The sequence below is a fragment of the Enterobacter cloacae complex sp. 2021EL-01169 genome, from assembly GCF_020733125.1.
Lineage (GTDB): Bacteria > Pseudomonadota > Gammaproteobacteria > Enterobacterales > Enterobacteriaceae > Enterobacter > Enterobacter roggenkampii.
The window spans coordinates 516,886-632,228 of record NZ_JAJFTC010000001.1 but is presented as its reverse complement, the minus strand read 5'-3'; the positions used below and the strand labels follow the sequence as shown (position 1 = coordinate 632,228).

The 115,343-nt window shown below is 51.4% G+C and carries 111 protein-coding genes, 4 tRNA genes, 2 pseudogenes and 1 other annotated feature (2 of these 118 only partly in view); of the genes and pseudogenes, 56 read left to right on the top strand and 61 right to left on the bottom strand.

Going from position 1 to position 115,343, the window contains the following annotated elements; translation table 11 throughout:
- The 3 genes from LLF79_RS02895 to LLF79_RS02885 all read right to left on the bottom strand — a co-directional run.
- Positions 1-99 carry the 5' portion of a LysR family transcriptional regulator gene (locus LLF79_RS02895; RefSeq protein ID WP_023293860.1) on the bottom strand. It extends 801 nt beyond the left edge of the window, so the window shows 99 of its 900 coding nt (coding positions 1-99); the start codon lies at positions 97-99; its stop codon lies off the left edge, out of view.
- Between the two features lie 94 nt (positions 100-193).
- A complete protein-coding gene (locus LLF79_RS02890) occupies positions 194-1,723 on the bottom strand; it encodes a cryptochrome/photolyase family protein (RefSeq protein ID WP_227879076.1) in 1,530 nt (509 codons plus the stop codon).
- Positions 1,720-1,866, bottom strand: coding sequence for a DUF2256 domain-containing protein (locus tag LLF79_RS02885; protein WP_071530926.1), 147 nt, complete (start codon positions 1,864-1,866; stop codon positions 1,720-1,722). The genes LLF79_RS02890 and LLF79_RS02885 overlap by 4 nt, the downstream gene beginning before the upstream one ends.
- A gap of 216 nt (positions 1,867-2,082) precedes the next feature.
- Here LLF79_RS02885 and mtfA point away from each other — a divergent pair, with 216 nt between their 5' ends.
- On the top strand, positions 2,083-2,880 hold the full coding sequence (gene mtfA / locus LLF79_RS02880; protein ID WP_008499488.1) for a DgsA anti-repressor MtfA: 798 nt from the start codon (positions 2,083-2,085) through the stop codon (positions 2,878-2,880).
- On the opposite strand, the gene LLF79_RS02875 is transcribed toward mtfA, so the two are convergent.
- Positions 2,877-4,088 carry an MFS transporter gene (locus LLF79_RS02875; RefSeq protein ID WP_181367982.1) on the bottom strand — a complete coding sequence of 404 codons (1,212 nt, stop codon included), beginning with the start codon at positions 4,086-4,088 and terminating at the stop codon, positions 2,877-2,879. The genes mtfA and LLF79_RS02875 overlap by 4 nt on opposite strands.
- Before the next feature lie 138 nt (positions 4,089-4,226).
- Here LLF79_RS02875 and LLF79_RS02870 point away from each other — a divergent pair, with 138 nt between their 5' ends.
- The 6 genes from LLF79_RS02870 (at position 4,227) to LLF79_RS02845 (ending at position 12,433) form a co-directional block, all read left to right on the top strand.
- The gene (locus tag LLF79_RS02870; RefSeq protein WP_227879075.1) at positions 4,227-5,969 is read left to right on the top strand and encodes an IucA/IucC family siderophore biosynthesis protein; all 1,743 of its coding nucleotides are present in this window, start codon (positions 4,227-4,229) and stop codon (positions 5,967-5,969) included.
- The gene (locus LLF79_RS02865; protein WP_227879074.1) at positions 5,969-6,916 is read left to right on the top strand and encodes a GNAT family N-acetyltransferase; all 948 of its coding nucleotides are present in this window, start codon (positions 5,969-5,971) and stop codon (positions 6,914-6,916) included. Before LLF79_RS02870 ends, LLF79_RS02865 begins: the two co-directional genes overlap by 1 nt.
- Positions 6,913-8,655 (top strand): aerobactin synthase IucC, encoded by a 1,743-nt coding sequence (iucC, locus tag LLF79_RS02860; protein ID WP_309240672.1) that lies wholly within the window; start codon positions 6,913-6,915, stop codon positions 8,653-8,655. Before LLF79_RS02865 ends, iucC begins: the two co-directional genes overlap by 4 nt.
- Complete coding sequence (locus LLF79_RS02855; RefSeq protein WP_181367985.1) at positions 8,652-9,977, top strand: lysine N(6)-hydroxylase/L-ornithine N(5)-oxygenase family protein; 1,326 nt, start codon at positions 8,652-8,654, stop codon at positions 9,975-9,977. The genes iucC and LLF79_RS02855 overlap by 4 nt, the downstream gene beginning before the upstream one ends.
- A 26-nt stretch (positions 9,978-10,003) precedes the next feature.
- Entirely contained in the window at positions 10,004-12,193 is a 2,190-nt protein-coding gene (locus tag LLF79_RS02850) for a TonB-dependent siderophore receptor (protein WP_227879073.1), read from the top strand.
- A 164-nt stretch (positions 12,194-12,357) separates the two neighbouring features.
- Positions 12,358-12,433 (top strand) — tRNA-Asn (locus LLF79_RS02845).
- 107 nt (positions 12,434-12,540) lie between these two features.
- On the opposite strand, the gene LLF79_RS02840 is transcribed toward LLF79_RS02845, so the two are convergent.
- Positions 12,541-12,942 (bottom strand): RidA family protein, encoded by a 402-nt coding sequence (locus LLF79_RS02840; protein WP_023344471.1) that lies wholly within the window; start codon positions 12,940-12,942, stop codon positions 12,541-12,543.
- 141 nt (positions 12,943-13,083) lie between these two features.
- On the opposite strand from LLF79_RS02840, the gene LLF79_RS02835 reads away from it, so the two are divergent.
- Positions 13,084-14,022: a LysR family transcriptional regulator gene (locus LLF79_RS02835; RefSeq protein WP_045418722.1), complete on the top strand. Its 939-nt coding sequence runs from the start codon at positions 13,084-13,086 to the stop codon at positions 14,020-14,022.
- Between the two features lie 8 nt (positions 14,023-14,030).
- Here the strand turns inward: LLF79_RS02835 and gcvA are convergent, their stop codons facing one another.
- Positions 14,031-14,942, bottom strand: coding sequence for a transcriptional regulator GcvA (gene gcvA, locus LLF79_RS02830; protein ID WP_058653992.1), 912 nt, complete (start codon positions 14,940-14,942; stop codon positions 14,031-14,033).
- Between the two features lie 170 nt (positions 14,943-15,112).
- On the opposite strand from gcvA, the gene LLF79_RS02825 reads away from it, so the two are divergent.
- Entirely contained in the window at positions 15,113-15,721 is a 609-nt protein-coding gene (locus LLF79_RS02825; protein ID WP_047746489.1) for a glutathione S-transferase family protein, read from the top strand.
- 43 nt (positions 15,722-15,764) lie between these two features.
- On the opposite strand, the gene cbl is transcribed toward LLF79_RS02825, so the two are convergent.
- Together cbl and nac are read right to left on the bottom strand one after the other, a co-directional pair.
- A complete protein-coding gene (cbl, locus tag LLF79_RS02820) occupies positions 15,765-16,715 on the bottom strand; it encodes an HTH-type transcriptional regulator Cbl (protein ID WP_008499476.1) in 951 nt (316 codons plus the stop codon).
- A 96-nt stretch (positions 16,716-16,811) separates the two neighbouring features.
- Positions 16,812-17,729 carry a nitrogen assimilation transcriptional regulator NAC gene (gene nac / locus LLF79_RS02815; RefSeq protein WP_008499475.1) on the bottom strand — a complete coding sequence of 306 codons (918 nt, stop codon included), beginning with the start codon at positions 17,727-17,729 and terminating at the stop codon, positions 16,812-16,814.
- Positions 17,730-18,049: 320 nt separating this feature from the next.
- On the opposite strand from nac, the gene LLF79_RS02810 reads away from it, so the two are divergent.
- Positions 18,050-18,125: transfer RNA gene (locus tag LLF79_RS02810), tRNA-Asn, on the top strand.
- A gap of 145 nt (positions 18,126-18,270) precedes the next feature.
- Here LLF79_RS02810 and ldtA read toward each other — a convergent pair.
- A complete protein-coding gene (gene ldtA, locus LLF79_RS02805; RefSeq protein ID WP_039266695.1) occupies positions 18,271-19,170 on the bottom strand; it encodes a L,D-transpeptidase in 900 nt (299 codons plus the stop codon).
- Positions 19,171-19,361: 191 nt separating this feature from the next.
- Here ldtA and shiA point away from each other — a divergent pair, with 191 nt between their 5' ends.
- The 3 genes from shiA (at position 19,362) to LLF79_RS02790 (ending at position 23,994) form a co-directional block, all read left to right on the top strand.
- A complete protein-coding gene (gene shiA, locus LLF79_RS02800; protein WP_045336424.1) occupies positions 19,362-20,675 on the top strand; it encodes a shikimate transporter in 1,314 nt (437 codons plus the stop codon).
- A 73-nt stretch (positions 20,676-20,748) separates the two neighbouring features.
- Positions 20,749-22,203: an AMP nucleosidase gene (locus LLF79_RS02795; protein ID WP_023617725.1), complete on the top strand. Its 1,455-nt coding sequence runs from the start codon at positions 20,749-20,751 to the stop codon at positions 22,201-22,203.
- An 18-nt stretch (positions 22,204-22,221) separates the two neighbouring features.
- Positions 22,222-23,994 carry an aminopeptidase P family protein gene (locus tag LLF79_RS02790; protein WP_227879072.1) on the top strand — a complete coding sequence of 591 codons (1,773 nt, stop codon included), beginning with the start codon at positions 22,222-22,224 and terminating at the stop codon, positions 23,992-23,994.
- 145 nt (positions 23,995-24,139) lie between these two features.
- Here the strand turns inward: LLF79_RS02790 and LLF79_RS02785 are convergent.
- A tRNA-Asn gene (locus LLF79_RS02785) sits at positions 24,140-24,215 on the bottom strand.
- A 103-nt stretch (positions 24,216-24,318) separates the two neighbouring features.
- On the bottom strand, positions 24,319-25,773 hold the full coding sequence (emmdR, locus tag LLF79_RS02780) for a multidrug efflux MATE transporter EmmdR (RefSeq protein ID WP_021241423.1): 1,455 nt from the start codon (positions 25,771-25,773) through the stop codon (positions 24,319-24,321).
- A gap of 162 nt (positions 25,774-25,935) precedes the next feature.
- Here emmdR and LLF79_RS02770 point away from each other — a divergent pair.
- The 3 genes and pseudogenes from LLF79_RS02770 to LLF79_RS27020 all read left to right on the top strand — a co-directional run bounded on the left by LLF79_RS02770 (position 25,936) and on the right by LLF79_RS27020 (position 27,948).
- A tRNA-Asn gene (locus LLF79_RS02770) sits at positions 25,936-26,011 on the top strand.
- A 161-nt stretch (positions 26,012-26,172) separates the two neighbouring features.
- Entirely contained in the window at positions 26,173-27,420 is a 1,248-nt protein-coding gene (locus LLF79_RS02765; protein WP_043875045.1) for an integrase arm-type DNA-binding domain-containing protein, read from the top strand.
- A gap of 106 nt (positions 27,421-27,526) precedes the next feature.
- Positions 27,527-27,948: pseudogene (locus LLF79_RS27020) on the top strand (MBL fold metallo-hydrolase).
- Between the two features lie 457 nt (positions 27,949-28,405).
- Here the strand turns inward: LLF79_RS27020 and LLF79_RS02755 are convergent.
- Positions 28,406-28,783: a helix-turn-helix domain-containing protein gene (locus tag LLF79_RS02755; protein WP_305054995.1), complete on the bottom strand. Its 378-nt coding sequence runs from the start codon at positions 28,781-28,783 to the stop codon at positions 28,406-28,408.
- Positions 28,784-28,873: 90 nt separating this feature from the next.
- Between LLF79_RS02755 and LLF79_RS02750 the strand changes: the two genes are divergently transcribed.
- From LLF79_RS02750 to virB10, 19 genes are all read left to right on the top strand, one after another.
- Complete coding sequence (locus LLF79_RS02750) at positions 28,874-29,281, top strand: DoxX family protein (RefSeq protein ID WP_043875043.1); 408 nt, start codon at positions 28,874-28,876, stop codon at positions 29,279-29,281.
- Positions 29,282-29,297: 16 nt separating this feature from the next.
- Positions 29,298-30,041: an SDR family NAD(P)-dependent oxidoreductase gene (locus tag LLF79_RS02745; protein ID WP_043875042.1), complete on the top strand. Its 744-nt coding sequence runs from the start codon at positions 29,298-29,300 to the stop codon at positions 30,039-30,041.
- A gap of 70 nt (positions 30,042-30,111) precedes the next feature.
- Positions 30,112-30,453 (top strand): VOC family protein, encoded by a 342-nt coding sequence (locus tag LLF79_RS02740; protein ID WP_043875041.1) that lies wholly within the window; start codon positions 30,112-30,114, stop codon positions 30,451-30,453.
- Positions 30,454-30,664: 211 nt separating this feature from the next.
- Complete coding sequence (locus tag LLF79_RS02735; RefSeq protein ID WP_043875040.1) at positions 30,665-30,865, top strand: hypothetical protein; 201 nt, start codon at positions 30,665-30,667, stop codon at positions 30,863-30,865.
- Between the two features lie 163 nt (positions 30,866-31,028).
- A complete protein-coding gene (locus LLF79_RS02730; RefSeq protein WP_227626781.1) occupies positions 31,029-31,586 on the top strand; it encodes a hypothetical protein in 558 nt (185 codons plus the stop codon).
- Positions 31,587-31,724: 138 nt separating this feature from the next.
- A complete protein-coding gene (locus LLF79_RS02725) occupies positions 31,725-31,919 on the top strand; it encodes an AlpA family transcriptional regulator (RefSeq protein WP_043875039.1) in 195 nt (64 codons plus the stop codon).
- 16 nt (positions 31,920-31,935) lie between these two features.
- Positions 31,936-32,523: a DUF2857 domain-containing protein gene (locus LLF79_RS02720; RefSeq protein ID WP_227879070.1), complete on the top strand. Its 588-nt coding sequence runs from the start codon at positions 31,936-31,938 to the stop codon at positions 32,521-32,523.
- The gene (locus tag LLF79_RS02715; RefSeq protein WP_043875037.1) at positions 32,513-32,722 is read left to right on the top strand and encodes a TraR/DksA family transcriptional regulator; all 210 of its coding nucleotides are present in this window, start codon (positions 32,513-32,515) and stop codon (positions 32,720-32,722) included. The genes LLF79_RS02720 and LLF79_RS02715 overlap by 11 nt, the downstream gene beginning before the upstream one ends.
- Positions 32,723-33,113: 391 nt before the next feature.
- Positions 33,114-33,347, top strand: coding sequence for a hypothetical protein (locus LLF79_RS02710; protein ID WP_043875036.1), 234 nt, complete (start codon positions 33,114-33,116; stop codon positions 33,345-33,347).
- A 77-nt stretch (positions 33,348-33,424) separates the two neighbouring features.
- On the top strand, positions 33,425-34,120 hold the full coding sequence (locus tag LLF79_RS02705) for a lytic transglycosylase domain-containing protein (protein WP_227879264.1): 696 nt from the start codon (positions 33,425-33,427) through the stop codon (positions 34,118-34,120).
- Between the two features lie 9 nt (positions 34,121-34,129).
- Positions 34,130-34,423 (top strand): TrbC/VirB2 family protein, encoded by a 294-nt coding sequence (locus LLF79_RS02700; protein ID WP_043875034.1) that lies wholly within the window; start codon positions 34,130-34,132, stop codon positions 34,421-34,423.
- A 10-nt stretch (positions 34,424-34,433) separates the two neighbouring features.
- Positions 34,434-37,178, top strand: coding sequence for a VirB3 family type IV secretion system protein (locus tag LLF79_RS02695; protein WP_043875033.1), 2,745 nt, complete (start codon positions 34,434-34,436; stop codon positions 37,176-37,178).
- Between the two features lie 20 nt (positions 37,179-37,198).
- On the top strand, positions 37,199-37,903 hold the full coding sequence (locus LLF79_RS02690) for a type IV secretion system protein (protein ID WP_043875032.1): 705 nt from the start codon (positions 37,199-37,201) through the stop codon (positions 37,901-37,903).
- Positions 37,904-37,914: 11 nt separating this feature from the next.
- Positions 37,915-38,139: an EexN family lipoprotein gene (locus tag LLF79_RS02685; RefSeq protein WP_043875031.1), complete on the top strand. Its 225-nt coding sequence runs from the start codon at positions 37,915-37,917 to the stop codon at positions 38,137-38,139.
- Between the two features lie 10 nt (positions 38,140-38,149).
- The gene (locus tag LLF79_RS02680) at positions 38,150-39,214 is read left to right on the top strand and encodes a type IV secretion system protein (RefSeq protein ID WP_043875030.1); all 1,065 of its coding nucleotides are present in this window, start codon (positions 38,150-38,152) and stop codon (positions 39,212-39,214) included.
- Between the two features lie 83 nt (positions 39,215-39,297).
- Complete coding sequence (locus LLF79_RS02675) at positions 39,298-39,435, top strand: lipoprotein (RefSeq protein WP_040000618.1); 138 nt, start codon at positions 39,298-39,300, stop codon at positions 39,433-39,435.
- Positions 39,428-40,111 (top strand): virB8 family protein, encoded by a 684-nt coding sequence (locus tag LLF79_RS02670; protein ID WP_043875029.1) that lies wholly within the window; start codon positions 39,428-39,430, stop codon positions 40,109-40,111. The genes LLF79_RS02675 and LLF79_RS02670 overlap by 8 nt, the downstream gene beginning before the upstream one ends.
- The gene (virB9, locus tag LLF79_RS02665; protein WP_043875028.1) at positions 40,111-41,022 is read left to right on the top strand and encodes a P-type conjugative transfer protein VirB9; all 912 of its coding nucleotides are present in this window, start codon (positions 40,111-40,113) and stop codon (positions 41,020-41,022) included. Before LLF79_RS02670 ends, virB9 begins: the two co-directional genes overlap by 1 nt.
- Positions 41,023-41,034: 12 nt before the next feature.
- Positions 41,035-42,276 (top strand): VirB10/TraB/TrbI family type IV secretion system protein, encoded by a 1,242-nt coding sequence (gene virB10, locus LLF79_RS02660; protein WP_043875027.1) that lies wholly within the window; start codon positions 41,035-41,037, stop codon positions 42,274-42,276.
- 309 nt (positions 42,277-42,585) lie between these two features.
- Here the strand turns inward: virB10 and LLF79_RS02655 are convergent, their stop codons facing one another.
- Positions 42,586-43,593, bottom strand: a complete 1,008-nt coding sequence (locus LLF79_RS02655) for a hypothetical protein (RefSeq protein WP_043875026.1) — start codon at positions 43,591-43,593, stop codon at positions 42,586-42,588.
- 37 nt (positions 43,594-43,630) lie between these two features.
- Here LLF79_RS02655 and virB11 point away from each other — a divergent pair, with 37 nt between their 5' ends.
- The 6 genes from virB11 (at position 43,631) to mobC (ending at position 49,074) form a co-directional block, all read left to right on the top strand.
- Entirely contained in the window at positions 43,631-44,650 is a 1,020-nt protein-coding gene (gene virB11, locus LLF79_RS02650) for a P-type DNA transfer ATPase VirB11 (RefSeq protein ID WP_227879069.1), read from the top strand.
- Positions 44,647-45,045 (top strand): cag pathogenicity island Cag12 family protein, encoded by a 399-nt coding sequence (locus LLF79_RS02645; protein WP_072041787.1) that lies wholly within the window; start codon positions 44,647-44,649, stop codon positions 45,043-45,045. The genes virB11 and LLF79_RS02645 overlap by 4 nt, the downstream gene beginning before the upstream one ends.
- A gap of 47 nt (positions 45,046-45,092) precedes the next feature.
- Positions 45,093-45,395 (top strand): TrbM/KikA/MpfK family conjugal transfer protein, encoded by a 303-nt coding sequence (locus tag LLF79_RS02640; RefSeq protein WP_163461422.1) that lies wholly within the window; start codon positions 45,093-45,095, stop codon positions 45,393-45,395.
- Between the two features lie 48 nt (positions 45,396-45,443).
- Positions 45,444-45,749 carry a hypothetical protein gene (locus tag LLF79_RS02635; protein WP_043875023.1) on the top strand — a complete coding sequence of 102 codons (306 nt, stop codon included), beginning with the start codon at positions 45,444-45,446 and terminating at the stop codon, positions 45,747-45,749.
- A gap of 709 nt (positions 45,750-46,458) precedes the next feature.
- On the top strand, positions 46,459-48,318 hold the full coding sequence (locus tag LLF79_RS02630) for a type IV secretory system conjugative DNA transfer family protein (RefSeq protein WP_224259459.1): 1,860 nt from the start codon (positions 46,459-46,461) through the stop codon (positions 48,316-48,318).
- A gap of 9 nt (positions 48,319-48,327) precedes the next feature.
- Complete coding sequence (gene mobC / locus LLF79_RS02625) at positions 48,328-49,074, top strand: MobC family replication-relaxation protein (protein ID WP_224259458.1); 747 nt, start codon at positions 48,328-48,330, stop codon at positions 49,072-49,074.
- Positions 49,075-49,267: 193 nt separating this feature from the next.
- Here mobC and LLF79_RS02620 read toward each other — a convergent pair whose 3' ends face one another.
- Positions 49,268-50,215, bottom strand: a complete 948-nt coding sequence (locus tag LLF79_RS02620; protein WP_227879068.1) for an ArdC family protein — start codon at positions 50,213-50,215, stop codon at positions 49,268-49,270.
- A 337-nt stretch (positions 50,216-50,552) separates the two neighbouring features.
- On the opposite strand from LLF79_RS02620, the gene kwaA reads away from it, so the two are divergent.
- Positions 50,553-51,143: an anti-phage protein KwaA gene (gene kwaA, locus LLF79_RS02615; protein ID WP_142430820.1), complete on the top strand. Its 591-nt coding sequence runs from the start codon at positions 50,553-50,555 to the stop codon at positions 51,141-51,143.
- Positions 51,140-52,099 carry an anti-phage protein KwaB gene (gene kwaB / locus LLF79_RS02610; protein WP_142430819.1) on the top strand — a complete coding sequence of 320 codons (960 nt, stop codon included), beginning with the start codon at positions 51,140-51,142 and terminating at the stop codon, positions 52,097-52,099. Before kwaA ends, kwaB begins: the two co-directional genes overlap by 4 nt.
- Positions 52,100-52,442: 343 nt before the next feature.
- Here the strand turns inward: kwaB and LLF79_RS02605 are convergent, their stop codons facing one another.
- The 5 genes from LLF79_RS02605 to LLF79_RS02585 form a co-directional block, all read right to left on the bottom strand.
- Positions 52,443-54,092, bottom strand: a complete 1,650-nt coding sequence (locus LLF79_RS02605) for a DNA-processing protein DprA (protein ID WP_227879067.1) — start codon at positions 54,090-54,092, stop codon at positions 52,443-52,445.
- Positions 54,089-55,330, bottom strand: coding sequence for an HAD-IA family hydrolase (locus tag LLF79_RS02600; RefSeq protein WP_227879066.1), 1,242 nt, complete (start codon positions 55,328-55,330; stop codon positions 54,089-54,091). The genes LLF79_RS02605 and LLF79_RS02600 overlap by 4 nt, the downstream gene beginning before the upstream one ends.
- A gap of 145 nt (positions 55,331-55,475) precedes the next feature.
- Positions 55,476-57,461: a DUF3732 domain-containing protein gene (locus LLF79_RS02595; protein ID WP_227879065.1), complete on the bottom strand. Its 1,986-nt coding sequence runs from the start codon at positions 57,459-57,461 to the stop codon at positions 55,476-55,478.
- On the bottom strand, positions 57,461-57,955 hold the full coding sequence (locus LLF79_RS02590) for a three component ABC system middle component (protein ID WP_000881071.1): 495 nt from the start codon (positions 57,953-57,955) through the stop codon (positions 57,461-57,463). Before LLF79_RS02590 ends, LLF79_RS02595 begins: the two co-directional genes overlap by 1 nt.
- Positions 57,956-57,958: 3 nt before the next feature.
- The gene (locus tag LLF79_RS02585; protein ID WP_227879064.1) at positions 57,959-59,068 is read right to left on the bottom strand and encodes an ABC-three component system protein; all 1,110 of its coding nucleotides are present in this window, start codon (positions 59,066-59,068) and stop codon (positions 57,959-57,961) included.
- A gap of 388 nt (positions 59,069-59,456) precedes the next feature.
- On the opposite strand from LLF79_RS02585, the gene LLF79_RS02580 reads away from it, so the two are divergent.
- Positions 59,457-59,792, top strand: a complete 336-nt coding sequence (locus LLF79_RS02580; protein WP_008499468.1) for a gamma-glutamylcyclotransferase family protein — start codon at positions 59,457-59,459, stop codon at positions 59,790-59,792.
- 47 nt (positions 59,793-59,839) lie between these two features.
- Here LLF79_RS02580 and LLF79_RS02575 read toward each other — a convergent pair whose 3' ends face one another.
- The 4 genes from LLF79_RS02575 to dacD all read right to left on the bottom strand — a co-directional run bounded on the left by LLF79_RS02575 (position 59,840) and on the right by dacD (position 63,244).
- A complete protein-coding gene (locus LLF79_RS02575) occupies positions 59,840-60,175 on the bottom strand; it encodes a DUF496 family protein (RefSeq protein ID WP_008499467.1) in 336 nt (111 codons plus the stop codon).
- Positions 60,176-60,333: 158 nt separating this feature from the next.
- Complete coding sequence (locus LLF79_RS02570; protein WP_008499466.1) at positions 60,334-61,392, bottom strand: FUSC family protein; 1,059 nt, start codon at positions 61,390-61,392, stop codon at positions 60,334-60,336.
- A gap of 92 nt (positions 61,393-61,484) precedes the next feature.
- Complete coding sequence (gene sbmC / locus LLF79_RS02565) at positions 61,485-61,958, bottom strand: DNA gyrase inhibitor SbmC (RefSeq protein WP_008499465.1); 474 nt, start codon at positions 61,956-61,958, stop codon at positions 61,485-61,487.
- Positions 61,959-62,077: 119 nt separating this feature from the next.
- On the bottom strand, positions 62,078-63,244 hold the full coding sequence (gene dacD, locus LLF79_RS02560) for a serine-type D-Ala-D-Ala carboxypeptidase DacD (protein WP_008499464.1): 1,167 nt from the start codon (positions 63,242-63,244) through the stop codon (positions 62,078-62,080).
- Positions 63,245-63,442: 198 nt separating this feature from the next.
- Here dacD and sbcB point away from each other — a divergent pair, with 198 nt between their 5' ends.
- Positions 63,443-64,879, top strand: a complete 1,437-nt coding sequence (gene sbcB / locus LLF79_RS02555; protein WP_369750702.1) for an exodeoxyribonuclease I — start codon at positions 63,443-63,445, stop codon at positions 64,877-64,879.
- Between the two features lie 122 nt (positions 64,880-65,001).
- On the opposite strand, the gene plaP is transcribed toward sbcB, so the two are convergent.
- The 4 genes from plaP to LLF79_RS02535 form a co-directional block, all read right to left on the bottom strand.
- The gene (gene plaP / locus LLF79_RS02550; RefSeq protein WP_008499462.1) at positions 65,002-66,360 is read right to left on the bottom strand and encodes a putrescine/proton symporter PlaP; all 1,359 of its coding nucleotides are present in this window, start codon (positions 66,358-66,360) and stop codon (positions 65,002-65,004) included.
- Complete coding sequence (gene yoeI / locus LLF79_RS02545; protein WP_099458931.1) at positions 66,350-66,412, bottom strand: membrane protein YoeI; 63 nt, start codon at positions 66,410-66,412, stop codon at positions 66,350-66,352. The genes plaP and yoeI overlap by 11 nt, the downstream gene beginning before the upstream one ends.
- Positions 66,413-66,631: 219 nt before the next feature.
- Positions 66,632-67,561, bottom strand: coding sequence for a LysR substrate-binding domain-containing protein (locus LLF79_RS02540; RefSeq protein ID WP_227879063.1), 930 nt, complete (start codon positions 67,559-67,561; stop codon positions 66,632-66,634).
- A gap of 41 nt (positions 67,562-67,602) precedes the next feature.
- Positions 67,603-68,427 carry an SDR family oxidoreductase gene (locus LLF79_RS02535; RefSeq protein ID WP_069598518.1) on the bottom strand — a complete coding sequence of 275 codons (825 nt, stop codon included), beginning with the start codon at positions 68,425-68,427 and terminating at the stop codon, positions 67,603-67,605.
- Positions 68,428-68,602: 175 nt separating this feature from the next.
- Between LLF79_RS02535 and hisL the strand changes: the two genes are divergently transcribed.
- From hisL to hisIE, 9 genes are all read left to right on the top strand, one after another.
- Entirely contained in the window at positions 68,603-68,653 is a 51-nt protein-coding gene (hisL, locus tag LLF79_RS02530; protein WP_001364200.1) for a his operon leader peptide, read from the top strand.
- Positions 68,629-68,752: a sequence feature (His leader region), on the top strand. It overlaps the preceding gene by 25 nt.
- Positions 68,753-68,797: 45 nt before the next feature.
- Positions 68,798-69,697, top strand: a complete 900-nt coding sequence (gene hisG / locus LLF79_RS02525; protein ID WP_000886595.1) for an ATP phosphoribosyltransferase — start codon at positions 68,798-68,800, stop codon at positions 69,695-69,697.
- Positions 69,698-69,702: 5 nt separating this feature from the next.
- Entirely contained in the window at positions 69,703-71,007 is a 1,305-nt protein-coding gene (hisD, locus tag LLF79_RS02520) for a histidinol dehydrogenase (protein ID WP_023294782.1), read from the top strand.
- Entirely contained in the window at positions 71,004-72,065 is a 1,062-nt protein-coding gene (gene hisC / locus LLF79_RS02515; protein ID WP_227879062.1) for a histidinol-phosphate transaminase, read from the top strand. Before hisD ends, hisC begins: the two co-directional genes overlap by 4 nt.
- Positions 72,062-73,129 carry a bifunctional histidinol-phosphatase/imidazoleglycerol-phosphate dehydratase HisB gene (gene hisB / locus LLF79_RS02510; RefSeq protein ID WP_023344483.1) on the top strand — a complete coding sequence of 356 codons (1,068 nt, stop codon included), beginning with the start codon at positions 72,062-72,064 and terminating at the stop codon, positions 73,127-73,129. Before hisC ends, hisB begins: the two co-directional genes overlap by 4 nt.
- Complete coding sequence (gene hisH / locus LLF79_RS02505; protein ID WP_046092497.1) at positions 73,129-73,719, top strand: imidazole glycerol phosphate synthase subunit HisH; 591 nt, start codon at positions 73,129-73,131, stop codon at positions 73,717-73,719. Before hisB ends, hisH begins: the two co-directional genes overlap by 1 nt.
- Positions 73,719-74,456, top strand: a complete 738-nt coding sequence (gene hisA / locus LLF79_RS02500) for a 1-(5-phosphoribosyl)-5-[(5-phosphoribosylamino)methylideneamino]imidazole-4-carboxamide isomerase (RefSeq protein ID WP_046092496.1) — start codon at positions 73,719-73,721, stop codon at positions 74,454-74,456. Before hisH ends, hisA begins: the two co-directional genes overlap by 1 nt.
- Positions 74,438-75,214 (top strand): imidazole glycerol phosphate synthase subunit HisF, encoded by a 777-nt coding sequence (gene hisF / locus LLF79_RS02495; protein ID WP_021241435.1) that lies wholly within the window; start codon positions 74,438-74,440, stop codon positions 75,212-75,214. Before hisA ends, hisF begins: the two co-directional genes overlap by 19 nt.
- On the top strand, positions 75,208-75,819 hold the full coding sequence (hisIE, locus tag LLF79_RS02490; RefSeq protein ID WP_023325611.1) for a bifunctional phosphoribosyl-AMP cyclohydrolase/phosphoribosyl-ATP diphosphatase HisIE: 612 nt from the start codon (positions 75,208-75,210) through the stop codon (positions 75,817-75,819). The genes hisF and hisIE overlap by 7 nt, the downstream gene beginning before the upstream one ends.
- 40 nt (positions 75,820-75,859) lie before the next feature.
- Here the strand turns inward: hisIE and wzzB are convergent.
- Positions 75,860-76,840, bottom strand: a pseudogene (wzzB, locus tag LLF79_RS02485) (LPS O-antigen chain length determinant protein WzzB).
- Positions 76,841-77,031: 191 nt separating this feature from the next.
- Here wzzB and LLF79_RS02480 point away from each other — a divergent pair.
- A complete protein-coding gene (locus LLF79_RS02480; protein ID WP_046092494.1) occupies positions 77,032-78,036 on the top strand; it encodes an NAD-dependent epimerase in 1,005 nt (334 codons plus the stop codon).
- Between the two features lie 47 nt (positions 78,037-78,083).
- Here the strand turns inward: LLF79_RS02480 and ugd are convergent, their stop codons facing one another.
- A complete protein-coding gene (ugd, locus tag LLF79_RS02475) occupies positions 78,084-79,250 on the bottom strand; it encodes a UDP-glucose 6-dehydrogenase (RefSeq protein ID WP_046092493.1) in 1,167 nt (388 codons plus the stop codon).
- 423 nt (positions 79,251-79,673) lie between these two features.
- On the opposite strand from ugd, the gene LLF79_RS02470 reads away from it, so the two are divergent.
- Entirely contained in the window at positions 79,674-80,138 is a 465-nt protein-coding gene (locus LLF79_RS02470) for an acyltransferase (RefSeq protein ID WP_072052148.1), read from the top strand.
- Positions 80,139-80,483: 345 nt separating this feature from the next.
- On the opposite strand, the gene gndA is transcribed toward LLF79_RS02470, so the two are convergent.
- The 32 genes from gndA to wzc all read right to left on the bottom strand — a co-directional run.
- A complete protein-coding gene (gene gndA, locus LLF79_RS02465; protein ID WP_046092492.1) occupies positions 80,484-81,890 on the bottom strand; it encodes an NADP-dependent phosphogluconate dehydrogenase in 1,407 nt (468 codons plus the stop codon).
- Positions 81,891-82,042: 152 nt separating this feature from the next.
- Positions 82,043-82,852, bottom strand: a complete 810-nt coding sequence (locus tag LLF79_RS02460) for a glycosyltransferase (protein WP_046092491.1) — start codon at positions 82,850-82,852, stop codon at positions 82,043-82,045.
- Between the two features lie 22 nt (positions 82,853-82,874).
- On the bottom strand, positions 82,875-83,792 hold the full coding sequence (locus LLF79_RS02455) for an NAD-dependent epimerase/dehydratase family protein (RefSeq protein ID WP_110973758.1): 918 nt from the start codon (positions 83,790-83,792) through the stop codon (positions 82,875-82,877).
- Complete coding sequence (locus LLF79_RS02450; protein WP_110973759.1) at positions 83,789-84,868, bottom strand: glycosyltransferase; 1,080 nt, start codon at positions 84,866-84,868, stop codon at positions 83,789-83,791. The genes LLF79_RS02455 and LLF79_RS02450 overlap by 4 nt, the downstream gene beginning before the upstream one ends.
- A 44-nt stretch (positions 84,869-84,912) precedes the next feature.
- On the bottom strand, positions 84,913-86,205 hold the full coding sequence (locus LLF79_RS02445; protein ID WP_206805510.1) for a hypothetical protein: 1,293 nt from the start codon (positions 86,203-86,205) through the stop codon (positions 84,913-84,915).
- 10 nt (positions 86,206-86,215) lie between these two features.
- Complete coding sequence (locus tag LLF79_RS02440; protein ID WP_110973766.1) at positions 86,216-87,151, bottom strand: glycosyltransferase; 936 nt, start codon at positions 87,149-87,151, stop codon at positions 86,216-86,218.
- Between the two features lie 13 nt (positions 87,152-87,164).
- Positions 87,165-87,704, bottom strand: a complete 540-nt coding sequence (locus LLF79_RS26965) for an acyltransferase (RefSeq protein WP_162790904.1) — start codon at positions 87,702-87,704, stop codon at positions 87,165-87,167.
- A gap of 10 nt (positions 87,705-87,714) precedes the next feature.
- Positions 87,715-88,965 (bottom strand): O-antigen translocase, encoded by a 1,251-nt coding sequence (locus LLF79_RS02430; RefSeq protein ID WP_046092808.1) that lies wholly within the window; start codon positions 88,963-88,965, stop codon positions 87,715-87,717.
- A complete protein-coding gene (locus tag LLF79_RS02425; RefSeq protein WP_166711709.1) occupies positions 88,962-90,065 on the bottom strand; it encodes a DegT/DnrJ/EryC1/StrS aminotransferase family protein in 1,104 nt (367 codons plus the stop codon). Before LLF79_RS02425 ends, LLF79_RS02430 begins: the two co-directional genes overlap by 4 nt.
- Positions 90,066-90,146: 81 nt before the next feature.
- Positions 90,147-90,554 carry an FdtA/QdtA family cupin domain-containing protein gene (locus LLF79_RS02420; RefSeq protein ID WP_046092810.1) on the bottom strand — a complete coding sequence of 136 codons (408 nt, stop codon included), beginning with the start codon at positions 90,552-90,554 and terminating at the stop codon, positions 90,147-90,149.
- On the bottom strand, positions 90,551-91,420 hold the full coding sequence (gene rfbA, locus LLF79_RS02415) for a glucose-1-phosphate thymidylyltransferase RfbA (protein ID WP_110973747.1): 870 nt from the start codon (positions 91,418-91,420) through the stop codon (positions 90,551-90,553). The genes LLF79_RS02420 and rfbA overlap by 4 nt, the downstream gene beginning before the upstream one ends.
- Positions 91,420-92,505 (bottom strand): dTDP-glucose 4,6-dehydratase, encoded by a 1,086-nt coding sequence (gene rfbB, locus LLF79_RS02410; protein WP_046092890.1) that lies wholly within the window; start codon positions 92,503-92,505, stop codon positions 91,420-91,422. The genes rfbA and rfbB overlap by 1 nt, the downstream gene beginning before the upstream one ends.
- A gap of 352 nt (positions 92,506-92,857) precedes the next feature.
- On the bottom strand, positions 92,858-93,757 hold the full coding sequence (gene galF / locus LLF79_RS02405; protein WP_227879061.1) for a GalU regulator GalF: 900 nt from the start codon (positions 93,755-93,757) through the stop codon (positions 92,858-92,860).
- A 215-nt stretch (positions 93,758-93,972) separates the two neighbouring features.
- The gene (locus tag LLF79_RS02400; RefSeq protein ID WP_046092892.1) at positions 93,973-94,968 is read right to left on the bottom strand and encodes an NAD-dependent epimerase/dehydratase family protein; all 996 of its coding nucleotides are present in this window, start codon (positions 94,966-94,968) and stop codon (positions 93,973-93,975) included.
- Positions 94,969-95,147: 179 nt separating this feature from the next.
- Positions 95,148-96,545, bottom strand: a complete 1,398-nt coding sequence (gene wcaM / locus LLF79_RS02395; RefSeq protein ID WP_046092893.1) for a colanic acid biosynthesis protein WcaM — start codon at positions 96,543-96,545, stop codon at positions 95,148-95,150.
- A gap of 12 nt (positions 96,546-96,557) precedes the next feature.
- The gene (gene wcaL / locus LLF79_RS02390; RefSeq protein WP_046092894.1) at positions 96,558-97,778 is read right to left on the bottom strand and encodes a colanic acid biosynthesis glycosyltransferase WcaL; all 1,221 of its coding nucleotides are present in this window, start codon (positions 97,776-97,778) and stop codon (positions 96,558-96,560) included.
- Entirely contained in the window at positions 97,775-99,055 is a 1,281-nt protein-coding gene (gene wcaK / locus LLF79_RS02385; protein WP_046092895.1) for a colanic acid biosynthesis pyruvyl transferase WcaK, read from the bottom strand. The genes wcaL and wcaK overlap by 4 nt, the downstream gene beginning before the upstream one ends.
- 17 nt (positions 99,056-99,072) lie before the next feature.
- Complete coding sequence (gene wzxC / locus LLF79_RS02380) at positions 99,073-100,551, bottom strand: colanic acid undecaprenyl disphosphate flippase WzxC (RefSeq protein ID WP_032652667.1); 1,479 nt, start codon at positions 100,549-100,551, stop codon at positions 99,073-99,075.
- A gap of 1 nt (position 100,552) precedes the next feature.
- Entirely contained in the window at positions 100,553-101,947 is a 1,395-nt protein-coding gene (gene wcaJ, locus LLF79_RS02375; RefSeq protein ID WP_227879060.1) for an undecaprenyl-phosphate glucose phosphotransferase, read from the bottom strand.
- Between the two features lie 46 nt (positions 101,948-101,993).
- Positions 101,994-103,364 (bottom strand): colanic acid biosynthesis phosphomannomutase CpsG, encoded by a 1,371-nt coding sequence (gene cpsG, locus LLF79_RS02370; RefSeq protein ID WP_227879059.1) that lies wholly within the window; start codon positions 103,362-103,364, stop codon positions 101,994-101,996.
- Between the two features lie 111 nt (positions 103,365-103,475).
- Complete coding sequence (gene cpsB / locus LLF79_RS02365; RefSeq protein WP_008499427.1) at positions 103,476-104,912, bottom strand: mannose-1-phosphate guanyltransferase; 1,437 nt, start codon at positions 104,910-104,912, stop codon at positions 103,476-103,478.
- Positions 104,913-104,915: 3 nt separating this feature from the next.
- On the bottom strand, positions 104,916-106,139 hold the full coding sequence (wcaI, locus tag LLF79_RS02360) for a colanic acid biosynthesis fucosyltransferase WcaI (RefSeq protein WP_032652672.1): 1,224 nt from the start codon (positions 106,137-106,139) through the stop codon (positions 104,916-104,918).
- Positions 106,136-106,615 carry a GDP-mannose mannosyl hydrolase gene (locus tag LLF79_RS02355; protein ID WP_008499425.1) on the bottom strand — a complete coding sequence of 160 codons (480 nt, stop codon included), beginning with the start codon at positions 106,613-106,615 and terminating at the stop codon, positions 106,136-106,138. The genes wcaI and LLF79_RS02355 overlap by 4 nt, the downstream gene beginning before the upstream one ends.
- Before the next feature lie 2 nt (positions 106,616-106,617).
- The gene (locus LLF79_RS02350) at positions 106,618-107,583 is read right to left on the bottom strand and encodes a GDP-L-fucose synthase (protein WP_013097874.1); all 966 of its coding nucleotides are present in this window, start codon (positions 107,581-107,583) and stop codon (positions 106,618-106,620) included.
- A gap of 2 nt (positions 107,584-107,585) precedes the next feature.
- The gene (gene gmd / locus LLF79_RS02345) at positions 107,586-108,707 is read right to left on the bottom strand and encodes a GDP-mannose 4,6-dehydratase (protein WP_003863514.1); all 1,122 of its coding nucleotides are present in this window, start codon (positions 108,705-108,707) and stop codon (positions 107,586-107,588) included.
- Positions 108,708-108,731: 24 nt separating this feature from the next.
- Positions 108,732-109,280 carry a colanic acid biosynthesis acetyltransferase WcaF gene (gene wcaF, locus LLF79_RS02340; protein ID WP_008499422.1) on the bottom strand — a complete coding sequence of 183 codons (549 nt, stop codon included), beginning with the start codon at positions 109,278-109,280 and terminating at the stop codon, positions 108,732-108,734.
- A 15-nt stretch (positions 109,281-109,295) separates the two neighbouring features.
- A complete protein-coding gene (wcaE, locus tag LLF79_RS02335; protein ID WP_008499420.1) occupies positions 109,296-110,042 on the bottom strand; it encodes a colanic acid biosynthesis glycosyltransferase WcaE in 747 nt (248 codons plus the stop codon).
- A 16-nt stretch (positions 110,043-110,058) separates the two neighbouring features.
- The gene (wcaD, locus tag LLF79_RS02330; RefSeq protein WP_008499419.1) at positions 110,059-111,279 is read right to left on the bottom strand and encodes a colanic acid polymerase WcaD; all 1,221 of its coding nucleotides are present in this window, start codon (positions 111,277-111,279) and stop codon (positions 110,059-110,061) included.
- Positions 111,254-112,471 carry a colanic acid biosynthesis glycosyltransferase WcaC gene (wcaC, locus tag LLF79_RS02325; RefSeq protein ID WP_227879058.1) on the bottom strand — a complete coding sequence of 406 codons (1,218 nt, stop codon included), beginning with the start codon at positions 112,469-112,471 and terminating at the stop codon, positions 111,254-111,256. The genes wcaD and wcaC overlap by 26 nt, the downstream gene beginning before the upstream one ends.
- Positions 112,468-112,959, bottom strand: coding sequence for a colanic acid biosynthesis acetyltransferase WcaB (wcaB, locus tag LLF79_RS02320; protein ID WP_008499417.1), 492 nt, complete (start codon positions 112,957-112,959; stop codon positions 112,468-112,470). The genes wcaC and wcaB overlap by 4 nt, the downstream gene beginning before the upstream one ends.
- Positions 112,959-113,801, bottom strand: a complete 843-nt coding sequence (wcaA, locus tag LLF79_RS02315) for a colanic acid biosynthesis glycosyltransferase WcaA (RefSeq protein ID WP_227879057.1) — start codon at positions 113,799-113,801, stop codon at positions 112,959-112,961. The genes wcaB and wcaA overlap by 1 nt, the downstream gene beginning before the upstream one ends.
- A 65-nt stretch (positions 113,802-113,866) precedes the next feature.
- On the bottom strand, positions 113,867-115,343 hold the 3' portion of the coding sequence (wzc, locus tag LLF79_RS02310) for a tyrosine-protein kinase Wzc (RefSeq protein ID WP_008499415.1). 686 nt of this gene lie beyond the right edge of the window; only the last 1,477 of its 2,163 coding nucleotides appear in the window; its start codon lies off the right edge, out of view — the gene reads right to left on this strand; it ends in the stop codon at positions 113,867-113,869.

Here is a 115,343-nt window from a genome sequence, read left to right as displayed (position 1 = left end):
CTGGGATAAGCAGATAGATTCAGCGGCGACACGGAAGTTACCGTATTCCACTAACGCTCTGAAAGCATAAAGATCGTTAAGGTCAAAATTCACGGGCATGGCGTCTGGATGTCCTGTCAGGGAATACGCAACAAAGTCAAAAATAATAGCGTCTTATTGACCTGCCGCAACCGGCCAGGCGTTGAAATACCGATCAGAGGTCGTTGAGATGCAGGCGGACGTACCCGGCGCGGTCTGCAATGGCCTGCCGATCCTCTTCCGTCATGTCCGCTAGCTGTTTAAAGACAATGCCCAGGCGGGGATTGTTACCGAGACGCGCCTGATTGCGCGCAAAGAAGTCCCAGTAAAGGGCATTGAAGGGGCAGGCCTGCTCTCCGGTACGCTGGTTGTGCTGATACCGGCACCCCTGACAGTAATTACTCATCTTATGAATATATGACGCGCTTGAGACGTAGGGTTTACTGGCCAGCAACCCGCCATCGCCAAACTGGCTCATGCCGAGGGTATTGGGCAGTTCCACCCACTCAAAGGCGTCAATATAGACGCCCAGATACCATTCATGAACCGCCTGCGGCGACAGGCCGCTGAGCAGGCTAAAGTTTCCAATGACCATCAGGCGCTGGATATGGTGGGCGTAAGCCTCGGTGAGCGACTGCCCAACGGCATGCGCCAGGCAGCGCATCTGCGTCTTGCCCGTCCAGAACCAGTCCGGCAGCGGGGCGTGCTGGTCTAAGGCATTCAGTTCCCGATAGCCGGGCATCTGCGACCAGTAGATCCCGCGCACATACTCCCGCCAGCCGAGAATTTGCCGGATAAACCCTTCGACGGCAGGCAGCGGCGCGTGGCCCAAACGCCACGCCTGCTGGGCGGCGGCAACCACTTCCCGCGGATTAAGCATCTTTGTATTCAGCGCAAACGAAATTAACGAATGGAAAAGAAAAGGTTCCTCCGTGTGCATCGCGTCCTGCCAGTTTCCAAACTGCGGGAGCACGTGCGTGATAAATTCATCCAGCCTGGCTTTGGCTTCCGCACGGTTGAGCGGCCAGCGAAAATTGTCGGCCTGCGGTTCGCCGAAGGTCTTTACGCCGCAGCGTTGGATCTCCGCCCATAAGTCGGAACGATCGTGGCAAGGACGCGCGTCCCCCGGCGCGGGAGGCTCGCCGGACCAGCGCTTGCGGTTTTCAGCATCGAAATTCCATTTCCCCCCTTCCGGCTCGCCTGCTGACGTCAACAGTACGCCATGCTGACGACGCATCTCCCGGTAAAAGTATTCCATTCGCCAGCTTTTGCGCGACGCAAAAAACGCGCTGACCTGTTCCCGTGCGGTGAAAAAATGCTCGCTGCTGACGCAGGCCGTTTCAACGGAGATCGTCTTCGCCCACGCCTGCAGCTGCGCATCAAGACGCCATTCGTCGGGCTCCTGCCATATCACTCTGCCCGCGCCGTAATGCGCGACAAGCGCGTTGAGATTGTCTTCCAGCGCGCCGCGGTTTGAGTCATCAGAGAGCCGGACATACCTCACCCGATGCCCCTTCTCCTTTAACGCAGAGGAAAACGCGCGCATGGCGGCGAAGATAGCGATAACTTTCTGGGCGTGATGAAGCACATAGGCGGTTTCTGCCCGGAGTTCCAGCATCACGTAAATGATGTTCGGACTGCAGGTATCAAACCAGCTGTGATGCGGATTAAGCTGATCGCCCAGGATCAGACGTAGCTCGGTCAACGGTGGCTCCTGCGACAGCGCTCAGAACAGTATTTAACCTCATTCCAGCATTTCGCCCATTTCTTGCGCCACGTCATGGGCCGCTGGCAGTGCACACACAGTCGACTGGGCAGGTCCTGCTTGTTACCTTTGAAATCGCTCATCTTTTCAATACCGTACTGATTTATTCACCCCACCTGCGGATAAAGGCTACGACAGACTTCACAAAATGAAGGTGATGCCCGCAAACCGCTACCCACCGCTACGTACGAAATGATAGTTTATTCAGGCTGGATTTGTCGCAGCAGGCGATATTCTGGCATCTTAACCGAATCTGACTTTCCCATTTTTGTTCAAGTGACGAGTTTGCGAGCAAAGCGATGATAAAGTGGCCCTGGAAAACGAATGAGGCTGGCCGGGATGTGGCGCTGCCATGGGATGACGCGCTGACGATCCCTGTTCTGGCTAATCTAAACCCGGATGAACAATCGAAACTGGTTCAGCTGGCGGATCGTTTTTTACAGCAAAAGCGCCTGGTGCCGCTGCAGGGGTTTGAACTCGATCCTCTGAAAAACGCCCGCATCGCGCTGCTTTTCTGTCTGCCGGTGCTTGAACTCGGCATTGAGTGGCTGGACGGTTTCCACGAAGTGCTTATCTATCCCGCGCCGTTCGTGGTGGATGACGAATGGCAGGACGATATTGGGCTGGTGCATAACCAACGCGTGGTGCAGTCCGGACAAAGCTGGCAGCAAGGGCCGATAATCCTCAACTGGCTCGATATTCAGGACTCGTTCGACGCCTCCGGTTTTAATCTGATTATCCATGAAGTGGCGCACAAGCTGGATACCCGCAACGGCGATCGCGCCAGCGGCGTCCCGCGGATCCCGCTTCGCGAGGTCGCGGGCTGGGAGCACGACCTGCACGCAGCGATGGATAACATCCAGGATGAAATAGACCTGGTGGGCGAAAGCGCGGCCAGCATTGACGCCTATGCGGCAACCGACCCGGCTGAGTGCTTTGCGGTGCTCTCCGAGTACTTCTTCAGCGCGCCCGAGCTCTTCGCGCCCCGTTTCCCGGCCCTCTGGCAACGTTTCTGCCAGTTTTATCAGCAGGATCCGCTACAGCGCCTGCGGCAGAATGAGGCGTCCGGCGGGCATTCGTCCCGCCAGTTTCATTAAGCTTTTTCAGCAGGGGTACGCTCGGTTGACCATACCCCTATGCTCAGGGCTAAAAACAGCAATGCCATTCCCCACGCGGCCACCGTTAAAGACTGCTCCCCGTAAAAGCGCGTCACGACCGGCACCATCAGCGCGCTGACGCCGTAGCCTAACGTGTGGCTGGTGGCGATGACGCCCGCCCCTTTCCCCGTGGTTAGCCGATCGTTCAGCAGCAGCTGGTAGCCCGGCGTGGCCATCGCCGCCCCGAGTGACGTGATAACAATCCCCACGTAGAACAGCGCTAAACCGGCGACAGACATCAGCCCAAGCCCGGCCACCATCAGCACCGCCGCGATGCAAAGCAATGTCACCGGGCTGAAATGCTGCGGGCGGACCACCAGAAACTGTGCCGCGAGCGTGGCCAGCGCGGCCACGCTCAGCAGAAGCGCGACATGATGGCTGATCTCCCGGGCGTTACCGTCCAGCAACGGGCTAAGATGCGGTGACAGGCCAATCTGCATCAGGCTCACCAGCGCCGCCAGCAGCAGCGCCAGCAGCAGGAACGGCAGCATGGAGGCCTGCAGGCGGGTTGCCTGATGGGCTACCGGCGGCAGCGGCGGATCGGCGACTTCGCGAAGCACCAGCAGCAGAGCGATAAGCGGCGCAACCGCCATCAGCCAGAGCGGCGCCACCGGATTAACGCTGAGCATCAGCGCCGCCAGCGGCGGGCCGAGCAAACGCCCGCAGCTGAGGCCGGAGCTTATCGTCGCCAGCGCCGCCATTCTTTTCTCCAGCCCCGCACGCTGAATCGCCCACGTCTGGGCCGCAGGCACCAGCCCCGAGACCGTCAGCCCGTAGAGCAGGCGCGAGAAAATAAGCCCCGCCAGCCCCCAGACCGCATCCAGCCTTCCGGCCGCCATCCCCCAGACCACCAGGGACATCACGACGAAACTCGCCAGATAGCCGCTTAGCGAGGCTAGCATGACGGACTTACACCCCTTTCGCTCGCTCTGACGCCCCCACCAGGGCGAGGCCGGTAAAAAGAGCATGGATCCAAATATCAACAGCCCGGCCCAGACAGAGAGAGACAGCCCGGTCAGGGTGACCAGCTGCGGGAGCATCACCAGCAAGCCGTTTTGCCCGATGCCGAGTAACCCCGCAGATAGCGCCAGGGGCCAGTTAGCTTTTGAAGTGACGTTTTCCGTCAAGGTTTCAGAGTCAGCGCGCATAAGAATGTGAACATAGTGTCAATAAATGTGTGGAAATTATGAAGTTTATGAAAACAAATATTGCAAAAATGGTTGCGAGTGTAAACAGAATGAATATCATAACGAGAATTATTATCAATCATGGAATGAGGTACATCTATGCGTGCTCTGCTCCGCGCCGCCGGTACAGACGTTGCAGCCCAGTGCTTTTTAAACGCCCTGTTGCGTGAAACGAAGGACTGGCGCTATCTCCCCGCTACCGATGCGGATGCGCTATCTGAGATCCATATCCCGCTTTCCCAAACCCAGGCGCTTCGGGTGCCGGTACGCTATTTCTCACCCACCCAGCATCATCAGTACCGTTTCCCGGCAACGCGGATTCAGAGCAACAGCGACAGGGGTGACGCCGTCACTTTCCCTCAACTGGTTGATTTAATTCTTGAAAAACCGTCCGTAAAAGGCTCGCTGGATGCCGATACGCTGGCGCGTTTTAAGCAGCGCGTTCTCGAAAGCCATGCCCACACCTGGCAGGCGATTGATTTACGCCACAGTTGGGCAACCCTGCGCGATAAGCCGCTGACGTTTGCCGAAGCGGAACAGGCGCTGCTGGTCGGCCATGCGTTTCACCCGGCACCGAAGTCTCACGAGCCGTTCAACGAAGCCGAGGCGCGCCGCTATTTGCCCGATTTCGCCTCCCGCTTCCCGCTGCGCTGGTTTGCCGTTGAGAGCACGCTCGTTGCCGGCGACAGCCTGAACGTCTCCCTGCGTGAGCGTCTGCTGCGCTTTGCGGCCCAGAGCGCGCCCGAGCTGCTCGGCCACTTTACCGACACCCGCTGGCTGCTGCCGATGCACCCGTGGCAGGCCGACTATCTGCTGGAGCAGGACTGGTGCCAGCGTCTGGTGGAAAACGGTTCGTTGCAGGACCTGGGTGAAGCGGGCGCACAGTGGCTGCCCACCAGCTCCTCCCGCTCGCTGTACAGCGAGACCAACAGCGACATGATTAAGTTCTCCCTCAGCGTGCGCCTGACCAACTCCGTGCGCACGCTGTCGGTGAAAGAGGTGAAGCGCGGCATGCGCCTGGCGCGTCTGGCAAAAACGGAACGCTGGCAGGAACTACAGGCACGCTACCCGACCATGCGCGTGATGCAGGAAGACGGCTGGGCGGGGCTGAGTGACGAAAGCGGCACTATTCAGGAAGAGAGCCTGATGGCCCTGCGCGTCAATCTGCTGTTCGATACGCCAGACACCCAGACCAACGTGCTGGTGAGCCTGACGCAGGCCGCGCCGGACGGCGGTGAAAGCCTGCTCGCCGCGGCGGTGCGCCGTCTGAGCCAGCGTCTGGATCTCCCGCTCGCCCAGGCCGCCCGCTGCTGGCTGGACGCCTACTGCGACCGCGTGTTACTTCCGCTGTTCAGCGCCGAGGCGGACTACGGTCTGGTCCTGCTGGCGCACCAGCAAAATATCCTCGTTGAGATGCAGCAGGATTTCCCGGTCGGGCTGATCTACCGCGACTGCCAGGGCAGCGCGTGGACCGAAAGCGCCGACGCGTGGCTGAAAGAGGCGGGCGAAAATGAGGTGGAAAACCGCTTCGGCGAGAGCCAGCTGCTGCGCTACTTCCCTTACTACCTGCTGCTGAACTCTACCCTTGCCGTCACCGCCGCCCTCTCCGCCGCCGGTTTCGACAGCGAAGAGAGCCTGATGTCCCGGGTGCGCGACGCGCTGGCAGAACTGCGCCGCACGGCGAAGCAGACCCGCTGCCTCGACTACGTGCTCGACAGCCCGACCTGGAACTGCAAAGGCAACTTCTTCTGCTACCTGCACGATCGCAATGAAAACACCATCGCCGATCCGGCGGTGATCTATTTCGACTTTAGCAACCCGTTCTACAAGGAGAAGGCGTGATGGCTATCGCGAATATCGTCCATTCCGGCTACGGCTTTCACTGCACCGCAACGGATCGCGCCCTGCCGCTGGCGTTGGGTCTCGACGGCAGCGCGGTGCTGGAGCGTCTGAAGGGGATCCCGGACGGCTGGCTGGTGGAAGCCCTGGATCAGCTGTTTGTGGCCGCCCCCGCGCTGACCGGCATTACGTTGCCGTGGGCGGACTGGCAGGATGAACCCCAGGCGCAGGCGCTGTTTGGCCTGGCCCATGGTGATTATCTGGCGCGCGACGCCTTCTGGCAATTGCCGCTGTGGCTGAAGGGCGAACGCTCGCAGGCGAGCGGCGGAATGCAGTTTGACGAGAGCCGTCAACTGTACTTCCCGCTGCGCCCTCGCCGCCCGCAGGGTGAGGTGTATCGCCGTTACGATCCGCAAATTAAGCGTACCCTCAGCTTCCGCGTGGCCGACGTGGCGCTGGACGGCGAGCGTTTTACCCGCTGGATGAATAACCCGCGCGTGAACGCCTTCTGGGAGATGGCGGGCCCGCAGGCCGAGCAGGAAAACTACCTGCGCCGTCAGCTCGACTCGACCTACTGCTACCCGGTTATTGGCTGCTTCGACGATCAACCGTTTGGCTATTTTGAACTCTACTGGGCACCGGAAGACCGCATTGGCCGCCACTACCGCTGGCAGCCGTTTGACCGCGGGCTACACATGCTGGTGGGGGAAGAGAACTGGCGCGGCGCGCAGTACATCCGCAGCTGGCTGCGCGGTCTGAGCCACTATCTGTATCTCGACGAACCGCGCACCACGCGCATCGTGGCCGAGCCGCGCTTCGACAACCAGCGCCTGTTCCGTCACCTTTCCTCTGCCGGTTTTGACACGGTGAAAGAGTTCGAATTCCCGCATAAACGCTCGCGCCTCATTATGAGCCAGCGTCACCGCTTCTTCAGCGAGGTGGGCCTGTGAACGCGCTCTGGGAAAAAGTGAACCGCGAGATGGTGGCGAAGATCCTCGCCGAGCTGGAATACGAGCGCACCCTGCGCGCCGAGCCGGTTTCGTCGGACGGCTGGCGCATCGCCATGGGCAACGCGTCCTGGCAGTTTTGCGCCACGCGCGGGATCTGGGGCTGGCTGCATATCGACCCGGACAGCCTGACCACCGCCAGCGGCGATGCCGTCGAAGCGGAAAGCGCGCTGCTGCAACTGGCGACGGTGCTGGAGATGAGCAACGCGCAAACGGCAGAGCACATGGAGGACCTCTACGCCACGCTGCGCGGCGACATGCAGCTGCTGCAGGCGCGTGACGCGCTGGATGCGGACGCGCTGATCCACCTCGATCCGGACGAATTACAGTGCCTGATGCGCGGTCACCCGAAGTTTATTTTCAACAAAGGTCGCCGCGGCTGGGGGCTGGACGCGCTGCGCCAGTACGCACCGGAGTACCGCGGACGTTTTCGTCTGCACTGGGTTGCCGTTCAGCGAGAGCATCTGGTCTGGAGCAGCGACGCCGATTGCGATATCAGCGCCCTGCTGGCGAGCGCCATGGACAACGCCGAGCGCGCCCGCTTTGACGCCCGCTGGCAGGCGCTGGGCCTCGACGAGAGCTGGCTGCCGGTGCCGCTGCACCCGTGGCAGTGGCAGCAGAAGATTGCCATTCATTTCCTGCCGCAGCTGGCACGCGGTGAGATGGTTGAGCTGGGCGAGTTTGGCGATGAGTACCTGGCGCAGCAGTCCCTGCGCACGCTCACCAACGCCAGCCGTCGCGCGCCGTTTGACATCAAGCTTCCGCTGACGATCTACAACACCTCCTGCTATCGTGGTATTCCGGGCAAATACATTGCCGCCGGGCCGCTGGCCTCGCGCTGGCTGCAGCAGCAGTTTGCCACCGACGCTACGCTTGCCCGCTCTGGCGCGCAGGTGCTTGGCGAACCCGCCGCCGGATATCTGTCGCATCCGGGCTATGCGGCGCTGCCGAAAGCGCCGTATCGCTATCAGGAGATGCTGGGGGTGATCTGGCGCGAGAACCCGTCCTGCTATCTGCAGGAGGGCGAACAGGCGGTGCTGCTGGCGGCGCTAATGGAAACCGACAACGCCGGACGCCCGCTGATTGACGCGTGGATCAACCGTTCCGGGCTAAGCGCCGACGCGTGGCTGGAAAAGCTGTTTGAGGCAACGGTGATCCCGTTCTATCACCTGCTCTGCCGCTACGGCGTGGCGCTGATCGCCCACGGCCAGAACGTGACGCTGGTGATGAAAAATTACGTTCCACAGCGCATCCTGCTGAAGGATTTCCAGGGCGATATGCGCCTGGTGGATGAAGATTTCCCGCAGGCGGAAAGCCTGCCGAAACAGGTTAAGGCCGTCACGGCGCGCCTGAGCGCGGATTACATCATCCACGATCTGCAAACCGGCAACTTCGTGACGGTGCTGCGTTTTATCTCGCGCCTCACGCTGCAAAGCGGCGTCAGCGAAACGCGTTTCTATCAGATCCTCGCCGGCGTTCTGCACCGCTATATGGCCGCGCACCCCGAGCTTGCCGAGCGCTTCGCGACGTTCGACCTGTTTAAGCCGCAAATTATTCGCGTGATCCTCAACCCGGTCAAACTGACCTTCTCCGAACACGACGGCGGCAGCCGCATGCTGCCGAACTACGTCACCGACCTTGATAACCCTCTTTTTCTGGCCTCCCGGGAGTCCGCGCAATGAAAACCTATGATTTCATCGGCATTGGTATCGGCCCGTTTAACCTTAGCATCGCCGCCCTCGCAGAAGGGCTGGACGGCTTTAGCTCGCTGTTTCTTGAGCGCAAACCGCACTTTTCCTGGCACCCGGGGATGATGGTGCCTGACTGCCACATGCAAACCAGCTTCCTGAAGGATCTGGTCAGCGCCGTGGAGCCGACCAACCGCCACAGCTTCCTGAACTACCTGGTGCAGCGTAAAAAATTCTACCGCTTCCTGACCACCGAGCAGCGCACCGTTTCACGGGAGGAGTTTGCCGACTACCTGTGCTGGGCGGCGGACAACCTCACCAACCTCGCCTTCAGCCAGCAGGTACAACAGGTGAGCTTTGATGAGAAAAGCGGCCTGTTTGAGGTAGTGACCCAGCGCGATCGCTTCCTGGCGCGCCACGTCTGCGTGGGGATCGGTAAGCAGATCAACCTGCCGGACTGCGTCACGACGCAGGACGATAGCTGCTTCCATGCCAGCGAGATGATGCTGCGCACGCCGGATCTCGCGGGCAAGCGCGTTACCATCGTCGGCGGCGGCCAGAGCGGTGCCGACCTGTTCCTGAATATTTTCCGTGGCGAATGGGGCCAGCCGCTGAGCCTGAACTGGGTCTCGCGCCGCAACAACTACAACGCGCTGGATGAAGCCGCCTTTGCTAACGAGTATTTCACGCCGGAGTACGTGGACAGCTTCTCCACGCTCGGTGAAGAGGCGCGTCGTCAGATGCTGCACGAGCAGAAGATGACCTCCGACGGGATCACCACCGAGTCCCTGCTGGCGATTTACCGCGCCATGTACCACCGCTTTGAAGTGCTGCGTGAAAAACCCTGGGCGCACCTGATGCCGTCCCGCTCGGTGACGGCCCTGACGCGCCTGGAAAACGGACAGCGTCTGAGCATACAGCATCACCTCGACGGCGGCCGTGAGCAGCTGGAGAGTGACGTTGTGATCTTCGCCACCGGCTATCGCGCCGTGCAGCCAGCGTTCCTCGCGCCGCTGTCTCACCGCCTGCATCTGGATACGGACGAAGCCTTCTGCATCAACAACGATTTCACCCTCGAATGGGACGGCCCGCAGAGTAACCGCCTGTTTGCCGTAAATGCCGGGATGCACCGTCTCGGCATTGCCGAACCCCAACTCAGCCTGATGGCCTGGCGCGCGGCGCGAATTCTGAATCGCGCGCACGCCGACGAGCCGTTTGAGCTGGCTACCACCCCTGGCGTTATCCACTGGCGAAGCACCACCAGCCCGGAAAACAGTCAGGTTTTTAAATCATTAGCAAAAACCACCGAGTACTGACACACACAATCAGGGTCAACATAACAATGAAACGTTCTCATCTTTGGGTTTTAAATCCTTGCTTGCTTGCAATGCTTTCTACCTCTGCGTGGGCGGAAGAACAAAAGGAAGAAAATATCGTGGTCTCCGCCAGCCGCGCGCACCGCAGCGTGGCGGAGATGGCGCAGACCACCTGGGTCATCGAGCGGGCTGAAATTGAGCAGCAGGTTCAGGGCGGGAAAGAGATTAAAGAAGTGCTGGCGCAGCTGATTCCGGGCATGGACGTCAGCAGCCAGGGACGTACCAACTACGGCATGAACCTGCGCGGCCGCTCCATGATGGTGATGGTGGACGGCGTGCGCCTGAACTCGTCCCGCAGCGACAGCCGCCAGCTGGACTCTATCGATCCGTTCAACATTGACCGTATCGAGGTTATCTCCGGCGCCACGTCACTCTACGGCGGCGGCAGTACCGGCGGTCTGGTGAACATCGTCACCAAAAAAGGCCAGCCTGAGACCGAAGTCGAATTCCAGACCGGGGCTAAAAGCGGGTTCAACAGCCACAACGACCACGATGAGAACGTGTCGGCAGCGGTCAGCGGCGGCAATGACAACGCCTCCGGTCGTCTGTCGGTGTCGTATCAGCGCTACGGCGGCTGGTATGACGGCAACGGCGATGAGGTGATTATTGATAACACCCAGACCGGCTTACAGTATTCCGACCGTATCGATGTGATGGGAACAGGCACCATCAATATTGACGATCACCAGCAGCTGCAGCTGACGACCCAGTACTACAAGAGCGAGTCCGACGGCAAGCATGGGCTGTATCTCGGAAAGAACTTCTCGGCGGTAACGGGGGATGCGACCGCCTACAACAAAGGTAACCTCGATTCTGACCGCGTGCCGGGTACCGAGCGCCATCTGATTAACCTGCAGTACTCCAATACCGACTTCTGGGGACAGGATCTGGTCGCGCAGATTTACTATCGTGACGAGAGCCTGACCTACTATCCGTTCCCAACCCTGACCAAAGGCGTGGTCACCAGCATCGGCGCGTCGCAGCAGCAAACCGATTTCTACGGCGGCAAGCTGACGCTGAACAGCAAGCCGGTGGACGATTTGACGCTGACCTGGGGTATGGATGCCGACCACGAAACCTTCGACGCCAACCAGCAGTTCTTCAACCTGAAAAAAGCTGCGGCGAGCGGCGGCATGGAGCTGGATAACGCCTACAACGTGGGCCGCTACCCGGGTTATAGCATCACCAACCTCGCCCCGTTCCTGCAGGCCAGCTATGACATTGACGCCATCACCCTGAGCGGCGGCGTGCGCTACCAGTACACCGAGAACAAGGTGGACGATTTTGTCGGTTACACCCAGCAGCAGGCCATCGCTACCGGGAAAGCTACCTCCGCCGACGCGGTGCCGGGCGGGAAAACCGATTACAACAACTTCCTGTTTAACGCCGGGATCCTCGGTCGGCTGACCGAACAGCAGCAGCTGTGGTTTAACTTTTCCCAGGGCTTCGAAATTCCGGACCTGGCGAAGTACTACGGCTCCGGGACCTATCAGCTCAGCAACGGTCACTATCGCCTGCTGAACAGTGTCAACGTCAACGACTCGAAGCTGGACGGTATCAAGGTCAACGCTTATGAGCTGGGCTGGCGCTACACCGGGGATAACCTGCGCACCCAGGTTGCGGCGTATTACTCGCTCTCGGATAAAACCATCACCATCAACAAGACGGACATGACCATCAACCTGGAAGACGACAAGCGTCGTATCTACGGGGTGGAAGGTCAGGTGGACTATTTCTTCACCGACAGCGACTGGAGCACGGGCGCGAACTTTAACGCCATTAAGTCGGAAACTCGCGAAAACGGGAAATGGGAGAAGCTGACGGTAGACAGCGCCAGCCCGTCGAAAGCCAGCGCGTGGGTCAACTGGGCGCCGGGCGACTGGACCCTGCGCATGCAGAGCACGCAGACCTTTGACGTCTCTGACGCCGACGGCAAGAAGATCGATGGCTATAACACGGTCGACTTCCTGGGCAGCTACGCCCTGCCGGTGGGTAAAGTCAGCTTCAGCGTGGAGAACCTGCTGGACAAAGACTACACCACCGCCTGGGGCCAGCGCGCGCCGGGGCTGTATAGCCCAACCTACGGTGCACCGGGTCTGTATACCTATAAAGGCCGTGGGCGGACGTTTGGTCTGAACTACTCCGTTCTGTTCTAATCCTGAGCGCCGCCTGCGGGCGGCGCATTTTGCTGTGTAATTTCGAAGCGAATTTACTATAAAATCAGCGATTTGCTGAAATTGTCGGCAAACGAACAAAAAGCGCGATTTCACCCTTTGACAAGGCGAACTGAGGTCGCTACTATGCGCCTCGTTCACACGATTCCTCTGTAGTTCAGTCGGTAGAACGGCGGACTGTTAATCCGTATGTCACTGGTTCGAGTCCAGTCAGAGGAGCCAAATTTGAAAAGCCTGCTTTTGAAGCAGGCTTTTTGCTTTTCTGCGTCGGGTAAAATTGTCGGGTGGCGGCTTCGCCTTACCCGACCTACGGGACTGCATCTCTGAAGTTAACTCTGAATCGCATCCAGCCTGGCAATCACCTTAATCTCAAACTTAAATCCGTACAGCCACGTCACGCCGATCCCGGTCAAGGTAGGATAAGGCGCGTCCCCCCAATATTCTGGCAGGATACTCCAGATAGCGTCGAGGTTTGACTCGGGATCGACGACAAAGAGGGTCACGTCAACCACGTCAGCGAACGTGCAGCCCGCAGCCGCGAGGACAGCATTAAGATTATCGAAGGCCAGCCTGACCTGCGCTCTCAGATCGGGTTCAGGCGAACCATCCTCGCGACTACCCACCTGCCCCGAAACGAACAAGAAACCGTTGGATTTGATGGCCGGTGAATAGCGATTGCGCTCATAGAGCGCCTGCCGACCGGAGGGGAAAACTGCTTCGCGTGCTGTCATGTTTGTACCTTTGCAATAGGGCAAAATCAGCCCGTTGAACATAAAGACACTTTACAGGTGCAGGTTCGGGCGGATAAACAAGCGACTTTGTCCATCATTGTTTGTAATATCCAAACAATCGGTGAAAAGAGAGGATAAGGAATGGATCGTTTCGACGCGATGCGCGCCTTTGCTCGCGTGGTGGAGGCAGGTAGCTTCACAAAGGCTGCCCAAACGCTTCATATGAGCAAAACCACGGTGACGCAGCTCATTCAGCAACTGGAAGCGCGCCTGCGCGTCAAATTGCTCCATCGCACCACCCGCAGGCTCGGTGTGACCCCCGATGGCGCGGTCTACTACGAACGCGTCATCCGCCTGCTGGCGGACATGGAAGATGCTGAAAACAGCCTGTCCAGCGCGACGATGACGCCCAGGGGACGGCTACGGGTTGATGTGCCCAGTCCGCTGGCCCGCCTCATCCTGGTGCCGGCGCTACCGGCTTTCCATGCACGCTACCCGGATATCCAGTTCGATATGGGCGTGAGCGACCGGGTGGTGGATCTGATCGGCGACAACGTGGATTGCGTCCTGCGCGGTGGCGAAATCAACGACCAGTCCCTGATCGCACGCCATGTCGGCGATTTGCACATCGGTGTTTACGTCGCACCGAGCTATGTGGAACGCCTCGGCGCCCCGGCGCACCCGCGAGAGCTGGAAAACACCGACCATCGCATTGTAGGGTTCTTGTCCTCGCGCACCGGTAAGATTGATCCTCTGGTACTGCGCAGTGAGAGTGAACATATTGACATCACGGGCAGCTATGTCCTTGCCGTGGATGATGGCAATGCTTACCTCGAAGCTGGGTTAGCCGGGTTAGGCGTGATTGCGCTGCCGGTCTATATGGCAGAAGCGCATCAGGCTTGTGGTTCCTTGATTCGGCTATTCGAACATTGGCGTATTAAGCCAATGCCCCTGTACCTGGCATTTCCCCCTAACCGCCACGTCAACGCCAAACTGCGCGTTTTTATTGATTGGATCGTTGAATTGATGCAGCAGCATGTCCCTAATTCCAATAATAAGTCACTCCCTCCCAGCCCCTGATTCGCTCATTAGGGTTGGTTACTTTCCACAGCACTCACCGCTCGCCGCCAGGCCGCCACCTCCTCATCCAGCCACGCCACAAAAAGCCCCACCTCCGGCTTCTCCTCCTTTGGCTGCGCTGTCACCAGCCAGTAAGGCCAGGGATATGGCGCAGTGATGGAGGTTAGCTGGACCAGTTCACCTCGGATGATGGCATCCTGAACCAGAGAGCGACGCTCCAGCGCGATGCCTTTCCCGAGCCGGACGGCTTCAATAATTAAATTCGAGTCGTTAACGCATAAACCGTCAGGCACGATCTCTTTCTCAAGACCCGCATTCATGCACCACGTTTTCCACGACTCCATGGAAAAAATAAGATGACTTTTTGCAATGTCAGACGGCGTAGCGGGCAGCACGCCCCCGTTATAGCCCGGTGCGGCCACCACAATGAGCTCATCGGAAAAAAGATAATGACTTTCGCTCCCTTCCCAGTTTCCCTGCCCCATCCGTATCGCGATATCTATCCCTTCCTGCTGCAGGCTGGTGACCGTCAGACTGGCCTGGATCCGCAGGGTAATAAGCGGATACTTCGTCCGAAAGCGTTCCAGGCGCGGCAAAAGCCAGTGGCATCCAAATGACGGCACCATCGCCAGCGTCAGCTCCTGCTTTCTCGGCTTCACCTGTACGAGCCGGGTAGCATCCGCGATGTGGTTCAACGCTTCGCGTACCTGTAAGGCATAGAGCCGCCCTTCTTCGTTGATCTGCACTCCTCGCCCCAGACGGATAAACAGCTTTACGCCCACCATCTCCTCCAGCGTTTTGATCTGCTGGCTGATAGCGGAATGGGTAACGTGGAGTTCTTTCGCCGCCAGCGTCACGCTGCCAAGACGGGCGACGGCTTCAAAGCTTCGCAAACTGGCAATGGGTGGAAAATCCGACATGAAAGCACTTCCTTATCTGCGCTGGATATACAGCGGCAACCTGACCCTATGTCAGTAATACTAACCCTTACGGTAAGATACTGAAGATATTCGCCATGCAAATTGTATTGTAATGTCGGGTCATCCTTTTCAATGACGCGTTCTTTCACACAGACAGGAAAACGGGAAAGATGATTAAGCTTGTTGGCATGATGGATTCACCTTATGTACGGCGCGTGGCGATCTCCCTTGAGCTTTATGGGGTTGAGTTTGAAAGCCAGCCGCTGTCAGTCTTTAGCACCTTCGACGCATTCTCCCGGATCAACCCCGCGGTAAAAGCCCCGACGCTGGTTCTGGATAACGGAATACGTCTGATGGATTCCTCGCTGATTCTGAATTATTTTGAGGCTCAGGCCGACCCCGAGCGGAGACTCCTGCCCGTCGCGCCGGATGCGCAGGCAAACGATCTTCAGACGCTGGGCTTTATTCTCGCCGCCGCTGAGAAAGCGGTGCAAAATGTGTATGAACACAACCTGCGTCCGGTGGAAAAGCAGCACGTTTCATGGGTCGAACGCATTACAATCCAGCTGCTGGCGGCCTGCAGGGAATGGAATACCTTACTGGAGGGGCGTCCCGCCACCGCCGTTCCCGATCAGGTTGCCGTCACGAGCACGGTTGTCTGGACATTTATTCAGTCGATGATCCCGCAGGTCGTTAACGCAGCGGATTTTAGAACGATCCAGGCGTTTGCCGAATCATTCGAATCGCAGCCGGCCTTCAAAAAATATCCGTTCAATTAAATGCAGAGCCCGGTAAGCGCAGCGCCACCGGGCAAACCCGCACCTAAATCTGATAATCAATCGCCACTTCTTCCGGCTCCATCACCTGGCGTTTAATCTCATCCACCGACAGCCCGGCGTTGCAGAGCTCGATAAAGCGCCACACATAGTTACGCTGCAGCTGTCCGCGCTTCAGGCCAAGCCATACGGTGTTGGCGTCAAACAGATGACGCGTGTCAAGACGCACCAGGTTCCCGTCCTCGCGTTCTCCGCTGGACTGTTCCGCCACCAGCCCAATGCCCAGACCCAGTTCGACGTAGGTTTTGATCACGTCTGAATCCTGCGCGCTCAGCACGATGTCGGGCGTTAACCCTTTACGATTGAAGGCTTCATCTATGCGCGAGCGTCCCGTGATCCCCTGGCGATAAGTAATGAGCGGCCATTTCGCAACGTCTTCCAGCGTCAGGGGAGAGACCTGATTCAGCGGATGATCGACCGGGAGCAGTAAGCTGTGATACCAGCGGAACCACGGGAACGCCACCAGCAGCGGGTCGTTGCTCAGGCGTTCGCTGGCGATACCGATATCCGCCCCACCGTTTTGCAGCAGCACTTCAATTTCCTGCGGCGTGCCCTGGATAAGCTCCAGACGCACCTCCGGAAAAAGTTCGCGGAACGCCTTAATCACCGGCGGCAGGCTGTAGCGCGCCTGGGTGTGGGTGGTGGCAATGGTGAGCACGCCGGAGGCATCATTGGTGAAGAGATCCGCCAGGCGACGCACGTTGCTGGCCTCGTTGAGGATCCGCTCAGCGATGGTGAGCAATGCTTTACCCGGCTCCGTCATGCCGAGCAGCCGCTTGCCGCGACGGATAAAGATCTCTATGCCCAGCTCCTCCTCCAGCTCGCGGATATGGCGGCTGACGCCGGACTGAGAGGTATAAAGCATATTGGCGACCTCGGTCAGGTTGTAGTCCCGCCTGGCCGCCTCACGGATAATTTTAAGCTGCTGGAAATTCACGATTCACTCCGGCGCATCTGACATAGCTCTATTGTTAGAGTCAGCCGAGCTGCAGAACAAATAATAAAAACCAGCATCTTATGCTTTTATGGAATATCAGCTCACGAGCTGGAGCTCACGGTTCTCAAGCGATGGCTTGCTGACCAGCGACATCAAAATCTCTTTTACCGCCTGCGCCTGCGGCGACAGCGAACCGCGTGCGGACATGTTCAGCGACAGCGGCAGGCTCATCGAAGGCGTGGTGATCCGCGCCATCCAGCCGTTTGCCGCGCTGCACAGCGAACGCGCGGCGGATTCGGGCAGTACGGTGACGCCCATTCCGCTGGCAATGGCCGCGGTCAGCGTGGAAATCGAGTCAATTTCGCCGATGATTTTGGCCGTCAGGCGGCGCAGGGAAAACGCTTCGTCCACGCGCACGCGCACGGCGCTGTAGTCGCGCGGCAGATAGAGGTTCATCTCTGCCACGGCGGTAAGGTCTACGCTCTGGCCCGGACAGTCGCGGGTGCCCACGAGATAGAGATCTTCCTTCAGCAGCGGCTGGCTGGTGATCCCGGCCACCGGGGAGCGATCGTAAAGCACCGCCATGTCCAGCTGGCCGTTGAGCAGTTTGTCATTCAGTACGGACCCGCTGTTTTCGTGCAGGTACACCAGCACTTCAGGCAGCTCAGCGCGAACGGCCTGCAGCAGCGGCATGGTAATAGAGGACGCGGCCGTTCCCGGCGCCAGGCCAATAGAAACGTGTCCGCTCAGGGTCTGACCCACGTTATTCACCGCCAGCTGCGCCTGCTCGCACTGGCGCAGAATCGTGCGCGCATGGGTATAGAGAATTTTTCCGGCTTCCGTTGGCGTGACGCCGCGTTTGGTGCGGATCAACAGCTGCTGATCCATCTCGCCTTCCAGAGTAGCCACCTGCTGGCTCAGCGCAGGCTGCGCGATATGCAGCACTTCTGCTGCTTGAGTCAGGCTGCCGATATCGACGATTTTTACGAAGTATTTCAGTCGTCTTAAGTTCATTTTGCCCCCTGTTCGAAATGCTGTGCCGGAACCGGCTGTCGTTGTTGAACAGGTTTTGCAATATGAATGCCACTTTTACCAGGCGGTCTGAATCGGGCGCTAAGCGCCTGAAAATAAGGAAACCTAATCATGGAGGGGGGTTTTATTACCGAAACAGCAGTTTATGATCTGCCCCATTAGAGGTATATCCGCACCAAAGCGGTGCATTCAGCTGTCAAAAACAGCACTTTGCCGATTTTGTCAGCAAACGATCAAAAGGCGGCGATCCACCCTTTGACAAGGTGAACGCAGGTCGATAATATGCGCCCCGTTCACACGATTCCTCTGTAGTTCAGTCGGTAGAACGGCGGACTGTTAATCCGTATGTCACTGGTTCGAGTCCAGTCAGAGGAGCCAAATTTGAAAAGCCTGCTTTTAAAGCAGGCTTTTTGCTTTTCTGCGTCGGGTAAAATTGTCGGGTGGCGGCTGCGCCTTACCCGACCGACAAAAACCTCGAATCGTAGGCCGGGTAAGGCAACGCCGCCACCCGGCGAAAATGTCCTCAATTGCCGAGCTTCACCGGCATCCCTGACCGCCGTTCCAGCTCAGCACCTGCACCCTCGTTGATCAACTCTGTCCGCAGCGCGGCCGATATCGGCAGCGGCACTTTCCGGGTCGATTCAAATTCCGCACGGTTACGTGACAACGGCTCATGCACTTCCACCCAGCGGCTGCCGTCCGGTTCCGTGGTGACTTTAACGGGCCGATCGATAAGCTGCACGCGGGTTCCGACGGGAACATTATCGAAAAGGTATTTGATGTCGTTATTCCGCAGACGAATACAGCCCTGGCTCACCCGCAGCCCGATGCCGAAATTGGAGTTTGTGCCGTGTATGGCATAGAGCCTGCCGATATAGATTGCATACAGCCCCATCGGGTTATCCGGCCCGGCGGGCACGAAGGCAGGCAGCGTTTTTCCCTCTGCCGCATAGGCACGGCGCGTATTGGGCGTCGGAGACCAGGTGGGTCCCACCTGCTTACGTTCAACCGCCGTTACCCAGTTACGCGGGGTTTCGCGCCCGGCCTGACCGATGCCGATGGGTAGCACTTCAACAGTATTGCTGCCCGGCGGGTAATAGTAGAGACGCATTTCCGCCACGTTAACGACAATCCCCTCGCGAACGGTGTCGGGCAAAATCAGCTGCTGGGGAATGACCAGCCGGGTACCGGATTTAGGCAAAAAAGGATCCACGCCCGGGTTCGCTTCCAGCATATTGCTCAACCCCTGCCCGTACTGCGCGGCAAACGCCTCAAGCGGTAACGTATTATGATCCGGCACGGTAATGACCTGCGAGCTCCCCACCAGGCGACTGCCCGCCGGCGGTAAAGGATAGCTCACCGCCTGCACGCTCTGGCTGATGAGTAACGCAGCAAGACAGCCCAACGCCTTTTTACGACACATATTCCCTTCCTCAGTCGCTTCGCTCTTTAGTAAGCATAGCGTAGCCGTTTTGCATTACCCATCAGGAAATAAAATCAGTTTGCACAGGCCCCCTGTCGCGGTAGTCTCATAGGTTCCGTTTATATGACGGCCGCTATGTGAGTGACCTTTTCTTATACCAATAATTAAAAATCAGTGCAGACAGGACAACTATGGACTCCACTCTCACCTCCACACATCCCAACGAGGAGACACCTTCGCTCAATCGTGCCCGCCGCGCCGCACTCGGCAGCTTCGCGGGTGCCGTCGTCGACTGGTATGATTTTCTGCTCTACGGCATTACCGCCGCGCTGGTGTTTAACCGCGAATTTTTTCCGCAGGTCAGCCCCGCGATGGGCACCCTCGCCGCGTTTGCCACATTCGGCGTCGGTTTTCTGTTTCGCCCGCTGGGCGGGGTGATCTTCGGCCACTTTGGCGACCGCCTCGGCCGCAAGCGCATGCTGATGCTTACCGTCTGGATGATGGGGATCGCCACGGCGCTGATTGGCATTCTCCCGTCGTTTTCCGCGATTGGCTGGTGGGCACCGGTATTGCTGGTGACATTACGGGCGATTCAGGGCTTCGCCGTGGGCGGTGAATGGGGCGGCGCGGCGCTGCTATCCGTTGAGAGCGCGCCCAAAAATAAGAAAGCGTTTTACAGCAGCGGCGTGCAGGTCGGATACGGCGTGGGTCTGCTCCTTTCTACCGGGCTGGTCTCCTTGATCAGCCAGCTCACCACCGATGAGCAGTTCCTGAGCTGGGGCTGGCGCATTCCGTTCATCTTCAGCATCGTGCTGGTCATCGCCGCGCTGTGGATCCGTAACGGTATGGAGGAGTCGGCAGAGTTCGAAAAACAGCAGGAAAAACCGACCGTCAAAAAAAGGCTGCCGGTCATGGAGGCACTCGTCCGGCATCCTGGCGCTTTTCTGAAAATTATTGCCCTGCGCCTGTGTGAACTGCTGACGATGTATATCGTCACCGCGTTTGCCCTGAACTACTCGACGCAGAACCTCGGCCTGCCGCGTGAATTGTTCCTGAATATCGGTCTGGTGGTTGGCGGGATCAGCTGCCTGACCATCCCCTGCTTCGCCTGGCTGGCGGACCGCTTTGGCCGCCGTCGCGTCTATATCACCGGGGCGCTGGTGGGCACCCTCAGCGCCTGGCCATTCTTTATGGCACTGGAGGCGCAGTCGATCTTCTGGATTGTCTTCTTCGCCATCATGCTCGCCAACGTCGCTCACGACATGGTGGTCTGCGTCCAGCAGCCGATGTTTACCGAACTGTTCGGCGCCAGCTACCGCTACAGCGGCGCGGGCGTGGGCTACCAGGTCGCAAGCGTGGTCGGCGGCGGGTTTACGCCATTTATTGCCGCCGCGCTGGTGACCTTCTCCGGCGGAAACTGGCACAGCGTGGCGATTTATCTGCTGGCCGGTTGCCTGCTCTCTGCTGCGACGGCCCTGGTGATGAAAGAGCCCCGCCACACCTGATCGCCCTTTTGTTTCACAGGCGTGTGACATACTATCGGGTAGAGTCGCACACCTGTGGAACAAGGAGACAGAGATGAATAATAAGGGCTCCAGCCTGACCCCGGCTCAGGCGCTGGAAAAACTCGACGCGCTGTATGAACAGTCCGTCAATGCGCTGCGCAGCGCCATCAGCGAATATATCGAAACAGGGAAACTTCCCGACCAAAAGGCCAGAAACGAGGGCCTTTTTGTTTATCCATCGCTCTCTGTGACCTGGGACGGCAGCGCCAGCACGACGCCAAAAACCCGCGCCTACGCCCGTTTTACCCACTCCGGCTGCTACAGCACCACCGTCACCCGCCCGGCCCTGTTCCGCCCGTATCTTGAAGAACAACTTACGCTGTTGTACCAGGATTACGGCGCGCACATTGCCGTTGAGCCCTCGCAGCATGAAATCCCCTATCCGTACGTAATTGACGGTTCGGCGTTAACCCTTGACCGCTCCATGAGCGCGGGGCTGACCCGCCACTTCCCGACGACGGAACTGTCGCAGATTGGCGATGAGACCGCCGACGGGATTTATCACCCGGCAGAATTTTCTCCTCTGTCGCACTTTGACGCCCGCCGGGTCGATTTCTCCCTGGCGCGACTTCGCCACTACACCGGTACGCCCGCTGAACATTTTCAGCCGTTCGTGCTCTTTACCAACTACACCCGCTACGTCGACGAGTTTGTCCGCTGGGGCTGCAGCCAGATCCTCGACCCGGAAAGCCCGTATATTGCCCTCTCCTGCGCGGGCGGGATCTGGATCACCGCAGAGACCGAAGCCCCCGAGCAGGCCATCTCCGATCTGGCCTGGAAAAAACACCAGATGCCCGCCTGGCACCTGATCACCGCCGACGGTCAGGGGATCACCCTGATCAACATCGGCGTCGGCCCCTCGAACGCCAAAACCATCTGCGACCATCTGGCGGTACTGCGCCCTGACGTGTGGCTGATGATTGGTCACTGCGGCGGCCTGCGTGAAAGCCAGCTGATTGGCGACTACGTGCTCGCCCACGCCTACCTGCGCGACGACCACGTGCTGGATGCGGTGCTGCCGCCGGATATCCCAATCCCGAGCATCGCCGAAGTGCAGCGCGCGCTGTATGACGCGACCAAAGAGGTCAGCGGCATGCCGGGTGAAGAAGTTAAGCAGCGCCTGCGCACCGGTACGGTCGTCACGACGGACGATCGCAACTGGGAGCTGCGTTACTCTGCCTCCGCGCTGCGGTTCAACCTGAGCCGCGCGGTGGCCATTGATATGGAGAGCGCCACCATCGCCGCGCAGGGCTACCGCTTCCGCGTCCCCTACGGCACGCTGCTGTGCGTCTCCGATAAACCGCTGCACGGCGAAATTAAGCTACCGGGCCAGGCCAACCGTTTCTATGAAGGGGCCATCTCAGAGCATCTGCAAATTGGCATTCGCGCCATCGACCTGCTTCGGGCGGAAGGTGACAGGCTGCATTCCCGCAAGCTGCGCACCTTCAACGAGCCGCCGTTCCGCTAATAACGATAAGGAATAACCATGTCCAGCACATCTCCGCTCTCTGCCCTGCGCCACTGGCTTGAGGCCAGCCATCTCGACGGGATGATCGTCCCGCGTGCGGATGCGTGGCAGAGCGAATACTGCGCGCCCTACGACGAAAAGCTGGCCTGGCTGACGGGCTTTGACGGTTCTGCCGGCGTCGCGCTGATACGGAAGGATAAAGCGCTGCTGTTCGTCGACGGGCGCTATCAGGTGCAGGCCCGCGTTCAGGTGAATCTGGACGAGATTGAAATTCACCACCTGCACAACGAGCCGCTGGCTGAATGGCTGACAGAAAACGTGGAGGCAGGCACGCGCATCGGTTTTGACGCACTGCTGATGACCAATACGGAGTTTGAGCAACTGTCCGCCACGCCGTGCAGGCTGGTACCGCTGAAGGTTTCGCCGTTTGACGCCTTATGGACCGATCGCCCTGCCGCACCGGCGGGGCTTATTCGTGAAATGCCGGTTGAAGTAAGCGGTGAAAGCAGCCAGGACAAACGTCAGCGCGTCGCTGCCGTGCTGGCCGCGAACAATGCTGATTATCTGGCCGTTACGCTGCCGGATAACATTGCATGGCTGCTCAACGTAAGGGGCTCAGATATCCCAACCAGTCCGGTACCGCTCTCATTTGCCCTGCTGAGTCGTGACGGCCACGTTGAGTGGTTTGTAAACGACAACAAGCTCGGCGCCCTGCCTGAAGACGTGCGTAATGCGTTTACGATTGCCCCGCAGGACGCCTTCATCGAACGCTGTCAGCAGATTGCTGCAGGCAAACGGGTGATGATTGATGCCGATTCCGCTCCGGTCGCCCTGCGCTTTGCCATTGAACCACGGGGAGAGATTGTCTGGCGAACCGATCCCATCACCCTGATGAAGGCCACCAAAAACCCGATCGAGCTGGCTGGGTATCGCGCGTGCCATCACCAGGACGGTGCCGCCTGGGTCAATTTCCTGGCCTGGCTGAGCCGCGAAGTGCCGCTGCGCGAGGCGGCAGGAAATCCGCTCACCGAGCTGGAAGTGCAGGCGCAGCAGCTCGCGTTCCGTCAACAGCAGCCCGGGTTTATCGAGCAAAGCTTTGCGACCATCTCCGCCTCTTCGAGCAATGCGGCGATGTGCCACTATCATTCGAGCGAGGCCAGCAACAAGCCCATCGGCCATGATCATTTTTACCTGAACGATTCCGGCGGTCAGTACGTTAATGGCACCACCGACGCCACGCGCACGCTGGCATGGGGTAAGGTCGACCCGCAGCAGCGCCTGCACTACACCGCCGTGCTGAGAGGCTTTCTGTCGCTCATTACCCTGCAGTTCCCCTCTGGCACTCAGGGGCATCAGCTGGATGCCTTCGCGCGTCGTCCGCTGTGGGAGATGGGGCTGGATTACGATCACGGCACAGGGCATGGCGTGGGGCATCAGCTTCTGATCCATGAGAACCCGCATCGCATCGCCAAAAAGGTCAACCCGTGGCCGCTGGTGGCGGGCAATATCATGACGATTGAACCTGGCTACTATCTGGGCGATAGCCACGGGATTCGCATTGAAAACCAGGTGGAGATTGTGGAGAGCCGTCCGGGATTCTGTAAATTTGCCTCGCTGACGCTGATCCCGATTGATTTAAGCCAGGTCGAGCTGGATCTGTTGAGCGAACAGGAAAAAGCGTGGCTGGATGCGTATCACCAGCAGGTGCGTGAGGCGCTGTCACCACTGGTGAACAGCGATGCGCTTTCGTGGCTGGAAGAGGCGACGGCACCGGTTCGTGTGAACGGATAGTGCGGCTTTTGCCGGGTGGCGGCTTCGCCTTACCCGGCCTACGATTCGAGGTTTTTGTCGGTCGGGTAAGGCGAAGCCGCCACCCGACAATTCTACCCGACGCAGAAAAGCAAAAAGCCTGCTTTAAAAGCAGGCTTTTTAAATTTGGCTCCTCTGACTGGACTCGAACCAGTGACATACGGATTAACAGTCCGCCGTTCTACCGACTGAACTACAGAGGAATCGTGTGAACGGGGCGCATATTATCGATGCTCCCCCATGATGTCAAAGGCAGAATGCATATTTCCGATCGTTTGCCGATTTATTCTCCACTTCGCGCAATTGTCAGGCATTTTTCCGCGGGTATTTCCACAGCCAGCGCCCGCTGACCATGCGCCAGTAGAACAGCGCGCCCCGTACGGCCCAGTCCAGGAACATACCCAGCCAGACGCCAACCACGCCCCATCCGAGCATCACCCCGAGCGTATACCCCGCCACAACGCGACATCCCCACATGCCGAGCATCGACACCCACATCGCAAAGCGGGCATCACGCGCGCCCTTTAGCCCGGCTGGCAGTACCCATGAGGCCGCCCAGATGGGCATAAAGGCCGCATTGAGCCAGATGAGGATTTTAACGACCTCTTTAACGTCCTCTTCGTGGGTATAGAACGAGGCCATCAGCCCGGCAAACGGCGCGGTTCCCCAGGCAATCACGGTCAGTCCAATGGTCGACAGCCAGAAAACGTGGCGCAGCTGCCGCTCAGCCTGGCCGATCTGCCCTTTCCCGAGCCGTTTCCCGGTAATGATAGTCGAGGCCGAACCCAGCGCGTTACCCGGCAGGTTAATCAGCGAAGCGATAGAAAAGGCGATGAAGTTACCGGCGATAACGTCGGTGCCCATCCCGGCGACAAACATCTGCGTCAGCAGCTTCCCGCCGTTAAACAGCACCGACTCAATACTGGCGGGAATGCCGATCCCCATCACTTCCCAGATAATGGCGAAGTTAAAGGGGCGGAAATAGCTCTTCAGCGTGAGGCGCAGCGAGGGGGTGATCCCCGCCATCAGCACGCCGATAATCGCCGCCGCACCGATATAGCGTGAAATGGTTAGCCCCAGTCCGGCGCCGACGAACCCCAGCCCGTCCCACGAGAACACGCCGTAGATCAGCACGCTGCTGATGATGATATTCAGGATATTCATTCCGCCGTTGATCAGGAGCGGAATTTTGGTGTTACCTGCCCCGCGCAGCGCGCCGCTGCCAATCAGGGCGATAGCCGCCGCCGGATAGCTTATTACGGTCATCTCCAGATAGGTCAGCGCCAGGTCTTTGACCTCGTTCGTGGCTTCCCCGGCGACAAAATCGATAATCTCTTTACCGAAATAGTGGATCACCGCCGCCAGAACAATCGAAAAGACAGTCATGATCATCAGCGACTGGCGGGCTGCCTCGCGCGCACGTTTGGGATCGAGCTTGCCGAGGCTAAAAGCCACCACCACCGTCGTCCCGAGATCGATGGCAGCAAAAAATGACATCACCACCATGTTAAAGCTGTCCGCCAGCCCGACCCCCGCCATCGCCTCTTTCCCCAGCCAGCTCACCAGGAAGGTGCTCAGTACCCCCATCAGCAGAACGCAGGTATTTTCCAGGAAGATAGGCACAGCAAGAGGGGTGATTTCACGCCAGAACAGGACACGATAGCTTTTACGTTTTGCATACCATGGCGTGCGCGCGATCGCCTGGCGTAAGGAGGCAGTGACGTTCAAAATGGACCTTAGCGAGAAAAGTTGAAACTCCATTTCAAATGATGGGGGAGAAATGCTAATCCTGCAAAGTATTTTCCTGAAAAAAGATGTGTGGAATTACAACAAACTGACGACAGAATCAGCAATCAGTCGATTTTCCCTAAGATCAGGTTTGACAAAAGTTTTTTCGCCGCTAAGATAAGCCTCCACAACGATTCCTCTGTAGTTCAGTCGGTAGAACGGCGGACTGTTAATCCGTATGTCACTGGTTCGAGTCCAGTCAGAGGAGCCAAATTCTTGTTTTCATGCCGCTCTGCGAATCCTTATTTGATTCAGATTCAATAGGTTAGCGTGAAAAGTCTTCCCGATGCATTTTCAGTTTACCCTCCGCATCGGGAAAATTTGGTGGTCAGATTTGGGGTCAAGTTGGTTCGATGACGGAGTGACCCCCAAATGTCTCTTAACGACTCAAAAATCCGCAATTTAAAACCATCCGAAAAACCCTTTAAAGTCTCCGACTCTCACGGTTTATACCTTTTAGTTAATCCAGGCGGTTCACGTCTCTGGTATCTCAAATATCGCATCAATAAAAAAGAATCCCGCCTCGGCTTAGGGGCGTATCCTGCAGTATCTTTGGCCGACGCTCGTCAGCAGCGTGATGGTATCCGTAAATTGCTGGCGCAGAATATCAATCCAGCTCAACAGCGCTCTGCTGAGAGAGCCACTACCTCACCAGAGGAAACCTTCAAATCAGTGGCGCTAACTTGGCATAAAAGCAACAGAGCATGGTCGGAGAACCATGCAACCCGTCTGCTCGCAAGCATGAATAACCATATCTTTCCGATAATTGGACACCTGCCAGTCACAGAACTGAAAACCCGCCATTTTATCGACCTGCTGAAAGGGATTGAGAAAAAAGGTTTACTGGAAGTGGCGGCGCGTACCCGGCAGCATATGTGCAACATCATGCGTCATGCCGTGCATCAAGAGTTGATAGAGCATAACCCGGCGGCCAATCTGGACGGTATCATCGCCCCGCCCGTTAAACGCCACTACCCAGCCCTTCCGCTGGAGAAACTGCCGGAACTGTTGACACGCATTGAGGACTACCAGCAAGGGCGAGAATTGACTCGTTTGGCGGTATCTCTCACCCTGCACTTATTCATTCGTTCCAGCGAACTACGTTTCGCCCGTTGGTCTGAGATCGATTTCAGAAACAAAATCTGGACCATTCCTGCCACTCGTGAGGCTATCCCCGGAGTGCGTTATTCCGGGCGTGGCGCGAAAATGCGCACGCCACATATCGTTCCCCTCTCTCGTCAGTCCATCGCTATCCTGAAACAGATACAAGATATATCCGGGCATCAGGAACTGATATTCCCCGGTGACCATAATCCGTATAAACCCATGTGCGAAAACACCATCAACAAGGCTTTGCGTCTGATGGGTTATGACACAAAAAATGAAATCTGCGGCCACGGATTCCGTGCAATGGCCTGTAGTGCGCTGATGGAATCTGGACTGTGGGCGCAGGATGCGGTTGAACGACAGATGAGCCATCAAGAACGCAACAGCGTTCGAGCGGCTTACATCCACAAAGCAGAATATCTCGATGCCCGTAAAGCGATGATGCAGTGGTGGGCTGATTATCTGCAAGTATGCTCAAATGAATATATTCCCCCCTTTGCTTGGGATAAATAAGTGTAAGCTATGGCCCAGAAAAGATAATTAGGCGAACGCACCAGAAGAAATTTTCATGGTGCGTATTCACCGCACCGAGACAATCAATTGATTCACGTTATATCCAATAGCTTGCCCAATTTTTATCGTAAACGGATACCCGGGAAGCATTGTCCATGAAGCAGACTGGTATGACTCTATTCAGGTGGATAATGTAGCGATAACCGCGATACCGGCACGCCATTTTTCCGGACGAACATTGTCCCGAGATCAATCCCTGTGGGTGGGTTTTGTTATCAAATCTACAGATAGGACGCTGTTCAATAGTGGGGATTCTGGGTATGGGCCTCATTTTGAGGAGATCGGAAACGATTTGGTCCATTCGACTGGGTGGTACTCGATAGCGGCCAATACGATCCGAGATGGGCGAACGTTCATATGTCTCCTGAAGAAGCGCTGCAGGCAGCGCGCGATTTGCATGTAAAAGCGTTAACCCAGACCATATTGGGCGCTTTTCCCTTGCTCCACATGACTGGAATGTTCCGATGAGGAGGATCATCAAGAATAATACTTCTGGCCACGCACTGTGGACTCCGGTGATAGGGCAACCTGTCTATTTTAACCATCCCCCTATACACTATTCCCCTTGGTGGGATCTGAAATGACGATTATATACATGCAATGATGTATAGAGCATTTCGAGAAAATTTAAGTGATAGCATAATCCGTTGGTTAGATTACGTGAGGACTTTAATGAAACTGGTTATTACTGGCCATGAATAATTTATATATTTAAAGCAAACGTTCCTAAACAACCCTCCCTCTTCAACATAAAAAATTATAATTTGATGTTTTATTTCCTACGCCAATGAGAATCCATTATTTGTTGAAAACAAGACATGAGCACTTCGATTATATATATCGTAGTGAAAGCGAGTCACAAATTAAAACTGAGTGTCTCACGGGGTTGGTCGTCTTCACCACAAATATTATCATTTCATTGACATTAGATAGTTGATTTCCTCCCTCTTCCACTCGACTTCGGAGGGACTGTTTCACCATATTCTAGCCACCAGGCGGTAAGTGCCTCCATTGTCGGTCCTAACCCCCGAGCTTTCTCAGTAATAGAATATTCAACGCGAGGAGGAACCTCAGCATAAATCATTCTTGCCACCAGTCCGTCACTTTCAAGCTCACGTAACTGCGCAGTTAACATATGTTGTGTGATGCCCGGAATTGCCTTTTTCAGCTCACCAAAGCGATAAATACGTTGGTTAAGCATCCACATTATTTCAAGTTTCCATTTACCAGACAGGAGACTAAAAGCTCGTCTCATCTCTACATGCATGTTCACTTCATTATTACCTTTAGTATGGTTTTGCATACTTACCACCATTATTTCATCCTACTTGTTGGATTTTATATTAGATGACATCCTTGAACAAAGTCCACTACAAAGCTTGGGAATGACGCCATGATGTCCAATTATATTTACTGGGCCAGTACTATTTTGCTATCAACGCTTTACTTTTCGTCAGCAGCACTTTACCTGACCAAAAAAGCTTGGGTACGCGATACGTTAAGCAGACTTGATTACCCGGCCACCTATCTAATTCCGTTCATGATTGTCATAAAGATCCTTGGGCCAATCGCCATTCTGTCGCGTATCAGCATGCCGATAAGCGATCTTGCTTATGCCGGTATCTTTTTTCATTTGATCTTGTCAGGGACGGCTCATCTGGGTGTACGCAAACCCTTAGGTGCCCTCCCCGCAGTCATAGGCCTTGCACTTCTGGTCGTTTCGTTTTCCACACAAAACTCAGCCCGCACCTCACCTTCACCTTATGGTGAGATACTGGCTGAAAGTTTCATTACGCCTTAATAGCAGAGGAAAAATCATGTCTAAACTCATCGGAAAGGTCGCCATAATTACTGGTGCTGGTCGCGGTATAGGGCGGGCTACTGCGAAGTTGTTTGCTGCAGAAGGCGCTAAAGTAGCCGTTCTTTCGCTGACATCCGCTAATGTAAATGCAGTCGTTGCTGATATTACTGCAGCAGGTGGTACAGCAATCGGCATAACTTGTGACATCAGTGATGCTAGACAAATCCAGGCCGCAATAGATCAAGTTGTCTTGACCTTTGGAGGCATTGATATTCTCGTTAACAATGCCTTCGACTCTTCCGCGCCATTTTCTTCCATTCTTGATTTGTCAGTGGAACAGTTACAGCGCAACTTTGACCTGGGACCTGTTGCTTATCTCAGAATGATGCAGGCTGCATACCCTTACCTGAAAAATAGCGGTGAAGGACGCGTTATTAACTTTGGGTCGATGGCAGGTGTCATTGGGCTGGTTGGATATGGTCCCTACAACATGGCAAAAGAAGCGGTTCGCGCTTTGACCCGCACAGCGGCTCGTGAATGGGGGGCTGACAAGATAACCGTAAATAACATATTACCAGTTGCAGTAACATGGGGGCCCGAAGTAAACGTTCCTGAACCAACAAACCCTCTGGCCCGTTATGGTTCACCAGAAGAAGATATTGCGCCAGTGGTCCTGTTCTTAGCGAGTAAAGATTCTCAATTTATCACAGGGTCGAGCCTGACGCCTGATGGTGGTTCTATTATCGACAGCGCACGCTAAGGCCATCAATCCTTGCAATTGCAATGGCTATTTAGCGAGTCAAAAAGTATCTGTTTACAAGGGGATAATTATGCAAATCCATGCTATCACCATAGATACCGTCAATCCGCAAATGTTAGCAACATGGTGGTCAGACGTTCTGGGAATACCTATTGCCAACGATTATGGCTTGATTGTTCAGTTGGCTGCATCATCGAGGTTCCCACCGATCCAATTCCAGAAAATTGAGCAACTTTCGACAGTTGGAAATCATGTACATTTAGATTTGTCGACAAAAAATCTCGATGAAGAAACAGAACGATTGGTTAAAATGAGGGCAGAAATCCTTAAGGAATTCAAACTACCTCAAATTCGCTACACCTCTTTTTACGACCCCGACGGTAATAAATTCGACGTGGTAGAAAATAACTAACCAGCACATCCCCCATATATTGCTAGCCGTTATTTACTAGAACCAAACTGTAAGAGGGATAAGACAGCCATTATCAATGGCGCATCTCCTTCCTGAATAAAAAATCAGGAAGGAATTCATGCTTCACTCAATCTAATCCTTATTGCTGTTTTAAAAAACATTTTACCAATCAAATCATCATCTCATTAAACTGTAAAATGGAGATATCTAAATGAACAAGAATAACAATGAGATATTATTTAAACGTAAAATGCCAGACTGGAAAACCATCCATGAGGCGGTAGAATTAACAAGCGGAATTGGGAAAATATGCGAAAGTGATATATACCGTTATGCCCTTAGTGGGAATATACAATTGTCAATATATTTTCAATCACCTATCGAATTTAAAAAAAATAAGGATACTACATGAAAAAATAACATTTCGATCAATTAATAGTGAACCAGAAAATAAATTATGCCTACTTGATAAAAGCAGCATTTTAAATAGTCAAAACTTAATAATAAGTACAGATGAGACATCCATCAGACCCGAGAGACAAGTTGTTGACACCAAACTTTATGGTTATGAGTATGTGTTAATTCAAAAGCTACTGGCAATGAGTTTGGGCATCCCTCTTCCAATAACTGGTGCCTGCAAGATTAATTACGGAATTTCTATGGTTTTAGATGGGTGTCTATACCAAGTCTTTGAAAAATTGACATGGTCTCAAAGACTCAAAAACCAAATAGCTACACTGGCGGGAGAAGAACGCCTGAATGCAATAGATGTTGCATACTACATGGATAAAGATAAACAGTTTAAGGTAGATTGCTTCCCTATATTTAGCCTACCCAGTGATGCCTGCTTTGTCATTCGAAATGATGAGATTGACAAATTATACGATATAAAAAAACACTCCCTATCATCGCAATCACCATCCTCGCGGATCTCCACTCCTGTATCCCGTCTACTTTGGCTTGCATGCAAAAACAACAATTTAATCAGCCCGCTAATTAAACAACCTTATAAACTTGTTTCTATATTTGAGCAGTGGGCTCTCACCGAAGGTATTACAGATCGCCTGAGTGGTGATACGTTAAAAAATGCTCTTGAGCGAGGTTCTCCATCTTGTGTTGGACCGTCTTCATAAATGTTCCAAAAAACTAAACTCAAAACCCGTATTAAGGAATTTAAGACCCGTAGTACGGGTTAATCAACTTTCAGTTCATCTTTTCTTGTGCTTATCTGTCATTGCTAGTCATTTCCCCCTATTGCACAGGAGAAATATATGGCATCTCATCAGCTATTACGTCTAAAGCAAGTCGAAATAAAAACCGGCCTGAAACGTTCGCAAATTTATCTGTATATGAAAAACGGGACATTCCCCCATTCAATAAAAATTGGACCAGCTAGTGTCGCCTGGCTCGAATCTGAAATTGATGAATGGATCAACCTTAAATTAGCGAATCGATTAACGCGTTGAAGGGAGATACTAAATTATGATCCCATCACTAAATCACGCAGTATTAACTGAGGCACTATACGCCCTGAAAGAAGGTGATTTTCGTCACTGCAAAACGCTGGGATTTACTTTTGACGAAATGAACTCCCTTAATCAGCTTACCCTTGATCAACTGTTTATTATCAGTCGGGCCTCGGATCAGTTCATTTCCGTAACTATCCATCATGATGCTTTCCAGCAGATTTTGGCGCTGTCTCGACAAGAAATTCAGCGTCAGCAACAGATGAATCGGGCCATTAGGCTGGGTGCATCAATTACTCTGCTGAGCCAATATTTTGGTCTCACCTCTAACGAAATCTGTTTTCGCCGCCGCCTGCTAGGCATTGTAGTTCCTATGGGACGCCCCCCAGTTCCGGATGAAGAGACCGATGCTGAAATCTGGCGGCGATGGCAAAAACATCGGGTGGAAAATCTTCTGTCATTTGAAGCACTGGAAGTGATGATGCAAATCACCGAAGCGCTGTCCGCACTTGTGGGAAGTCTATCTCTGAACGTTGTCTGGAGTCGTATATCCCTTTGCGAAAAGGAAATATCGGCAAGGAGGAGGTCAACACATGCCGGATGAAATCGATCGCGATCAAGAGTTTAATGAGCAGCGACTGGACGAAATGATTGAACAGAACCGTTTCAAACCGGGTGTCTCCCCATCACTGTTTCAATGTTGTTTATGTGGTAAATCCATTCCAGAAAAACGCCGTCAGACGCTGCCGGGTGTGACAACCTGTACGCAATGCCAGGAAAACCTCGAACGCCGCAGACGTTAATTTATAGGCAAGGCGTGGAGAAGATATTTCTCTCCACGTCTTTATATTTACCTTTATATCAAAATAGATTCTTATTACATATTCCGCACGCTCAGACCTCTTTCCAGTGCATTAATCCTCACCGGATAAACCCTTTCATTATCATTTTGATTTTATCGTTCAATAATCAACTCCAATCCTTCACTCTGAATATTCTTTCACCCAATAGCTGACCTACTGGTGATTAATTCATCCGTATAGATAAACGTTCTTTAAAAAATAGATCGGGCTGTCACGCAACCACAATTCAGGGTGCCGCTGAATGTTCTCGCTGACCCGTTAAAACCGGAATGCAGAATCGGGATGTGACTCGTTTATTTCATTCGTTGTAGTTCTGATGAGAGGATAATTCATGAGAAAACCCATCTACCACGTATTTGTCACCCAGGAAGGGCCGCCTGATTTGCAGGGCGAAAAAAACACATACTGGACCAGGGTTGGTGTGGCATTTGCCCATAACAGCAAACCCGGCCTGAATATTGTCCTGACACCCGGTATTGCGGTTTCAGGCAAACTGGTCCTGCTTGAGCCACGGGAGGATAGCAATCTGCCACAGAGTACGGAGCCCGGCGAAACAGCGCTTTAACCCTTCTTTATTACTCCTTACTCCGTAGCGTGCAGGGGCCACAGCCTGTGCACACTGCCTTCAATTCCGAGGCCATCATGCTTTCCACCACTACCTTTCTGGCGGCGGCCATGCAGTGTGCCGCCAGCATTCATCCGTCCACTGCACTCGACGTGGCACGGGTGGAATCCGGTTTTAACCCTTATGCCATCGCCGAAATTATCCCGAAGGCCACTCGCTCCCTCGGAGATAATAATATTATCTCCCATCAGCCCGCCAGCCGGGACAAAGCTGAGCTCATTATTCGCCGCCTCGTGACACAAGGCCGCCGTTACTCTGTGGGACTGATGCAAATCACCAGCACCAATTTCCAACATTACGGCGTGACGGCATCTGACCTGCTTGATCCCTGCACCAATTTATCCGTTTTTGAACACATTCTCAGCGACTGCTACCAACGTGGCGGTTCTCTTAAAAGAGCATTGAGCTGCTATTACTCCGGCAATTTCCGTACCGGACAAAAACCTGAAGCAGCTTTTTCCGGGACCAGCTATGTGCAGCGGGTGGGTTATGTTTCAGCGTCTCCCCGTTATGCCGTACCAGGCACCCGCGAGGATAAATCCACAACATCGACTCCCCTGGAATCCATTCCTGCTGATAAGCCATCCCCTCCCCGTCTGATCTGGCCGGGGACCGTCGTCCGGGGCGTCCCCGCAAAACTCCGTCAGGGGAAAATCGCCATCGCACAGACCTCCGCGCCGTCAGTATGTCGCAGCCTCTCAGTCACCCCGTGAGGAAGAATAATGACACTTTTTCGCAAGCTAAAGACCGCTGTCAGTGCTGTTTCCGTAGGTGTGATCACGGTTTTTTCTACAACCACGGCCTTTGCCGATGGTTTCTCTCGCGCAAATACCGTGATGGAAAAGGTCTCCACCGGTCTTCATGGTCTGGCGGCCATCACCATCACCGTGGCCGTGATCTGGGTGGGTTACAAGACGCTCTGGAAAGGCGAAAGCCTGTCCCAGTGCGCCTACATCATTATTGGCGGGATCCTGATTGGTGGAGGCAGTGAGATCGGCGCACTGCTGATGAGCTGAGAGGTCATCTATGGCAAAGCTGCTCAAAGCAATGAAACGCCCGGCGGCATTGTGGGGGGTGCCGATGGTGCCCCTGCTGGGAGTCACCGGTATCACCATCATCGTCGCTGTCTGGACCTCCGTCGCTTTCCTTGCCCTGCTCCCGGTTGAATTTCTGGTGATGAAATCCGTCACCCGGAATGAGCCCATGCGGTTCAGCCTGATTGCCGTCTGGCTCAGGGCAAGAGGAAAACCGGCAGCAAACCGTCTGTTTGGTGCAACAGCGTTTATGCCCGTTGAGCATGATGCTGTTGATATCACGGAGTTTCTCAACGCCATGAAACTGAATCAGTGTGCCACGCTCAGGAAGTACATTCCGTATTCAACGCATATTCATCAGCATGTTGTTCGCTCACCACACAGTGATCTCTACTGCACCTGGGAACTGACAGGGACCCCGTTCGATTGCGAATCAGAAGAAACCCTCAGTATTGACCGCAACCAGTTGCACGGACTCATCCGCTCATTCGAGGGGATGCCGGTCACCTTTTATATCCATAACGTGCGGGAGCCGTTTACCGATTCGCTGCATAAGGCATCCGGCAACCCTTACGCCGATGAAATCAGCCGTCTGTATTATGCTTCGCTGCCGGCAGACCCATTTCGCCGTAACCGCCTGTTCCTGACTGTCTGCTACCGTCCGTTTGTCAGCCTGGAAAAGGCCGGGCGCAGACGCATGAATGACGGCAAGAAACTCAAGGAGCTCGATGCAGCACTGCGGGAAATGCTGGAAATCAAAGGTTCACTCGATACCGCACTGTCACGCTACGCCGCACGTTCTCTTGGCACGTTCACCGAAGGTCACGCGGTATTCTCCTCCCAGTTATCCTTTTATGAGTACCTGTTAACGCACCAGTGGCGCAAGGTGCGCGTCACCCGCGCTCCGGCGTATTCGATGATGGGGTCGGCGGCGCTGTTCTTTTCTGGCGAGTCCGGGCAGATAAACCACGCCAGCGGTACACAGTATTTCCGGGGGCTGGAGGTGAAGGAGTTCCCGGAGGAGACCGCGACAGGTATGATGGACTCGCTGCTGTATGCCCCCTGCGATTATATAATCACCCAGTCGTACACCTGCATGTCACGTGAAGAATCCCGCAAGGCCATCAAACGTACCCGACGTCTGTTAATGAGTGCAGATGATGATGCCGTTTCCCAGCGACTGGATTTGGATGTGGCGCTTGACCTGCTGACCTCGGGGAAAATCGCCTATGGAAAACACCATTTCTCCATCATGGTGTTTTCCCGCTCGCTGGACAATCTGGTGGCCGATACCAGTGAAATCAGCAATGCCCTGAACAACCTCGGCATTACACCGGTTCCCGCCACGCTTTCGCTTTCAGCTGCGTATATGGCGCAACTGCCCGGCAATTATCATCTGCGCCCCCGCAAGGGCGAGCTGAGCAGTCAGAACTTTGTTGAGCTGGCCGCGCTGCACAATTTCTATCCCGGCAAGCGCGATAACGCACCCTGGGGGGATGCTATGGCCTTACTGCGCACCCCGTCAGGGGATGGCTACTATCTGAACCTGCATAACACGCTGGCGGACAAGGACGAGTTCAACGAGAAGAATCCGGCCAGTACCTGCATTCTCGGGACCAATGGTTCGGGTAAAACCATGCTGATGACGTTCCTCGAAAATATGCAGCAGAAATACGGCCGTACGGACAGTTTTTCTCCGGATGCGAAAACCAAACGACTGACCACCGTTTATCTGGACAAGGATCGCGGCGCGGAGATGAATATCCAGGCACTGGGAGGCCGTTACTACCGTATCACGCATGGCGACCCCACGGGTTGGAATCCGTTTTCACTGTTAGCCACGAAACGCAATATCAGTTTCATCAGTCAGTTGATGAAACTGTTGTGTACGCGTAACGGCGCGACCATCACGCCCCGTGATGAACGCCGTCTGAATGACGCTGTACAGGCGGTGATGAGTAATGAGCCACAGTATCGCATCCATGGGATCACCCGTTTACTGGAGAATCTGCCGGAGCCTGCCACCCGGGAGGCGCAGGAGAACGGTCTGAGTATTCGTCTATCGCAGTGGGCGCAGTATGGCGAGTTTGGCTGGGTGTTTGATAACGCATCGGATACCTTCGATTTCAGCCACTGCGATAACTTTGGCATTGACGGCACGGAGTTTCTGGATGATGCCAACATCTGTGCGCCGATCTCCTTTTACCTGCTGTACCGCATCACCACGCTGCTCGACGGACGACGACTGGTTATCTTCATGGATGAATTCTGGAAATGGCTGCGTGATCCGATCTTTAAGGATTTCGCCTATAACCGACTGAAAACCATTCGTAAGCTCAACGGGATGCTGGTTGTGGGCACCCAGTCCCCGGCGGAGATCATCAGGGATGAGATTGCGCCCGCCGTGATTGAGCAGTGCGGCACGCAGATCCTGGCAGCCAACCCCAGTGCCGACCGGGCACACTATGTTGACGGGATGAAGTTTGAACCGGAAGTGTTCGATGTGGTGAAAAATCTGGATCCGCAGGCCCGTCAGTATGTAGTAGTGAAAAATCAGTTCCGGCGTGGCGACACAAAACGTTTTGCTGCACGCGTGACGCTCGACCTCTCCGGTATCGGCAAATACACCCGAGTGATGAGCGGCAGCGCCGACAACCTCGAAATCTTTGATTCCCTGTACCGCGAAGGGATGCAGCCCCATGAATGGCTGGAATCCTACCTGGCTCAGGCACTCTGATAACCCAAAGGAGATCCATGATGAAAAGGCGTTTTCATGCCCTGATTTTCGCGTACGTCATTGCCAGCCCGCTGGCGCACGCTGGTATTCCGGTCCTTGTTGATGCTGACCCGCTGCGTGAGCTCGAATGGCTGAAAGAAGCGCAGCGCTGGATGCAAACCGCGCAACATTACCAGAGCCAGATCCAGGCGTATAAAAATCAGTTAGCGACGGCCACCGGCGTCCGGGATATTGCAGATTTTGTGGATCAGGCGAAGAGTCTGAAATCGGATCTGGAAAAACTGCGCAAGCCAGGCCAGACACTCAATGATCTGCTACTTTCCGGCGGCACCTCAGGACAGTTCGATGCGCTGTACGCGAAGTACCGGGTTTTCGATACCTGCAATGCGGAACAGTCAGGAAGTTATGCCAATACCTGCAAACAGTTGGTTATCAACAAAGCGATACAGTTTGAGCAGACTGGCGAGATCCAGGAGCAGGTCAGCCAAACACTGGGCGAGATTAACGGCCTTTCTAACCGCATCGCACTATCCAAAGACTCAAAGGAGTCTCAGGACCTTGCCAACAGTATTCAGCTAAAATCAGTGATGCTGAACACGCTCACTGACCAGTGGGAAATGAGCGTGAAGGCAGCAGAAAAGCGCGAAAAAGTACTCGAGGATGTGCGTATTAAACAGTGGAATCAGCAACAGTTAACTGCGCCAACCCCTGATTTAAACGGCTAAAGGAGTCTCACATGCGTTTATTAACCCTCTCTTTCCTGTCCTTAGTATTCATCATCAGTGGCTGCAAAGAAGAAGCCAAAACCACTCAGTGGTACAAAGATCATCCCGATGAGCTAAAAGCGATGTATGAAAAATGCCAAAAAACCGGCGATGCCTCAGATAACTGTAAAAACGCCAATGAAGCCCATTATCAAATTCAGCAGTTAAATGCCCCCACTCCCGACCTGAACTCATAGTGAGGTTAATATGCCCGGTGGTGTATTTATCGGTGTTGAAAAACACCTGATAGGAGGAGTTACTGACGCCACAAAGGGACTGATGATGTCATATTCCTCCATGATGGTGGGGCTGGCGGCAACGTCAGCCACGCTCTATATCATGTGGCGTGGATACCAGACCCTGGCAGGTAAGTTGTCCACGCCAATGGAGGATGTCACATGGGACATCATGAGGATGGCAATCATCCTGTCTTTTGTGGCAAATGTCAGCGGTTATCTCGATGGGGTGATTGATGCCATTAATGGCCTGAAGGAGGGATTTTCCGGCAGCGATAATATCTGGCAGTTACTGGATAGCTTATGGGGTAAAGCGAAAGTATTGGGTAAAACGTTACATGACATGGATAACTCAACGTACATAAAAGATGAGGGCATGACGGCTCAATTTTATGTCTGGCTCGGGATATTCGTTTTAATGATTATCACTGCTTTCATTTCAATGATCGCGGAAGTCATGGTTTTACTGCTGAGTATTACCGCCCCCATCTTTATCTTTTGTCTGCTGTATGGCTTTTTACGCCCCATGTTTAACAACTGGCTGCAAAATGTTTTCGCCGCCATCTTAACGGTTCTGTTTTCTGCGTTGTCACTGCGCATTGTCGTTAATTATCTAAACTCGCGGTTAGATATTGCAGCCCAGTTGTCAGCACAATCCAACATTGTGGAGTTAGGCGCACAGGTCTGTCTGGCCGGTGTCTGTGCAGCAATACTGGTCTACCTCTCCGCAAAACTGGCCGGAGCGCTGGCCGGGGCCAGTGCAACCATATCCATGCAGGCGCTGGCAGCGGTGGGTATCGGCGCGGCGGCGTTTGGTGCCGGGAAACTGGCAGCAGGAGCCGGTAAGCAGACTACCCGTACCCTTCAGGACAATATCCAGGGCTGGAAAGATGCCAGTGCGGGTAAACCCGGTAGCGGTCCGGGATACAGCGCAGCTCAGGCACGTAAAAATGCAATTGAACAGATGATTGCCCGCAACGAAGCCCGGAGACTGGCGCGATCAAGAGAAACGGCCGTTCAGAAATTCCATCATTAAACCTGTCGTCCCTGCTGAAATACTCCCGTTAATTCCTCCGATGAAAACATAAGCCTGTCTTCATCTCACTAAGGAAGCACCCCATGAAACGCTTGATTGCGCTGGTTTTGCTGTGCGCGCTTTCCGGATGCGCGCAGTCCCCCCGTCCCCCTGCCTTTGGTGGTCAGGGCATCCCGGTGAACACCCCTCAGATAATGGCGGAGTTAAACAGTCATGAGTGAACAGACCCTCATTGCGGATTCCCGCACCTTTGAACAGCAGATGATTGAGCGGGACAAACGTGCCACAAAAGCCGGGTTTATGGTGGGCGGCGCGGGCCTGCTCACCGCCGCACTGGCGCTTACCGCCGTGGTGCTGATGTTGCCGCTGAAACAAACGGTCGTGGAACTGTACACAGTGGATAATCATACCGGACGAGTGGAGCACGTCACCCGCGTATCAAAGACCAGCCTGACGGCCGAGGACGCTTATCAGAAGGCGATGACCGCCAGCTACGTCAGACTGCGTGAACGGTACGTGTATCCTTCCCTGCAGGATGATTATGCAACAGTACAGATTTACAACAGTCCTCAGGTTAACGATGACTACCTGGCGCTGTATGCCGGAAAAGATGCCCCGGACAAGGTCTGGCAGAACGCGGCTCATACCGTGCAAATCGACATCCTTTCAAACCAGATCACCGAAGGCACTGCCCCCGATAAAGTTGCCACCCTCCGTTACAAAAAGACTATCCGCCGCCTCGCGGACAACAGCACCCGCACCGAATACTGGGATGCCCGCCTGACATTTCACTCCGACCCCGGCAAAGAAATGAGCGATACGGAGCGGGAGATTAACCCGTTCGGTTTTACCGTAACCAGCTGGCAGGCAGACCGTGAAATCCGGGGAGGTGAATAATGAAAAATATCACTCTCATCCCGCTGGCGCTGATGATGTGCGGCACGGCATGGTGCGCGGCCATCCCGCAGGCCAGCCGCTATGATGCCCGCGTTCAGCAGGTTGTCTATAACCCGCTGAACGTCACCGTCGTCAGCACCCGGCCCGGCTTCATGACCACGCTGGTCTTTGACAGCGACGAAGCGGTCATCAGTGCCAGACCCGGTTTTGAGGAGGCATGGGAAGCCACACCGGACGCCAACCGGGTCAACGTCCGCCCGGTGGCGCTCGTTCAGGGCGCGCCCGGCACGGAGGGTAATACCACGCAGGTGGTCATCCCGCCCAACAGCCGGGACTGGCGCACCAACCTGCTGGTCGTCACCACCCGGCGGCTGTACAACATCGAGCTGAACGTCATCGATGATAAGTCACCGCAGCTGCCCGCTTTCCAGGTGAGTTACCGTTATCCGGGCGAAGACAGGGAGAAGACCAGCCGTGAGACAGCGGCCAGAGCGCTGGAGCGGGAGCAAAAACAGCAGCAGGCTGACATTCAGCAGGTCCTGAATGCCGCGCAGACACCACGCAACTGGGACTACCTCAAATATCCGGGGCGCGACAGCACCCTTATCGTTCCGGATTTTGCGTATGACGATGGCCGCTTTACGTTCGTGGGCTTCTCCCCGGCCAAATCTATTCCCTCCGTGACAAAAGAGCTGAACGGCCAGGAGCATGTGGTTAACAGCAGTATCCGCAGAAAAGGCAACTTCACCGTACTGATTATTCAGGAGATCACGCCCCGTCTGGTCCTGCGTTCCGGAAACGCCGTAGTCGGTCTGGAAAATCGTGGATTTGGCAGGGTCCAGGCCGCTGATGGTGCCACGGTTTCTCCACAGGTTGAACGGGTGGAAAAACCTCAACCCACTGACAACTAAGGAGCTATGCAGATGAATGACGAATATCAGCATTCTGTGTCTGATGGAGCCCGACCTTCTCCGGCGCAGGCGGATGAAGATATTGCCGCGCTGGAGCGCGAGGCCCGTACAAAGCGTGAAGCGGCACTTCTCACCGCGCAGGACGATGAAGAGACTGATCCGCTACAACCCGCCGTCAACAAACTGAAAAAGCGCAGGCGCGGGAAAGCCACCACTTTTCTGGCGCTCGCCGCCGTTGCGTTGATTGCGCTGGCATGGGCGGGCAACTGGGTATACCGCAATCTGCTCTGGCAACCCGGTGAAGATAAGCGGCAGGATGCTGCGCCACAGACGAACCGGAGCGATTACCGACAGCGCACCGATCTGGGTACGCAAGATACCGAAGCCGAAGCGTCGGAACCGGGGGGAAACAGGCCGCGCATTACGACACCCCCGGAGGCTGAGATGCCACCTCAACTTAATAAAGCCCATTTTCTGGTTCGGCGCGATGGGTCAGCCGCTGCGGCCCAAAACCCGGTACGGACCCGGCAGCAGGAAATGACGCAGGCAACCTCTGACGGGCAACCGTCAGGAACATCATCCATTGTTCAGCAAAACACCACTGCGCCACAACCAGCCCCCTCTCCTGCAGCGGTCCAGCGTATTCCCTACAACCCGGACCTGTATGTCCCCGAAAATACCGCTATTCCCTGTTCTCTGGATTACCGCTTTGTCTCGAATCGGGCAGGGAAAATCCGCTGCACGATCGCCGAAAATATCTGGAGTGCCAGCGGTAATACCAAACTGATTGAAAAAGGGACCACCGCCACGGGCGTTTACCAGACGGGTGCAGAAACCGGAATGACGCACGGACAGGGACGCGCCTTTCTCATCATCACCAAACTGCGTACCCGCCAGCCCCCTTATCTTGATATTCCGCTGATCGATACCCGTGCTGCCGGAGAATTAGGCGAGGCTGGCGTTGACGGCTGGATCGACACGCATTTCAGCGAGCGATTTGGAGGCGCAATACTGGTTGGAATGATCCCCGATATTGGTGCATGGGCATCCAACAGTGCTGGTCAGAAAGATCGAAACACGGACTATACCGAAAACAGCCGTCAGGCCATGGCGGATATGGCACGTACCACGCTGGAAAACAGCATCAATATCCCGCCTACCCTCTACAAAAATCAGGGGGAGATCATCAATCTGATCACAGGGCAGGATATTGATTTTTCCGGCATCTATACACTGAGGATGAAGAGTGAATAACCGAAAGATTCTGTTTGGCGTCACCGCGACAGACGTCATCGTTAGGGACGATTACAACAATGCCGTAGTCAACGACCTAATGTCACACCTTACCGGGATCAGGAGAATAGTCATGACATGTTATCGTGCCGGGGGCGCATTGACAGAGCTCATCATTGACTTTGGGGAAGGACAAACGTTCTGCCTTACCATCGGTGAAGGTTCTCTGGATATACCGCCTTTTACCTCGGACGATATCCGGCTGATACATAAGCAGATATCGCTGCCTGACGTCACCGATATTATCATTCTTGTGACAACACTAGCCCGCTATGCCGGACTGTCCCCATCCTTCTCCGGTGATGGAGAATCGTCTGCCCTGCTGGAGTTCAGCTCGTAGTAAATCGCCAGTTGACGCAGCTTTGATATTTCAAGGTTTATAACGGATTTTCCTGCGCTGTTTTCCCGTTCAGAAACAACCGGATTGAGCAGAAACACACGGAAATATCTGACGTTCTCTGTGTCCAGAATTTCATCGATATAATGACCAAACCGCCCTTTCGCCATCAGATCTTTACTGACATACAGGCGAACGGGTTTACCCTCATGTTTATCAAAGAAATTAAAAAGAAAACCCCGTCCATACCGATGCATTAGCGTCCCGCCGCCATAGATGACGCCCGCGTAGGGGTTAGCCAATCCTCGCTGAATATGCGTTATATATTCATGAAGATAGACCTGACCGTGATGCATGATCCTGAGTCTCAATGCCCTGAACTCATCCTGAGGCAGCATTTCTTTCGCTTCCTGCCATGTGTCGATCAGTCGCTGCAGTTGGTTGGTTCGCGTATAGCGACTCCAGCGTGGCTCTTCATCTGCACCGGACTTTTCATCATCCCCGAGAGGTTTTTTTACATGAGCGGGAGTGGCAAGCTTCAGGGGATCAGCTGACTCACCCTCAGGATCATCAATCGAAGGGTCAAAGCAGTTGATAAAGTCCGTCAGCTTTTGCTTTGCTTTTCTTTCCGTGAAATCAGCCTCTGATTCGTCCGGCTGTCTGTCCTGATCGGCATCCTCAGTGAACGCGATCCATTCACATCCGAACTTGTGAGGATGGGGGGAACGGAAGTGTGCAGCCTTGAATTTTTCGCCATCTTCAGCTTTGACGTGATAGTTAACGCCGCTAATGGTGACATTACAGTTGCGATCGCTACAGGAAAAAGTGAACCGCTTCCTTTCTTCCAACTTTCTGGAAAAAAATTCCGTTCGCGCTTCATCAATGGACAAGCAGCGCCCCAGTTCATGGCAATAAGCGAACAGTACCTTCGTCTTTGACATGCTCCCTCCATACATTTATCCGATTCAAGGATATCACATGAAAAACCTCTCTCTCGATCGCTATAAGCAGCGATTTTTTGGCGATTTTCTGGATCGCCGGGGACTGACAGAGATCGCCGTCAACCGCCCGGGCGAGCTATTCACCAAAATTGATGGCATCTGGGAACAGCACACTGTTCCGCTGGATTATGAGGGCTGCTATAACTTTGCCAGATGCCTGGCGAAGCATCACGGCGACAATATCGAAGATATCAAGCCGGGGCTGTCAGCCACGCTGGAATCCGGCGAACGTTGTCAGGTGATTGTGCCCCCGGCCTGTGAGCGTAACACGGTGTCCATCACCCTGCGTAAACCCTCACTGGTGCAAATCCCGCATCAGGACTATATCGCCGCCGGGTTTTATAACCGGGTGACGGGCACGGAAAAAACGCAGACACACGATGAGGAATTACTGACCTTATATAATGCGAAAGACATTCCGCGCTTTATGGAGAAATGTGTGAAATACGGTAAAACCATTGCGGTGGCCGGGGAAACCAGTACCGGTAAAACCACCTATATGAAGATGCTGATTGATTATATCCCCCTCCATCTGCGTATTACGACTATCGAAGATAATCCGGAAATCACCTTCTTTATTCATAGAAACTACGTCCACCTTTTTTATCCGTCGGAATCGGCTGATGAAAAAGGGTCAATTGTGACGCCCGCCAGCCTGCTGCGCTGGAATTACCGCATGAATCCCGACCGCATACTGTTAACCGAAGTGCGCGGCGGTGAGGCCTGGGATTTTCTCAAGATAACCGGCTCCGGCCATGAAGGCAGTATGACCTCTGTCCATGCCGGTTCGGCAATGGAAGCGGTAGACGGGTTTATTACCCGCTGTTATGAAAACCCGCAATGCGCCCGACTCCCTTACACCTTTATGTTACGCAAGGTACTGGACAGTCTGGACGTTATCGTGAGTATCGACCTGGACGGTAATGTGCGCCGGATGAATGATATTTATTTCCGGCCACTGCACCGTAGCGCCTTTTTTGAGGAGATGAAAGCATGATGAAGGTTATCAATATGTTGCTATTTTCGCTGGTACTTTCCGGCTGTTCTTCACCCCCGCCACCGGTTCCTGTTGAATGGGATAAACCGGGCCAGTCAGTCAATACCGGTTTACCGCAATGGCGAGACAACCCGGTTATCATTCCTTCTCCGGTGGTTAACGATAAATGGTTATTATCCATTCACACACGGAATTTTAATGAGACACACTGGACGCCCGCCGTATATTACGCGGCCGCCCACTCTGCACGTATTGTTGTTGCTACACCATCAGGCGCAGAATTCTTTACTGCAAAAAACTGGCTGCGTCGATATGGTGCAAAAGGTGTTATTAAATATCAACCTGTCTCTGGATGCCTGACATGCAGCGACACTCGCATTTATTTTTCACATTAAATCCTCCCCTCACATCCTGAAATTAATCTTAGGGTAAGGTATCCATCATGAAATATTCCATTATTGCGGCGGCAGTGCTGTGCATTGCTGCCGGGACGCCTGTTTATTCTTTCGCTGCCGACCCGTGCGAAGCGGTGCTTTGTATGTACGGTAAAGCAACCGGAAACAATGGAGGAAGTGAATGCCGTTCTGCGGAGCGTACTTTCTTTAATATCGTTAAAAAGAATAAACACGGATTTTTACCCAACCATACACTGAATGCCAGAAAAGATTTTCTGAGGGAATGCGCCAGTGCTGACCCGGAGGCGGTGAATAAAATCCTGTCCAGGTTTGGCAGGGTCAGAGGCTAATACAACACTGCCGTTATCTTAATATACCTTCTGCATGGAGAAACAAAAATGGATAAAGAAGGCCTGTTTATTTCCAACATTCACTCAACGCATCACGACAGAATATCTGTCACGTGTATCTATGATTCTCTGTCAAAAAAAGCACATCAGGGATGTGGGCTTTATTACGAGATATATGAGAGCCGATTTATCGGGTTATTGCGACATCATCTGTCACAGCTTAATGAATCGGACGCAGAGAAGCTCAGGCGGTATGCCGAAAGTCAGGGAACGAGAATCGATGATGAAACGTACCATGCGGCATTAAACGCTGAACGGGAATGCCGGGCTGAAATAGCCCGCGAACAGATGTGAATCACAAACATTGATAATGTATCGAATGACGCCACAGACTGACAGACGGCGGGTTTCAGGCGTGCTTATTTTTGGCTTCAATTTCGGAGAAATTGCTAAGCCGTAAAATAAGCACGTGGAGTGCGGACAGAAAATTCAATTTCGCAGAAATTGCTAATTTTCAGGCACCGCGCCCACCTGCGAACATTCGCCCAAAGCGAATTGAGCAGACCGGGGGGAGCCGAATAAATTTCGCCGCCCCAGCGAGCGAAAAGCTGTCGCCCACGACAGCGGTTTATTTGGGGGGCTTGCCCCGCACACCGTCAAGCCAGGTAATATTTCCCGCCCCAGCGGGGAATATTACCGATCAGGCGCGACCAACCCCTTTAAAGCAGCGTTCCCGTTTTTTGGAGCTTGCGAGAAAAAACAGGCGAAACGCGCGTCTTAAAGGGGTTGGTCGCGCGTAGCGGGCGACGGTGTGCCGACGTTGACGTTGGGGTTTTGACGCGGCGTCCAGCCACGACATTACCCCCATGCGACAGGCAATAAGGGCGTCCAGCCCGCATGTACTGGCGCACACCGTTTCGTGCAGGGAAGCATGCTTTCCTGCATATGGCCGCGCAGCGGCCACCTTCTTTGCCCCATACGCTCGCCCCACGTTTTCGCCCGACACCGTGGGGCGAACTGATGGGGCGATGTCATGGGGCGAATCGCTGACGAAGGAGGCATCATGATTTTAAATAAGCTTGCCGCTTCACTGTCGCCGATAGTGAACGGGATGCTGGCACTGCTCGCTTTTGTGCAACAGCAACAACTGATGCTGGCATTATTAGCGGGGCTGACGATGCCGTTTTTTGTATCAATGAAAAGCGATGAACGGCAGAAAGCCCCGTTATGGAAAAGGTTGATTATCTCTTTTTCCCTGCTGTGTTTTCTCTCCGGCACACTGGCCCCGATAGTTATCGGATCCTTCCAGTGGCTGTATAAGACCAGACTCACCAGTGATAATACGGTACTGGCGTGGTCAGTACGGATTGCTTTCACTGTAACCGGGATTATTTTTCATATTATGCTTCGCCGGGTATTCACGCCAGAACTGGACAAAATAAAGAAACGCCTTGTTAAAAAGACCACTCTTGAACGGGAATTGCGCACCGATGTCCGCACCGTAAAGTCCCTGCTGCCGGAAACACTGCATTATGATCCGCTGGATTATATCGACCTGAATAAAGGCATTTTTACTGGCATAGACAGGGAGAACGAACCAATGTATCTCCCGTTAAAAGACTGGCAGAAACAGCACGCGGATATTATCGGCACCACCGGAGCCGGTAAAGGGGTTGCCACCGGCATATTGCTTTATCAAAGTATTCTGGCCGGTGAAGGTGTGTTTGTTATGGACCCCAAGGATGATGAATGGGCACCACACCTTTACCGCAAAGCCTGCGAGGATGCGGGAAAACCCTTTGCCTTAATTGACCTGCGAAAACAGCAATACCAGCTAAACCTGATTGAAGATATTACGCCCGATGAACTGGAAGAATTGTTTGTTGCAGGTTTCAGTCTGGCGGAAAAAGGTCAGGAATCTGACTTTTATCGGATCGACGACCGGAAGGCCGCCCGAATAGCCGCACAATTTGTCAGCGATAATCCATCGACAACAATCCGGGATGTTTATAACGGTGATTACGTTCAGAGTATTGCCGAAAAGATCAAAGCCTTTTTCGGAAAGATTGAGGAACTGGCCTTGCTCAATGCAATCAATGCGCCGACAGGATTTTCGCTTAATGAGATATTTGATGAAGGCGGCTGCTGTTATGTTATCGGCTCTATGCGAAACAGCAAGATTATTACCTCGCAGCGTATGCTGCTGGTTCGCCTGTACCAGTTAGCAGAAAGGCGCGACCGTGTAACAAACGTCCCCCGCCCCATAGCTATTTATCTTTCCGAACTGAAATACCATTTATCCCGGCCAGCGCTGGAAGGTTTAGGTGCGGCGCGGGATAAAGGCGTGCATATTATTATGGACCACCAGTCCATTGCCGATTTAAAAGACTGCCCGGCAGATTTGAAAGGTGACGCCGTTGTCGGTGCGGTCGTTGAAAATGCCAAATTCAAACTGGTTTACCGGGTTATGGACCCTGATACAGCGGAATGGGTAGCGAGAATGTCAGGCACTATTCTGGTGGATGACGAACTCCGTAAGGCTAAAACAGATAATATGCTCACGGAGACCATCGACAGTGAGCGCACAATCCGCCAGGCCGAACGTTTCTTTATTGACAGCAATATGATCCTGAACCTGCCCGATTTTGTCAGCTTTATCTTTACGACAAAAACGCTACCTTCTGCTTCACTGATCTCGCCGATAAAGGTCAGAAAGCGTCAGCTAAAAACCTTTTCGGTTTTCCCTGATATTGCCGCAGCGGTAGCCCCCGTGAAGATCATGCTGGATTTTTGCGAGGATGATAAACCCGCCATGCCGGATGTGATGACAACACACCCGGCTCTTTTCTTCGACGAAAGCGAAGTAAAACCGGTAAAGCCGAAACCTGATGATGAAGAACACCTGTCCCCGCTTGATTTATAAGGAGCGCTTATGCTGATTTCATCATTTCACGAGCGCCAGACGCGTAACAACGAAAAAATAAAACAACTGCTGAACTTCCTGAAAGAAGAAACTTACAGTGATTTTAAAACTCTGATGCTGTTATTTGGTTTCCAGGATCATAAGTCGCTTTATTCGCTACTGGCAAAAACAGAGCGAATAGGGTTAATTCAGAAGCATGTACTTGAATCACGAACAATGAAGATTTCATTATGGGGGATAACCAGCGACGGGCTGGCGGTGGTGTTAACCCCAGATGATAAAATCTTTCCTGCTCGGTTTGAACCATCAAAAATCACCGGCTGGACGCTGGAACACCATCTTGATAATCAGGCCGCCAGGCTTATTTTGGAGAAGAAAGGCGCGTCGGGATGGATTAACGGCGACCGGGCCACCTTTCTCAGCCAGTATCAGGTAAAACACCGCCCGGACGGGTTGATCATCTTGCCTGGCAGCACCGTGATCGCCATTGAAACCGAGCGTCGCCTGAAAACCCGAGCCCGCTACCAGTCGATTATTGCCAGCCACCTGCTGGCCCGTACCCGCAAACTGTGGATTTATGTTTTTTATGTCATGCCTGACCCACAGAAAAAACGGGCACTTGAGCTCCTATTTGACAGCATCAGACATGTCATTATCAACCATCAGCACGTCCCGCTGGAAGAACGCCACCGTCGGGTATTTCGCATTTATACCCTTGATGAATTAAAGCGCCTGTCATTAGACAGCTATACGTAAGCTTTTACTCAGGCCATCGTGATGGTCTCACCGGGCTGGCGGTAATACCGCCAGCCCGGTATATTTTTATTCCACTGCAAGGCGCAGACTGTTCGGTACTCGCTATGCTGCGTTCCACCTCAGTCTGCGCCTTGCAGCGTTGCCGGTTAAAAACCATGTAACCGCATTCCCTTGCAGTTGTCTGGCTCCGTCCTCAGAGTTTATCCATCAGATAAGAATGCGCTTTAGAGGCGGCGCTGACCGCTTTGAAAATATAACGCTTGTCGTTTTTCAGCGCTTTCAGCCAGGAAGCAATATAGCTTTCATGTTGTACCTCTCCCTTAATGCCAAGATCAGCCATCAGAAAGGCACTTCCCAGCTCCGCGACAAGTTCTTCCTCTGCATAATCCGCACTGCCAAACTTCCCTTTCATTTCACGGTTCAGGCGTTTTTTACCCCCGCTCCAGTGAACCAGCTCATGCAGACCGGTAGCGTAGAAGTTAGCCGCATCCGAAAATAGATGGCGCTCCGGTAACCAGACTTCATCCGTTGAAGGGCTGAAAAAGGCGTTTTGTCCTTTCTCGATGATGTTTGCGCCGCTCTTCCTGAGCAGGTTTTCAGCCTGCGGCAACGGGCCAAAGGTTGCTTCCGGACTGACCGTTTCAGTTGTCAGGGGCAAACCGTCGATTTGCTGAACGTTAAACACGGTAAAGGTTTTCAGCATCGGGATTTGTTCAACGTCTCCGGCGTCGTTTTCCTTTTCGAGTGTGGTGTAGAAAATGGCTGTTGTTCCATGCTCACCCTTGCGAACCTGTCCACCTGCTGCCTGTGTCTGTTTGTAGGTCATCCAGCGGGAATCGCTGAAACCCTGTTTAGATGCGCTGCACCATAACAGCATGATATTCATACCGCTGTAGGCTGCTCGGGTGGCGAAATTCGATGGCAGACCAGACACGCCCGATACGCGTTGCCACGGACAGGACCACGGTTTTACACCGGCTTCAAGTGCTGCAATGATGTTGTCGGTAACGGTCTGATAAATGTCCGTTCTGGTTTTAGACAATTTCGTTTTTAAGGAGCCTGACTGCTCCAGCGGGGATACGCTGGTCGCTGCTGCGGTGTTAGGGGCGCTTGTCCGGGTGGTGTGCAGGGAAATCGTCATGTTTTTTCTCCGTCAGTGTGTGATTTTCGTCTTCGTATCGCCTGACGGTTCGCTTTCCCGGCATCGTTCTGTCCCGCAAGGGCGCAGCATGCGTGCCATTTACCCTTGCGGGACGGGTTGTGTTGGGAAACGATTAACCGGAAGCCGATACAGGAACGAAAAGCGCACAGGAGAAAAAACCTGACCCTGCATAGCCGGACGTAGCGGCCCTTACTCCGCAGTGGTGAAACAAAAAACACTCAAAATTAACTGTACAAATAACCAGTATCATAGTGTATGATTTTTGTATTCAGTTAAGAGATTTTTAATTATTATGTTTTAAATTGGAGGATGAAAAATGAAAAGCAAAGGCACATTTAATAAGATAGGGTTGTACATACTATCTTTAATGCTGTTGTTTGTTTTTATTATCATCTTAAGTGCAAAAATTCCGATGTGTTATGGTGACTCATGTGAATTTATAGGTTTTTATAAATTAGCCATCGACAATGTAATACCAATAATATGTTTCTTTTTTATTTTCTTAGCATGCTATTTTTATAAGAGGTTTCGCTCATTAATTAAAATCAACAATGCTGACACTGTTACAATAACATCCTGCCAAAGTGAGAATTATGAAAGTTTAACTTTTTTAGCTACGTATATAGTTCCTTTTATGGGGTTCAGTTTCGATGACATTCAGAAAAATATTGCTTATCTTTTGTTAGTAATAATCATTGGTTTAATCTTCATTAAAACGGATAAATATTATGCAAACCCTACGCTAGCCCTTTTTGGATACAAATTATATAGAGTTAATGTTTCTTATACAGGAAGCGTTGAAGTTAAAAATGTTATTGCAATATCCACTGATATTTTGGCTGTTAACGACAAGGTCTTTTACAGTTTTTTAGATGATTATGTTTTCATAGCAAGGAAAAAACAATGACTCCTGAAATTCTTAAGCGTGAAGTTTCTGATATCTTCGATAATTTTACTGGCATCAGAATTATTTTCGTTGTGAAGATTGAGGATAGTTATTCTTTAAAATTATCAAAAATTGAAGCAGGGGCTCTGCCGAAAATTGTTGAAGGATTTAAAAGAAAAATTGAAGAGGATATGATAGAAAATGATGATTTGACCATACCTCTCTTATCAAATTTTGATGATAGAAAGAATGCTCTATTTAAATTTGATTATGAGGAACAACCTAAAGAATTTGGATTTATTAAAAGTGCTACAGCCATCCCCCCTAACTCGCAGGATTTTTATGATTTGAGGAATAAATTTACCGATGTTAAAGGGATAATAATTCAATTACGTGGAAATAATAAGTGTCTATCTTTGTATAAAAACAAAACCAACCTTACCGTGTTTGAACAAAGCCGTAAATTATTCAACTTGATACCTGATTCGGATGGTTACTTGAAAGAGTTACCAAATCAAGTATTTAGATTGGATTACAACTACGACCTTGTTCTCCTGGATAATGATTTTTTAATAAAAAACCAGAAAACTCTCGAAGTTACAATGCAATTCCACCAAGTTATTGAAGCTCAGGCGACTGTCGCTCTGGAATCTTTAAGGTCGTCATCATTAATTGATGACCTTTCTCACCTTGAAAAAAGCGCAAAAGAAATCTCTTTCTCAAGAAAACTTGCCAAAATCTCAAAACATTCCCCTGTTTTAGGAAAAATTGATGTCCCAGTAATCATCCATTATGTTAGTCATCATACTTACTTATCTACAGTATTAATTGTTAGTGAGGATGGTAGAAAGCTAATTATCAAGACTAAAGAATCTCAAAAACATTTCATAAAATTATTAAGTGATGACTATCTTGAGTCTCCTCTAACGAAAATTCTCTACGACTCACTAGCTAAAGATGAATTAAAAACAAATTAAATTATGACAATCCAAAAAACAGCCCTGAAACTTTAATACAGCAGGGCTAAATAACTTTCACCACCTGCATGGGAAATATAAAATTCACACCTCATATGAAAAATAAAACCTTGGTGTAAATGGCATAAGAATTAATAACTGCATACAATATCTATGTGAGATATTGAAAGCCAAGGTATTTTCATATTTAAAAAACCAAGGGATTTTTATTATAATACAAAAAAAGGATATTGAAATTTTAAAAAAAACGAATGTCAATCAAAAACTGGAATAACTATCTCACAAAAAACCACTTTTTTGAAATTCAATGTTAGCAGGAGGGTAACCCCTCCTGGAAACACATTCATGATAAGACTAACCGATTAAATTCTTCTAACACTTTAACCAATCTATGATTATCAAAAAGGTTACAACTATCATCTGACTGAAAATTAACATCACAGAAAACAATTGAATCTGGAAAATTGAACAAAATATTTTCAATTTTACCTTTTAACGGAACTATGTCGTCAGCTTCAGAATCTTCAAAATTACAAAGAATTATAACCTTTAGCATATGGACAAGAACACTTTCGATTATCAATTTGTTTTTTAGAATGTTAACAGTTTCTTTTTCCTCATGGAATTTATTTCCATGCAACAACTTTAAATTCCTGACAATGATTTTCAACCGTAGTTTAATAAGCTGTAATTTTTCATCTTGCTTATCTAACTTTGTCATTAACTTTTCATTTTTAACGGTTATTTTTTTCAATGCTGAATTAAAATCAAAAGTAAAATCACTGGATACCATCAGTTTCCCAACTTTTGAATTCTTCACCTCGTCTGTTTCTACAGAGTTATTCTGAGATGATTTTCCTGTTTGAATGGAAATATCTGATGCTATATCGAGGATCATTGTCTTATTATCGGGCCGGTTACTTTCCTGTAAAACGTAACCATTATCTGCTTCGAATTGAGATTCATCTGATTTAATAAGAGAATCAAACATATCAATTACAGATGGAGCATTTCTGGAATTTCTCTCCAAATAAAAACCATCTATTAATTTATTATAATCATTTTTGCCATTCAAAACGATAATATTTTCCAACTTAGTTTTATCAAAATTAAGAATTTTGACTTTATCAGAATCGGACCCATTTGCTATTAGTAAGTTAGCTTGAGTTTTAGGTTCATTTCTTTCGACATCATCTTTTGTTGGATATGGTACTGCAAGCCATCGGTTATAATCCAAAGATGCTCTTGAGGCATGTAAGCTTCCCCCCTTTATGTCAGACTGAATCATAACAACGCCACGAGCCATGCCTGCCTGAATGCGATCTCGCTTTACGTATTGTTGTCTTTGTATTTCTTGTCCAAATGGATATTCAGTTATCAACGCACCTCCTTCTTCAACTATTCTATAGGCCAATTTTTTATGGCGAGAAGGTGCGATAGTTTGTAAACCATGAGCCAAGACAGCAATAGTATGCCCATTACAATTTAATGCAGTTTCATGGGCAATACCATCGCAGCCTAATGCTAATCCACTCACAATACTCCAATTCTTTTCTACAAAGAATTTCGTTATCCTTTCCGTAATCAGCTTTCCATGATGAGTCGGCTCTCTAGTTCCGATGATAGCAACGGAATTATCAGGATAATTAAATAAACGTCCCTGAACATACAATAAGCAAGGATCATCCTTTGTTTCGGACAATAAATTTGGATAATCATCATCCAATACAGATATTATTCGGAAAGAATATTTATCCGCATATTCAATTTGCTTTTCAGCCTTTTCCTTTGCCAACAAAAAATTTTCTGCATTGTTGACTAACGAAGAAAATTTCGCATCAGTTCTTGACAGTTCATCTATTGATGAAATATTTGAAAATGAAAATAAAGATGCTGCTTTTTTAAGTAGAACTGGACCTACTCCTTTAATCATCGAGAGTGTAAGTAATAACTTTGTAGAAGGAGTAATGATTCCTGTTAAATTGTTGTTCATCTTAAGATATCACTTATATTTTTAGCTAAAGCAAATAGTATAACATTCCTAGCCCCTGCATCTTTTAGATATTTAGATGCATATATTAACGATGCTCCTGTTGTGACCACATCGTCAACTACAAGCACTTTATCAGCCAAAGCCAGTTTAGATACATTACCAGTAATCAAATGATCTCTGACGTTCATAAATCGGTCCCCGTGGCTCAAATGCTCACCATGCTGCGAACGAACTCCATCACGGTAGGCTAATAGATCTGGTACCAGTATAACATTACAGTGTTCAATTGGATCATTTGCTAGTGAAATCATTAATTGATTAAGTAGGTGCTCTAAGCGAGGAACACGCCCAGGCCGATGAGGAACACAGGTAATTATTGTCGTTGTCGCCCAAAAAAAGCCTGCACATTCAGTACGAAGAAATTCTCTGAGACTACTGATCCACTGCGCAGGAAAGTTGGTAGAGCTTTTGTTATTCTCTATCGAATTAGTAAGTGAATGTTCATACCTTTTGTAACTAAGCGATTCATAATTTGAAAAATTTCTACCAGCTGAATATATAGGGAAAGTGGTTGTATCCCCACCAATAGCTTTTGGTATAAAATGATTAAGTTTGTCAAATCTTTCAGAAATGATGTAATCAGAAGATAATAAACATTCTAAACTTGGTAAGAATTTACATGGTTCATCTAAAACATCTAATATTATCTCAGGACTATTTATAATTGCATCAGGAATTAAACCAAGTGCATTCCAATGTCCTTGTGCATACTTGTATGGCCAACCACTTTTATCAAGCACTGCAAAACAACCGGCATTGTAAGCAGCTTTTATATCGACATCTGTATCACCAATCATTATAACTCGCTCAAGATCGTCAATATCAAATTCCTTCATAGCATAATGAATTCCTTCCCCATATGGTTTCGTTGGCCTCACATCCTCGTAGCAAACCAGCATATCCCATTCTATCTCAGGGTATGCCCACGCTAAAACTGCTTCGGTATAACTACGTGGTGACCTAGTAAAAATAACCAAGAAGATGTTAGGATGTCTAGAAATTATTTCTTGTATAAGATCCTGAGAATATATGATTCTATCCCCATCTTCCTCAAGGGCTTCTGATAAATCGTCTAGAATACCCTCATCATCATTATTAGCAAGGCTCTCTCTTATTTCTTTCAAATCATCTGTATGTATCAAAGTATTATCTAAATCAAAAATACACAATTCAAACATTTTCAACTCCATTTTATAGTGGAACTAATTATCGAAAAAGATTCATGTGATAAATAAAAACTTGTCAAATATCTCTAACCACAGAAAGATAGTAAGACTTATCTATTCATTTGAATCATATTTTTTCTTACCAATACGAATATTTTCATTTATTCTCAGAAAGCCATTCCATTGGAACAAGCTTGACTCCATCACGCCACTCGGGCAGGCCAACAACCCCATCAATATTTCCCCATACTGCGCGCGATGCATGATCCAGGACTAAAAGTTGAAGATTTCCATTCCCCTGAAGTACAACACTGCCCATAACTTCGAAAGCCTTGCGTATAGCTTCCACGTCTTCATCACGAACCTTGGGTTCTTCTTCTAAAACTATATCCTGATGTGATATGGGCTTGGGGAAGTAAACTTGGCTAGGTTGATCAAGCACAAGAAATCCCGGTACAGGACTGCCTAATTGTCCTAGAAAGAATTGATGAAGTGAGAGCAACACTGCCAAGTGATAGGAAAGCCAATTCGAGCCACTTCCTATCTCTGAAAGATAATCATCGCGCTCAACTCCATGAACTTTAATAGTTAAATCGTTGATTTCTAATGAGATCGGATCATGGGGATTCTCTACATCAAGAAAGGGTAGAAGTTTCCCAGCATTTTTGTTGATAACTCGCAGTGCTTTATGTTTACGAGTTTCAATATCTTGCTCGTGGAGTTCAACTTCTAATGTCTGCACAGCTTGCTTGAGCACTCGCACTTCTTCGACAAGTTCACTGTCATTGCCCAGTTTACGATGTAGATCCAATGACGATTCGATGTTGCCTATAAATCGCTCGGTACGTTTCACAGAAAATTGCTGATCACTGGCTTCCTTCGATCTACTCGTCAACGCTCTTTTACGGACCTGCACGGATCTCAATCGTTCGGTGGTGCTATCAACTTCTAATGTGACGCGCTGCAACTCCCGATCGAAGGCTGCTGGCACTTCCTTGTCCTTGTCGATATTCGCAGCACTCTCTACCTCTTCCAGTCGCTGAGCCAGAACCTGCAGTTTTCGTTTCGCTGAGTCAGTGTGGCTGCCGCACATGGGGCAGTCCATCTCATCGCTTGAATGTGAAACCAGCCAACTCGACAGTTGAAGACGATCTCTCTGCATTGATAATGCCGAATGATACTGCTGAACACCCGCTCGCATTCGATTCATTTCTTCCAGACGATGACGAAGCGTAGTGAGTTCGCGCGAAACAACCCGCTCTTCACTTTCTAGATTATTTAACTCGCGTAGCGCATCCGAAATCGTTAATGTGCTAACAGCCAAAGTTAGGTCTGTGCGGACGATTATTTCTTCAAGATGTTCAATCATTTGGTTTCGTGATATCTCTCCCTCCAGCTTGGGAACCAAACCAAGCTCCTGTGCTTCACTGTACTTAGATCTTAAATCGGCAAGCCACCGTGCGGAGACATCCTGAGCATTTCTGAGTTCTCGCTCTTTGCGGCGTAGAAGCTGGCGAGTTCTGTTCAACTCGAACTGCTTGGCCATCAAAGCCGATGTGATTGCGCCAAGTATGTAGGGGAAGATCTTCCTTAACTTCTCTCGGTGCTCGTAAGTGTTAGCCTTAAAAAATAGAACATCCGGGTTGGCAACTACATTCTGCGGCTGGAATGTGAATGCAGCTAAATCTCGGAACGCGGGACGACCATCGAACCCCGAGGAGTCTTCCCCACCAGAAAAGTCAAGATTAGGCAAATTGGCGAGGTCATCAAGTAGTCTCTTAACTGCTACTACATTAGTATTTTTACTAAGATGGTGGGGGATCTTGTTTATTTCCTTTGCTTCCAGCAGGAACATATCATTGGTGCTACGCTGAGCTCCTGGTTCCTTTCGAGCCAAGAGCTTATCACCCTGCTCAGTCGCCACAACAATGCCAAACCATTCACAGTATTTACGAATGGTATTCACAGGAATTGAGCAAGTACTGGCACCGAGACAATAATCTATGATGGGAATAACAGCTGATTTACCCGTGCGCGAAGCCCCACTAATGACGTTGACCTTACCAAGCTCAAACCGCAACGTGCGAGGTTTGAATTTTTTGTTTCGCGGCCAAAGCACAATACCTCGAATTTGGAAATACATTAGAGTTTCACCTTCAACGTTGTCAAAACCTCATGCATGGTAAGTTCACCGCACCATGCACCAAGTTTTTCCGCCAAATCTATAAGTTGCTTCACCTCGTCGGGCAAACCCCTTGCCTTGGTTCTCGAAAGTGGAATTACCTCGCCTGTATCTTGGAGAATGATCAGTTGTCCAGCGACTGCAAGTTCAATGGATTGCAAGCTGAGCTTACGCCAACGAATTGATCGTTCTTGCACTTGAAGCAATAAATCCTGTTTGGACACTGAGGAATCCCCAAACTTTGCCGCAAATGCCCGTAGACCCGAGCTTTTATAAGTGCGCTTCACAAACTCTGAGGTTGCTTGATGCAAAATGATAGGGAGCACGAAAAAGAGTAAAGGAAGAGGCGGTGAAGCATCTACACGATGAGCCTCGACATAGCCACAACAAAAACGCCAGACGAGCGTAGCACCTAATGCAGGATTCTGAACATTTTGGACTTCTCTAGCCAGCATATCTTACGCCACCTTCTTGCCCTTTAGTTTAGTCTCATAGCCAGGATGCCATCCTACGACGAAATCATCGGCCAGCATGTGGAAACAGCCTGGGATGAAGTATCCAGGAGGTGACATTGACTGAACCGGCACAGCAAACTGCATGCAGTCTGAATATAAAATTTGGCCTTGGTCCTGTTCAGACTTTTCTCTATGATTCAACCGACAGGCTCTCTGTTTATTCTTCCATGAGCGTGTCAGAATCTCATCAAGATCGTCAAAAGAACTTTCATCAACTTCACCTCTTACAGCCCAATCGGTGCGGTCAAATGAGGCCATTAAATAATCGTTGACAGCTCCGAGCATCTCCTCGTATGACAACCCTATGATGTCCATTTGTTTAACGAAGTTATCGGGAAGATATTCTCGTGAGACCTCCTCTGATGGTGCCTGAGCGCGACTCGAAAGGACCGTTTGTCGATCAATTTTTTGGACGAACGATGTATACCAGATATGAAAGTCATTACGTGCAATAACTGCTGGCTGACCGGCCTCTAATAGCATATCAATATGACGCTTGACCTGCCCGCAAAGGTGATTGCAAATATCGCAGACCTTAGATGGGGATACTGGATGACTTCGAACTAGCGCCTCAAGGTCTGCCTGAGGACTGCCACTACCATGCGTCAATTGAAAATTGCAAATGAGTCGTTCTACAAGATCAGGGTCTGCTGTAAATACTTTTTCAATATATGGCGCAATTTCTGCTGAGATATCTTTTCTAAAATCAAAGTGAGGAGCATTACCCCATAATGCAGTGCGAGCTTGTGCGATAGCTACCCGAGCGCTTTCCTGAGTGTTCGCGTTGGCGAAACTATTAACGATTAGCCCTTCAACAGGACGAGAAACATAAAGCTCGAAAATGGCTTTATTCACATCGAACCCTGGCGATGCAATAAGCTCAACCCAATTTGAGAGCGTTTTCCAAAGTGATTTTGCTCGATCAGCCACAGGATTAGCAGTTAGGGCACTTTTACTTTGAACGAGTTTAACACCGCCAATTCCATCCTCTTGAGCTACATCATCAAGAAGTTCTAAACTGCACACACTTCCCTCCGGCGCTTGAAGCAGCATGTGCGTGAGTCGTGTGAATTGAAGGCTGTAGCCTAGTGCCTGACCTGGAACCTCAGTCTTACGCCTAGTCTGAGGTTGCCCTTTCACTCTTGAAGTCACCATCTAGTTCCATCCAAATAGAAATTTTTTTACACATTTTGCTACAAATTACAAGTACAGAAGCGTAAAAATCTAGGCTATTTCATGTACAGCATAGCCAGATCACTTAAAATTCTCAGGTCAGACAATATCCTATCTAATGGTGGTCATTCTGGTGGTCTTGACAGAAAGTGAGTTCCGTATTAGCTTATTTATTAGCCAGTTAATGGCAAAGGCGATCCCAGTCAGAGGAGCCAAATTTAAAAAGCCTGCTTTTAAAGCAGGCTTTTTGCTTTGCGGATGAGGGAAAATGAACGCTCTGTTTGTCTACGGCACGCTGCGCCCGGGCCATTCTAATGCGCATATCCTTGAAAACATCGGCGGTGAATGGCTGGCCGGTTTCGTCTCCGGTACGTTCTACGAGCGCGGCTGGGGTGCGGCGGCGGACTTTCCCGGGATTGTCCTCCACTCCGATGGACCGCGCGTCGAAGGCTATCTGTTTATCTCTGATAACCTTTCCGCACACTGGCAAATGCTGGATGAGTTTGAAGACGGCTATGACCGGGTTGAGGTCACGGTGACCACCACTGAAGGCAAGCAGGTTCAAGCCTGGATTTATCAGCTACAGCCACATTCTGAGTCATAAAAAAAGGCTCTCTGTCACCAGAGAGCCTTTTTCACGATTCGCTGCGATTACTCGCTTTTTGCTTCGCCGTTTTTGATTTCGCCCATCACTTTCAGCTTCTTAGAGATGTCGCGACGCTCTTTGGACAGTTCAGCATTTTTGATGATGTAATCATCAACACGGTCTTCATAGTCGCTCTTCATGCTGGCGATGATGCCCTGAATAGCTTCAACGCTCATGCCTGGCTTGATATAGTCGCTCAGGTTGTCGAGCAGCAGAACACGTTTCTGGTTGTCACGGATCTTCTTCTCAACGTCCTGGATTTCACGCTGCAGCTTGTTTTTGCGGCGGAACAGGCGGACGAATTCCAGAACATCCTGGAACGAAGGCTTGGTAGTTTCCATTTTTACACCCCTGATAATGTGAGATTCGGATTCGTTAAAGCAACCGTTGTAACAATAACCTTACTGACAGCGGCTGCGAATGACAATGAGTATATCGTTTAAACCTATCATAACCCCAATTGCTGCTGAATCGAAGCAGCAGGCGTCACATCCGCGTTTTATTTGCGCAGCGCTCGACAAATCAGATGCGATAGCAGCTCAAGCTGTCGCGCCAGTTCCATACTCAGCCAGACATAGCCATGAATGGGCGTTTCCGCCACGTTATCGCCCTGCCGCTCATTGATTAACTGCTTCAGCTCCGCAACGATCTCATTCAGCCGCTCGCTGTTTGCCAGTATCGGCTGCGGGTTACCTTCGTAGAGCGCATGAGCGATGGTCAACAGCGTTTGCTGCGTCATCTGCTGGGTCTCTTTGAGGGTCTGCGCGTTAAGCATCAACAGATGGCTCGGGCGAGAGGCCCAGTGCGCGTTGATTTGCAGTTCAAGCATGCAGACCAGGTTGCGGCTTACCGTCTGGATGGCTTCGAAAATCGCTTTCTGAATATGGGTCTCTTTGCTGGCGGGCGTGATCAGGCCGCGCATTTTGACCACGTCGTTGAGGATGGTTTGCAGATGCTTTTCCAGCCGGGGGCGTTCAACCAGATTAGGGGAAAAACCGGCCTGATAGACGCGGTTAAACGCGGTGACATAGTTGGCCATCTGGATACGCCAGTGCAGAAAAGCCCGCTGCGGCCAGATGCCGGTAAACAGCATGGCGAGCAGTGAACCCAGAATGACATCCCCGCTTCGCCACAGCGCCGTGGTCATATCGCCGGCGGGTGCGCCGACCACCACCGCAAGCGTGATACCAATCAGCAGCGCCTGATAAGGACGCTTGCCCAACGCCAGCCAGCCGCACAGGAACATGGCGGCACCGCACCATATCAGCATGACCGGGAACGAGATAAGCTCCAGCTTCAGGGCGATTAGCCCCAGGGCCGAACCTAACACGGTCCCGCCAATACGCTCGAAGGCGCGCGGGACAACGTTGCCCCAAAACGAGATGGGCCCCATCACCACCACCAGCGTGATCAGCGGCCACGTCCCTTCCGGAACCTCCAGCAAGCGGACCAGTACAAACGTCAATACGAATGCCAGCGCGATGCGACACCCGTGCACCACACGGTAGTGTTTATACAACCGAATTTCAAAAGGGGTTAATGATTTGTCGGGACGCACACCCGCTCTCCAGCTACACGGCAAATCACAATTGTACTGTGTTTTCAGCCGGGCGGAACGGTCCCGGCTGAAAAACCCTTTATTCAGCAGGCCTAAACCGGTTTGTGCTCTACCGCGATATACATTTCAATATCCCAGTAGCCGTCCGCGTTGCCATCATTCAGGTAGCGCTCGAAGCAGGGTTTGAGCGCCATCTGATACTTATTGTCCTGCAGCAGGGAATTGAAGAACTGATACCACGGCGTGGCAAAGTCGTAGTTTTCCACACGCGCCGTCGCCACGGCATAATCACCGCCCGCGATTTCCGTCATCATGACGCCTTCGCTGTTTTCCGGGATCACAAAATCGTCCGGTACGGTAACGGCCGTATCGCAGCGCAGTTTTTCGGCCGGGACTTCATCCGGGTTATCGTAGTAGACCGCCACCCACTCCAGCGGCTCAATGTGACGCCCGTCGACCCACATGACCAGCTGTTCAAAGCCCTGTTTTACCGTGTGTTCCCACGGACCGACCAAATGAAAACCGGCAATCTTACGTTTCTGTTGCTGCGTAATGCTGTAGTCCATGCTGCCTCCGTTTATCACTGTATATTTATACACTATAAAACTGGATTATCATTATCAGCAAACGAGGAGTGTTTATTATGTGAGCAGACTCGCAACCCTGCCAGTCTGCTCATCGGCGGTTAAAGCGTGTGATGCAGATAATCGCTCAGACGAGAGAACAGGCCGCCTTTATCAACGGCTTCCAGCGTGACCAGCGGCCAGTGGGCTACCACCTTGTCGCGATCGTAAAGCTGGATCTCCCCGACACGCTGATGCGCGGCAATCGGCGCTTCCAGCTCTTTTTTATCCAGCACGTATTTGGCTTTGATATTGGGCACCTCCGCTTTCGGCAAGGCCAGCCAGAAGTCCTGGTCGGTGCCCAGTTTTACCTGCTCCTTGTCGCCGTACCAGATGCGCTCCGTTCCCACTTTTTTTCCGTTATGCAGGATCTGCACCGTATCGAAATTCTGCTGCCCCCAGTGCAGCAGTTTTCGGGCCTGGTCCTCACGCCCTTTCGGGCTGTCCGCTCCCATTACAACGGCTATCAAACGACGCTGACCGTCAACGGCGGATGCAATCAGGTTAAAGCCGGCCCCCGAGGTATGCCCCGTTTTCAGCCCGTCTACGTTCATGGTCTTATCCCACAGCAGGCCGTTACGGTTCTGCTGGGTGATCCCGTTCCAGGTCAGACTCTTTTCGCTGTACATATGATAAAACTCGGGCTCACCGTGGATAATGGCCCGGGAGAGAACGGCCAGGTCATACGCCGAGCTATGCTGGCCCGGCGCGTCCAGCCCGTGGACGGTTTCGAAGTGGGTATCACGCAGGTTCAGCTTCTGCACATAGTCGTTCATCATCTTCACGAACTGCGGCTGCCCGCCCGCCACGTGATCGGCCAGCGCCACGCAGGCGTCGTTGCCGGAATCGACAATCAGGCCGCGGCTCAGATCGCGCACGGTGACGCGATCGCCCTCCTTCAGGAACATCAGCGATGAACCGTCAAACACCGGGTTCCCTTTTGCCCAGGCATCACGCCCTACGGTGACGATGTCATCCGGGGTAATGCGGTGGCTATCAATGGCCCGATCCACCACATAACCCGTCATCAGCTTGGTCAGGCTCGCCGGATTACGTTGTTGATGTTCGTTGCCCGCCGTTAAAATCTGACCAGTCGTGTAATCCATCAGCACCCAGGAGCCAGCCTGAATGGCCGGAGGCTGCGGCGAAAAATCCAGTGGTTCGGCCGCAAAAGCAGATGAGACACTCGAAGCGAGTAAAGAAACAGCAATAAACAGACGGCGTTTCAACGGTATATCCTCAGGTCATTAAAAATCGATGACCTTTTTACGGGAGTTCTGATGTCGTTACCTGGCTTAATTGCAAAAAAATGTGACAGAACGCAGATTTTTCTCTGAAGCTGGCGCGCAAATTTGCGACGCGGCGGTGCTTTTTATTCGGTCTGACCCGCACGATCGTTTACCATAGTGACGTCATTTTTTAACAGGATGGTATTACTGGTGTCTGACTCTGCCGCTCGCCCGACTTTTTTGTTCCACGACTACGAAACCTTTGGCACGCATCCGGCGCTGGACCGACCGGCGCAGTTTGCCGCCATCCGTACCGACGACGAATTCAACATCATCGGCGAGCCAGAGGTCTTTTACTGCAAGCCGGCGGATGATTACCTGCCGCAGCCCGGCGCGGTGATGGTCACCGGGATCACCCCGCAGGAAGCGCGGGAAAAAGGCGTTAACGAGGCAGAATTCGCCCGACGCATCCACGACCTGTTTACCGTTCCCAATACCTGCGTGGTCGGTTACAACAACATCCGCTTCGATGACGAAGTGACGCGCAACATCTTCTATCGCAACTTCTACGATCCCTACGCCTGGAGCTGGCAGAACCGCAATTCACGCTGGGATTTACTCGACATCATGCGCGCCTGCTACGCCCTGCGTCCTGAGGGCATTCACTGGCCGGAAAATGAGGAAGGTCTGACAAGCTTCCGGCTGGAACACCTGACGCGCGCCAACGGTATCGAGCACAGCAATGCCCACGACGCGATGGCGGACGTCTATGCCACCATTGCCATGGCAAAGCTGGTGAAAAGCGCACAGCCCCGGCTGTTTGAGTATCTGCTGAGCCATCGCAGCAAGCAGAAGCTTATGACCCTTATCGACGTACCGCAGATGAAACCCCTGGTGCATATTTCCGGCATGTTTGGCGCCTGGCGCGGCAATACCAGCTGGGTTGCGCCGCTGGCCTGGCATCCGGACAACCGTAATGCGGTCATCATGGTGGACCTGGCGGGCGATATTTCACCGCTGCTCGAACTCGACAGCGATACCCTGCGCGAACGGCTTTATACCCCGAAAAACGAGCTCGGCGATCTGCCGGCGGTGCCGGTCAAACTGGTGCATATCAATAAATGTCCAGTACTGGCGCAGGCGAATACGCTGCGCCCGGAAGATGCTGACAGGCTGGGCATTAACCGCCAGCACTGCCTCGATAATCTCAAAGTGCTGCGTGAAAATCCGCAGGTGCGCGAGAAAGTCGTGGCCATTTTTGCTGAAGCCGAGCCGTTCGTGCCGTCTGAAAACGTGGACGCCCAACTCTATAACGGTTTCTTCAGCGATGCCGATCGCGCGGCCATGAATATCGTTCTGCAAACAGAGCCGCGTAACTTACCGGCGCTGGATATCACCTTCGCCGATAAGCGCATCGAAAAGCTGATGTTTAACTACCGCGCGCGTAATTACCCCGGCACGCTGGATGAAGCCGAGCAGGAACGCTGGCTGCAGCATCGTCGCAACGTGTTTACGCCAGAGTACCTGCACAGCTATGCACAGGAGCTGGAGATGCTCTACGGCCAGTATGAAGGGAATGCTGAAAAACAGGCGCTGCTGAAATCCCTGTTCCAGTACGCGCAAGAGATAGTTTGATCGATAGGTATAAAAAAGCCGGAGGCGATGTCTCCGGCTTTTTTTTGCCCGTTGGCGCGGCGCTTACGCGGGCCTATGGGTTATGGAGGTCGGGTAAGGCATAGCCGCCACCCGACACAGTCTTACGCGACGTCTTCGTACTGCGGAACCGGGTTACGGAAGCTCTTCGTGACGCAGGCCAGGTAAACCAGACCGATACCCGCCCAAATCAGGCCAAGCACCATTGAGCTCTCTTCCAGGTTAACCCACAGCGCGCCCACGGTCAGGGCACCGCACATCGGCAGGAACAGATACTGGAAGTGATCTTTCAGCGTCTTGTTACGCTTTTCACGGATCCAGAACTGAGAGATAACCGACAGGTTAACAAAGGTGAACGCCACCAGCGCACCGAAGTTAATCAGCGCCGTTGCCATCACCAGGTCAAAGTTAATCGCCAGAAGCGCGATCGCACCGACCAGGATAATGTTCATCGCCGGGGTACGCCAGGTTGGATGCACGTAGCCGAAGAAGCTTTTCGGGAATACGCCATCGCGGCCCATTACGTACATCAGACGCGCAACGCCTGCATGCGCGGCCATACCGGACGCCAGTACGGTGATGGTGGAGAAGATCAGCGCGCCGACCTGGAACGCTTTACCCGCCACGTACAGCATAATTTCCGGCTGAGACGCATCCGGATCCTTGAAGCGAGAGATATCCGGGAAGTACAGCTGCAGGAAATAGGTCGAGAAAATAAAGATCAGACCGCCAATCAGCGCCGTCAGGAAGATGGCACGAGGAATCACGCGCTCTGCATCTTTGGTTTCTTCAGACAGGTTGCTGATCCCGTCAAAACCGGTAAAGGAGAAGCACAGAATGGTTGCCCCGGTAATCATCGGGATCACATGCGCATCACCAGACCAGAACGGCTTGCTGCTCGCCAGGGTGCCCGCGCCTTCGCCGTGGAATACGCCGTAAATCACCATGCCAAGAATAACCGCAATCAGGACAACCTGAAGCACAACGATAACGGAGTTAAAGTTGGCGACAGACTTGATGCTGCGCAGGTTAAAGGCCGTCATAAAGGCGACCAGCGCCACGACGAACATCCACGAGGGAATCGACGGCACCAGCGCTTCAAAATAGATTTTTGCCAGCAGAATGTTGATCATCGGCGCGAACAGATAGTCGAGCAGCGAAGACCAGCCCACCATAAAGCCAACCGTCGGGCTGATGGATTTCTGGGCATACGTGTAGGCGGAACCCGCAGACGGGTAGCGACGCACCAGTTTACCGTAGCTCAGCGCGGTAAAGAGGATCGCAATCAGCGCGAAGCCATATGCCGTTGGCACATGACCGTCTGTGAGGCCTGATACGATACCGAATGTATCAAACAGCGTCATCGGTTGCATATAGGCCAGGCCCATCATAACAACCGGAATCAACGTAAGCGTTTTACGTAATTCCACGCGAGAGGTGTTTGGAGTTGCGTTATGCGACATAGTTATTCTCCTTTACGGTGATAACCGCCACGTAAGCGAAAAATTGCCCCATTTCTTTCTTCCTCAGCGACAACAACTGTCGGATTTTAGTAAATATCTATCCGGTACGAAGCCCGGCCTCTTGGTTTTTAGTTTCGTTTCGTACATGCAAAAAAAAATAACCGACGCCTTTTATATCGTCGATTATTCATTTGGTTGCAGCGGCGGCATTTTGCCCCACATCGGATACAAAAGGCAATACTTTGCAACGCACCGGGTAATTTTCTTTTTGCTAACTGGCTGATTTCTCGACGCTGCCCTGAGCATATACAGCAGCGATAGCACTATTTGCTAAAATTTCGTCCCGCCACCAGGCACTCGCCAGCCCGGCGGTCTGTTCATTCCAGCCCACCCACACCGATTCATGGCTGTTTTGAGCAAGTACCTGTTTTTCAACAAGCGCACCGCTGTCAATAAAGCGCTGCGCCAGATAGCGGGGTAAATAGCCGCAGCCCAGACCGCTAATTTGCAGCTCAAGCTTGGTTTTAAAGTCGAAAACGGTAATCGCTTCCTGCTCATCAAGCAGTTGCGAGGATATCGCACATTCCGGGCGAGAGCTGTCACCCACTACAATCGCGCGGTAGCCTTTAATCACGCGGCGGTTAAGCGGCTCGGGCTCCTGAGCCAGCGGATGATGAGGCGCCACGGCAAATACCTGCTCCAGCACGCCAAGGCGGGCAAAACCAAATTCACTGAGTTGGGGAGGCTCATGCAATGCACCGACAAAAATGTCCGCCCTGCCCTGGGTTAAGGCATCCCAGGAACCGCCCAGCACGCCGTTGATGAAAATAAGCCGGGTGACGCTGTGATTTTGGTAAAACATTTCAATCAGCGGCGTCAGGAGAGAAAACGGAAAGGTGTCATCCACCCCAATCACCAGCTCGTTTTCCCATCCCTGATGCAGTTTGACGGCCTGTTTTTCGAGTTCACGAACGGTATGGAGGACTTCGCGGCCCTTTTCCAGCAGCATCTGTCCGGTGCGGGTAAAGCGTGCGCGGTGCCCGGAGCGATCGAGGATCTGGATATTGAGGTCGCTTTCCAGTTTTTGGACGGTATAGCTCAGGGCCGAAGGGGTTTTGTAGAGCTTTGCCGACGCAGCGGCAAAGCTCCCCTCTTTTTCCAGTGCATCCAGAATAATAAGAACATCCAGCAGCGGTTTCATGCTCGCCCCCTTCTGGTGTGCGATCGTCTCCGCTGCGGAACTTATTCCATGGGCATCACCAGCGGATCGGGATACTGATACTCAAACCCCAGCTCATGACAAATGCGATTGCCATCAACAATTTTGCCTTTACTGCCATCTTTTGCCTCACCAAAGACCGGCGGAGCCAGGCCCAGCTGACGTGCCATCAGTGGGTAAAAGGTGCTGCGCGCCGGATGAGTCGGTGCACATATATTATAGATGTGTCCGCCTTTCGGAGCCTGTAAGAGTAGCTCAATTGCGCCAATAACATCCTCAAGATGGACAAGATTCACGCCATGCTGGCCGTCTGGCGCAGTCTTTCCGGCAAAGAAGCGTCCCGGATGGCGGCCAGGGCCCACCAGCCCCGCCAGACGAACGATATCGACCTGCGTGCCGGGAAGATTGTGCAGCCAGTCTTCCAGCTCTTTCAGGATCTGACCGCTCGCGGTAACGGGACGGCGCTCGGAAGTCTCTTTCACTACGCCTTCAGCATCGCCATAGACCGACGTCGAGCTGGTAAAAACAATGCGCGGTACGTGATGCGCCAGCGCGCTGTCGACTATCTCCTGCATCGCCTGCAGATAAAATGATTCACCCGGGCCGCTGCGCCGCGCGGGTAGCGTAATCACCAGCGCATCGACGTTCATCAGCGTGTCCAGATCGTCCGCATCACACACCAGTTCCGGCTCCAGACGCAGTTCAACGCCTTCAATACCGCACATGCGCGCCGCTTCGACCCCATCTCGGGTGGTCTTGCTCCCGGTCACCTGCCAGCCTTTCGCGGCTAATGACATCGCCAGCGGCATTCCCAGCCATCCTAAACCGACAATCGCGACCTTTTTCATGCGAATTCTCCTGACTCTCACTCGTCTTTCATAAGGCTACGCCAGCCCGGCAGAACACACAATTCATAGCATCAATATGAAATGAATTAATGATCAAAAAAAGCCCTTGCAATATGTCGCACAACTGGTTTAGGTTAAAAGACATCAAATGAATAAGCATTCATCGAGAATTTATATGACACGCGTTCAATTTAAACACCACCATCATCACCATCATCCTGACTAGTCTTTCAGGCGATGTGTGCTGGAAGACGTTTGGATCTTCCAGTGGTGCATGAACGCATGAAAAAGCCCCCGGAAGATCTTCTTCCGGGGGCTTTTTTTTGGACCGAATTCAGACAGGTTAAAACAGGTTAACGAGGAATAAAGAATGTTAGATAACTCACGTTTACGCATAGCTATTCAAAAATCAGGCCGTTTAAGTGACGATTCACGCGAACTGCTGGCCCGCTGCGGGATTAAAATCAACCTGCACACCCAGCGCCTGATTGCTCTGGCTGAAAACATGCCCATCGACATTCTCCGCGTGCGTGATGACGATATTCCCGGCCTGGTCATGGATGGCGTCGTTGACCTCGGCATCATCGGTGAAAACGTGCTGGAAGAAGAGCTGCTGACCCGCCGCGCGCAGGGCGAAGACCCGCGTTACTTCACCCTGCGTCGTCTGGACTTCGGCGGCTGCCGCCTGTCGCTGGCGACGCCGGTTGATGAAGCCTGGGACGGCCCGGCCGCGCTGAACGGCAAACGTATCGCCACCTCCTACCCTCACCTGCTAAAGCGCTATCTGGATCAGAAAGGCGTGCAGTTTAAATCCTGTCTGCTGAACGGTTCTGTTGAAGTGGCGCCGCGTGCGGGTCTGGCGGACGCCATCTGTGACCTGGTCTCTACCGGCGCGACGCTGGAAGCGAACGGTCTGCGCGAAGTGGAGGTGATCTACCGCTCCAAAGCGTGCCTGATCCAGCGTGACGGAGAGATGGCTGACGCTAAGCAGCAGCTGATCGACAAGCTGCTGACCCGCATTCAGGGCGTGATTCAGGCACGTGAATCCAAATACATCATGATGCACGCCCCAACCGAGCGTCTGGATGAAGTGATTGCCCTGCTGCCGGGCGCCGAGCGCCCAACCATCCTGCCGCTGGCAGGCGATCAGCAGCGCGTGGCGATGCACATGGTGAGCAGCGAAACCCTGTTCTGGGAAACCATGGAAAAACTGAAGGCGCTGGGCGCAAGCTCCATCCTGGTGCTGCCGATTGAGAAGATGATGGAGTAATAGCCATGAGCTTTAACACAATCATCGACTGGAATACCTGTAGCGACGCACAGCAGCGCGAGTTGCTGATGCGCCCGGCGATTTCCGCCTCTGAAAGCATCTCGCGCACCGTGGCGGAGATCCTGGATAACGTCAAAGCCCGCGGCGATGACGCGCTGCGTGAATACAGCGCGAAGTTTGATAAGACGGACGTCGGCGCATTAGAGGTTACCGAGCAGGAAATCATTGATGCCAGCAATCGCCTGGGGGATGACATCAAGCAGGCGATGGCCGTCGCGGTGAAAAACATTGATACCTTCCACACCGCGCAAAAGCTGCAGACCGTGGATGTCGAAACCCTGCCCGGCGTGCGTTGCCAGCAGGTGACGCGCCCGGTTGCGTCCGTCGGCCTCTATATTCCCGGCGGCTCTGCCCCGCTTTTCTCCACCGTGCTAATGCTGGCGACTCCCGCACGCATTGCCGGGTGTCAGAAAGTGGTGCTGTGCTCACCGCCACCGATTGCCGACGAGATCCTGTACGCGGCGAAGCTGTGCGGCGTGCAGGCGGTCTATAAAGTGGGCGGCGCGCAGGCGATATCCGCCCTGGCATTCGGCACGGAATCCATTCCCAAGGTCGACAAAATCTTTGGCCCGGGCAATGCGTATGTGACCGAGGCTAAGCGTCAGGTCAGCCAGCGTCTGGACGGCGCGGCCATCGATATGCCTGCCGGCCCGTCTGAAGTGCTGGTGATTGCCGACAGCGGCGCCACGCCGGATTTCGTCGCGTCCGACCTGCTTTCTCAGGCGGAACACGGCCCGGACTCGCAGGTCATCCTGCTGACGCCGGATGCCGATATGGCGAAACGCGTGGGCGAAGCCGTGGAGCGTCAGCTTGCCGACCTGCCCCGCGCCGACACGGCACGCCAGGCGTTAGCGGCCAGCCGACTGATTGTGGCGCGCGATCTCGAGCAGTGCATTGCCATTTCTAACCAGTACGGTCCGGAGCACCTGATTATTCAGACCCGCAATGCGCGCGATCTGGTCGATAGCATTACCAGCGCGGGCTCGGTGTTCCTCGGCGACTGGTCACCGGAATCCGCGGGCGATTACGCCTCCGGCACCAACCACGTACTGCCAACGTATGGCTATACCTCAACCTGTTCCAGCCTGGGGCTGGCGGATTTCCAGAAACGCATGACCGTGCAGGAGCTCTCCCGCGAAGGGTTTGCCTCGCTGGCGTCCACCATTGAAACCCTGGCCGCCGCCGAGCGCCTGACCGCTCACAAAAACGCCGTTACGCTGCGCGTTGCAGCCCTGAAGGAGCAAGCATGAACATTGAAGAATTAGCCCGCGAAAATGTCCGTCGCCTGACGCCCTATCAGTCTGCGCGTCGTCTGGGCGGTAAAGGGGATGTCTGGCTGAACGCCAACGAATATCCTACGGCGGTGCAGTTTGAGCTGTCGCAGCAAACGCTGAACCGCTATCCGGAGTGTCAGCCGAAGGCGGTTATTGAGAACTACGCGCAGTACGCTGGCGTGAAGCCAGAGCAGGTGCTGGTCAGTCGCGGCGCGGATGAGGGCATTGAACTGCTGATCCGTGCCTTCTGCGAGCCGGGCAAAGACGCGGTAATGTACTGCCAGCCGACCTACGGCATGTACAGCGTCAGCGCGGAAACCTTGGGAGTGGCGTGCCGCAACGTGCTCTCACTGGAGAACTGGCAGCTGGATCTGCAGGGGATTGCCGACAACCTTGACGGCGTAAAAGTGGTGTTTGTTTGCAGCCCGAACAACCCGACCGGGCAGATTATTAACCCGCAGGATATCCGCACCCTGCTGGAGATGACGCGCGGTAAAGCCCTGGTGGTCGCGGACGAAGCCTACATCGAGTTCTGCCCGCAGGCGACGCTGGCTGGCTGGCTGGAGGAGTATCCGCACCTGGTGGTGCTGCGTACGCTGTCGAAGGCTTTCGCCCTCGCGGGTCTGCGCTGCGGATTCACGCTGGCAAATAAAGAGGTCATCGACCTGCTGCTGAAGGTGATCGCTCCGTACCCCCTCTCGACGCCGGTTGCCGATATTGCGGCACAGGCGCTGACGCCTCAGGGGATTAACGCGATGCGCGAGCGCGTGGCGCAAATCCTGGAGGAACGTCAGTATCTGGTGACCGCCCTGAAGGATATCCCGTGCGTGGAGCAGGTATTCGACTCAGAAACCAACTACATCCTGGCGCGCTTTACCGCTTCCAGCGCCGTATTTAAATCTTTATGGGATCAGGGCATTATCTTACGAGACCAGAATAAACAACCTTCTCTGAGCGGGTGCCTGCGCATTACCGTCGGCACCCGTGCAGAGAGCCAGCGCGTGATTGACGCCCTGAAAGCGGAGAAAGTATGACCCAGAAGATCCTTTTCATCGATCGTGACGGCACCCTTATTTCGGAGCCACCAGCTGATTTTCAGGTCGACCGATTCGACAAGCTGGCGTTTGAACCTGACGTGATCCCGGTGCTGCTCAAGCTGCAAAAAGCCGGGTACAAGCTGGTGATGATCACCAACCAGGACGGTCTGGGTACCGACAGCTTCCCGCAGGCAGACTTTGACGGCCCGCATAATCTGATGATGCAGGTGCTGACTTCTCAGGGCGTGGTGTTTGATGAAGTGCTGATTTGCCCGCACATGCCAGCCGACGAGTGCGACTGCCGTAAGCCAAAGGTGAAGCTGGTCGAGCGCTATCTGGCGGAGGATGTGCTGGATAAGACCAACAGCTATGTCATCGGCGATCGCATCACCGATATTACGCTGGCGGAGAACATGGGCATCGCTGGGCTGCGCTATGACCGCAACAACCTTAACTGGGCGATGATTGGCGAACAGCTGACAAAACGTGACCGCTACTCGCACGTTGAACGCAACACCAAAGAGACACAGATTGATGTGAAGGTCTGGCTGGACCGCGAAGGCGGCAGCAAGATCCACACCGGCGTGGGTTTCTTCGACCACATGCTGGACCAGATTGCCACCCACGGCGGTTTCCGCATGGAGATCGCGGTAAAAGGCGACCTCTATATTGACGATCACCACACCGTGGAAGATACCGGCCTGGCGCTGGGTGAAGCCCTGAAGCTGGCGCTCGGCGACAAGCGCGGCATTAACCGTTTTGGCTTTGTCCTGCCGATGGACGAGTGTCTGGCGCGCTGCGCGATGGATATCTCCGGTCGTCCGCATCTGGAATACAAAGCAGACTTCAATTACCAGCGCGTGGGCGATCTGAGCACCGAAATGGTGGAGCACTTCTTCCGTTCATTGTCCTACACCATGGGCCTGACGCTGCACCTGAAGACCAAAGGCAAGAACGACCACCACCGCGTGGAGAGTCTCTTCAAGGCCTTCGGCCGCACGCTGCGCCAGGCAATTCGCGTGGAAGGCGACGCCCTGCCCTCATCAAAAGGAGTGCTGTAATGAACGTGGTGATTCTGGATACCGGATGCGCCAACCTGAACTCCGTAAAGTCGGCCATCACCCGCCACGGCTACGAACCGGTGGTTAGCCGTGACCCGGACGTGGTGCTGCGTGCCGACAAGTTATTTCTGCCGGGCGTAGGCACTGCGCAGGCGGCGATGGATCAGATTCGCGAGCGCGAGCTGGTCGATCTGATCAAAGCCTGTACCCAACCGGTGCTGGGCATTTGCCTGGGTATGCAGATCCTGGGCCGCCGCAGCGAAGAGAGCAACGGCGTTGACCTGCTGGGCATTATCGACGAAGACGTGCCGAAAATGACCGACCACGGTCTGCCTCTGCCGCATATGGGCTGGAACCGCGTGTACGCCAAAGCGGGCGACCGGCTATTTCGCGGCATTGAAGACGGCGCGTATTTTTACTTCGTGCACAGTTACGCCATGCAGGTGAACGTCAATACCATCGCCCAGTGCACTTACGGCGAGGCGTTTACCGCGGCGGTGCAGAAAGACAATTTCTTCGGCGTACAGTTCCACCCGGAGCGATCTGGCGCCGCGGGCGCGCAGCTGCTGAAAAACTTCCTGGAGATGTGATGATTATTCCCGCGTTAGATTTAATTGACGGCACGGTTGTCCGTCTTCATCAGGGCGATTACGGTCAACAGCGCGACTACGGAAAGGACCCGCTGCCGCGCCTGCAGGATTATGCCGCTCAGGGTGCACAGGTGCTGCATCTGGTGGATTTGACGGGTGCGAAAGATCCGGCGAAGCGCCAGATCCCGCTGCTTAAAAATCTGGTTGCCGGTGTTGATGTGCCGGTACAGGTCGGCGGCGGCGTGCGTACGGAAGATGACGTGGCGGCGCTGCTGGACGCGGGCGTGGCGCGCGTGGTGGTCGGTTCAACCGCCGTCAAAGATCCTGAGACGGTGAAGGGCTGGTTCCGCCGCTTTGGCGCCGACGCGCTGGTGCTGGCGCTGGACGTGCGCATTGACGAACAGGGTAATAAACAGGTGGCGGTCAGCGGCTGGCAGGAAAACTCCGGCGTGACGCTGGAGGCGCTAGTTGATACCTATCTGCCCGTTGGCCTCAAGCACGTGCTGTGCACGGATATCTCCCGTGACGGCACGCTGGCGGGCTCCAACGTCTCGCTGTATGAAGAGATCTGCGCGCGTTATCCGCAGGTAGCGTTCCAGTCTTCGGGCGGAATTGGTGATTTAAACGATATTGCCGCGCTGCGCGGAACGGGCGTACAGGGCGTGATTGTGGGCCGAGCCCTGCTGGAAGGTAAATTTACGGTGACGGAGGCGATTCAATGCTGGCAAAACGGATAATCCCTTGCCTGGACGTACGTGACGGCCAGGTCGTGAAAGGCGTGCAGTTCCGCAACCACGAGATCATTGGCGACATCGTCCCGCTGGCAAAACGCTATGCCGATGAAGGCGCAGACGAGCTGGTGTTCTACGATATTACCGCCTCCAGCGATGGCCGCGTGGTCGACAAAAGCTGGGTCGCTCGCGTGGCGGAAGTGATCGATATTCCGTTCTGCGTGGCGGGTGGGATTAAATCCGCCGACGACGCCGCCAAAATTCTCTCGTTTGGTGCCGACAAGATTTCCATCAACTCCCCTGCCCTGGCCGACCCGGAGCTCATTACCCGCCTCGCCGATCGCTTTGGCGTGCAGTGTATTGTGGTTGGGATCGACACCTGGTATGACGCCGCAACGGGCAAGTATCACGTCAACCAGTACACGGGGGATGAAAGCCGCACGCGCGTGACGCAGTGGGAAACGCTCGACTGGGTGCAGGAAGTGCAGAAGCGTGGCGCTGGCGAGATTGTCCTCAACATGATGAACCAGGACGGCGTGCGTAACGGGTATGACCTCGAACAGCTGAAAAAAGTTCGTGAGGTCTGCCACGTTCCGCTGATTGCCTCCGGCGGCGCGGGCACCATGGAACACTTCCTCGAAGCCTTCCGCGATGCGAACGTGGACGGCGCGCTGGCCGCTTCCGTGTTCCACAAACAGATTATTAATATTGGTGAGTTAAAAACGTACCTGGCCGACCAGGGCGTGGAGATCAGGGTATGTTAACAGAGCAACAACAGGCGCAGCTGGACTGGAAAAAAACGGACGGATTACTGCCGGTGGTTGTCCAGCATGCCGTCTCAGGCGAAGTGCTGATGCTGGGCTATATGAACCAGGACGCGCTGGCGAAAACGATCGACAGTGGCAAAGTGACGTTTTACTCCCGCACGAAAGAGCGCCTGTGGACCAAAGGCGAAACCTCGGGCCATTTCCTGAATGTAGTAAGCATTACGCCGGACTGCGATAACGATACCCTGCTGGTACTGGCAAACCCCATCGGTCCGACCTGCCATAAGGGCACCAGCAGCTGCTTTGGAGAGGCGAGTCACCAGTGGCTGTTCCTGTACCAACTGGAGCAACTGCTGGCGGAGCGTAAATCGGCGGATCCGGAGAGTTCTTATACCGCGAAGCTGTACGCCAGCGGAACCAAGCGTATTGCGCAGAAGGTGGGTGAAGAAGGCGTTGAGACGGCGCTGGCCGCGACCGTGCATGACCGCGAGGAGCTGACGAACGAAGCGTCTGACTTGATGTATCACCTGCTGGTGCTGCTACAAGATCAGGCGCTGGATTTGACGGCGGTGATAGAAAACCTTCGCAAACGTCACAAATAAAAAAACCGGGGTATATCCCCGGTTTTTTTTAATCTGCAAATCAGACCTTTGGTTTGTAGTTTCGTAAGGCGTTACGCCCCAGTACCACACCTGAACCAATCATTCCGCCAAGTAGCACGGCGAGAACCAGAATCACGGCTTTTTTCGGGCTGTCACGGCGGACAGGAAGATCCGGCTTCATAACGTAACGATAGACGTGGATTGTGTCCGGGTTTACGTTCAGATTCTGGATATCCAAGAGATTTCGCTTGGTCTGATAATAGGCGGTGGGGAAAACCAGTGGGCGCGATGCTTCGTTGTCAATCATCGATTTAAGCCCTTCGCTGCCAAGCAGGAATAATGTTTCCTGTGTGACATCCTGGGTTTACTGGAGCTGTGGCGAAGTAATTTTCGCTGCCTCAGCGTTTTTCAGTGCCTCAGCAATCTGTTTGATACGCAGATCTTTTTGTTCCTGCGCGACCTTCTCCTGGTTTTGCAGTGAATCATTCAGGGTTTTGATCTGCTCCTTAATATTGTCCTTAAGATCAAGGGCTAGTTCTTTTGCGGTCTGCTCATCGACTTGCTGAATGTACTGCGCCAGCTGCTTCTGAGCCGCCTCTGCTGATGTACTGGTATAGGTGACGCTTAATGGCAGCGCTTGCCCTTTAACCGCAGGCTCGATGGTGAGTTTTTCAGGCACAGCCTGATTGTCCAGCGCCTGCGATAACGCTGAGAAAGATGCATTAAAACGGTCAATAGCGCGCGTTTGAATATCCAGCATTGAAGGTGCTGCGGTACCATAAAGGATATTCAATGCATTTGAATAGGGTGCTATCTGAGCCGCATCGGGTTGCGCAATAATTGCACTTGAGGTCCACTTTTCTTTAGCAACAAACAGATATCCGACAGCAAGGGCAATAAAAACAATAACAAAGGTTGCTATCATCCACTTTTCACGCCACAGTTGCAGCATTAAATCAAGTAAATCAATTTGCTCAGAGTCATGGCTTCGGCTGACCTGGCTATTGCTGTTTTGCGTCATACAATCCCTAACAGATGAAAAAGGGGTAACATAATTAAGTTTGCATAGTTTATCGAATACTGGCGATTTTTCTATAAGAATCCGATGAGTAATATCGGAAAGATGGGTTATGTAACTTATATCCTTCGCGCTATCATAGACCCCATGCGATGCATTATGGCATCTGTAAGAATAGGGTTATGAGGAAAGCTATGAAATTTTTAGTCACGGGCGCAGCGGGTTTTATCGGTGCAAATGTTAGTAAACGCCTCCTTGAGGCCGGGCATCAGGTTGTTGGTATTGATAACCTCAATGACTACTACGATGTAGGCCTGAAGCTGGCGCGCCTGGAACTGTTGAAATCAGAGCGTTTCACCTTTCACAAGCTGGAGTTAGCAGACCGTGAAGGCATGGCTGCGCTTTTCGCCGGTGAGAAGTTTGATCGTGTGATTCATCTGGCCGCTCAAGCGGGTGTGCGCTACTCCCTTGAAAACCCCCACGCGTACGCGGACGCCAACCTTATCGGCCACCTCAACGTGCTGGAAGGCTGCCGCCATAACAACGTTCAGCATCTGTTGTATGCATCATCCAGCTCCGTATATGGCCTCAACCGCAAGATGCCCTTCTCAACTGACGATTCCGTGGATCACCCGGTTTCGCTTTATGCCGCGACCAAAAAAGCCAATGAGCTGATGTCGCACACCTATTCGCATCTCTACAACCTGCCGACAACTGGGCTGCGCTTCTTTACCGTATACGGTCCGTGGGGACGCCCGGACATGGCGCTGTTTAAGTTTACCAAGGCGATGATTGAAGGCAAAAGCATTGATGTCTATAACTACGGTAAGATGAAGCGCGACTTTACGTATATTGATGATATCGCTGAAGCCATTATTCGCCTTCAGGATGTTATTCCTCAGTCAGATCCAAACTGGACCGTTGAGACTGGCTCACCGGCAACCAGTTCAGCGCCTTATCGTGTTTACAACATCGGTAACAGTTCACCAGTCGAGCTGATGGATTACATTACCGCGCTGGAAGACGCGCTGGGTAAACAAGCAGAGAAAAACATGCTGCCTCTCCAGCCAGGAGACGTGCTGGAAACCAGCGCCGACACTAAAGCGCTGTATGACGTGATAGGTTTTAAACCGCAAACCTCAGTCAAAGACGGAGTAAAGAACTTCGTTGACTGGTACCGCGAGTTTTACAACGTCTAAAAATAAAAAACCCGGCAAATCAGCCGGGTTTTTTATCACGAAAAGACTTAGTCACTACCGAAGAGATCGCGGGTATAGACTTTATCAGCGACGTCAGCCAGTTCTTCGGCCATTCGGTTCGAGATAATGACATCCGCTTCGTTTTTGAAGGCATCCAGATCGCGGATCACGCGTGAATTGAAGAACTGATCGTCCGACATGGCAGGTTCATAGATAATAACCTCAACGCCTTTTGCCTTGATACGCTTCATGATCCCCTGAATGGAAGAGGCACGGAAGTTATCGGAACCACTCTTCATGATCAGACGATACACACCGACCACTTTCGGCTGACGTGCAAGGATAGAATCGGAGATGAAGTCTTTACGCGTACGGTTGGCATCAACAATCGCCGAGATGAGGTTATTCGGCACCGCCTGATAGTTTGCCAGCAGCTGCTTCGTATCTTTTGGCAGGCAATAGCCACCGTAGCCAAATGACGGGTTGTTGTAGTGATTGCCAATGCGCGGGTCGAGGCACACCCCTTCAATAATCTGGCGAGTATTCAGTCCTAGGCTTTCTGCGTAGCTGTCGAGCTCATTAAAATAAGCCACTCGCATCGCCAGATAGGTATTCGCGAAGAGCTTGATCGCCTCAGCTTCAGTGGAGTCGGTAAACAGCACCTGAATATCTTTCTTCAGGGCCCCTTCCTGTAGCAACGCAGCAAAACGTTCAGCGCGCTCAGAACGTTCGCCAATAACGATACGCGAAGGATGCAGGTTATCGTAAAGCGCTCTCCCCTCACGCAGGAATTCCGGCGAGAAGAAGATATTATCAATACCGAATTTTTCTTTAATAGATTTGGTAAAACCGACAGGGATGGTCGATTTAATCACCATCACCGCATTAGGGTTGATCGCGATAACGTCTTTGATTACCGCTTCTACCGTTGAGGTGTTGAAATAGTTGGTTTTTGGATCGTAGTCAGTAGGCGTCGCAATGATGACGTAATCCGCATCGCGGTATGCATCTTCTTTATCTGTCGTGGCGCGGAAATTCAGCGGTTTATTGCTGAGATAGTCCTGGATTTCTTTGTCGACAATCGGCGATTTCTTCTGATTAAGCATATCCACTTTGGCCTGCACGATATCCAGCGCAACCACTTCATGGTTCTGAGCAATCAGAATGCCGTTAGAAAGACCGACATACCCTGTTCCGGAAATTGTTATTTTCATTGATATAACTTCTTTAGATTAAGTGTCCGGGAGCGACTATCGCCCCACCGCAATAGGCAACTTTTGAGGTTTGTACCTCGTGTGCTGAGTCGATGTCAAGCTGTATAAACGACCGTAAAAATTAAATATTACAGTATTTTATACTGCTTTTAAATCTGCAGGATGGTTCAGGCAAGGTAGCGTGCGGACAACGTGGCTGGAAAAAAACTGAGCGAGAGATAGGTTTTCTTCATATGGCTAAATTAATTCAGATTAATCCCCATAAGTTAGCATATAGATAGCTAATCCAGAATAGAGGTTCGCGAATTTTATGGTAGGTAACGTTATTTTTAAAACTTATGGCCATTACTTCTACAAAGCTTCCCACTTAAATAATTTTTTGCTAAAATGTAATAATATTAAACTAATCTGATCGGGAATAATATGAAAATTCATCCATTAAGTGATGTAAAATCGAAGAACATTGGAGCAGGCACGACTGTTTGGCAATACGCAGTGATATTCGAACATGCGGTAATAGGTGAAAATTGCAATATTTGTGCACACACTCTTATCGAAAATAAAGTACTTATTGGCGATAATGTAACTATAAAATCAGGTGTGTACTTATGGGATGGCATTACCTTAGAAGATAATGTATTTATTGGCCCCTGCGCTGCATTTACGAACGATATGTATCCGAGGTCAAAACAATACTCCTCAGAATATCCAAAGACAATTATAAAAAAGGGCGCATCCGTTGGTGCTAACGCAACAATTTTACCAGGAATTACAATAGGTTACAATAGCATTGTTGGTGCTGGTTCTGTTGTAACAAAAGATATTCCCGATAATGTTATCGTTGCTGGCAACCCGGCTAAGATAATACGTCAAATTTCTGATAAATAACACACTTACAATACTCGCACTTGTTGAATTTACAGTGTCGCCGTGAGGATTTGGCTATTATACTGTCGACCACAGCCGGTTCAACATCGGTTTTAAATACATATCAATTGCTGATGCGATAAATGTATAATAGCCAAATGCAATTCTATAAAAATCTAATTAACATTCTTTCAGAACGTAATTTAAAGAATTTGATTAAGGACATTGACGAACAGCAATCAAGGCTTTATATAAAAAAGCCTGAGCCCATAAGTAATGGGCTCAGGCTCTAAAGCTTTTCAGGTTGAACTAACAAGCTTTAACTTTTCATTACAAGTCTCGCATGCAACCAAAAGTATTGAAAGATCAGCCTAACCACTCGGTGTGGAACACACCTTCCTTATCAGTACGTTTATAGGTGTGCGCGCCGAAGTAGTCACGCTGCGCCTGGATCAGGTTGGCAGGCAGAACTTCAGCACGATAGCTGTCATAGTAAGCCACTGCAGCGGAGAAGGTTGGAACCGGAATACCGTTCTGTACCGCGTAAGCAACCACGTCACGCAGCGCCTGCTGGTATTCGTCCGCAATCTTCTTGAAGTATGGTGCCAGCAGAAGGTTGGCGATACCGGCGTTTTCAGCATAGGCATCGGTAATTTTCTGCAGGAACTGCGCACGAATGATGCAACCCGCGCGGAAGATCTTCGCGATTTCACCGTAGTTCAGATCCCAGTTATTTTCGTCTGACGCTGCACGTAACTGAGAGAAGCCCTGCGCATAAGAAACGATTTTACCCAGGTACAGGGCGCGACGCACTTTCTCAACGAACTCAGCTTTGTCGCCCGCTGGTTTAGTCTGTGGACCAGACAACACTTTAGATGCTGCAACGCGCTGTTCTTTCAGGGAAGATATGTATCGCGCGAAGACGGATTCGGTGATCAGAGACAGCGGTTCGCCCAGATCCAGAGAGCTCTGGCTGGTCCATTTACCGGTACCTTTGTTCGCAGCTTCATCCAGAATCACATCAACCAGGTATTTACCATCTTCATCTTTTTTCGTGAAGATATCTTTGGTGATGTCGATCAGGTAGCTGTTCAGCTCGCCTTTATTCCACTCCGTAAAGGTTTCAGCCAGCTCTTCGTTGGAGAGGTTCAGGCCGCCTTTCAGCAGGGAGTATGCTTCAGCAATCAGCTGCATGTCACCGTATTCGATGCCGTTGTGAACCATCTTAACGTAATGGCCTGCACCGTCCGGACCGATATAGGTCACACACGGTTCGCCATCTTCCGCAACCGCAGCGATTTTGGTCAGGATTGGCGCAACCAGTTCATACGCTTCTTTTTGACCGCCAGGCATGATAGATGGCCCTTTCAGCGCGCCCTCTTCACCACCGGAAACCCCAGTACCGATGAAGTTGAAGCCTTCTGCAGACAGCTCACGGTTACGACGAATAGTGTCCAGGAAGAAGGTGTTACCCCCATCAATGATGATGTCACCTTTATCGAGGTAAGGCTTCAGGGAGTCGATAGCTGCATCGGTACCTGCGCCTGCTTTCACCATTAACAGGATACGACGCGGGGTTTCCAGAGACTCAACGAATTCTTTAACCGTATAGAAGGGAACCAGTTTCTTGCCCGGATTTTCGGTAATCACTTCTTCGGTCTTATCACGGGAGCGGTTGAAAACGGAGACGGTATAACCACGGCTCTCGATGTTGAGCGCCAGGTTGCGCCCCATCACTGCCATACCGACGACGCCGATCTGTTGTTTGGACATTACATACTCCTGTCAGGTGTGGTTCTCAGCACGTACGGCTGAGTATTTCAATATTCTTAGTATCTTAGCGGATAGATGTCTTGCGATAAACGTTTATCTAAACTTTTTAGTCCTTAAAAGCACCTTTGGAAAAGGCAACCTGTTGTTATAACTCACTTGCGAAGAACAGTTGAATATAACAAAGATAAAAATGAGACAGGAATAAGTCTTAAGGGTATTCTGATTGACAGGTTTCTAATCAATTCAAAAAAACTAAGATAACCTGTTCTATAAAAATTGACCTGTGCAGCGAACTCTGATTTCGCATATTTTAGACCAGAGCGTCTAGCAGCCATTCCATTTCCAGCTCTGGCATATACCAGCGTCTCCGGCAAATTAGCAGTAATAACACCATTTTGAATCATTCTGACCCATAGCGCATAGTCTTCATACAAATATTCACGTTGGTAACCACCAGCGGCTAATACCAAGTCCTTTTTGAAGGCTACAGCCATATGATTGAATGGATTTCTTTTTTTGGAAAATTGTAAAATTTTTGAATGCGTCAACGGCAGTTTGCGATAGGCATAAACATCATCAATCGACTCCCTGAACTCACCAACAGTTGAACTCAACAAACCTACATCAGGATTATCCTCAAAGTATTCTACTTGTTTCATGAAACGGTCTTTGTGACATATATCATCAGTATCCATTCTAAAAACAATATTATTACTGCAAGACCTCAACCCAATATTTAACGCTTCACCTAAACCCACGTTGTTTTCAATTTTTACGATTTTAACGGGTAATTTTTCTGACCATTTGATTATACATTCATTCAATTCAGTAGTGACTGGACCATCGAAAACAATGACGATTTCATCAGGGAAGTAAGTTTGGTTACACAAACTGGCAAGACATGAATGTAGAAAATCTGGGGACTCTTTTATATAGAGAGATAGTAAGACACTTATTTTCATGAATAATCCCAAATAAAACCCGTCATTTATTTCTTGATACTATCTGTAACCACTCGAGGAACTGAGCTATTCCAGAGTTGATATCCGTGTAGTTGTAAGTACCAATTTCATCTAATATTCGCTTGTTACAGAGAATATTAGACTTAATAATATTATCGTTAGGAGTATATTTAACTTGTATATTGTAATTTGGTAAGTGTTGACGGACGACTGTTAAAATTGATAAAGTTGATTCGCCAGTACATGAACCTATATTGTATATATTATGCCGTGGGTTTTCTATGCAAAATAGCGAATAAAACATATTAACGAAATCTTTTATATATATATAATCTCTTACCTCATTTCCACTACCCCAAACATCAACAACCTGACCAGAAATTATGCGACCAGTAATGACTGCAATCAATCCTTGATTTCCTGTTACTGTTTGATGCGGCCCATAAGGATTTGAAGGTCTAATTATCAGAAATTGTTTTTTCTTTTGAGCACCACATGACTTTACATAAGCTTCAAGATCGATTTTACTTTTCCCATAGTCACAAACAGCTTCAAGATGTTCGTTTTCATGATGGGGGCGTTCACTGCTCTTATATACTCTTCCTCCAGAAGAGAAGAAAATAAAACGTTTAACAATGTCGAAAATTTCATTTATCAGATATTTGTTTTCTTCAAGCAAGGACTGATAATTTCTGACTTTTGAATTCACAGAGAAGGTGTTTATTAGATATAACGCCGTGTCAATTTCAAGACTCTTGAGATATTCTTTCTTAGCATTGATACCCGTTAAATCAGCTTCAACAAAGATAATTTTCTCTTCAAAACCTAAGGGTATACTTCTTCCATAAATGATCACGTCATAATTATGTTGTAAAAAATGTTCAATGAGGTTAACCCCAATAAATCCTGAACCTCCTAATATAAGAATCTTTTTTTTCACATATCCCTCTTATATATTTCTCTATAAATTGATTCGGAGTAATTAACAAGTGAGGGCCAATTATGCTCTTTCATAATATATTCTCGAGCGCGCATGGTCATATTATCTATTGAACTACTATCCATATTGAGTACAGATAAGATTAACTCAGCAACGTCATTAGCCGTTGTCTCGCACTCCCATCCAATTTGGTATTTTTTAATAATACTCGTCATATTTACCCCTCGTGTTACAAGGCACGGTAAACCAGCGTCCAAAGCTTCAAGTATAGCCATTGGAAACCCTTCATATCTCGAAGTCAAAATAAAAACATCCTTGTCATGTAGCATTGAGTTTTTATCTTTTCCATATATTGGGCCATTGAAAGTCACACCTGGAAAATTGAGTTTTTGGATACGACCATTAAGCTCACTCTCCTCTTTGTTATTCCCTTTACCATATATAGAAAGATCTAAATTTTTCATATCATATTTATCTTTCAATATCTCCAAAGCATCCAGGAGAATGTCGGTACCTTTATGTGAGAAATCTATTCTCGAAAGATAAACAAATTTATATGGTTGACATTTATTTCTGAATATTTTGCCTTTTATCTGAATACTTGAAAGTCCGTTACCTTCATAAAAGAAATCAGAATTCCACTGAACTGAGTTTTTTGCTTCATCTTCATTTGTAAAAATGACAGCACTCGCATTATTTACAAAACGCTTAAAGAAAAGAAAATTAGCCAATGTTTTTTTTATAATTGATTTTTTCTGCGCACTGACAATTAGACTGGAATGAGGTTTAACAAAATATTTTTTTCCTCGAGACAAAATCTTTTTCGCCAAATTAATATAGTTGTAAAAATACAACCCATGGAAAATAAATAAATCATAATCATCAAGGATTTTATCATTAACATCATATTTGTTAATAACTTCAAACTCAGATGAATTATATACATCATTAACACAGTAGAGTGCGCTTTCCATTTTTTTACTGTATTTATTTTGCATTTCTATCATTTCAGGTAGCAAACGGCCAATACCATTTGATGCTTCAATTTTATTCCCAACGATATGTAATACTTTCATATATTCACCAAGATAATTTATATCTCATTTATTAAAACAAAAAATCAGCATAAATCATTGTTTTTTATTTTACAGGATAATTCAATGATTTTTATCGTTGCGAGGTAAAATATCATTAATACGATCATACAAAACCAAGACTTGAAGAAAAGAAAATATGAAAAGTCATTTACGATAGGTAAAGTCAAAATAGATACGATGTAAACACTACTAGCATAAGCCCTATCTATCTTGCTGAAAATTTCTTTAAGAAAATATAAACCAATTATATTTAGGGCCACAAAAAATGGGCCAAGTATTAAAGAAGCATCACCAAAAATCGACCAAGCGTGTGCCTGGAAATAGCTATTGGAATTGACCCATGCGTCACCTGCGGTAGGAAAGAATATAGTGATAATTTCAGCTGCCGGATCTACTGCATATATGCCAAAAAGCCCTCCTAATGGCATCCCGTAAGCAATACGAGAAAGATCCGGAGTCAGTGCCTGATAAATCATAAAGGACCCTTCAGTCTGACCTATGAACAACCTAGCTAAAACTGAATCAAATACTTCTCCAAATGGTATATTGTGCAAAAGTATAAAGAATGCACATAAGAGCATTAGACTCATTGCAGGAATAATAGTTATAATTATGTAATTAATACGTCTTGTTGATTTTAAATATAGAATAAAAAGAATAAACAGTACAACGATAAGTTTAGATTTTTGCATGTCGTACATGCTATATATTATTATTAATAGAAGATTAATACGAAAAAGTAACCTGCCATACAAAAATTTCTTTTTATGGCAGTATGAATATACAAGTGATATATAAGGAAAATAGACAAATATATAACCAATAAACAAACCACCAAATCCAACTTCATTCTTGAGTATTTGAGCTTTCGCTAAAGCTGCCCCATCGAAATCTCCTTTCATTGCCATTATAAAAGGAATATCACCAACTGAAAATATTTTTATAAATATTACCGCAAAGGAAAAAAATGTAATTAGCTTTACACGCAGATGTGTCGTATTTAATTTTGAAATATCAACATCAAATCGACAAATATAAGATGCAAGAGAAATCATAAGAAGAAGAATTGATATTGACAGAAACGTATATCTAAATGTTTCTATTTTTTTTTCATCTGTTATAAGTGCATCAACACCGAACGACATAGGATAATTTAAAAAGGCCACTAATATTGTACCAGGAACGATCTCTACGAACAGGGCCAAAAGGAAAATCGCCCCCAACACAGTTGGCCTGAAGCTAAAAATACGTAACCGGAAATTTGCAAATAAAGTAATTATCGCAAAAAATAGCAACAACATCACATTAATAGCCATCTGGATCTCTCTACTTCATTAGAATTTTTTTCGCTACATTAAATAATTTATAAGGCCTTATTAGTAATGTTAGCTTTTGCACAACAAGATATGGCACAGTTACTTTATTGCCAAAGAACTTTATCCATAGGAATTTTTGTTTAAAGAGCAAAAAATCATCCCATTTTTTTAGTATCATTCTCGAAGGCAACAATGGCCAAATTTTTTCTCTCTGAAAACAGTATAAAGACTGGAGATATAAAACATTGCCTATTCTGCTTCCTTGTTGAGACAGGGAGTCACCCTTGCGATAAAGCACAGTACACTCTTCCATATAAGAAAACATAATACCACTTCTTGAACATTTAAGCCAAAGCGGATAATCTTCGATCATTGGATATGATTCATCAGCATAACCAACATATTCCAACACATCTTTTCTGATGAACCCTGTCGGTGCAAGCAGGTAACACTCATAAAGAATATTTTTTAGTTGCGAAGGCTGCTTAGCACATATTTTATTTTTATCATGTTTAATCGGTTCACCATTACCATCAATTGTAAAAGGTATCATATCCGAAAAGACGATCTTGGCCGTAGAGTGATGATTAACATATTTGACGTTTAATTCAATACAATTAGGTAATAACAAATCATCGGCTGCAATTGTTTTTATCCATGAACCTGATGCCAACTTCCATGCTTGATTACAGTTAGCTGCAACACCTTTATTTTTCTCATGAGAAATAATAACAATATCTTTAAAAAGATGTTTATTTTGCTCTTTCCAGTGCTGGGCAATAGAAAGCGTATGATCGCTCGAGCCATCATCTGAAATGATAACTTCAATCAATTTTTTATTATATGTCTGAAGAATAATACTATTCAAAGTATCAGCAATAGTATCACCTGAATTATAAGAAATAACTGCTATTGTGATAATTTTCTTGACGTCTAAATCGACCATGTAGAACCTGTTTTTATTTAATTTTAGTCAATAAACCATTCTTATTAACGTATATACCTGGTGCTAAAACAGATTTATTCACAAGCGAATTAGCACCAATAACGACATTATCTACGATATTTACACCTTTTAAAATGATAGTATTGGAACCAATCCAACAGTTAGCACCAATTATTACTGGTGAAGTGACAAAATCGTTTTTGTTAACAATGTAATTCTCATCTATTGAATGGTCATGATCGTAAACTTTAACACTCTCACCAAAAATGGTATTTTTTCCTACCTGGATATGATGCAAGCAATTAAATGAACAATTATTATTGACAAAACAATTCTTCTTGAAAACCAATATGCCTTTACTAACAAAAACGTTTAAATTGTTTCTGGCCGATAAATTATTGATATCTAGAACAGCATTATTAACGGCTGTAATACTTAAACCTTTACCCAACTTCGGAGAATTGAATTTGATTGTATTTTTGGTGAATACTTTCAATAAAAAGAGATATATTATATTAAGCGTAGCATGGTATGCTTTAATAATGAAGCTCACATTGATTTTCCTATGCTAAGATTCTTCTAACATTAGTAATTATAACGACAGCATATACTATATAGCTTATCAGATAAGCATAATTAGCACCATGTAGTAAAAAAATCGGGATCAATATATATGACAAAACAACAAAAATTATACCAAAGAATACTTCAGTGAATAAGTACCATTTCACTGCACATCGTGAAAGCATTGGAAAGGCATATAGCCATGCAACTATTTTTATCACGTCCCCACATAACTGAACCGAAAAGAGATCTCTTGCCCCACTAAATTCACTTGTGAATAATATATGAATTAAGAAGTCTCTACATGCATAAACCATAACTGCAATTAAAGATATAATTGGGACAATTATTTTTGCAGTAGATGTAACTTCGTGCATAATGCTGTCTGTGTCATTTAATTGAGACAACTTAGGCAAATAATAGGTACTCAGTGCTATAGTAATCACACCTAAGTAAACCTCAGAAATTTTCCATACTGACTGCCAGAGACCAGTTCCCTGCCAGCCTGTATATTGCACCATAATATTTCGGGTAATCAGTAATGCTACAGGCATGACTATAGCGCTCGTCATCGCCATAAGCACATATTTACCAATACCGTTGAATGCTGATAATTTAATACTTCCGATAAAGTTTTTTATCTGCATCCATTTTTGGTTTATATTAACAAGCAATATAACTAAACCAATCAAAGCTGTTTGAATTGCTGCTGCTAAGATTGCTCCTTGAATATTATAACGAACAATCAATAAAATCATGACGACACTAGAACATGTCACAGATAAAAAATTTATAGCAATGAAACGTCTATGATTTTGAAAGCCATTGATTATAGATAAAAACAGGGTACCCAGCGCCGAAAGTGGTAATAATAGTACTGTTAATGTAATTATCCAATGGAATTGGATATCACCAAAAAAATATTCAGATAATTTATCCGAGGCTAATAGAGAAACAGGCAATAATATTAAAAATATAGCTACTACCCAAATTAATGATGCTCGCCACCAAGGCGAGCATTCATTATAACCACTCTTGCTGTATTCAGAAGTATACCTTACTACACCGTTACTGACTGGAGCATTGATGACTCCATTTAATACCGTTACGAATCCTTGAATCTGACCAAGAAGGGCCATCCCAGACGGCCCTGTATAAATTGCAACTACCTTCGCAATAGCAAATCCCATAGCCATTTTGGCCAGGGTTAATACACCTGTTGAGGCAGTTACTTTTAATAGTTTTTTCATCCGACAAAACCATTTAAGGCATTAATTACGCTATTAATGTCTTCATCTGACATCGTCGGGTCCATGGGAATAGATAACACTTTAGCATGTAGACTTTCTGTTAACGGTAAGGAAAGTTCCTTCATGTCATTATAAGCATTTTGTTTATGTGGTGGTATCGGATAATGGATGAGTGATTGAATATTATGTTTATTAAGCCAGCGTTGTAATTCTTCTCGCTGATTAGTTTTCAGAACAAATAAATGCCATACGTGGTTTTCCATATTTTCAATATACGGTAACTCAACCAATGGGTTTTTTATTTCTGAAAGGTAACGTTGCGCAATTCCCTGTCGAATTTTTACATCATTATCCAACGTTTTCAATTTTACACGTAAGATAGCAGCTTGTATTTCATCAAGACGACTGTTAACACCTTGGTATATATTCAAATATTTCTGCTCAGAACCATAATTCCTTAGTGCTTTTAAAATATTATATAATTCTGAGTCATTTGTTGTGATAGCGCCTGCATCCCCCAGAGCTCCAAGATTTTTGCCCGGATAAAAACTGAAACCAGCAGCATCTCCCCAGCTCCCAGCTCGTTTCCCATCAATTTGAGCGCCGTGAGCCTGAGCACAGTCCTCAAGCACGAGTAGATTGTTTTCGCGAGCAATCTCCATAATTTCTTTCATTGGAGAGATTTGGCCATAGAGATGCACAGGCAAAATGGCTCTTGTTTTATCTGAAATTGCTGCGCGAATATCTTTTGCGCTTAAATTGAAAGTATGTTCATCTGGCTCAACTAAAACAGGAATGAGATCATTTTCTGTAATAGCCAAGACAGAGGCAATATAAGTGTTACCTTGAACAATAACCTCATCGCCACTTTTTAACTTCCCCATCTCTTTCCATGCTCTGAGAACTAAAGTGAGAGCATCCAGACCATTCGCAACACCAAGTGCATAGTTAGTTTGACAATATTCTGAAAACTCTTCCTCGAAAGCCTTAAGTTCCTCACCCATAATGTACCAGCCGGAATCAATTACTTTCTCGATAGCACTAAGTAGTTCATTCTTTTGACGATTATTTATTTTTTTGAGATTTAAGAAGTCAACCATTTTGCACCTTTATTTTCCGTAGATTATGAAGTATTAGGGAATTTGAATCGAAGATGATTATTTACTTGCCACAAGGACAAGTCATTCCTGCTGTTGTTGTGCTAAATTTTTAAATGCAGAATAATCTCTGATGTAGTCTGATTCTTCATATTCCATATCTGCGATTACCATCAGAACACAATCTTCCGTAAAATCGGTCATTTCTCGCCAAATAAATGAGTCGATAAGAAGGCCCTGCGTCGGATTATCTAATACAATACTGACACGCTCGGTGCCATCATCAAGTATAAAACGACAACTTCCCTTGACTGCAATTGCAACTTGCTTTAGCTTCCGATGCGCATGAAAACCCCGAGTTACACCTTCCTTTGTATCAAAAATATAATACACTCTCCTTATATCAAAGGGGATATTATTTTCTCTTTCCAGAGATACTAATGCGCCTCTTTCATCGCCGTGAACCTGAAGAGGAATAAAATCTATTTTCATATATGATTAGCCAACTTCATCAAATATTGCCCATAATGATTTTTGCTTAAAATACTTCCTAATTTAAATAAATCATCTTTGCTTAACCATCCATTACGCCACGCGATCTCTTCAGGACATGCAACCATCATGCCTTGGCGCTTTTGAACAGTCTCAACAAAAGTACCAGCTTCAATTAAACTATCATGAGTTCCCGTATCGAGCCAGGCAAAACCACGTCCTAACAGCTCAACGTTCAAATTATTATTATTAAGGTATACTTCGTTGACTGTAGTTATTTCTAATTCACCTCTGGATGAAGGCTTTATATTTTTTGCGATATTGATCACATCGTTATCATAAAAATAAAGGCCTGTTACTGCCCAGTTTGATTTAGGATTTTTAGGTTTTTCTTCAATACTCAATGCTTTAAACTTGTCATCAAACTCAACAACACCAAAACGTTCGGGGTCCATCACCTGGTAACCAAAGACAGTTGCTCCGCTGGTTCTATTACTTGCCATTTGCAGTTTTGGTGTAAATCCTTGTCCGAAGAAAATATTATCTCCTAACACAAGACAAACCGATTCATTGCCAATGAAATCCTCACCAATTATAAAAGCCTGCGCAAGACCATCAGGGCTTGGCTGAATTGCATAGCTTAAATTGATTCCAAATTGACTACCATCACCTAATAATCTGATAAATCCAGCCTGGTCCTCAGGCGTTGTAATGATCAGAATATCCTGTATACCAGCCAGCAATAACACAGATAACGGATAATAAATCATAGGTTTATCATATATAGGCAGCAATTGCTTAGAAATACCCATAGTTATCGGATAAAGTCTTGTTCCAGAACCACCCGCGAGAATAATGCCTTTCATCAGTTACTTTCTCCATATTGTTTTGAAAGCCATGAAGCATATGCTCCACTTTTTACATTATTTACCCACGATTCATTAGATAAATACCACATAACTGTTTTACGAATTCCACTCTCGAAAGTTTCTTGAGGATGCCAACCTAGCGCATTGCCAATTTTAGTTGCATCAATTGCATAACGACGATCGTGCCCAGGCCGATCCTTAACATAAGTGATCTGATCGCGGTAAGAACCTTCTTTCGGCACAATTTCATCCAGCAGGTCGCAAATTGTATGTACCACCTCCAAGTTCTGCTTCTCGTTATGACCGCCAATATTGTACGTCTCACCCGGTTTCCCTTGAGTGACAACGGTATACAGCGCACGCGCATGATCCTCGACATACAACCAGTCACGGATCTGATCGCCTTTACCGTAAATTGGCAGCGCTTTACCTTCCAGCGCATTCAGGATAACCAACGGGATCAGTTTTTCCGGGAAATGGTACGGGCCGTAATTATTTGAACAGTTGGTGACGATGGTCGGGAAACCGTAGGTACGAAGCCAGGCACGAACGAGGTGATCGCTGGAGGCTTTCGACGCTGAATATGGGCTGCTAGGCGCATACGCTGTGGTTTCAGTGAAGAGTGGCAGCTCAGCTGATTCAGGATGCTCATCAGGATGCGGCAAATCACCATACACTTCGTCGGTAGAGATGTGATGGAAGCGAAACGCTTTCTTCGCCTCCTCATCCAGCGTGGACCAGTACGCACGGGCGGCTTCCAGCAGCACATAAGTGCCGACGATGTTGGTTTCGATAAACGCTGCCGGGCCCGTAATAGAACGGTCAACGTGGCTTTCAGCGGCCAGATGCATAACAGCATCGGGTTTATGCGTGGCGAAGATGTGATCCATAGCATCTTTGTCACAAATATCCGCATGCTCAAAGACATATCGGTCGCTATCGCTGACTTCAGTAAGCGACTCAAGATTACCGGCATACGTCAGTTTATCCACGTTGACGACATCGTCCTGGGTATTTTTAATAATATGTCGTACTACCGCTGAGCCGATAAATCCGGCTCCGCCCGTCACAAGAATTTTCACGTTATCTGTTCCATCTGTTGGAAATATCTGGATACTTACGCTCTGAACCCAATCGTGTTTGACGGTTTCAGAAATTGAGCACGCTACCGCCCCTGGCTTAACAGCTACCAGTGTACTGAGCGGTGTTTGATTAAATGATTTTTCTTGTCTGGATACAGACAAAAACTGGCGTTAATTGTCGTCCTAAACGACCTTAGAAACAAGCACAAATCGCTACAAACCTGCTCAGGCTTGAATCAGATAACTCAATGTTATCATTAGTATTAATAACGAAAAACGGCAGTCATCATTATGGATATGCTTCAACACACCTTAATGATGACTGCCGCTGGTTCAAGCCGTGGCAGGAATATCAGTCGTTATTAGCCAGCAACTTTTCAATACGGCTTCTGAACTTCGCCCCTTCTTTCAGGTTACGCAGCCCATAATTCACAAACGCCTGCATATACCCCATTTTCTTACCGCAGTCATAGCTATCGCCGGTCATCAGCATGGCGTCCACGGACTGCTTCTTCGCTAACTCAGCAATCGCGTCGGTCAGTTGGATGCGGTCCCAGGCGCCAGGCTCGGTTTTTTCAAGTTCCGCCCATATATCTGCGTTCAGAACATAACGGCCAACCGCCATCAGGTCCGAATCAAGCGTCTGTGGCTGATCCGGTTTTTCAATGAACTCGACGATGCGGCTCACCTGCCCTTCCGTCTCAAGCGCTTCTTTCGTCTGAATTACGGAGTACTCAGAGAGATCGCCTTTCATGCGTTTAGCCAGGACCTGGCTACGCCCTGTTTCATTGAAACGTGCCACCATTGCCGCCAGGTTGTAACGTAGCGGATCGGCAGAAGCGTTATCAATGATGATGTCCGGCAGCACAACGATGAACGGGTTATCGCCCACCACTGGACGGGCACACAAAATCGAGTGGCCGAGACCCAGCGGCTGCGCCTGGCGCACGTTCATAATGGTCACGCCTGGAGGACAAATAGACTGAACTTCCGCCAGCAGCTGGCGTTTGACTCGCTGCTCCAGCAACGCTTCGAGTTCGTAAGAGGTGTCGAAGTGGTTTTCAACCGCGTTCTTGGACGAGTGGGTAACCAGGACGATTTCTTTGATCCCTGCACCAACAATCTCGTCGACAATGTACTGAATCATTGGCTTATCGACGATTGGCAGCATCTCTTTTGGAATGGCTTTTGTGGCTGGCAGCATATGCATGCCCAGACCTGCTACCGGAATGACTGCTTTCAAATTGATCATTATCTCTTCCACCTTAAAATGGTTGACGAAGTATAAACCGTGTCAGGAAAAATGCCTGATAAAGAAAGTCTACTGCGTCGAATGCAAATCACGTTTAGTTCAGAACGCTGATTACTTAAGTTCATTACGCTATAAGTGTGACCCAGAATCGTCAAAAACCCTATTAATAAAGAAGCCGTAGAGTCTGTTTCCGACAAATCCCAGATCAGCAGCCGCTATTCAGAAACGAACGTGATGTCATCTTTCTTCTCATGAACGAACTCATACTTCAACGTACGGTCCAGCCCTTGAGATAAGGTATAAGGCGCTTTAAAACCTGATGTGTGTACTTTCGTGGCATCAAATTGAGTGGTGGCACAGAATTTTTTGACACGAACGGAACTGATCGCATACTTCTTACCAGTCACTTTGCTGAGAATATCAAAGCAAAAGCCACCAAGCATACCTAAAGGATAAGGGAGATGAACTGATGGGATTTTTTTGCTAAGGCTCTTTTCCACCTCAGCAACCAGCTGATTCATATTCAGATCGGGCTTATCGACATAGTTGTATACGTCGTAGCCAGGTTTGACGTTGCTCAATCGGAATTTGATAAACTCCACAATGTTGCCGACATAAGCCATAGACTTGTAGTTAGTTCCGGCCCCCACCATTGCGAATTTGCCACCCGCAATTTGCTTAAGAAGATTGAAGACATTGCCACGATTGCGCTCACCAAAAATGACCGTTGGACGAACAATTGTCAGAGATCGCTCTTCTGGAGCTTTGTTGAACCATTCACGCAGTACCTCTTCCGCCTGCCACTTACTTTTACCATAGTGGTTAAAAGGATCGTGCGGGTGAGATTCGTCAGGATTGACTTTATTGAGACCATAAACAGCAACTGAGCTGGTAAAAATAATGTTCTTAACATTATTTTTTTCCATCGCTGCCAGTACATTACGTGTGCCCTGAACGTTTACATCATAGTAGAGCGACGTTGGGCTGACATCATCACGATGCTCGGCGGCGAGCAATACCACCGTGTCGAAACCGGCAAGAACCTGATCGAGTTGCTCCTGATTGCGTACATCTCCGGAAACAGTAATCTCAGGGTAGAAATGGCTTTGCTGTTTGTCGAAGTTGGTGACATCAAACTCAGCCTTAGAAATCTCGATCAAACGAGTCCCAACGAAGCCGGACGCGCCAATAAACAAAACTTTATCGTTCATAAACCACTCAGTGCATTTGTGTTTGGCAAACCTCCGGTAATCTCTGCATTCCCTGAGGTATCGCTAATGATAAGACAGAACTGATGAAAATGTGGCAGGGATTATAAACCCTAAAATCGCTGAGTTCAGTAACAAATTTTAGGGGTTACCGCGCACTCAATGAGATATGATGTCAAGACTTACTTCCTGAAGGAAGGAAGCGCAAAGTTCAGTCTTTCCACATTCACCACCTGCTGGTCAACCCGGTCAATATCCACCGAGCTTTGCCCCTTCTCGTTCACAGCTTTGATGTTCGCCAGCGAAAGCAGCGTCTCGTCTTTCGCCATAAATTTACCTCGTACATCTTTGCGCAGATCGAAGTTGATCTTCAGGGCAGGACCCACGGCGGCTTCCTGCATCACATTGATATTACGTAAGAAAAGATGCTGAGGCTTGTTGTGCAGTTCCAGCGTTGCACGCTGCATTTCCACATTGGTAATCGCCACAAACGACGTCGCATTACCGGATGAAATCTGTATTCCGCGCAATTTATAGGCGAGCTGGCGGTTATCGAGATGAATATTATTGAGCTTGAAGTTCTGCGGGATGGACAAATAATCGCCTTTTATGACCCCATAGCCGATTAACATTCCCGCGCTGTTGACCATGTCGACATTATCAATAATGAAATTATCACAGCCATAAATCGCCACCGTGGCGTTGTCTATTCCCGCCTTTTTACTGAAGTCTGGGGTGATATTTTTGGCCTTAATATTGCGGATAACAAAGTGCTTCCCGTTTTCCACATGCACCAGCTGACGACAGTTGCTGCCGGTGATGTTGGCCACCACGAAGTTCTTAACGGTTTGCTTTTCCGGGTAGTCGTTGTCGTAGGTGCTCCCGGCAAGGCCAATGCCGATGCCCCAGTTGATCTTGCCGTTGGTGCAGTTGATGTTGTCGATGACATGATCGGAGATCAGGATATTGCGATCGTTGATGGCGACGTTCCATTCGATCGCATCGCCCTGCAGATGGCTAAATTTGCTGTTGGTGATGCGGGCGCCGTCCACCTGGTTGTGGAAACCCTGGCGCAGGATGGCGTAGTTGGCCTGACTCACGCTGATGTTATCAATCACCAGATTGCGCATCACGCTCGGTTTCTTACCGCCGATGTAGATTTGCGTCACAGGGCCAAAACCGCTCATGGCCAGCCCTTTGATGACGCAGTTAGAGCCGCGAACGTCGAGCGTAATGTTCTCCGTGCGGCCAGCGCCTTCGCCTACCACTTTGCTGCCTTCCTGCAGAACAAAGCGGCCGCGGCCATTGCCGGTTAACGCCCCGCGGATCAGCAGCGTTTTACCGTCGGGAATGAAAATACCCGTGTTGATGTTTTCACAGGTCAGCCCGGCAGGGACAACGACTGTGTCCCCGTCATTAAACGCCTGCTTAAAGGCCGCGATCCAGTCGTTGTTATTGTACTGTTTAACAGAGACCGTTCTTCCGCTCGCCGCCCGCGCAATGCGGGACGACAGCAGCGGCGTAGCCGCCAGAACGGACAGAGACGAAACAAAGGTGCGTCGGGTAATCTTTTTCAGCATACATCCTCGGCGTTACAACGTTTGCAGCAGGCTGGCTAACTGACGGTTAATCACCTGCTGGTTAAAATCGGCTTCAACTTTTTGTCGGGCATTGTGGAGTACGGGCTCCAGCGCCTGCTGGTCGATATCGCTGAAGGCAGCTAAGCGATCGGCGAGCGCCATGGCGTTATTCTCCGGCACCAGCCAGCCGGAATGGTCAGACTTAATCAGCTCCGGGATCCCGCTGTGAATGGTCGAGACCACCGGTATCCCGACGGCCATCGCCTCCATCAGCGCCACCGGAATGCCCTCCATATCGCCATCGGCTCCCGTTACGGAAGGCAGCAGGAACACATCTGCCTCATCGAGCATCGCCTTGACCTCGTGGCTCGGCTTGAAGCCCGGCATCTCTACGACATCTTCCAGCTGATACTGTTCGATCAGCGTGCGCAGACGACGCTCCCACGGCCCAATCCCGAGAATGCGGTAGTGGAAATCCACCCCGCGCGCTTTCAGCTGGCGGCAGGCTTCAATCGCCACATGCAGGCCTTTCTTCTCGGTCAGACGCGCGACGGAGATGATCTGCAGCGGCTTGCCCGGCACCTTCACCGGACGGCGGGTAAAGCGCGTTAAATCCACGCCCATGCGCGACACGGCAATTTTCTCTCCCGGGCAGCCCATGCTTTTCAGGCGTCCGGCCCACAGTTCGCTGATGGGCAGCATCATGTCGCCGCGGCGGAAAAGCTGCTGGTACTCCGGCGTATAATGGTTCAGCACTTCACGACTGGAGATGTCGATACCGTGGAAAATGGTCGCAATTTTACCGTCAATCACGCCCAGTTCGCGTAGCTTCGCGGCGGTCACGCCTGCCGGGCCAAAGTGGGCGATAAACACATCGGCACGATACGGCTGCGCCGTTTGCCCGCAGATGGCCGAGAGAATTAAATTGCGTGATTCCGACCCATAGCGGGAAACATTCAACGCCCGCCACGTCGACGCGCGATGGATCCCACGTAAGGTCTGGCTGGCGCGGTGGCGCAGCTTGCTCAGCTTCCCGGACGGCTCGTCTTGCAGCCAGCGTGTTTTTTCCTCCAGCCCATACTGGGTATACGCCGCGTGGGTGTTTTGGGTATCGCCCTTTTGCAGGGCGATAATCTCCACGTCATATCCCATATCGATAAACGCGGTGATTTGGTTCAGAACAAAGGTCTCAGACGACAGCGGAAATTTCAGTAAGAAGAAACCAACCTTCATTTCCCCTCCCGTACGCGATCGAGTACCGATTTCACCATCCCAATGCCCTTCTCGCGCTCGGCTTTCACCGCCACCGCCAGACGTTCATTGATCGCAGGCAGCTGGCCAAGCGTGTCGCCCACCATCGCACAGAGCGATCCGTCCAGCAGATGACGGATATCCACCGCCATTTCCGGCATACCGAGCTGCTGCATAATGCCCGCGGACTTGTGCTCATAGTTAATGGCAATGGCCGGCGTGCCAAAGTTCATGGAGATAATGGCCGAGTGCAGGCGCGTGCCCACCGTCAGGTCGCAGGCGGAGAGCAACTTGCCCATCTCCAGGTCGTTCAGCTCGTCCATCACCACGTGATAGCGGGACGGATCGTTCACCAGGTTGCGCAGGTTGAGCGCCACCATGCGGTCATCTTTGTTGTAGCTGTCGATACCGGTACAGGTGGACAGCGCCAGCACCTGGTACCCGCTGTCCAGCACGCGGTTCACCACGTCGGCGAACGCTTGCTCATACGCCGCCTGCGTCGTGCCTAAACGTTTATCAAATGGCGCCAGCTCGCGCAGGGTGATCGCGACGGTTTTCTGTTTCGCCGTAACGTCGAGCCAGTGCTGCACCGCGTAGCTCGGCTGGAAGCTGTCGTCCTGGTGATCCACCAGCCAGGCGGTGTCCACGCCGTGCTCAACTTTTGACGTATCAATCTCGCTGCGCTTCATCATGTCAAGGCTGACCGACTCGCGCAGGATCAAGGCATCGCAGTGGCCAAACACATAGTTCGCCAGCTGGTTAAACTGCGGATCCTGGAAAGGCCCCACGCTGTGGCCAATCATAAACAGCGGCTTTTTCGCCATGAACGTACAAAGCGCATGCTCAAACTGCGGCACGCCGTAGAGATCGACGAAGAACGAACCGCCGACCTGAATAATGGCGTCATAGCCGGACAGCAGACGAACAAAGTCGGTAAAGCCCTGCGCGATGGCGATGTTGCGCAGCTTGCCGGTATCGGTCACGCGGGAAAGCAGCACCTGATGCTGGTAGCGACGACGCAGTACTTTCTTCACGCGGCCCATCACGCCCGCGGCGTTGTTATGCTGTTTCATCTGGCTGTAGAGCGGATCGCCCATTACCGGGCGGTTTAGTAACCAGGATGAGCTGACAGGATAACGGCTCATCACGTCCACTTCGGTCTCAGGCTTAAGGGTGTTAATCGCATCCAGTAAACCGCGCAGGATGGCGCTGTCGCCACGGTTGCCGCAGGTATGGTTGCCAAGAATTAATAATTTCATAATGGCCTCTTAAAGAACTAGCCTGCGCGAAGCAGCGTTTTCATTTTTTCGTTACGGCAAAACTGGCGCTTCATCTCAACGACCAGCGCATTGCGCGAAAGTACGATCATCACGACGAAGGCCAGCGCCCCCGCGGCAACCTGCACCGCCAGCAGCGCGGCCAGCGGCAGATGCCCGCTGAGGATAATGCCCAGGCCGTAGCTCACCGCCAGGGTCGGCAATGAGAGATAGAACGGCAGCCACAGGCTCAGGATGTACTGACGGTAGCTGGAGCCCAGCACCGGTTTAATCATGATGAAGTAGCTCAGGACGGTATTGACGATCTGCACCAGCAGGAAGCCCAGCGTCACGCCAATAGCGCCCGCCATGTGCCCGCCGACGATAATTGCCGGAATAAACAGGAAGGTTTTGAATACGTTGAATTTAAAGCTGATGTCCACGCGCGCTTTTGCCATCAGCAGGGACCCAATCGGGTTCCCCACGGAGCGCAGCAGCCCTACCACGCACAGCAGCTGCAGGATCGGGATAATGCCGTTCCATTTCTCACCAAACACCAGCGGCACGAAGTTGCTGGACACCACCATCAGCCCCAGCAGCACCGGGAAGTTAATAATCCCCACCACGGAAAGCAGCTTGTAGAAGTTAATGCGCAGCTTCTCGGTGTCGTCCTGAATCTTGGCAAACGCCGGGAACAGGACGCGGGTGATAATCGGGTTCAGCTTCATCGGCGGCACCACCGCGACGTTGTAGGCCAGGTTGTAGCCCCCCGCCACGCTCGCGCCGAGAATACGTGCCAGCACCAGCGTCGAAAGGTTGGTGTTCACGTAGTTGATAATGCTGTCCGCCGTCAGCCACGCGCCAAAGCGCAGGTTGGACGAGACGGACGCAAGAGAGAAATGCAGTCCCGGGCGGTAAATTTTACGCCCAAAGTAGCCGAACAGCAGCGTACGCACGGCAGAGTTCACCAGGTAACCGAGGATGGCGGTCATCGCCAGCGGCCAGAAATGGGCGCTCACGACGGTAAAGGTAAAGCCCGCCAGCACGGCGCTGGTCTCGATCATGCCGATCTTATTGAACTCCAGCTCTTTCTGCATCAGCGCGCGGAACTGCTGCCCGTGGGGGATCACTACGAACGCAAACGACAGCGTACGCATCAGCGGGGCGAGATCCGGGTTGTGCAGCACGCTGGCGATGGTATCGCTCAGCAGGAACACCAGCACAAACACGAAAATCCCCAGCCCCACGTTCAGCCAGTAGAGCGTGGTCAGCTCAAGATGGCTGATCTCTTTGCGCTGGATAATCGAGTTGGCGATACCAAAGTCAGACAGCGTATCGGCCAGCGCAATGATCACCAGCGAGACGGTCAGCAGGCCGAACTGGTGATTATCGATAATGCGCGCCAGCACCGTCATCTGCACCAGGCCGAGGCCAATGATGACGATGGTCGCCATCGCTGACCACTTGGCGCCGCTGATGGTTTTTTCACGTAAGCTCATCTTAGTACGCCGCTTTGTTCACGAAACCTTTGAAGATGGTCAGAAAAACAATCTTGATATCGAACCAGAGGCTCCACTCGCGGATGTACTCCAGATCGAACTCGATGCGTTTTTCCATTTTTTCCAGCGTGTCGGTTTCGCCGCGCCAGCCGTTGATTTGCGCCCAGCCGGTGATGCCCGGCTTCACCTTATGGCGCAGCATGTAGCCTTCAATCAGCGAGCGGTACTGCTCGTTGTGCGCCACCGCGTGCGGACGCGGGCCAACAATCGACATCCCGCCGGTAAAGACGTTGATAAACTGCGGCAGCTCGTCCAGCGAGGTGCGGCGCAAGAAGTTCCCCACGCGGGTGACGCGCGGATCGTTCTGCGTGGCCTGGGTCACGACCTTGTCGTTCTCCATCACCTTCATGGAGCGGAATTTCCACACCATAATCGGCTTACCGTCCATGCCGTAGCGGGTCTGACGGAAGATAACCGGTCCTGGCGAGTTCAGCTTCACCGCGAGGGCAATGCAGCACAGCACCGGGGAGATGAGCAGCAAAATCAGCGAAGAGAGCACGATATCTTCCAGACGCTTCAGCACGCGGTTAATACCGGACAGCGGCGTGTCGTACAACGGTACGACCGGCACCCCGTTCACCTCTTCAATACGGGAATGAAGAATGTTGAAGGTAAACACGTCCGGGATCAGGATCACTGAACAGGTGGTATCCGCCAGCTCGCGCATCAGCTGCTTAATGCGGGATTCGTCTTTCATCTGCATGGCGATGTAGACGTTGTGAATTTTGCCGGCTTTAGCATCGTCAATCAGCTGATCGTAGTTGCCCGCCCAGTCGGCAGGCACGCCGCCAGGCTTTGCGTCGTGATAAATCCCGACCACTTCAAAGCCTAACCACGGCTCTTTGCGGAAGCTGTCGAGCAGCACTTTCCCAACCGGCAGATCGCCTGCCACCGCCACGAAGCGACGGTTATAGCCCCGGTTGCGCAGCCAACCCGCGCCAAAGCGGATCAGGGAACGGCACACCACCATGCCGACGCTGGTCAACAGATACCAGCTCAGATAGGTCACGAGGCGATTATCAAAATCATGGCTAAATGCCACCAGGCCTGCGCTGAAGATCAGGCTCAGGGTCCAGTTCTGCAGCAGCAGCATCAGTTCAGTGGTCATTTTGACGCCGCGCCACGAGCGGTAGAAATCGGTCATACCGCCGATCATTTGAAACACGACCAGCGCAATCAGGGCCATCAGCAGATGCATATATAAGAACGGCAGCCCGCTGATCCGACACACCGCCCACAATCCACCGACCATGATGGTGATATCAGAAAAACGCTGCACCATAGAGATTAACGATGCATTCGTTCTCGCTCGTTCGCGTTTTTTTAGATTCGTCATCGTTGTTCCTGTATTCGGTTCCACCTCCCACCGGGAGGGGCAGTTATTACTGATTCAACAGCGCCAGAATGTCCTTCGTTCGGGCTTCCATTAGCGCGGTGTCAGCGCGGGACTCCACGTTCAGGCGCACCACCGGCTCGGTATTGGACGAGCGCAGGTTAAAGCGCCACTGCGGGAACGCCATGCTGATGCCGTCGGTACGGTCAATTTCCAGCGCGTGGATGGCAAAGTGCTGCTCCACGCGGGCAATCGCCTCGGCAGGCTGTGCCAGCTTGCTGTTGATCTCTCCGCTCGCCGGGAACGCCGCCATACGGTCACGCACCAGCTCGCCCAGGGTTTTCCCCTTCAGGCACAGCAGTTCAGTCACCAGCAGCCACGGGATCATCCCGCTGTCGCAGTAGGCAAAGTCACGGAAGTAGTGATGGGCGCTCATCTCGCCGCCGTAGATGGCGTCTTCTTCGCGCATGCGCTCTTTGATGAAGGCGTGACCGGTTTTGGACATCACCGGCGTGCCGCCTGCGGCAGAAACCACGTCGACGGTGTTCCAGGAGAGGCGCGGGTCATGAATGATCTTCGCGCCAGGGTTTTTCTCGAGGAACGCTTCCGCCAGCAGGCCGACAATGTAGTAGCCCTCGATGAACTGCCCTTTCTCGTCGAACAGGAAGCAGCGGTCAAAATCGCCGTCAAAGGCGATACCCATGTCCGCGCCGTGTTCAATCACCGCGTTGCGGGTGTCGTCACGGCACTCCGGCAGCAGCGGGTTAGGAATGCCGTTCGGGAAGCTGCCGTCCGGGGTGTTGTGCACTTTGACGAAGGTCACCGGCACGTTCAGTGCTTTAAAGCGCGCTTCAAGGGCATCGACAACCGGGCCAGCCGCGCCGTTGCCGGAGTTAATCACCAGCTTCAACGGCTTCAGGTTTGCCACGTTGATGTAGCCCAGCAGGTGGTCGATGTACTCTTTCTGCAGGTTGATTTTTTTGTAGCTACCGCGCTTCGCCTCGTTCACCGGCGGGAAATCGTTGGCTTCCGCCAGACGCTGCACATCACGCAGGCCGGTGTCGCCGCTGATAGGACGGGCGCCCTTGCGCACCAGCTTCATGCCGTTGTAATCCATCGGATTGTGGCTGGCCGTCACTTCAATACCGCCGTCCACGCCCAGGTGGAAGGTGGCAAAGTAAATCCCTTCGGTTCCGGAAAGACCGATGTCCAGCACGTCCACGCCCGCGTCCTGCAGCCCTTTCGCCAGCGCCAGCTTGAGGGATTCACTGGTCAGACGCACGTCACCGCCCAGCACGATGGTCTGCGGTTTTAAGTATTCGCCGTACGCGCGGCCAATGCGCCACGCAATGTCTTCATTCAGCTCTTCGCCCAGCTTGCCGCGAATATCGTAGGCTTTAAAACAGGTTAATTTATCCATGATGACCCCTTTTTCAGGCAACAGTCGGTCCTGACCACTAAATGGCCAAATTAATTTTTTTGTCATTCGTAGGCCCGGTAAGCGCAGCGCCACCGGGCATGATGCAGAGAGCTACACTCGCCCGTAGCGGTCCTGGAAGCGCACGATATCGTCCTCTTCCAGATACGAGCCGGAGCGCACCTCAATTAAGTCGAGAGGAATTTTCCCCGGGTTCTCCAGACAGTGCGTCGCCCCCAGCGGAATATAGATGGACTCGTTTTCGCCCAGCAGTTTCACTTCACCGTCAATGGTGACTTTGGCGGTTCCCGCGACCACCACCCAGTGCTCGGCGCGGTGATGGTGCATCTGCACCGACAGCCCCTCGCCCGGCTTCACGGTGATGCGTTTCACCTGATAGCGGTCACCGGCGTCAATGGAGTCATATTTGCCCCACGGACGGTAGACTTCGCGATGAATGTGGTGCTCGTGACGGCCATCCGCCTTGATCTTCTCCACCACTTTTTTAACGTCCTGCACGGCGTTACGGTCGGCAATCAGCACGGCATCTTTGGTCTGGACCACAACAAGATCTTTTACCCCAACCGTGGTGACCAGGCCGGACTCGGCGTAGACGTAGCTGTTTTCCGTTTTGTGGCTAATGACATCGCCGTGATGGACGTTACCCTCCGGGGTATGGGCGCTGATCTCCCACAGGGAGGACCAGGATCCAACATCGCTCCAGCCCGCATCCATCGGTACCACGACGGCGTCAGCCGTGCGTTCCATTACCGCATAGTCAATGGACTCTTCCGGACAGGCGAGGAAGGCCTCTTCATCCACGCGGATGAAGTCGAGATCCGGGTCCACCACCGCCATCGCTTTCTCGCAGGCGCTCAGAATATCAGGGCGATATTTGCGCAGCTCTTCCAGATAGCGTCCGGCGCGGAACAGGAACATCCCGCTGTTCCAGTAATATTCCCCGCTGGCGACATACGCCTGCGCGGTTTCCAGATTCGGTTTTTCAACGAACTGCGCCACGTCAAACGCCACGCTGTCGCCTTCACCCGGCGTCACGTTGCCGCGACGAATGTAGCCGTAGCCGGTTTCCGGCAGATCCGGCACGATGCCGAAGGTCACCAGCTTGCCGCGCTCAGCGTAAGGAATGGCCGCACGCACCGCGTCGCGGAAGGCCTCTTCCTGCTGGATCACGTGGTCCGCCGCCAGCACCAGCATCAGCGGGTCACAGTCCGGGCTGCTGCGTTTTGCAGCCAGCGCCGCCAGGGCGATAGCCGGTGCGGTATTGCGTCCGGCAGGCTCCAGGATGATATTTTCTGTGAGTTTGTTCAGCTGGCGCAGCTGCTCGGCAACAATAAAGCGGTGCTGTTCGTTACAGATCACCACCGGGCTTTCACACTCCACGCCGTGGAGACGGTTTACCGTCGTCTGCAGCATGGTGAGATCCCCTTTCAGGCAGAGGAACTGTTTTGGATAGAGCACGCGGGACAGCGGCCACAACCGGCTACCAGAGCCACCAGCCATCACAACCGGATACAAAGTGGTTTGACTCATGATTTATCCCCGTATATCTGCAATAAATTGGCTCAGCACGTTCTCTTTCTCGAGCGTGCGTTCGGCATATTCACGTGCCACCGTGTTCACTTTTGGCATGGCAAGTGCCTGTTCAATGCCGGTGACCAGCGCCGGAACCGATTCCGGCTCTACGCACACCGCAATCCCCGGATAGCTGTCACACAGCTGGCCTAATTCAGTTTCGGCTTCGGCCGTAATCACCGCGTTACCGCCCACGGCCAGAATGTTGGTCAGCTTGGACGGCAGCACCGCATCCGCCGCGCCGCGCTTTTGCACCACCAGATGGCAGTCGCCCATCTTCAGCAGCGCAGGCAATGCCTCGTAAGACTGAAGCGGGAAGAATTTCACGTTGGTCAGGCCGCGAACGCTTACCATTTTTTCCAGCCGCGCTTTTCCACCGCCCTGCCCGACAATCACAAACATCCATGGATGTTCGTTCAGCAGTTGAGCCGCCTCGATCACGCTCTCCAGCCCCTGCTTTTCGCCGATATTGCCTGAGTAAAGAATGATTTTTTGATCTTCAGGCAAACCGAGCTGCGCGCGCAGCGCCTGAGCGTCTTGCTCAGTCACGTCGCGAAAACGCGCCACTTCGGACCAGTTCGGGAAGAAGATCACCTTCTCCGCCGGGACGCCTTTCTCCTGCGCTTTGTTCATCATGGAGCGCGAGATCGTTGAGACGTAGTCCACGTTGTGTAAGCCACTGCGCTCAAACGCGCTGGCGAGCTTCGCCACCTTGCCGCCTTTGCTTTTGCCTGCCATCCCCAGGCCCAGCATGGCGTCCACTTCATAATCCTGAATGTGCAGCAGGGTGCGCGCGCCGGAGAGTTTGCCCAGCAGGCGCATGCCCGGCGTGCAAAACAGCGTCGGCACCACGCCGATAATGCGATCCGGCTTCCAGCGACGCTGCGCCATCAGCGGGAAGAAGCTGCTCAGGGCAAAGCTGCCGAGATGAATCAAGCGCTTCAGCGTCGAGGGCTGCTTAGGCACATACAGCGGGCAGCGCCAGACGGTCGCTGCACCCTCTTCGCGACGGTAGCGCCAGCTTGAGTAGCGCTCCCCCACTTTCCACTCCGGGTAATACGGCGGCGCGGTAATGACCCGCACGTCATGTCCCTGGCTCGCCATCCACTCGACCATCTCGCCGGTGTATTTTCCGATGCCGGTTAATTCCGGCGAGTAGTTGATTCCGTATACGAGGATCTTCATAAGCCCGGCACCCCGGACTGACGTTCAGCGAGGAAATAGGCACGGCTGTTGTCATGCACATTGTCGCTCGCCAGCAGCGCCTCTGGCGTCTGCCAGCGGTAGTCGTCATGCTGAGAATCAGGCAGACGCAGGTCTGCCTCACTCACCTTCAGGCGGAACCCCAGCACGATGTAGTGCGTGGAGAACCCGGTACCCGAAAAGTTATCGTCATAGAAGTGCTGCCAGACCCCGTAAAACTGGCCCGCTGCCATCGGCAACTGCAGGCCCAGTTCCGCCAGAGTGAGACGCTCAAACGCATCGGTCAGCGTCTCATCCTTTTGCACGCGCCCGCCGGGCACGAACCAGAAGCCCTGTGCAGGACGGTTGGTTCGTTTCCCCAGCAAGAACTCGCCGCGTTCGTTCTCCACGATCAAATCAATTGAGATGAGCGGAGTGGAACGCACTACCGTGGCAAAATCTTCCTGACTTAAAAACATCGTTACCCCCGGAAGCGGTGCTGGTTTTCCAGGAACCACTGATAGGTGCTGGCCAGCCCCTGCTCCAGTGACACCTCGTGATACCAGCCCAGCTGATGCAGACGGGTCACGTCCAGCAGTTTGCGCGGCGTGCCGTCCGGTTTCGTGGCGTCAAACACCACGCGGCCTTTGTAGCCCACCACCTGCGCGATGGTCTGCGCCAGCTCGCGAATGGTGCAGTCCACGCCGGTGCCCACGTTGATGTGCGACAGCATCGGCTCGGTGTTCTCCTGCCACACCTCGCGATCCAGCTCCATCACGTGAATGCTGGCCGCAGCCATGTCGTCCACGTGCAGGAATTCGCGCATCGGCGTACCGCTGCCCCACACCACCACATCCGGCGCGTTCTCCGCGGTCGCCTCGTGGAAGCGGCGCAGCAGCGCCGGGATCACGTGCGAGTTGCTCGGGTGGAAGTTGTCGTGCGGTCCGTACAGGTTGGTCGGCATTACCGAGCGATAGTCGCGGTTGTACTGACGGTTGTAGGACTCGCACAGCTTGATCCCGGCAATTTTGGCAATCGCGTACGGCTCGTTGGTGGCTTCAAGCGTGCCCTGCAGCAGCTCGCTTTCGGCGATCGGCTGTTTTGCCATTTTCGGGTAAATACAGGATGAGCCGAGGAACAGCAGCTTGTTCACGTTGTGCAGATGCGCCGCGTGAATGATGTTGCTCTCAATCATCATGTTTTCGTAGATGAAATCCGCCGGGTAGGTGTTGTTGGCAACAATGCCGCCCACCTTCGCCGCCGCCAGATACACCTGGTCAATACGTTCGTTTGCAAAGAAGTCCTGTACCGCACGGCTGTCGAGCAGGTTCAGCTCGTCGCGCGTGCGGACAACCACTTCGACGTCACCGCGCTGTTCGAGCTGGCGAACAATCGCGGAACCCACCATTCCGCGATGACCGGCGACAAAAATACGTTGTTTTGTCATTCTCAGGACTCCAGCGCGATGGCAACCTCGTAGCCATGAGACTTGAGCAGGGAGTGTTTTTTCGCTGCTTCAAGATCTTTGGCTACCATCTCGGAAACCATCTCCTGCAGAGTGGTTTCTGGTTTCCAGCCCAGCTTCTCGTGCGCTTTGGTTGGGTCACCCAGCAGAGTTTCCACTTCAGCAGGACGGAAGTAGCGTGGGTCAACCTGCACAATCACGTCGCCTGGCTTCACGCCCGGTGCGTCATGGCCGGTCACGGAAACCACGATGCCCTTCTCTTCCACGCCGGTGCCTTCGAAGCGCAGCTTGATGCCCAATTGAGCGGCAGCCATTTCAACGAACTGACGAACGGAGTACTGCACGCCGGTGGCGATCACGAAGTCTTCTGGCTGTTCCTGCTGCAGCATCATCCACTGCATTTTCACGTAGTCTTTGGCATGGCCCCAGTCACGCAGGGAGTCCATGTTGCCGAGGTGCAGGCACGATTCCAGACCCTGCGCAATGTTGGCGATCGCGCGGGTGATTTTACGGGTCACGAAGGTTTCGCCGCGACGTGGAGATTCGTGGTTGAACAGAATGCCATTACAGGCGTACATGCCGTAGGATTCACGGTAGTTCACGGTGATCCAGTAGGCGTACAGTTTCGCTACCGCATACGGAGAACGTGGGTAGAACGGCGTGGTCTCTTTCTGTGGGATTTCCTGCACCAGGCCGTACAGCTCAGAGGTGGATGCCTGGTAGAAACGGGTTTTCTTCTCAAGACCCAGGAAGCGGATCGCTTCCAGCAGTCGCAGGGTACCCATGGCGTCCACGTCAGCGGTGTATTCCGGAGACTCGAAGGAGACCGCAACGTGGCTCATCGCGCCCAGGTTGTACACTTCATCCGGCTGCACTTCCTGCAGGATACGGGTCAGGTTGGAGGTATCGGTCAGGTCGCCGTAGTGCAGGTGGAATTTCGGGTTCGCCGCGTGAGGATCCTGATAAATATGATCGACACGTTCGGTGTTAAATGAAGACGCACGACGCTTAATACCGTGTACTTCATACCCTTTCTCCAGCAGCAGTTCTGCCAGGTAAGAACCATCCTGCCCGGTAACGCCGGTGATGAGAGCGACTTTAGACATGTTTATATTCCTCTACTTATGAATTTAATCAGTTTCAACGCGTTCGCGTATCACCACTGCGGGGTTGCCACGACAAATTTTATTTGCCGGTAGCGATTTAAAAACGCTGCTGCGGGCACCGACTACCGTGCCATCGCCAACAGAAACACCCGGTGCAACAAAAACATCCGTTGCCAGCCAGCATTTTTCACCGATCACAATAGGCGAAGCGGTAATATCAAAATGCTGACTCATAAAGTCGTGGCTGCCGGTGCACAAATAACATTTCTGTGAAACCACCGAATTCGCGCCAATCGTAATCTCGCCCAGGGTATATAACACCGCGTCATCCCCTACCCAGGCGTAATCCCCAAGCGTTAATTTCCAGGGATAGGTAATTTTCACCGAAGGACGAATGACTACGTTTTTTCCTATTTTCGCGCCAAACAGACGCAATAAAAATGCTCGCCAGCGGTACAGTATTTGCGGTGACCAGGCAAATAGGGTGGCCTGAACCGCCCACCATAGCTGCACTTTAATACCGCCCGCCCCCCGAAAACCTTTCGGTACGGAGAAACCGTTCAGATCCTGCATTACGTTTCCTTATATTCAGGCTTTGTTATATAAGGCTTTCGTTTTACTCGTGGTACGCACGCGTAAAAAATAAGATAATTCCGCCCAGAATCCCGGCACGCGTAATATTTTACGCTGCACATTTTTGGCATCCTGGCACAACTCCAGATTATTCGAGGTTGACACACCACCCATTGAAAACTCAGATACCAGCCCTTTAATTCGGCGGAACGGGTAACCTGATTTATACAGACTGGCGGCCAGTGCATAATCGGATGACACTTTATACTGCAAATCGTAAGGCTGTTTTTTCAGACCTTTTACCGGGAAGAAAATGGCCTGATGGCTGGCCGGTAAGCTGTGGTAGATATACCAGCCCGGCTTCGCGCTGCGGCACACTTTATGTCCGTCGCCAAAATCAAGTAGCGCATCGCCAATATACATGGCGTCCTCTTTCTGGCGCGCCAGCTGGCGGGCAAACAGCGCCACGTCGTCATGGAAGATATCACCCGAATTCAGGAAGATGGCATAACGGCCTTGCGCCATGTTAATGCCTTTGTTCATTGCATCGTAGATGCCTTTATCTTTCTCGCTGATGTAGCGTAAGTTGAACTCACCGTTGAGTTTTTCCAGAAACTCTGCCGTGCCATCGTTCGAGCCGCCGTCGACCACAATCCACTCAAAGGTGAGGCTTGGATCGCGCGCCAGGTTGCGCAGCGAGCGCCAGGTTTTTACCACCCCTTCGTAATTACGAAAAGCGACAGTAATGACGCTAAGAAACATAAATCACCTCATTTCGTCATACGTGCGTAATATTAAGCGCTTTGCGCAGAATAAACGGACAGACAATCAAGAAAGCATATTCCGGGCTAAATATTGACCCGGTAAAAAACAGCGACACCGGCGTAAACAGATAAAGTTGCACGCGAAAATTCTGGTTATCACCAAACGCGTTAATCATCATTTTGAAAACTTTAAACAGATACCACAGCGTCAACAGTACGGCGAACCACGAAAAATAAATAATTAACAGATACAGACCATTGTCTATGGTTTTACCGACATCCGCACCGTTAAAGATTCCGAATGATGCAACATATTCGTAAAGTGAGCCGAATCTTACTACACCATCAATATGGGTTAAGGAATAACCCACCATCACCAGTGGTCCAATGATGCGATAATAGGACGAGGATCCTTCCGTTCCCAAATCACCCAGACGTTCTGAGATGTAGGGGAAAGCAAATATCACGCCCACCATAAATACCGTCAGGGAGATAATCGCCAGCGGCAGTTTTTTCTTAATCGCATCTTTGTTCAGGTACTGAAACGCCCATTCCAGCAGGTAAAACAGGATAAATGTCATTACCCCTGAGAACGATCCAGACAGAACGATTCCTGCAAGAATCATAGCATCGGTCTTAGGCGTTTTGATACCAAACTGTTTGATGCTGAGCCAAATTGAGATTAACGCCAAAGCGAAAAACGCCGGTTCAAAATAGAGGGCCGTGGTACGCTTCCCGCCGAACTTGATGAAGTTCAATACATAGCTGTTGCTGTAAATGAGATATTTCGAAATTATCTCCATCAGGCTGCTGCCGCCGGTAAGAATAATTTGCGCCATCTCCATAGCAGCAAGCATAACAATTAACGCAACGGCAATATAAAAGAACCTGAGGATTTTCCGATAATTGTGCGGAGAGATCGTTTTAAAGCGAATACTCCAGACCATTCCGATAATAATGACAATATAAACAAACAGCATGGTCGAGGTGACGTATTTACTGGCATCCAGCGACTGGCCGAAGATATAGTTAAAAAGCGTCAGGCCCGTACCCAACCCTAAGGCAATCATCAGCTTCTTCAGGTTGATTTTATCGACATACAGCAGAAGCAGAACGGGCAAGAAGGTGACGATGGTTATCGGGAAGCTTTCGCCGAGCTGGGCAATCTTAACGTTGACCAGCAGGTAAATCAGCGGCAGCAGCAGATAACTACAGATTCTGATAGAACGAGACATACTCCTCCAGCATCTGTTGTCCACTGTAGGCCTTGCGGCTGCGGTTGCGGAACGATTCCAGGTCGGTGCCAAAAACGGCCTGAGCGATCTGCGCCTTCGGCAATTGCACCAGCGGCAGAACCTCCTGCTCCGCAAAAGTTTTCCCGCCGGATTTTTCCAGCACCTCACGTGCCGCATCGCTGTGGGTGGCAATCACCGGCACGCCGATGGAGAGCGCTTCACAGAGGATCAGCGGGTAGTTATCTACGCGGGAGCTGAACACCAGCGCATCCATTTCATTCAGCGCGCTCATCAGCTTGCGCTTATCGGTTTCAAACCCGTGGTTGACCACGTTAGTCCCTTCAAACGGTGAAAATTTGCCGAAGGTGTGAAGCTCAATTTTGTCACCCAGCGCCATCATGTCGCGCACCAGCTGCTGGTTGGTTTTCCCGTCGTAACGCAGGTCATGCGCAACGATAGCGATTTTCGGTTTGCCCGTGGTTTGCGCCACCAGCGTCAGGTCGGCGAGAATGGCTTCCGTCGCCACGTCGATGCCGTTGTTAATAATCTGGCAGCGCCCTGCCCCGTACAGACTGTTGAAGGCATCGGCCACGTGCTGGCTCGGGGAGATAAACGTACACCCGAGCGAGAGCATGTCGCGGAAAAGCTGACGCTTTCCGGCCACCAGCTTGTGCGCGCGATCCACCTTCACCGGCGGATAGTTGCTCAGCGTCGGGCATTTCTGGCAGTTGTTTTTCCAGCCTTCGCAGCCGTCGGTAAACGCGCAACGGCCGGTTACGCTCCAGTGATCGTGCAGCGTCCAGACGAAGCGGGTGTCGGGCTTGTGGGCCTGCACCTTCTGACAAAACGCCACCACCTCTTCCAGATTCAGCCAGTAGCTGTGCAGCACGTGAAAATGCAGCACAACCGGGCCGGTGGTGCGGGTCACCGTGCGATAAAGCGTATTCAGGTTGCCAAACAGATCGCGGTTAAACAGACGGAACAACGCAATGTTGGCAATCGAGGTCAGGCGCGGCGTGTGCTTATGCACCTGCGGGAAGTTATCGTGACTGACGCTTTTCTTGCCGCCCTTGCCATAGCCATAAATAAATCGAGACTGAAGTCCTTTTTGCAGCGCGCGCTGGTGCAGATCCAGCGCCACCCCTGCCGCTCCGCCTTCTGCGAGGCGTACGTTAAATTGCAGAATATTCATTTAATCACCTTCACGCGGGCTTTTTCTCCCACCACCAGCGCGTTATCCGGAATGGTGTCCAGCACCACGCTGCCCGCACCAATCGTGACGTTGTTACCTATCGTAATGTCGCCAATGATCACCACGTTCGCGCCCAGCTCGACGTTATTGCCAATGACCGGGCAGGCCAGGCTGTCTGGCCCACGGTTGCCAATGGTCACCCCATGGCGGATGGTGAAATCATCCCCGGCGACCACGAACTTGTTGATCACCACCGCATAGCCGTGATGGATGGTAAAGCGACGGCCAATGGTGGCAGCGGCCTGAATTTCATAGCCAAAAAAGCATTCGGTAATGATGCGGTACAGCACCAGTACGGGGGCCGCCCAGATGTTGTTCAGGATATTTTTCTTACGCCACACCGAGCAAAAATGCGCGATGCGGTACGCCAGAACCATGCAGCAAGGGCGCAGGCTCCAGCTGTTAGCGCGGCAATCTTCCAGAAACATTATTTCCCCCGAAGTCCATCAGCCAGGCGCTTGCCGTTACGTACGGACAACAGCGTCAGCAGCGTGCGCCAGTTCATGCGCTTATTGCGGATCTGATAGAGGGTAAAGAGCTGATATTTACGGCTGGCACGGTCAAACTTGTCCTTGTGCTTGCGGTAAAAATGGAAGTAGCCCGAGAACTTCTTCGGCGACGAGGTGATCTGCATCTCCCCGTGGTTGATGTGCAGGATCTGCGTGGCCTCTTCCACTTTCCACGGCTCGCCATACTCCACCACCATCCGCAGGAAGATGTCGTAATCCTGCGCGGCCTTCAGTTCGGTATCGAACAGGCACTCCTTGAAGCGCCACGCCCAGGTGAAGACCTGGTTACCAATGATGTTGCGCTTGTAGAACAGGCGTCGAGAGTACGGTGATTTCGGATAGAGCGGCAGGCTGGCAGGCTGCGAGTACACCTCGCCCTGACAGACATAGTCGTTGGCATACAGGAACGCGTGCGTGACCAGCTGCTCTTTATGCGACAGGAAAATAGACAGGCGGTTCGGCGTCCATTCGTCATCGTCGTCGATGCCGGTCAGATACTGACCTTTGGCCTGCATAATCGCCTGATTTCGTACAGCGCAGGCGCCGGAGTTAATCTCGTTGTGGGTATAGACCACCCGCGGGTCGTTGAGGTCAATCACGAATTTTTGCAGCTGTTCATACGAGGAAGAGCAGTCATCAACGATGATCAGCTCCCAGTTATCGTAATCCTGACGTAACACCGACTTGATTGCGCGGATCGCCAGCTGCTGACGATTCCATGTCGGCATATAGATTGAAACTAAAGGGCGTTGTGTGGTCATGATCTTCCCCTGATCCCTCACCCCGCCCCTCTCCCCTCGGGAGAGGGTTAGGGTGAGGGGGATTGTTATTTGCTGTCAGACTTATATTCGTACTCGTAATACCCGTAATCCTGGTACCCGGTCGCACGGCGGAAGATGGAGTTCAGGATCACCCCTTTCACCTCAATCCCGTTCTGCTCGAAGCGGCTCAGGCTGGTTTCCACCTCTTTCAGCGTATTCACCGCGTAACGCGCCACCATCAGCGTCGTACCCGCATGGCGCCCCACAACGGCAGCGTCGGTCACGGCCAGAATCGGCGGCGTATCGATCAGCACCAGGTCGTAGTTTTTGCTCGCCCACTCCACCAGCTCGGTAAAGCGTTCGCTCATCAGCAGCTCGGACGGGTTAGGCGGTACCTGACCACGTGGGATCAGGTCAAATTTCGGCACGGTAGTCGGTTTTGCGCTCTGGCTGATGTCACCTTTGCCAAGCAGGATCTCCGACAGACCGTTGACGTTGTTGGTGCCCAGCAGCTCGTGGGTGTAGCCCTTGCGCATATCGCAGTCGATCAGCAGCACGCGCTTGTTGGTCTGGCTAACGACCGCCGCCAGGTTGGCGCAGACGAAGGTTTTACCGATTGACGGGCTGACGCCGGTTAACATCAGGACGTTGTTTTTAGCCTGCATCATGGCGAAGTGCAGACTGGTACGCAGGCTGCGTATCGCTTCAATCGCCAGGTCGGTTGGGTTACCCACCGCCAGCAGCTGGCTCTGTTTGTAACGCTTAACGCCTTTGATGGTTTTCACGCTGTCACGGGATTTTTGCCACTCAGACAGCGGAATGCTGGCATAGACGTTGATACCGTTCTCTTCCAGCACCTGCGGGCTTTCGATACCGCGGTTGAACAGCGAACGCAGCAGCACGCCAACGATGGAGAGCATCAGGCCGAGAATAATGCTGCCGAGAATGATCAGCGCTTTCTTCGGCTTCAGCACGCCAGGCTGGGTAATTGCCGGGTCGACGATGCGCACGTCACCCACGGTGCTTGCCTCGGTGATTTTCAGCTCCTGCTGCTTGTTCAGCAGCTGCATGTAAACCTGCTGTCCTGACTCCACGTCGCGGGTCAGACGCACGATCTCCTGCTGCGTTTTCGGCATCGCGGTCACACGGTCATTGAGCTTCGCCTTCTCCTCTTCCAGCGTGCGGCGTTTCTCCAGCAGCGTGCGGTAAGCCGGGTGACGTTTGGTGTAAAGCTTGGAGATCTCCGCCTCTTTGAAGGTCAGCTCGTTGAGCTGAGCGTCAATGTTGACCATCGAATCGAGGACCGATTTCGCCTCCAGCGGCAGGTCGACAGAGTCTTTATCCTGGCGGTAGGCGTTCAGCTTGTTCTCGGCATCATCCAGGCGGGCTCGCACTTCCGGGAGCTGTTTTGACAGGAACGCCAGGCTTTTCGCCGCTTCAGCCGACTTACGCTCAACGTTCTGCTCAAGGTAGTTGCGGGTAATGCTGTTCAGGATGTCGCGGATCTGATCCTTATCTTCCCCGGTAAAGGTCATGCTCAGC

Coding starts and splice junctions, on each gene's coding strand:
- LLF79_RS02885 (WP_071530926.1), bottom strand. CDS start 1,866: ATGAGCGATTTCAAAGGTAACAAGCAGGACCTGCCCAGTCGACTGTGT.
- mtfA (WP_008499488.1), top strand. CDS start 2,083: ATGATAAAGTGGCCCTGGAAAACGAATGAGGCTGGCCGGGATGTGGCG.
- LLF79_RS02875 (WP_181367982.1), bottom strand. CDS start 4,088: ATGCGCGCTGACTCTGAAACCTTGACGGAAAACGTCACTTCAAAAGCT.
- LLF79_RS02870 (WP_227879075.1), top strand. CDS start 4,227: ATGCGTGCTCTGCTCCGCGCCGCCGGTACAGACGTTGCAGCCCAGTGC.
- LLF79_RS02865 (WP_227879074.1), top strand. CDS start 5,969: ATGGCTATCGCGAATATCGTCCATTCCGGCTACGGCTTTCACTGCACC.
- LLF79_RS02855 (WP_181367985.1), top strand. CDS start 8,652: ATGAAAACCTATGATTTCATCGGCATTGGTATCGGCCCGTTTAACCTT.
- LLF79_RS02850 (WP_227879073.1), top strand. CDS start 10,004: ATGAAACGTTCTCATCTTTGGGTTTTAAATCCTTGCTTGCTTGCAATG.
- LLF79_RS02840 (WP_023344471.1), bottom strand. CDS start 12,942: ATGACAGCACGCGAAGCAGTTTTCCCCTCCGGTCGGCAGGCGCTCTAT.
- LLF79_RS02835 (WP_045418722.1), top strand. CDS start 13,084: ATGGATCGTTTCGACGCGATGCGCGCCTTTGCTCGCGTGGTGGAGGCA.
- gcvA (WP_058653992.1), bottom strand. CDS start 14,942: ATGTCGGATTTTCCACCCATTGCCAGTTTGCGAAGCTTTGAAGCCGTC.
- LLF79_RS02825 (WP_047746489.1), top strand. CDS start 15,113: ATGATTAAGCTTGTTGGCATGATGGATTCACCTTATGTACGGCGCGTG.
- nac (WP_008499475.1), bottom strand. CDS start 17,729: ATGAACTTAAGACGACTGAAATACTTCGTAAAAATCGTCGATATCGGC.
- ldtA (WP_039266695.1), bottom strand. CDS start 19,170: ATGTGTCGTAAAAAGGCGTTGGGCTGTCTTGCTGCGTTACTCATCAGC.
- shiA (WP_045336424.1), top strand. CDS start 19,362: ATGGACTCCACTCTCACCTCCACACATCCCAACGAGGAGACACCTTCG.
- LLF79_RS02795 (WP_023617725.1), top strand. CDS start 20,749: ATGAATAATAAGGGCTCCAGCCTGACCCCGGCTCAGGCGCTGGAAAAA.
- LLF79_RS02790 (WP_227879072.1), top strand. CDS start 22,222: ATGTCCAGCACATCTCCGCTCTCTGCCCTGCGCCACTGGCTTGAGGCC.
- emmdR (WP_021241423.1), bottom strand. CDS start 25,773: ATGGAGTTTCAACTTTTCTCGCTAAGGTCCATTTTGAACGTCACTGCC.
- LLF79_RS02765 (WP_043875045.1), top strand. CDS start 26,173: ATGTCTCTTAACGACTCAAAAATCCGCAATTTAAAACCATCCGAAAAA.
- LLF79_RS02755 (WP_305054995.1), bottom strand. CDS start 28,783: ATGCAAAACCATACTAAAGGTAATAATGAAGTGAACATGCATGTAGAG.
- LLF79_RS02750 (WP_043875043.1), top strand. CDS start 28,874: ATGATGTCCAATTATATTTACTGGGCCAGTACTATTTTGCTATCAACG.
- LLF79_RS02745 (WP_043875042.1), top strand. CDS start 29,298: ATGTCTAAACTCATCGGAAAGGTCGCCATAATTACTGGTGCTGGTCGC.
- LLF79_RS02740 (WP_043875041.1), top strand. CDS start 30,112: ATGCAAATCCATGCTATCACCATAGATACCGTCAATCCGCAAATGTTA.
- LLF79_RS02735 (WP_043875040.1), top strand. CDS start 30,665: ATGAACAAGAATAACAATGAGATATTATTTAAACGTAAAATGCCAGAC.
- LLF79_RS02725 (WP_043875039.1), top strand. CDS start 31,725: ATGGCATCTCATCAGCTATTACGTCTAAAGCAAGTCGAAATAAAAACC.
- LLF79_RS02720 (WP_227879070.1), top strand. CDS start 31,936: ATGATCCCATCACTAAATCACGCAGTATTAACTGAGGCACTATACGCC.
- LLF79_RS02715 (WP_043875037.1), top strand. CDS start 32,513: ATGCCGGATGAAATCGATCGCGATCAAGAGTTTAATGAGCAGCGACTG.
- LLF79_RS02710 (WP_043875036.1), top strand. CDS start 33,114: ATGAGAAAACCCATCTACCACGTATTTGTCACCCAGGAAGGGCCGCCT.
- LLF79_RS02705 (WP_227879264.1), top strand. CDS start 33,425: ATGCTTTCCACCACTACCTTTCTGGCGGCGGCCATGCAGTGTGCCGCC.
- LLF79_RS02700 (WP_043875034.1), top strand. CDS start 34,130: ATGACACTTTTTCGCAAGCTAAAGACCGCTGTCAGTGCTGTTTCCGTA.
- LLF79_RS02695 (WP_043875033.1), top strand. CDS start 34,434: ATGGCAAAGCTGCTCAAAGCAATGAAACGCCCGGCGGCATTGTGGGGG.
- LLF79_RS02690 (WP_043875032.1), top strand. CDS start 37,199: ATGAAAAGGCGTTTTCATGCCCTGATTTTCGCGTACGTCATTGCCAGC.
- LLF79_RS02685 (WP_043875031.1), top strand. CDS start 37,915: ATGCGTTTATTAACCCTCTCTTTCCTGTCCTTAGTATTCATCATCAGT.
- LLF79_RS02680 (WP_043875030.1), top strand. CDS start 38,150: ATGCCCGGTGGTGTATTTATCGGTGTTGAAAAACACCTGATAGGAGGA.
- LLF79_RS02675 (WP_040000618.1), top strand. CDS start 39,298: ATGAAACGCTTGATTGCGCTGGTTTTGCTGTGCGCGCTTTCCGGATGC.
- LLF79_RS02670 (WP_043875029.1), top strand. CDS start 39,428: ATGAGTGAACAGACCCTCATTGCGGATTCCCGCACCTTTGAACAGCAG.
- virB9 (WP_043875028.1), top strand. CDS start 40,111: ATGAAAAATATCACTCTCATCCCGCTGGCGCTGATGATGTGCGGCACG.
- virB10 (WP_043875027.1), top strand. CDS start 41,035: ATGAATGACGAATATCAGCATTCTGTGTCTGATGGAGCCCGACCTTCT.
- LLF79_RS02655 (WP_043875026.1), bottom strand. CDS start 43,593: ATGTCAAAGACGAAGGTACTGTTCGCTTATTGCCATGAACTGGGGCGC.
- virB11 (WP_227879069.1), top strand. CDS start 43,631: ATGAAAAACCTCTCTCTCGATCGCTATAAGCAGCGATTTTTTGGCGAT.
- LLF79_RS02645 (WP_072041787.1), top strand. CDS start 44,647: ATGATGAAGGTTATCAATATGTTGCTATTTTCGCTGGTACTTTCCGGC.
- LLF79_RS02640 (WP_163461422.1), top strand. CDS start 45,093: ATGAAATATTCCATTATTGCGGCGGCAGTGCTGTGCATTGCTGCCGGG.
- LLF79_RS02635 (WP_043875023.1), top strand. CDS start 45,444: ATGGATAAAGAAGGCCTGTTTATTTCCAACATTCACTCAACGCATCAC.
- LLF79_RS02630 (WP_224259459.1), top strand. CDS start 46,459: ATGATTTTAAATAAGCTTGCCGCTTCACTGTCGCCGATAGTGAACGGG.
- mobC (WP_224259458.1), top strand. CDS start 48,328: ATGCTGATTTCATCATTTCACGAGCGCCAGACGCGTAACAACGAAAAA.
- LLF79_RS02620 (WP_227879068.1), bottom strand. CDS start 50,215: ATGACGATTTCCCTGCACACCACCCGGACAAGCGCCCCTAACACCGCA.
- kwaA (WP_142430820.1), top strand. CDS start 50,553: ATGAAAAGCAAAGGCACATTTAATAAGATAGGGTTGTACATACTATCT.
- kwaB (WP_142430819.1), top strand. CDS start 51,140: ATGACTCCTGAAATTCTTAAGCGTGAAGTTTCTGATATCTTCGATAAT.
- LLF79_RS02605 (WP_227879067.1), bottom strand. CDS start 54,092: ATGAACAACAATTTAACAGGAATCATTACTCCTTCTACAAAGTTATTA.
- LLF79_RS02600 (WP_227879066.1), bottom strand. CDS start 55,330: ATGTTTGAATTGTGTATTTTTGATTTAGATAATACTTTGATACATACA.
- LLF79_RS02595 (WP_227879065.1), bottom strand. CDS start 57,461: ATGTATTTCCAAATTCGAGGTATTGTGCTTTGGCCGCGAAACAAAAAA.
- LLF79_RS02590 (WP_000881071.1), bottom strand. CDS start 57,955: ATGCTGGCTAGAGAAGTCCAAAATGTTCAGAATCCTGCATTAGGTGCT.
- LLF79_RS02585 (WP_227879064.1), bottom strand. CDS start 59,068: ATGCTGCTTCAAGCGCCGGAGGGAAGTGTGTGCAGTTTAGAACTTCTT.
- LLF79_RS02580 (WP_008499468.1), top strand. CDS start 59,457: ATGAACGCTCTGTTTGTCTACGGCACGCTGCGCCCGGGCCATTCTAAT.
- LLF79_RS02575 (WP_008499467.1), bottom strand. CDS start 60,175: ATGGAAACTACCAAGCCTTCGTTCCAGGATGTTCTGGAATTCGTCCGC.
- sbmC (WP_008499465.1), bottom strand. CDS start 61,958: ATGGACTACAGCATTACGCAGCAACAGAAACGTAAGATTGCCGGTTTT.
- sbcB (WP_369750702.1), top strand. CDS start 63,443: ATGGTATTACTGGTGTCTGACTCTGCCGCTCGCCCGACTTTTTTGTTC.
- plaP (WP_008499462.1), bottom strand. CDS start 66,360: ATGTCGCATAACGCAACTCCAAACACCTCTCGCGTGGAATTACGTAAA.
- LLF79_RS02540 (WP_227879063.1), bottom strand. CDS start 67,561: ATGAAACCGCTGCTGGATGTTCTTATTATTCTGGATGCACTGGAAAAA.
- LLF79_RS02535 (WP_069598518.1), bottom strand. CDS start 68,427: ATGAAAAAGGTCGCGATTGTCGGTTTAGGATGGCTGGGAATGCCGCTG.
- hisG (WP_000886595.1), top strand. CDS start 68,798: ATGTTAGATAACTCACGTTTACGCATAGCTATTCAAAAATCAGGCCGT.
- hisD (WP_023294782.1), top strand. CDS start 69,703: ATGAGCTTTAACACAATCATCGACTGGAATACCTGTAGCGACGCACAG.
- hisC (WP_227879062.1), top strand. CDS start 71,004: ATGAACATTGAAGAATTAGCCCGCGAAAATGTCCGTCGCCTGACGCCC.
- hisB (WP_023344483.1), top strand. CDS start 72,062: ATGACCCAGAAGATCCTTTTCATCGATCGTGACGGCACCCTTATTTCG.
- hisH (WP_046092497.1), top strand. CDS start 73,129: ATGAACGTGGTGATTCTGGATACCGGATGCGCCAACCTGAACTCCGTA.
- hisA (WP_046092496.1), top strand. CDS start 73,719: ATGATTATTCCCGCGTTAGATTTAATTGACGGCACGGTTGTCCGTCTT.
- hisF (WP_021241435.1), top strand. CDS start 74,438: ATGCTGGCAAAACGGATAATCCCTTGCCTGGACGTACGTGACGGCCAG.
- hisIE (WP_023325611.1), top strand. CDS start 75,208: ATGTTAACAGAGCAACAACAGGCGCAGCTGGACTGGAAAAAAACGGAC.
- LLF79_RS02480 (WP_046092494.1), top strand. CDS start 77,032: ATGAAATTTTTAGTCACGGGCGCAGCGGGTTTTATCGGTGCAAATGTT.
- ugd (WP_046092493.1), bottom strand. CDS start 79,250: ATGAAAATAACAATTTCCGGAACAGGGTATGTCGGTCTTTCTAACGGC.
- LLF79_RS02470 (WP_072052148.1), top strand. CDS start 79,674: ATGAAAATTCATCCATTAAGTGATGTAAAATCGAAGAACATTGGAGCA.
- gndA (WP_046092492.1), bottom strand. CDS start 81,890: ATGTCCAAACAACAGATCGGCGTCGTCGGTATGGCAGTGATGGGGCGC.
- LLF79_RS02460 (WP_046092491.1), bottom strand. CDS start 82,852: ATGAAAATAAGTGTCTTACTATCTCTCTATATAAAAGAGTCCCCAGAT.
- LLF79_RS02450 (WP_110973759.1), bottom strand. CDS start 84,868: ATGAAAGTATTACATATCGTTGGGAATAAAATTGAAGCATCAAATGGT.
- LLF79_RS02445 (WP_206805510.1), bottom strand. CDS start 86,205: ATGGCTATTAATGTGATGTTGTTGCTATTTTTTGCGATAATTACTTTA.
- LLF79_RS02440 (WP_110973766.1), bottom strand. CDS start 87,151: ATGGTCGATTTAGACGTCAAGAAAATTATCACAATAGCAGTTATTTCT.
- LLF79_RS02430 (WP_046092808.1), bottom strand. CDS start 88,965: ATGAAAAAACTATTAAAAGTAACTGCCTCAACAGGTGTATTAACCCTG.
- LLF79_RS02425 (WP_166711709.1), bottom strand. CDS start 90,065: ATGGTTGACTTCTTAAATCTCAAAAAAATAAATAATCGTCAAAAGAAT.
- LLF79_RS02420 (WP_046092810.1), bottom strand. CDS start 90,554: ATGAAAATAGATTTTATTCCTCTTCAGGTTCACGGCGATGAAAGAGGC.
- rfbA (WP_110973747.1), bottom strand. CDS start 91,420: ATGAAAGGCATTATTCTCGCGGGTGGTTCTGGAACAAGACTTTATCCG.
- galF (WP_227879061.1), bottom strand. CDS start 93,757: ATGATCAATTTGAAAGCAGTCATTCCGGTAGCAGGTCTGGGCATGCAT.
- LLF79_RS02400 (WP_046092892.1), bottom strand. CDS start 94,968: ATGAACGATAAAGTTTTGTTTATTGGCGCGTCCGGCTTCGTTGGGACT.
- wcaM (WP_046092893.1), bottom strand. CDS start 96,545: ATGCTGAAAAAGATTACCCGACGCACCTTTGTTTCGTCTCTGTCCGTT.
- wcaL (WP_046092894.1), bottom strand. CDS start 97,778: ATGAAGGTTGGTTTCTTCTTACTGAAATTTCCGCTGTCGTCTGAGACC.
- wcaK (WP_046092895.1), bottom strand. CDS start 99,055: ATGAAATTATTAATTCTTGGCAACCATACCTGCGGCAACCGTGGCGAC.
- wzxC (WP_032652667.1), bottom strand. CDS start 100,551: ATGAGCTTACGTGAAAAAACCATCAGCGGCGCCAAGTGGTCAGCGATG.
- wcaJ (WP_227879060.1), bottom strand. CDS start 101,947: ATGACGAATCTAAAAAAACGCGAACGAGCGAGAACGAATGCATCGTTA.
- cpsG (WP_227879059.1), bottom strand. CDS start 103,364: ATGGATAAATTAACCTGTTTTAAAGCCTACGATATTCGCGGCAAGCTG.
- cpsB (WP_008499427.1), bottom strand. CDS start 104,912: ATGAGTCAAACCACTTTGTATCCGGTTGTGATGGCTGGTGGCTCTGGT.
- wcaI (WP_032652672.1), bottom strand. CDS start 106,139: ATGAAGATCCTCGTATACGGAATCAACTACTCGCCGGAATTAACCGGC.
- LLF79_RS02355 (WP_008499425.1), bottom strand. CDS start 106,615: ATGTTTTTAAGTCAGGAAGATTTTGCCACGGTAGTGCGTTCCACTCCG.
- LLF79_RS02350 (WP_013097874.1), bottom strand. CDS start 107,583: ATGACAAAACAACGTATTTTTGTCGCCGGTCATCGCGGAATGGTGGGT.
- gmd (WP_003863514.1), bottom strand. CDS start 108,707: ATGTCTAAAGTCGCTCTCATCACCGGCGTTACCGGGCAGGATGGTTCT.
- wcaF (WP_008499422.1), bottom strand. CDS start 109,280: ATGCAGGATCTGAACGGTTTCTCCGTACCGAAAGGTTTTCGGGGGGCG.
- wcaE (WP_008499420.1), bottom strand. CDS start 110,042: ATGTTTCTTAGCGTCATTACTGTCGCTTTTCGTAATTACGAAGGGGTG.
- wcaD (WP_008499419.1), bottom strand. CDS start 111,279: ATGTCTCGTTCTATCAGAATCTGTAGTTATCTGCTGCTGCCGCTGATT.
- wcaC (WP_227879058.1), bottom strand. CDS start 112,471: ATGAATATTCTGCAATTTAACGTACGCCTCGCAGAAGGCGGAGCGGCA.
- wcaB (WP_008499417.1), bottom strand. CDS start 112,959: ATGTTTCTGGAAGATTGCCGCGCTAACAGCTGGAGCCTGCGCCCTTGC.
- wcaA (WP_227879057.1), bottom strand. CDS start 113,801: ATGACCACACAACGCCCTTTAGTTTCAATCTATATGCCGACATGGAAT.